The organism is Methyloligella solikamskensis, from assembly GCF_042676065.1.
GTDB lineage: Bacteria > Pseudomonadota > Alphaproteobacteria > Rhizobiales > Methyloligellaceae > Methyloligella > Methyloligella solikamskensis.
Window position 1 is genome coordinate 996,998 of record NZ_JBHTJO010000001.1, and the last position, 110,279, is coordinate 1,107,276.

Here is a 110,279-nt window from a genome sequence, read left to right on the forward strand (position 1 = left end):
CCTGCAGCTGACGGCGGAGCATCAGGTTGCCACGCCGGCCAACTGGAAGAATGGCGAAGAGGTCATCATCGTGCCGGCCGTGTCGAACGAGGACGCAAAGAAGAAATATCCGGAAGGGTGGCGTGAAGAAAAACCCTATCTGCGCTACGTCCCAGCCCCGAAACGTTAAAGCCCCATAGGCTCCGCGGCTTCCAAGTCCTTATCCGAGCAAAGGCTTTGCGGTTCGCGTTGCTTGAGAATTCGTTTGGCATGCCGCCTCCCAGCACGTAGAAAAGCGTGTGTACGGATTAATCCGTTATTGGGGGGCGGCCCGCCAAGAGGCCGCGTACGAGATCAAGGGGCGGCATGGCGAATTCCAAACAGCCCGAAACACCGGGGCGCAGCGAGGAGTCGCGGCAGGCCGCAGCCGAGGTCGCCGACGGCTTGGTCCCGATGATCGAAGCCACGAGGGGCGCCGGGCTCGATTTTCTCGCCTACCTTCTCGGCATGGCTTTGAAGGAAGCGAGGCATCTCGCCTCTCGCGAAGACCGCTAAGCTTATCAAAACATCGGATCGGCTCGCCCCTTTGGCGGGCTTTATTTTTGTCCGAAGCCGGCGCGGGCGAGGCTCCGCGCCATCTCGTATTGACGGGTCACGGCCGCTCTGAAATGGCTATTGTCATGGGAATGCCCGCCACACCCGCTCTCACCACAGATTGCGTGATCCTTGATGCACAGGGCCGCGTGCTGCTGATCCGCCGCGGAAATCCGCCGTATAAGGGAGAGTATGCGCTGCCCGGCGGCTTCGTCGATATCGGCGAGACGGTGGAAGACGGCTGCCGGCGGGAGGTGAAGGAAGAGGTCGGGCTCGATGTGGGGCCGCTGACGCTGATCGGTGTGTTCTCCGATCCCAATCGCGATCCGCGCGGGCATACGGTGAGCGCGGCGTTTCTCACCGAGCTGGCGGATGAGGCGACTCCGGTTGCGGGGGACGATGCGGCTGCGGCGGAGTGGATCGACGACTGGCAAAGCGTTGATCTTGCCTTCGATCACGCGCAGATTATTGGCCAAGCGATGCGGCTTGCGGCGCAGGCGGGCAAGAGCACGGGCAAGAGCTAGTCCGCTGATACAGAATGGTTTATTGAACGCCCAAGCGCGGCGTTCCAAAGGTTGTAAGTAAATGACTGAGAGGCCAGGTCCCTGCCAATTTGCAGCGGAGAATCCAGGTGTGACCCATCCCGGAGGACGTATTGGTGTGTTGCTGGTGAATCTCGGTACGCCCGATGACACCACCTATTGGCCGATGCGGCGCTATTTGAAGGAATTTCTGTCCGACCGCCGGGTGATCGAGACCCCCCGGGTGATCTGGTGGCCCATTCTGAACGGCATCATCCTGACCGTTCGGCCGAAGAAGAGCGGCGAGGCCTATGCCTCGATCTGGGACAACGAGCGGAAGGAGTCGCCGCTACGGACCATCACCCGCAACCAGGCGGAGAAGCTTGCGGCGCGTTTTGCGAGCATGCCCGAAATCGTGGTCGACTGGGCCATGCGCTACGGCACGCCGTCAATTGCATCGCGCATCGAGGCCCTGGCCTCGGCCGGCTGCGACCGGCTTGTGGTGTTTCCGCTCTATCCGCAATATGCAGCGCCGACCACGGCGACGGTGAACGACAAGGCGTTCGATGCGCTGAAGAAAATGCGCTTCCAGCCGGCGCTGCGCACGGTGCCGGCCTATCCGACGGACCCGGTCTATATCGAGGCGCTGGCCAACTCGGTGCGCAATCATCTGGCGACGCTGGATTACGATCCGGAAGTCATCCTCGCCTCGTTCCACGGCCTGCCGAAGAAATATATCGAGAAGGGCGACCCCTATCAGGGCCAGTGCAAGGAGACGGCGGACGCCTTACGCGAGGCGCTCGGCTTCGACGAGCATAAGTTCCGCCTGACCTTCCAGTCCCGCTTCGGCCCGGAGGAATGGCTGACGCCCTATACGGACGAGACAGTGGAAGCGCTTGCCAAGGAAGGCGTGAAGAGCTTGGCGATCATGACGCCTGGCTTCGTTGCCGATTGCGTGGAGACCCTGGAGGAGATCAACGGCGAAGCCCGGGAGATCTTCGAGGAGCATGGCGGCGAGAAGTTCAGCTTCATCCCCTGCCTGAACGACAGCGACGACGGCATGCGGGTCATCGAGACCGTCGTGGACCGCGAGCTTCAGGGGTGGGTCCGCTAAGGGATTCGTCCCCGGATTTCTATCGAGCCTGCGACAGTTTTGGCTTAAGGTTCGCCTCCGAATAGGCGGGCATACGGTACCGCTCGGCCGCTGGAGGACCTTCGATGTTCGGCTTCAATCTCTTCGTTCTCGTTCTTCTCGTTCTGTTCATCGTCGTCATTCTGGCGGGGGTGAAGGTGGTCCCGCAGGGCTACAACTACACGGTCGAGCGGTTCGGCAAATACACCCGCACCCTTCAGCCCGGCCTCACCATCATCATCCCGTTCATCGATCGCGTGGGCCGCAAGATCAACATGATGGAGCAGGTGGCCGAGGTGCCGAGCCAGGAGGTGATCACCCGGGACAACGCCATGGTGCGGGTCGACGGGGTGTGCTTCTTCCAGGTGCTGGACGCGGCTCAGGCGAGCTACGAGGTCACCGACCTGGAGCTGGCGGTCATGAACCTGACCATGACCAATATCCGTACCGTGATGGGCGGCATGGATCTGGACGAGCTCCTGTCCCAGCGCGACGAGATCAATCACCGGCTGCTGAGGGTGGTGGACGACGCCACCCATAGCTGGGGCGTGAAAATCACACGTATCGAGATCAAGGATATCGAGCCGCCGCGGGATCTGGTGGATGCCATGGCGCGGCAGATGAAGGCGGAGCGTGACAAACGCGCCGCCATCCTGGTCGCCGAGGGCGAGCGGCAGTCCGAAATTCTCGAGGCCGAAGGCCAGAAGCAGTCGCAGATCCTTGCGGCGGAGGGGCGGCGCGAGGCCGCCTATCGCGACGCCGAAGCCCGCGAGCGCGAGGCGGAAGCCGAAGCCAAGGCGACAGCCATGGTCTCCGAGGCGATCGCTGCGGGCAACATCCAGGCCATCAACTATTTCGTGGCCAACAAATATGTGGAAGCGCTCAAAGAGCTGGCGGCGGCCAAGAACCAGAAGGTTCTGATGCTGCCGCTGGAGGCAAGCTCCGTGATCGGCTCCATCGCCGGCGTGAGCGAGATCGCGCGGGAGGCCTTTGGCCAGGGCGGCAATTCCGGCAATCCGCCGTCGGGCAGCGGCGTGCCCACGAGCGGTGGGCACAAAAGCTAGCCTTCTTAGAGAGCTCACTATTTTAGCGAGCTAGCGAAGGCAGGGAAGACTGCCGCCGGAGAAAAGGGAGGACCCTATGGAAGAGAACTTCTTATTCGGTCCCTGGGGCTGGATGATCCTGGCGGCGGTGCTGTTCGTGCTGGAGATCACGGCGCCCGGCATCTTCTTCATGTGGTTCGGCCTGGCGGCCGCGGTCACCGGGCTGATCACCTTCGGCTACGATATCTCCTGGCAGTGGCAGCTTCTCTGGTTCGGCGTTCTTTCGCTGATCAGCGTGGGGCTGGCCGCGCGGTATCTGCGCAATCATCCGCTTACGAGCGATCGCCCCCTTCTGAACCTGCGGGCCACCCGGCATGTGGGGAAGACCTACATCCTGGTCGATCCCATCGTCGACGGGCGCGGTAGTGTGCGCATCGGCGACAGCGTCTGGCGGGTCTCCGGCCCGGAGCTGCCCGAGGGCGAGAAAGTCACCGTGACCGGCGCGGATGGAACACTCCTTTACGTTACCAAGGCGGGAGAGAGCGAAGCGGCCTAAGAAGTGTTACGCTGGTGCCGTAATTTTGCCTCTTGCAACCCGAGGATGGGTTTCAGGGTTTACGAAAGCGCGGGGTAGCGATCGAAACTCCGCGTATGGGAGGACGAATGGCCGATATCGTCATTATCAATCCACGCTTCGACGTCTCCTTCTGGGGGATGGAACACTGCATGGGGCTGCTCGGCAAGAAGGCCAATCTGCCTGTTGCCTGCCTCGGGCTACTTGCTGCCCTCGTTCCCGATCATCACGATGTCGAGGTCATCGACGAGAACGTCGAGGACATCGATTTCGACCGGCTCGGCCGAGCGGATCTGGTTTGCCTCACCGGCATGAGCATCCAGGGACGCCGGATCGGCGAGATCCTGGAGGAGGTGCGCAAGCGCGGTGTCATGACCGTGGTCGGCGGGCCCATGGCGACCGTGGAGCCGGAGCAGCTCGAAGGGCTGTGCGACGTGATCTTCGTCGGCGAGGCGGACACCACGTGGCCAGAATTTCTCCAGGACTGGGAGAACGGGACCCATAAAACCCGCTACGAGCAGACCGAAAAGACCGATATCGCGACGCTGCCGCTGCCCCGGGTCGAGCTTCTCAAAGCCGAGCGCTACATGTTCGGCAGCATGCAGATTTCCCGCGGCTGCCCGTTCACCTGCGAGTTCTGCGACATCATCGTGACCTTCGGGCGGAAACCGCGCTTGAAGACGTCGGATCAGGTGATCGCCGAGCTGGAATCCTTCGAGAAGGCCGGGCTGAAGATCGTCTTCATCGTCGACGACAACCTGATCGGCAACAAGAAGGCTATCAAGCCGATCCTGCGGGACATTATCGAATGGCAGCAGGCGCGGGCCTACCCGCTGACCCTGTTCACCGAGGCCTCCCTCGACCTGGCGGAGGACGAGGAGCTCATGGAGCTGATGGGGCTTGCCAATTTCCAGAGCGTCTTCATCGGCATCGAGACGCCGAACGAAGAGTCCCTCAAAGAGACCAAGAAGCTCCAGAACGTGCGGCCCAATGCGGGCTCGCTGCTGGACCGGGTGCACCGCATCCAGGACCACGGTCTCGATGTCTGGTGCGGCATGATCGTGGGCTTCGATCACGACGAGACGGATATCTTCCAGGTGATGCCGAAATTCCTGTCGGACGCACGCATCTCCGCCGCCCTGATCGGCATGCTGCACGCCATTCCGACCACGCCGCTCTACAAGCGGCTGAAGGAGGCGGGACGGCTCAACGACGACGAGGGCTCGGAGCGCTACGGCACCAATGTCATTCCGCTCGGCATGAGCCGTGAGGAGCTACGCGACGGGTTCGTGGAGGTGATGGGCACGTCCTATGGAGAGGAAGCCTATTTCGAGCGGCTCGATTCCCTGTTCGTCGACGAGCGCTTCCGTTTTGCGATTCACAATCTGCCCTATTGGTGGAAGCATCCCTTCGCCTTCGCCAAGCGCGCGACGCTCAATTATATCCGCTTTGCCGTGGTCGCCTCGCGGCTGCTTCGCATGGTGGAAGACGATGAGATGCGGGCGCGCTATCGCAAGCAGCTGATGCGCATCATGAAGAGCCGCAGCCTTGAGCCGCATATTCTGTTCGTCTACGTGATCAAGATGGCGCAGCACTATCACTTCAAGGCGCTGTCGGACGAGCTGGCCCAGGCTTATGGCGGCAAGGACGTGATGCCGAATGCCGGCCGGTCCTTCAGCCGTGCGCGTCCCGCCCCGCCCATTGCGGCTATGGCGTCTTAGGGCTGGTCTATCATCCTCATGGTGAGGGCGCTCGCTCGGCGAGCGCGTCTCGAACCATGAGGCCACCGTTCTCCCAGAGTCGGGGCCTACACCCTTCGAGACGCGGGCTACGCCCGCCCTCAGGGTGAGGTGAAATTCCGTTTGGAAGCTGACAGCTAAACCACGCCGGCGCGGAGCAAGTCGTGGATGTGGATGATGCCCACCGGCTTTCCGCTTTCCACCACGAACAGCGCCGTGAATGGGCGCTCGCTCATATTCATGATGGCGAGTGCCTCCGAGCTCATGGTGTCAGGCGTGATCGTCTTGGGGTCCGGCGTCATGATATCGCCGGCACAGGACTCCAGCAGGCCATCGCCCATATGCCGGCGCAGATCGCCGTCGGTGATGATTCCGATAAGCCGGTTTCCCTGATCCACCACGCCGAGGCAGCCGAAGGCCTTCTCCGTCATGACGACCAGGGCTTCCGCCATGGGCGTCTCGGCGGCGGCGATCGGCAGACGATCTTCTTTATGCATCAGGTCGGCGACGAATTTCAGCTTGGCGCCGAGTTTGCCGCCGGGGTGGTAGATCTTGAAGTCGCCGGCGGTGAAGCCGCGGCTCTCGAGCAGCGCGATGGCAAGGCTGTCGCCGAGCGCAAGCTGCATGGTGGTCGAAGTGGTCGGCGCAAGGCCCAGCGGGCAGGCTTCCTTGGACTGGGGCAGGGCGAGCACGATCTCCGCCGCCTCGGCCAGCGTGCTTTCCGCGTTCGACGTCACCGCGATGAGCGGCACGGCGAAGCGGCTGGAATAGGAAACGATGTTGCCGAGCTCGATGGTCTCGCCGGACCAGGAGAAGGCGAGGATCATGTCCTGGCCGGTGATCATGCCCATGTCGCCGTGGCTTGCCTCCGTCGGGTGGACGAAATAGGCGGGCGTGCCGGTGGAGGACAGGGTGGCGGCGACCTTCAGGCCGATATGGCCGCTCTTGCCGATGCCGGTAACGATCACGCGGCCCTGGCAGGCGCGGATGGCTTTGATGGCTTCGGCGAAGCTTTCGGCGAGATCGGTGCGCAAGGCCGCTTCGAGGGCGCGCAGGCCTTGAACCTCAAGCTCGACGGTGCGGGCGGCCGAGCCGATGGCATCGGTCTGGATATCCTGATTGGGGAAATCGCGCACCTGCTCCCCGTCGCCTTGATCGCTGAGGCTTTCAGGCATGCCTTTTTGGCCGAGGCTCGCCGACATGTTGGCTCTCTCCTGCTGCTTGCCCGATTGGTCTAGCACGATTTTGGCGGGCTTAAGGCTGCCCGTTTCGCCCCATTGCGAAACACGCCTAAACGCGTCGTTAACTTTATGGCCGCTAGGGTCCAAGGACAACGTTCGGAAAGGTGGGTTTCAACCGTTTTCCGGCAGCAATTCCCGAGGGTTTGTCCTTGCCGCGTCCTCATCACACAAGCGCAGCGGGCGCTCTCGCGACCGCATTGCTTCTCACATTGAGCTTCGCTGCGCCCTGCTTCGCCCAGAGCGATGAGGAACCCGTGCTGCGCGGGGCGATCACGCCTGAGGTGCAGGAGGAAGAGGCGGAGGCTGCGGAGGAGGCCTATAGCGGCACGAGCGTCCCCGACCGTTACGCCGCCGACAACGAAGACGATACCTCCCAGAACGATTACGACAGCGATTCGACCGACGACATCTCCGGCGATATGGGGCTGGTGGGCCCCGGCGATCCGTCCGCGAGCCTTGATACCGGGCTTGGCGATAGGGGCTACACGGAGGACACAGAAGCGCTCGGCGGGCTGGGCGACGGGCCGACACCGGGGCGGATCGGCCAGAGACCGACAGTCTCGGAAGCCGACCGGCTTGTCCGAGAGGCGGCGCGGGATGCGGCGGGACGCTTCACCGGAGCACCTTTGCCGCCCGGTGTTCCGGTCGCCCCTGGCACGGTCGATCCGGCAGCGGATCCCTACGCGCCGTTGGGCACGCGGATCGGCAGCTTCATCCTCTATTCGGAGGTGCTGGCCGACATCACCGCCACGGACAACGTGCTCGCCACGCCGACCGATCCCCAATCGGACTGGGCGCCGGAGCTGCAGCCGGATTTCCGACTCGATTCCGACTGGACCCGCCATGCCCTGTCGGTGAATTTGAACGGGGATTGGAGCTGGTACCGGGAATTTGAAAGCCAGAACACGCGCAACTATCAGGCGCTGATCGACGGCCGGCTCGATGTGACGCGGAAAACGAATCTCACCTTGGAGCTTGAGAAGAGCCAGGTCGCCGAAGGGCGCAGCCAGGAGACGCTGCCCGATGCCGGTGTGTTCAGCTCCGATCTGGACGAAAAGCACATCACGGCCGGCGCCAATCACCGTATCAACCGGGTGGGGCTGGCGCTGGAAGGCACCGTCACTGACTACGACTACTCGAACATCATCCTGATCGGCGAGAACCCGGACGACCCGACGAACACCCTGGATCGTGACTACGTGGAGAAGGATCTCGGGCTTCGCGGCTCCTACGAGTTCAATCCGGACATGACGGTCTTCGTCGATACGGAACTGGTGAAGCGGGATTACAAGGCGCAATTCTCGCCCGGCGGCAACGAACTCGGCTCTGAAGGCTATCGCGTGCAGGCAGGCCTCGCCTTCGGCCTGTTCGGCAGCATCACCGGCGAGATCGCCATGGGGTATGGCGTGCAAGATCCCATCGACGAGGACTTTACCCTGGTCGACGGCTTCCTGTTCAATGCCGACGTGCTTTGGCAGATCACGGCGCTGACGTCGCTCAGCCTACAGGCGAGCACCAATCTCGACGAGACGACGGCGATCGATGCGGCCGGCGCGTTCAGCCGGTTTTACGGGGCGACGCTCAGCCACGAGCTGCGCAGGAACGTCATCCTGGGCGGCTTCATCACCTACAATACGGCGGACTATATCGGCACGGACCTGACCGACGAGTCTTGGCGGGAAGGGCTGACGGCGGAATATCTCTTCAACCGCAATCTGGCGCTGATCGCCACCTATGCGCACACAGATTATTCGAGCACGGATGCGCTGGGGGATTACAAATCCAACGAGGTGACCGTCGGCCTGCGCCTGCGGAAGTGAGTGGGCCTGCGCGGCAGGCCGCAGCGTGCTCCCTCTCCCCCGTGGGGGTGAGGGGCTGACCTCTCGATTCTTACGCCCCCTCACCCGAGCGCTAGAGCGCTCGACCTCTCCCCGCAGGGGAGAGGTGAACCGCGCCATGACGCGGAGTTTGGCGCTAAGGCAGCAGGCGGCGGATTTCGGCCTCGAAGGCTTCCGACAGATCCTCGCGATCCAGGCCGTAAGCGACATTGGCGGCCAAGTAGCCGATCTTCGAGCCGCAATCGTAGGCCGTGCCTTCGCACTTGATGGCGTGGAAGCTCTGCTCCTGAAGCAGCTTCAGCATGGCGTCGGTGATCTGGATCTCGCCGCCGGTGCCGGTCTCCTGGTTGGACAGAATGTCGAAGATCTCCGGCTGCAGGATGTAGCGGCCGAGAATGCTCAGGTTCGACGGTGCATCCTCGCGGGCCGGCTTCTCCACCATTCCGTCCACGGGGAAGATGGTGCCGTCGCCTTCGCCGACGCTCAGGATGCCGTAGCTGGAGACGGCGTCCATGGGCACTTCTTCCACGGCGAGGACATTGCCGCCGTGCTGGTCGTAGACATCCATCATCTGGGAAAGGCAGCCCTTGCCTTTCGACTTCACCAGCACGTCGGGCAGGATCAGCGCGAACGGCTCGTTGCCCACCAGCTCCCGGGCGCACCAGACGGCGTGGCCGAGGCCGAGCGGGTCCTGCTGGCGGGTGAAGCTGGTCTGGCCGGCCAGCGGCAGCTCGTCGTTAAGCTGAGCGAGGGCCTCGTTCTTGCCGCGCTCCGCCAAGGTCCGGTCGAGCTCGAAATTCCGGTCGAAGTGATCCTCGATGATCCCCTTGCCGCGCCCGGTGACGAAGATCAGATGCTCGATGCCGGCGGCCGTCGCCTCGTCGACCACGTGCTGGATCAGGGGCCGGTCAACCACCGTCAGCATCTCCTTGGGCATGGCCTTGGTGGCGGGCAGAAAGCGGGTGCCGAGACCGGCAACGGGAAACACAGCCTTGCGAACCGGGGCGCTCATTCAGTCCTCATTAGTGTTAAGGATGGGAAGCAGGGGTGAGAGATCGCGCGTGGGTACCGTCCTTCAACCCATATCGGATATCAAGAGGCGAATTCTTCAATCGGAGATTTTCGGATGAGCGTGCTCGTGACCGGCGGCGCCGGCTATATCGGCAGCCATATGGTGCTGGCCCTGAACGATGCGGGCGAGGATGTCGTGGTGCTCGACAACCTCTCCACCGGCTTCCCCTGGGCGGTGGCCGAGCCGGCCAAGCTTGTGATCGGCGATATCGGCGATCAGGCCCTGGTGCGCGAGCTCATCGAGACGGAGAAGGTCGAAGCAATCATCCATTTCGCCGGCTCCATCGTGGTGCCGGATTCGATCGCCGATCCCCTGGGCTATTATCTCAACAACACCTGCAAGTCCCGGGCGCTGATCGAATGCGCCGTGGATGCAGGCGTGAAGCATTTCATCTTCTCCTCGACAGCCGCGGTGTACGGCATGCCGGAGGAGAACCCGGTTTCCGAGGAAGCCGCGCTCAATCCCATCTCGCCTTACGGTAGCTCCAAGCTGATGACGGAGATGATGCTGCGGGATACGGCGCTCGCCTTTCCGCTCAACTACGTTGCGCTGCGCTACTTCAACGTCGCCGGCGCGGACCCGGAGGGGCGGAGCGGACAGTCCACGCCTCGGGCGACCCATCTCATCAAGGTCGCGGTCCAGGCGGCGCTGGGCGAACGGCCGAAGCTCGACGTGTTCGGCACGGATTATCCGACGCCGGACGGCACCTGTATCCGGGACTACATCCATGTCTCCGACCTGGTGGCGGCGCATCTCGCGGCCCTGCGCTACCTGCGCGATGGCGGCCGTTCCGAGGTCATCAACTGCGGCTACGGCAACGGCTATTCCGTATTCCAGGTGATCGAGGCGGTGAAGCGGGTCTCGGGTGTCGATTTCCCAGTCGAGACCGTGCCGCGGCGCCCCGGGGATCCGGCGGCGCTGGTGGCCGGTGTGGAGCGGATCGGCAAGCTGCTCGGCTGGGTGCCTCAGCGTGACGATCTCGACCAGATCGTGGCCGATGCCTTGGGCTGGGAAAAGCATCTCAACGCGCACCGCGACGCCTCCTGACGGCGTTCGAAACGCGCGGTTTCGTCTTTCCATGCGTGAATCAGGGCGGCACACTGCCCGCCATGGGAGTTTCCTTGCGATTCGCTCTTCTGGCTTGCGCGGGTGCTGTGGTGCTGGCGCTCGGCGTGGCGCCGGCTCGCGCCGACGATACGGCCGCCTATAAGCGCGCCGTCGAGCAGCAGTTCGAAGCCTGGATTCAGGCGCGCTGGCCCGAGGCGGAAGCCGAAGGGGTGAGCCGTGAGACCTTCGAGCGCGAGGTGAAGGGGCTGACGCTGGATTGGTCCTTGCCGCACCTCGCGATGCCCGACCCGGCCTATCTCGGGGGGCCGCGCCTGCCCCAAAGCATGAAGCCGAAGGCGCCGGCCCGGCAGCCGGAGTTCGATTCCCCTTCCCGCTACTTCAGCGCGAGCAATCTCAATGCGCTCGCCGCGCAAGGAAAGACCCAGTACCACCAATACAAGACCGTGCTGTCGGAGATCGAGAAGCGCTATCAGGTGTCGGGCGCCATCATCGTCGCGATCTGGGGGCGTGAGACGAATTTCGGCACGGTGAGCATTCCCCATGATGCGCTCCGGTCCATCGCCACTCAGGCGTTTCTCGGGCGGCGGCCGGAGGTCTTCCGCCACGAATTCATCAAGGCTCTGAAGGTGCTGCAGGACGGCCATATCTCGCGGGACGAGATGCGCTCGTCCTGGGCCGGGGCCATGGGGCATCCGCAGTTCTTACCGAGCGATTTCCTGGAATACGCGGTCGATATCGATCAGGACGGCAAGCGGGATATCTGGGATTCGGTTCCGGATGCGCTGGCGTCCGCCGGCAACTCGCTGCACAGCCAGGGCTGGATCGGCGATCAGGAATGGGGCTACGAGATCGACCTGCCGGCCAATTTCGACTGCACCTTGCAGGGTCCGGATAAGACCCGCTCCTTCGGAGACTGGGTCGATATGGGCATCACCCGGGTGAAGGGGCAGAGCTTTCCGGACGAGAAGCTGGAAAACCAGGGCTTCCTGGTGCTGCCGGCGGGCATGAAAGGCCCGGCCTTCCTCGTCACCGAGAACTTCTCGGTCCTGAAGAAATACAATAACTCCGACGTCTACGCGCTCTTCGTGGGCAAGCTCGCCGACATGATCGAATACGGCGTGCCGCCAAGCTTCGTGGGCGCCTGGAAGCCGGTGGATCGCTTTACGCGCGACAAGATCCTGGATTTCCAGAAGGTCCTGGTGAAGCGCTACGGCTACGACGTCGGCAATGTGGACGGGCTGGTCGGCTTCAAGACTCGCCAGGCGATCGGGCTCTACGAGAAGAAGGTGGGCGCACCGCTCACCTGTTATCCCACGCGCAAAATCGTCGATGAGGTGGTCGGGCAGGGGTGATGTCTCACCCGTCGGCTTGCCTAGGTTTTGCCGGGTCCGCTTGGTACAATCAGTTTCATGCGAATCACTCATCGGGCGACCGCTAGATCCCTGGAAGTAAACGGTTTCGTTCGCGGGCTCCTGCTTGCGGCGATGCTGGCTTCAATCTTTGCCGCAAGTCTCCTTGCCACCACTGTTCAGGCGCCGGCCCAGAGCTTTGAGGCCTGGGTCGAGGGCTTCTGGCCGACGGCCAGGGCGGCAGGCATCAGCCGCGATACCTATGTGCGCGCCTTCCAAGGGGTTTCGCCCGATCCGGAAGTCATCGAATCCGCCACCTATCAGCCGGAATACAAGCGTCCCGTGGGCGAGTACGTGGACCGTGTGGTGTCCGACAAGCGGCTCCAGACGGGCGGGGAGATGCTGCTCCAGCACCAGCGGCTGCTCGATGCCATCGAGAACAAATACGGCGTGGACCGCCATATCGTGGTGGCGATCTGGGGCGTGGAGACCAGCTACGGCGATAACCTCGGCGAGCACTACGTGATCCAAGCGCTGGCGACCCTCGCCTATCGTGGGGTGAAGGCGAAATTCGCCCGGCAGCAGCTGATCGAGGCCCTGAAGGTTCTCCAGCGGGGCGATGTCTCGCGGCAATACATGGCCGGCTCCTGGGCCGGCGCCATGGGGCATACCCAGTTCATTCCGACAACCTATCAGGCCTATGCGGTCGATTTCGACGGGGACGGGCGGCGCAATATCTGGCAGAGCCTGCCCGATGCGCTGGGCTCCACGGCGGCCTATCTGAAGGTCTCCGGCTGGCGGCCCGGCCACACCTGGGGATACGAGGTCACCGTCCCCAGCAACATGAATCCGAACAATTACAGCGCGAAGAACCTCAAGTCCCTTGCCACCTGGGAGAAGATGGGCGTGCGCCGGGTAAGCGGGGCTCCGTTCCCGCGGCCGGGCGACAAGGCGGCCCTCTACGCGCCGGAAGGAAAGAACGGACCGATCTTCCTGACCCTGCACAATTTCCGGGTCATCCTCCGCTACAACAACGCGTCGTCCTATGCGCTGTCCGTGGGGCATCTCGCCGATCGTCTGATGGGCTACGGGACCTTCGCCAAGAGCTGGCCGACGGATGAGAACCATCTCTCGCTCGAGCAGCGCAAGGAGCTGCAGACGCGACTGCTCCATGCAGGCTATCTCGACGGCGAGGTGGACGGGGTTATCGGGCCGGCGACCCTGGGCGCCGTGAAGGCCTATCAGCGCCAGAAGGGGCTGAATGTCGACGGCTTCCCCTCGCTGACCCTCCTGAAGATGTTGCGGGCCGAGACCTGAGGTTCGGGGCTGCGCGAGAGGCTCTTGCATACCGGGCCCGATCTGCTCCAAAACTCATCTGGCGGGGTACGGCATGCAATGTGAATTGTGGCTTGGCGATGTGCTGTTTCACAGCTAGCCATGTTCCAATTCGGAACGATTAGGGGGGCCCAAACGGGGGTCCGGTCGACCATGTTTCGTCTCGCGTCTTATTTTCGCACGGTCTTCACGCTGCGCCCGGTCCCGGGGGCGGCGTTATTTCTCGCCATTTCGCTGATTTTCGGGCTCGCCGCGCCATCGCCTGCTGCGGCCCAGAGCACCGGCTTCCAGCGCAGTTATGTCGATCCCTTCCCAAAGGGCGACCGCTACCGGATCCTGGTGGTGGGGGATTCCCTCGCCGACGGGCTGTGGTCCGGGCTTTATCGCAGCTTCCAGGACGAATCCAATCTGGAGGTCATCCGGAAATCGAAGGTGTCCACCGGGCTCGTCCGCGAAGACCGCTACAACTGGAACGAGGCGCTGCCCGAGCTGCTCGAAGGCGAGCGGAAATATCAGATCGCCGTGGTGATGTTCGGAGCCAATGACGGCCAGGCCATTCGCAAGGACGGCGAGTGGTATCGCCCGGGCTCGGAAGGCTGGCGGAAGGTCTATTCGGAGCGGGTGGAGCAGTTTCTGCGAACGCTCCGGGAAAAGAACATCGCCACCTATTGGGTCGGCCTGCCGGTGATGCGGACCGCCCAGAAGAACCAGGACGCGGAGGTGATGAACGACATCTTCCGCGAGAAGGCGTTCATCTACGGCACGAAGTTCATCGAGACCTGGGCGGGCTTTACGGACGAATCCGGCCGCTACAGCGCTTACGGTCCGGACATGACCGGCCAGCAGCGGCGCCTGCGCGCCAATGACGGGGTGCATTTCACCATGCGCGGCTATCTGAAGCTCGCGCATTTCGTGGAGAAGGAAATCCGCCGCGATCTGAAGCTCGCCAAGGCGGAGCGGAATATCCCGCTCGCCGGCAGTGAGCAGGAGCAGGCGCGGGTCATGGGCCGCAAGATCTCGAAGGGCAGCAACGGCGAGTCGGGTGAGAATTACGGCGGCCACGCCATCTCCGGCGAGGCGATCCGGCCGGCCGACGGCATGGATGACCCGCTGAGCGGCGATCAGGCTCTGGACGATGGGGAGGCTCCCCGCATGGAGGAGAGCATGGTCGGTGGCGTGGCGCTGCTGCGCCCGGCGATCTCCGATACGCTGCTGGAGTCTCAGTCCTACTCGAGCCAGAGCGGTGGAGGACCGGCGGGCCAGACCGTGGCCGCCCAGCTCGACAATGGGCTGACGGCGCTGAGCTCCATCTCGGCGGTGAGCGATCTCTCCGTGGTGTCTTCCAAGCCGCGGCTGCCGCTGGCCGAGCGGCCTTACTATCGCGTGCTCGTCAAAGGCGAGCAGCTGAAGCCGAAGGAGGGCCGGGCCGACGATTTCCGCTGGCCCATGCAGTAGCGACCATCAGGCTCCGATGCCTCGGGAGGGCACCGCTCTATGGCCGGCCAGACCCAGCATGAGACCGGCCCGAAAGCGGGCCGTATCCGCCGCTTCGCCGCGGTGGCGCTGGGACTCGTGCTGCTGACCGCCGTGACCTTTCTGGCCGTGCAGCAGATCTTCGGGCCCGGGCCCGAGATCGCTACGACGGAGGAAGAAGGCGGCTTCTTCGATAATGGCGATGGGGGCGAGAAGGTCGACGTCACCGGGCTTCAGGTGGCCCGTGACGCCAAGGAGCACAGGCTTCTGCCGCCGATTTCCGGCGACGGATCTTTCTACGACGCGCTTCTCGGGATGGAGACGGGCAAGGGGCCGAAGACGGTCACCGTGCTTCATCTGGGCGACAGCCATATCGCGGCCGACCGGATCACCAAGGATATTCGGAAGAAGCTGCAGGCGCAGTTCGGCGATGCCGGGCGCGGGCTGATGATGCCAGGCTTTCCTTTCGAGTATTACCGGGCCGACGGCGTGAGCTTCGAAAAGACAGGCGTGTGGCTTGCGTCCAATTCCCTCAATCAGGACGGCGTCTACGGGATCACCGGGGTGAGCGTGAGCGCGGCTTCGCCCGATGCGCAGCTCACCATGACCGCGGACGAGCCCTTCGATTCCGCGGTGGTGAGCTTTCTCGCCGGGCCCGGGCAGGGGAAGGCCGTGATCGCGCAAGGCGGTCAGCGTCAGACGGTGGACACCCAAGCGGCGGAGCGCTCCGTGCTTCGGGCGGAGGTGGGCGCAGGGCAGAGCCTCTCCATTTCGCCGACGGGGGAGGGCAAGATCACGGTTCTTGGCATCGCGACACGCCAGGACGAGGCCGGCCTCCGCTACGTCAATCTCGGCATCCCCGGCGCATCGGTCCTGACCACCCGGCGCTGGGACGACCGGTTGGTGGCCCAGGATCTGGAGGCGCTGTCGCCCCAGCTCGTGGTGCTGGGCTACGGCACCAATGAGGGATTTCAGGATGGGCTCGATATTGAGGCCTATCGCGCCGCCTACGAAGGGCTGATCGCGAAGATCAAGCAGAGTGTCCCCAACGCAACCCTCCTGATTCTAGGGCCAACGGACGGGGCGAGGCTGCCGGCCTACGCCAAGTTCGGCGATGCGATCTCACTCCGCTGTGCGCCGCTGAGCTCGGGCGAGATCACCCGCTACGACGAGTTCCTCGACGGCAAGTCCGACGCGCTCGCCCGCTGGTTTCCGCCGCCGAAGCTCGGCGAGGTGCGCGAGGTTCTTAAAGAGACGGCGGAGAAAGAGGGCGCGCTTTATCTGGACCTGGAGGAGGTCATGGGCGGGCCATGCAGCATCCATCGCTGGGCGCAAGCCGACCCGCCGCTGGCGCTTCCCGATCACGTCCATCTGTCGGATCTCGGATCGGAGAAAATTGCAGAGGCCATCGTCGACGATCTGATGGACGGCTATCGGATCTATCGCAATACCCCTCCGCCCCGGACCGGGAGCGTGGGCGAGACGGACGGCGCCGCGCCGCCCCCAGAGCCAAGGCTATAGACGCGCCGCCATGCTGTTTCCCACGTTAGATTTCGGCATCTTCTTCCTGGCTGTGTTCGCCATCGCCTGGGAGCTGAAGGACCGTCCCGAGGGGCGGAAGACCTTCTTGGTCGCAGCAAGCTACTTTTTCTACGGCTATTGGGACTGGCGCTTCGCAGGCCTCCTGGCGGCGAGCTCGCTGATCAATTATGCGGCGGGGCGGCTGGTCACCGTCGCGTCCAGCGACCGCGACAAGAGGGTTCTGGTCGCAATCGCGGTGGCGATCAATCTCGGCATCCTCGGCTTCTTCAAATATTACGGCTTCTTCCTGGAGCAGCTCGCCGAGCTTCTGGCGCAAGGCGGCATGGTGCGAGATCTGCCGTTTCTGGAGATCATCCTGCCCATCGGCATCTCCTTCTTCACGTTCCAGGGCATCTCCTATGTGGTGGACGTCTACCGGAAGGAGATCCCGGCGGAGGAGAACCCGCTCAACGTCTTCCTCTATATCTCCTTCTTCCCGCAGCTCGTGGCCGGGCCCATCGTGCGGGCGGCGGATTTCCTGCCCCAGCTCAAATCCGAGCCCCAGCTCGATCGGCAGATGGTGGCCAAGGGCATCCTTCTGATCCTGCTCGGCCTGTTCAAGAAGATGGTGATCGCCAACTATCTGGCGACGCTGTTGGTGGATGACGTGTTCTTCGCGCCCGACGCTTATAGCGGGCCGGATCTGCTGCTCGCGGTCTATGGCTACGCGATCCAGATCTATTGCGACTTCTCCGGCTATAGCGACATCGCCATCGGGGTGGCGGCGCTGCTCGGCTATCACTTCAAGGCGAACTTCCTCCAGCCTTACCGGTCGGCGTCCTTGCGAGAGTTCTGGCGGCGCTGGCACATTTCGCTGTCGAGCTGGCTGCGGGACTATCTCTACAAGCCGCTCGGCGGCAGCCGCCACGGCACCGTGAAGACCTACCGCAACGTCATGATCACCATGCTGCTGGGCGGGCTGTGGCACGGGGCGAACTGGACCTTCCTGATCTGGGGCGCGATCCATGGGGTGGCGCTGGTGGTGGAGCGGATGGTGCTGGCCATCGTGCCCGCACCGGGAGCCTCCACCCTCGTGGCGGGGGACAGCTTCGGCGGGACGGTGAAGGCCGGCTGGGGCGGCGGGGCTGGGCGCGATGCGTTCGCCAGGGCGCTCGGTGTGCTCATCACCTTCAACGTGGTGTGCCTCGCCTGGATCTTCTTCCGGTCGGAGTCCCTCGATTACGCGCTGCTCTATCTGGAAGGTTTGGCCGACTGGTCGGGCCCGGTGGAGATGGCGACGCCCTTCCTGGTGGCGCTGGTGGCCGTGTCGCTCGCCTCTCATTTTTTGCCTGAGAACATGATGCCGGGGGCGATCTCGTGGCTGCAGGATCGCAGCGCCATCACCCTCGGCGCTGTGCTGGGTTTCGGGATCTTGCTGATTTGGGCGATTGCGCCGGAAGGCGTCGCGCCGTTTATATATTTCCAGTTCTGACGGGGTTTGTTCGGTGTCCTCTTTCGCGCTTTTCTTCCGACGGAAATACTTTTTGGAGCCCGCCCTGGCGGCTGAAGTCCGGAACCGGTCTCAGGCCACATCTCCTGTGCCGCGGCCCATCCCGCCCGTGGGCCATAGGATCGGCGAGGTGGCCGACAAGAGCCCTGCACGCCGGACGACACTTATGGCTCTGGTGATCGCCGCACTCGTTCTGGCGGTCTTCAATTCGGAAGGAATGGTGTCGACTGCCCGTGACCTGGCCGAGAGCCGGGTGGGCCGGCCGTTGCTGCCGGTGGCCGAGCGCTGGGACGGTGCAATGGAGCGGATCGGTGCGAAGCGCTTGGTGGCGTCCGTCCGCGATCTCATGCTGGATGCGCAATATGCGCGCTGGTCCGATGTGGCGGGGGTCTTCGGCTTCGAGGGCGATCCCATGACGGCGGAGATGCCGGAGCGGGACGACCTGTATACGGGCGCGTTGCCGGAGGAGCGGCGTTAGCGACTTTCTCAGCGTGTCATCACCGGGCTTGACCCGGTGATCCAGTAATCCCTGCGCTACGACCAGCAAGAGGCGGTGGTTACTGGACCCCTGCTTTCGCAGGGGTAACAGCAGAGTGTGAGGCGCCGCCTACCGCGGCAGGTCGGTGTGTCCCATGAGGAACTTGTCGACCGCGTGCGCCGCCTGGCGGCCTTCGCGAATAGCCCAGACGACTAGGGACTGGCCGCGGCGCATGTCGCCGGCTGCGAAGATCTTGTCCGTCGAGGTCTGGTAGTCGCGGGTGTCGGCCTTTACGTTGCCGCGGCCGTCTAGCTCCAGGCCGAGCGCTTCCAGCATTCCCTTCTTGACCGGGTGCACGAAGCCCATGGCGAGCAGAACCAGATCCGCCTTCAGCTCGAACTCGCTGCCTTCGATGGGCTTCATGTCCTCGTCGAGGCGCTGGCATTCCAGAGCGGTAACCTTGCCGTCCTCGCCGATGAAGCGCTTCGTGGACACGCTGAAGTCGCGCTCCGCGCCTTCCGCCTGGCTGGAGGAGGTGCGGAACTTCAGCGGCCAGTGGGGCCACGTCATCATGGTGTCTTCCTGCTTCGGCGGCATGGGCATGATCTCCAGCTGGGTCACGGAGACCGCGCCCTGGCGGAAGGAGGTGCCGATGCAGTCGGAGCCGGTATCGCCACCGCCGATCACCACCACATGCTTGCCGTCGGCCAGGATCGGCTCGACATCGCCCAGATCTTCGCCGGACACTCGGCGGTTCTGCTGGGTCAGGAAATCCATGGCGAAATGGACGCCGTCGAGCTCGCGGCCCTCGATGGGGAGGTCGCGGGGCGACTCCGAGCCGCCGGCGAGCACGACAGCGTCGTAATCGCTGATCAGCTTCTTCGCCTCGACGTCCTTGCCGATATGGGTGTTGAGATGGAACGTCACGCCTTCCGCCTCCATCTGCTGGTGGCGGCGCTCGATGATGTATTTCTCCATCTTGAAGTCCGGGATGCCGTAGCGCAGAAGTCCGCCGGGCTGGGCGTTCTTCTCGTAGACATGGACATCATGGCCGGCGCGGGCGAGCTGCTGGGCGCAGGCCATGCCGGATGGACCTGAGCCCACCACGGCGACGGTCTTGCCGGTCTTGTGATCCGGCGGCTGGGGCGAGATCCAGCCCTCCTCGAACGACTTGTCGGCGATGGCGCATTCGATGGATTTGATGGCCACGGGATCGTCGTGGATGTTGAGAGTGCAGGCGGCCTCGCAGGGCGCCGGGCAGACGCGGCCCGTCACTTCCGGGAAGTTGTTGGTGGAGTGCAGGTCGCGCGAGGCCTCCTGCCAGTCCGAGTGATAAACGAGATCGTTCCAGTCGGGGATCTGGTTGTTTACCGGGCAGCCCTGATGGCAGTAGGGGATGCCGCAATCCATGCAGCGTGCCGCCTGCTCGGCGACCTCGCCCTCGGGCATGGGCTTCACGAACTCATGATAATGGCGCACGCGATCGGCGGCCGGCTCCATGCGCCGGTCTTCACGCTCGATCTCGAGGAAGCCTGTGACTTTTCCCATTTTCTTCCCAACCGTTGCGGCGGCTGAAGGCACCGCCGTTCTCTAACCTATTCCGTCGTGGCGCGCGCCGGTCCTCCCCCTTTCAACTTACGATGAAATGTGGGGGCGGTGGCGTCTTAAGCTGCGCTATTTGGCGTCGGGCATGCCGACTTCGAGCTCGGCCATGCCGGTGTCCTCGGCGGCTTGCGCCTCGGCCATCTCTTCCAGGGCACGGCGATATTCGACCGGCATCACCTTGATGAATTTCGGCAGATACTCGCCCCAGTTCTCCAGGATGTGACGGGCGCGCTTGGAGCCCGTGTAGTGGAGATGGTTCTGGATGAGCTGGCGCAGCCGCTTCTCGTCGTCCCGGGTCATATCCGTGAGGTCGACGAGTCCGTGGCTTTCCATGTCGTGGATCTGGTGCTGATCTTCGGCGTTGTAGTCCTCTTCCGCCGGGATCGGCTCGAGATCGACCATGGCCATGTTGCAGCGCTGCTCGAAATCGCCCGCCTCGTCGAGGACATAGGCCACGCCGCCGGACATGCCGGCCGCGAAGTTGCGGCCCGTGCCGCCAAGCACGACGACAACGCCGCCGGTCATGTATTCGCAGCCGTGATCACCGGTGCCTTCGACAACGGCTAGAGCGCCGGAATTGCGGACGCCGAAGCGTTCGCCGGCGACGCCGTGGAAGTAGCACTCGCCGGTGATGGCGCCGTAAAGCACCGTGTTGCCGACGATGATGGACTCTTCGGGCACGATCCTCGCTTCTTCCGGCGGCCGGACGATGATGCGTCCGCCGGATAGGCCCTTGCCGACATAGTCGTTGCCTTCGCCGATCAGGTCGAGGGTGATGCCGTGGGCGAGCCACGCCCCGAAGCTCTGGCCGGCAGAGCCGCGCAGAGTGATCCAGATCGTGTCCTCGGGCAGGCCCTTATGGCCGTATCGTACGGCGACCTCGCCGGAGAGCATCGCGCCGGCGGTGCGGTCGATGTTCTTGATCGGCAGGTCGAGCTTGACCGGCTTACGGTCTTCCAGGGCGTCCTTGGACAGCTCGATGAGCTTGCGGTCCAGCACCTCTTCCAGCTCGTGGTCCTGACGCTCGGTGTTGGAGAGCGGGACCTCGGGGCCGACTTTCGGCTTGTGGAAGATGCGGCTGAAGTCGAGGCCGCGGGCCTTCCAATGGTCGATGGCCTCGCTCTTGTCGAGGATCTCGGAGCGGCCGATGAGGTCCTGAAGCTTCGTGAAGCCGAGGGACGCCATGTATTCGCGCACCTCTTCGGCGATGAAGAAGAAGTAGTTGATGACGTGCTCCGGCGTGCCGGAGAAGAGCTTGCGCAGCACCGGATCCTGGGTGGCGATGCCGACCGGGCAGGTGTTCAGATGACACTTGCGCATCATGATGCAGCCCACGGCGATCAGGGGCGCGGTGGCGAAGCCGAACTCGTCGGCGCCGAGCAGGGCGCCCACCAGCACGTCGCGGCCGGTGCGCAGTCCGCCATCCACCTGAACGCAGATGCGGCCGCGCAGATGGTTCAGCACCAGCGTCTGCTGGGTCTCGGCGAGGCCGATCTCCCAGGGGCTGCCCGCATGCTTGATGGAGGTGAGGGGCGAGGCACCCGTGCCGCCCTCGAAGCCCGCGATGGTGACGTGGTCGGCCTTGGCCTTGGCGACGCCGGCGGCGACCGTGCCCACTCCGATCTCCGACACCAGTTTCACCGAGATATCGGCTTTCGGGTTGGTGTTCTTCAGATCGTAGATGAGCTGCTTCAGATCCTCGATCGAATAGATGTCGTGGTGCGGCGGCGGCGAGATGAGGCCGACGCCCGGCGTCGAGTGACGCACCTTTGCGATGGTCGCATCGACCTTATGGCCGGGAAGCTGGCCGCCTTCGCCGGGCTTTGCGCCTTGGGCCACCTTGATCTGGATCATGTCGGAATTGACCAGATATTCCGTGGTCACGCCGAAGCGGCCCGATGCCACCTGCTTGATGGCCGAGCGCATGGAATCGCCGTTCTCCATGGGCGTGAAGCGGTCTGTCTCCTCGCCGCCTTCGCCGGTGTTGGATTTGCCGCCGATGCGGTTCATGGCGATGGCGAGCGTGGTGTGCGCCTCGCGGCTGATGGAGCCGTAGGACATGGCGCCGGTGGCGAAGCGTTTGACGATCTCCTCCGCCGGCTCGACCTCTTCCAGGGGAACCGGCTTGCGGCCCAGCTCTTCGGCAGAGCGGACGCGGAACAGGCCGCGCAGGGTCAGCAGATGTTCGTTCTGCTTGTTCACCTGCTCGGCGAAGCTGCGGTATTTCTCCGGCAGGTTGCCGCGCACGGCGTGCTGCAGGTCGGCCACGACCTCCGGACGCCACATATGCTGCTCGCCGCGGATGCGGAAGGCGTATTCGCCGCCGACGTCGAGGGCGTTCTTAAGGACGGGCGCATCGGAGAAGGCCAGGCGATGGCGTTCGACCGTCTCGCGGGCGATCTCCTTCAGGCCGACGCCTTCAACCTGGGTGTGAGTGCCGGTGAAGTACTTCTTCACGAAATCGGAGCGCAGGCCGACGGCATCGAAGATCTGGGCGCCGCAATAGGACTGATAGGTCGAGATGCCCATCTTGGACATCACCTTGAGGATGCCCTTGTTGATGCCCTTCACGTAGCGCTTGATGGCTTCCTTGGCCGTCAGCTCCTCCTCCAGATCGTCGAGGATGTCGATGATCGTGTCGAAGGCGAGGTACGGGTTGATCGCCTCGGCGCCGTAGCCAGCCAGGGTGCAGAACTGGTTCACCTCATAGGCTTCGCCGGTCTCCACCACGAGGCCCACGGAGGTGCGCAGGCCCTTGCGGATCAGGTGATGGTGGACAGCGCTGGTGGCCAGCAGTGAGGGGATCGGGATCCGGCTCGCGCTCGCGGCACGGTCGGAAACAATGATAATGTTCTTGCCTTCCCGCACTGCGTTCTCGGCCTTGTTGCACAAGGCGTCGATCGCCTCTTCCATCCCGTCCGCGCCCTTTTCGGCCGGATAGGTGATGTCGAGGGTCGTGGTGCGGAACTGATTGTCCTCCACCTCGCCGATGGAGCGGATACGCTCCAAATTCTCGTTGGTGAGAATCGGCTGGGCGACCTCGAGGCGCTTCTGCTTTGAAGTGCCTTCCAGGTCGAGAAGGTTCGGCCGCGGCCCGATGAAGCTCACGAGCGACATCACGAGCTCCTCGCGGATCGGGTCGATCGGCGGGTTCGTCACCTGGGCGAAGTTCTGCTTGAAATAGGTGTGCAGCAGCTTGGGCCGGTCCGACAGGGCGGAGAGCGGCGTGTCGGTTCCCATGGAGCCCAGCGCCTCTTGGCCGGCCTGAACCATGGGGGCCACGAGGAACTTGATGGCTTCCTGGGTGAAGCCGAACGCCTGCTGGCGGTCGAGCAGGCTCACATTGGTCTTCGGGTGATGGTGCTCGCCGTTCGGGCCCGGCAGATCTCCGACATGGATCTGGGTGCGGTCCAGCCACTCCTGATAAGGATGGCTGGAGGTCATCTCCTCCTTGATCTCCTTGTCGGAGATGATGCGGCCCTTCTCAAGATCGATGAGCAGCATCTTGCCCGGCTGGAGACGCCATTTCTGGACGATCTTTTCTTCCGGCACGGGCAGCACGCCGGTCTCGGACGCCATCACCACCATGCCGTCATCGGTGACGAGGTAGCGGGCGGGACGCAGGCCGTTGCGGTCCAGAGTAGCGCCGATCTGGCGGCCGTCGGTGAAAGCGACCGCAGCCGGGCCGTCCCACGGCTCCATCATGCAGGCGTGATATTCGTAAAAGGCGCGGGTCTTCTGATCCATCAGCGGATTGCCGGCCCAGGCTTCCGGGATCAGCATCATGGCCGCATGGGTCAGGCTGTAGCCGCCCTGGACCAGGAACTCCAACGCGTTGTCGAAGCAGGCGGTGTCGGACTGGCCCTCATAAGAGATGGGCCAGAGCTTCTGGATGTCCTCGCCGAACAGGGGAGAGGAGACGGAAGCCTGGCGCGCGGCCATCCAGTTCACGTTGCCGCGCAGCGTGTTGATCTCGCCGTTATGGGCGACCATCCGGTAGGGATGGGACAGCTTCCAGGATGGGAAGGTGTTGGTCGAGAAGCGCTGATGCACCAGGGCAAGCGCCGAGGCCATCTTCGGGTGGTGCAGATCGGCGTAATAGGCGCCCAGCTGATAGGCCAGGAACATGCCCTTGTAGACGACGGTCCGCGAGGACATGGAGACGGTGTAGAAGCCGAAGTCGCGACCGCCGGTCTCGCCGTTGATGGTGTTGGCGATGACCTTGCGGACGAGATAGATCTTCCGCTCGAACTCGTCGTCGTCGATCTCCAGATCGCCCTTGCCGATGAAGACCTGACGGTGGAAGGGCTCGGTCTCGATCACGATGGGGGGCAGGCACTCGTTGTCGGTCGGCACGTCGCGCCAGCCGAGCAGGGTCATCCCCTCGGAGAGAACGGCACGCTCCACCACAGATTCGCAATAGATGCGCTGTGCCTTGTTGGACGGCATGAAGAGCTGGCCGACGGCGTATTCGCCTTTCTCGGGCAGCTCGAAATCGCAGACTTCGACGAAGAACTCGTGCGGGATCTGCAGCAGCATGCCGGCGCCGTCGCCGAAGCGCGGGTCGGCGCCTGCCGCACCGCGATGGGTGAGGTTCACCAGGAGCTGGAGACCGGATTCGATCGTCTTATGGGTGGGCTTGCCGTTGAGGTCGGCAACGAAGCCCACACCGCAGGCGTCATGCTCACGCGACGGGTCGTAGAGACCTTGCGCTTTCGGCATGCCTAAGGGGGCGCCGACAGAGCCCAAGGCGCTTCCAGACATGAGCGCGCTCAGTGATTTTGACGCGCCGATCGAACGCATACGCGAATTCTCGAATTTCATAGCCACATCGAAGTTTGGCCCGCGCCTTCAGGTCCGCGTCTTTTTGCGGGTTCGGAATATGCCGGCGGGGCATTAAGGTTACGTGTGTCGCTCAGCCAATAAGTCAACGCTGAGGCTGTGCATAGTGCAACAGACCCAGCCCATCCTCAGGCGATCCCCTTGTCGACCCGGCCTCCTGGCGGAAGCACGCTGAATGATGTTCAGTCTGCGATCGCGGCTGCCGGAGGCCGTCCGCAATGTCCGGCGGTTCCACAAAGGTCAGCAAGCCTGTCCTATTCGGCTCCAAAATGACAGAATTCCCCTCGGCAGACAAGACGATTTCGGGCGGGAGCGGAGAGAAGCAACTTCCACACACGTAAAGCAGACCTGGGGTTGTGTCTCTGCGTGTGCTCGTATGCTGAAAACAAACGGAATGGCGAAAGAAAATCGTATCGCGAATTTTCGAGCGGGGACGATTTTCGCTTGCAGATCATATCCTTACAGCAGTCGCCTGACCGAAAAACTCGCCGAGAAAACTTGCGTCCATTAACTCCCGCGTAAAGTGTCTCGCGGTAAGTTGCTTCCACTGCCAGAGACAAAAGTCCAGCGTGTCTTGCGGTGGTACCTAGAGCAGGTTTTCTCCCATAGCACCTGCAACAAGGAAGGGCGCCCCCAAACCGGAGGCGCCCTTTTTGTTTCTTGGAGTCATCTTGAGACTCCTGGAAAGCCTGACCGGCGAAGCTTACGCGGCCTGGCTATCGATCACCTTGGGGCTTTCGTTCTTGGTGGTGATCTCGATGGTGCGGGGCTTCATGGCTTCGGGCAGCTCACGCTTCAGATCCACATGAAGCAGACCGTTCTCAAGCTTGGCGCCGGTCACCTCGACATGGTCGGCCAGCTGGAAGCGGCGCTCGAAGCTGCGGGCCGCGATGCCACGATGCAGGAAGGTGGTGTCTTCAGTCTCCTCCTGCTTCTCGCCGCGTACGCTGAGCGCATGCTCCTTGACCTCGATGGTGAGGTCCTGCTCGCTGAAGCCGGCGACCGCCATGGAGATGCGGTACTGGCTCTCAGCGACGCGCTCGATATTGTAGGGCGGATAACTCGGGGCATCGTTCTCGAAGCTCCCGAGATGGTCGAGCAGGGAGCCGAGCCGGTCGAAGCCGATGGTCGAGCGATAAAGGGGGGTCAAATCGAATTGTCTCATGTCACATCCTCCTTAAGAAGCGATATGCTGATGTCCGCTCGATCAGGCGATTCTCTCACGACCGCTCTGATGGGTGAGCCGGACGGTTTGGGGCGCAACCCGGTTAGGCGTTGCGCGGTATGGATATGGTAAGGCGTCTTCGCCCGGTCAAGATTTCTAATCGGCTGAAATCGCTCGAAAATCGAAATTTTTCCAGAGCGGCCGCCACGCGGCCGAAGTGCCAAGTCCGGACCCCATGATGGAGCTTGTCTCAACCCCTCAGAATCCCGCACCGCTCGGCGCCACGGTCGGCGCGCTGGAGATCCCGCGCCGCTTCCGGAAACCCGTCCAGGTGCGCTACGCCCACTGGCCCTCGGGGCTGAAGGAGCGGCACGGGACGGTCTGCATCTTTCCGGGGCGCTCCGAATATATCGAGAAGTATTTCGAGGTTGTCGGCGACCTTCGCCGCCGCGGGTTCTACGTGGTGGCGATCGACTGGCGGGGGCAGGGCGGCTCGACGCGCCTGACGCGCAACCCCCTCAAAGGCCACGTGCGGAGCTTCGACGATTATCAGACGGATCTCTCCCGGCTGATGAACGACGTGGTGCTGCCGGATTGCCCGCCGCCCTACTACGCCCTGGCTCATTCGATGGGCGGGACGATCGCGCTGAAGGCTGCGACCATGCGGGGCAGCTGGTTCGAGCGCATGGTTCTTTCGGCGCCGATGATTCGCATCAAGGGCCTGCCGGGCTCGGACGCCTTCACGGCGAAGGTGACAGGGGCGATCTCAGCTTTCGGTCTCGGGCGGGTGGCGGTGCCGGGCGGCATGAAGGTCTATCGCGACTCGCAGATCTTCGAGGGCAACATCCTCACCACGGATGCGGAGCGCTTCGCGCGCAATCTCTCGGTCTTGCGGGTCGCGCCCGAGCTTGCGGTGGGGGCGCCGACCTTCGGCTGGGTGCGGGCGGCACTCGTGGCCTTGCGCGAGATCAACGATCAGGAGTTCGCACGCCGATTGCGGGTGCCCGTGGTGATGCTCGCGGCGGGCCACGACCAGATCGTCTCGAGCAGCGCGATCGAGAGCTTCGCCGACCGTTGCCGTCTCGGCTCGCAGATCGTCCTGCGCGGCTCCGAGCACGAGATCCTGCAGGAGCGCGATCCGATCCGAGAGGAATTCTGGGCGGCGTTCGACGCCTTCGTGCCCGGCGCCAAGATCAAGCGGAGCGCGTGAGCCGGGTTACGTGAGCGAGCTTACGTGTTGAGGTGCTTCAGGGCCTGCTCGTGGAGCGCCCGATCGCCGGAGGCGATGATGCGCCCGCCCTTCGAGGCATCGCCGCCTTCCCAGGTGGTGACCACGCCGCCGGCCGCTTCGACCACGGGGATCAGGGGCAGGATGTCGTAGGTCTGCAAACCCGCCTCGACCACGAGATCGATCTCGCCCATGGCCAGCAGGCAGTAATTGTAGCAGTCGCCGCCATAGCGCCGGAGCCGGCACGCCTCGGCCAGGGAGTCGAAGCGGGCGAGGTTCGCCGCGTCGAACATGTCTGGTGTGGTGGAGCCGAGTAGGGCGTCTTCGAGCTTGGCGCAGGCGCGGGTCTGTATGGTCTGCTCCGTCTCACCCCGGCGATAGAAGGCCTTGCCGTCCGCCGCCCAGAAACGCTCGCCGGAAAACGGCTGCTCCATCATGCCGACGATCGGGACACCCTTTCGCGCCACACCGATCAGCACGCCCCAGAGCGGCTGACCCATGATGAAGGCGCGGGTGCCGTCGATGGGATCGAGCACCCAGCAATATTCGGCGTCCTCGTTCTCGTTGCCGAATTCCTCGCCGATAATTCCGTGCTCGGGAAACCGCTCCTTGAGCAGTTCGCGCATGACGCGTTCGGCTTCCTTATCGGCTTCAGTGACGGGATCGAAGTCGTTGCCGCCTTTGTGCGCAATATCCACCTTTGCGCGAAAACGCGGCAAAATGACCGAACTTGCCTGGTTCGCAAGGGCATGGGCTTGGTTTAAAAGGGCGTCGAAATCGGGTTTGGTCGAGGTGATGGTGGCGTCTCCTTGATGTGGTTTTCCCCAGGAAATCAACGGTCTTAGTGGCCGGCGGGGCTCCTGAAAGGGCCGAAATCCAACAAATCCGACCGTTCGCTATGGCTAATTTGCACCACTGTTCTGCAAAAGCCACCTGCGACGTCTACCACCTTGCACTTTGTGCGTCGCAATGACATATTGTTGCAACGCGGCATAACGCTTGTTGTGTCGCTGCCCTCCTTGGGCGTTTCCTCCCTAGACTTGGGCCGTTCGGATCTATTTCGAACGGCCCTTTTTTCTGTCTGCTGTTCTGGAGGATCTTCACGACTTCTCTGCGGGCTCTGTCGCTTGCTACTCGGCGGCGGCCTTCGGCACTTCCGGAGATCCTTGGCGCGGCGTCTCGCGATCGGCGGCGAATTCCATCACCGCCTCCACGACCCGTCTGAGGTCGGCGCGCAGCCGATCGAAGCCCGAACGTTTCTGGAACGTCATCTCATCCATATAGAGCGCGCGGTTGATCTCCAACTGCAGCACATGACGCCCCTTGGTGGGGTGGCCGTAATGCTCGGTGATGTAGCCGCCGGCATAGGGCTTGTTGAGGCTGACCACATAGCCCAGCGTGCGAAGCTGCTGGGCGGCGAGCTGGATCAGCGCCGGATGGCATGAGGTGCCGTAGCGGTCGCCGAGCACAAAATCGGGACGCATGCCGTTGCTGTCGGCCATGGGCGTTGACGGCATGGAGTGGCAATCGATGAGCACCGCGGAGCCGAAGCGCGTCTTGGCGTCGAGCAGCAGCCCGCTCAGGGTCTCGTGATAAGGCGTATAGATACGATTGATGCGCTCCAGGGCCGCGGCGATGGACAGAGGCTCCCGATAGATCTCCTCGGACTCCGACACGATCCGAGCGATGGTGCCGAGCCCGCCGACCACCCGCACCGACTGAGTATTGGCGTAATCAGGAAGCCGATCGCCGAACAGGACGGGGTCGAGCTCGTACGGCTCCCGGTTCACATCGAGATAGGCGCGCGGGAAATGGGCGACCAGCATGGGTGCGCCGAGCTCGGCGACGAAGTCGAACAGCTGGTCGACATAGCAGTCTTCGGAGCGGCGCAGGGTGAGGGGATCGAGCTTGGAGGCAGCCAGGAAGCTTTTCGGATAGCGGCGACCGCTGTGCGGCGAATTGAACACGAAGGGGCGTTCGATTTTGGCCGGCTGGATCACCTCGAATGCAGGTGACAGCTCCGACCTGATCGTCTCAGCCTCTTCGGGGCACATTCTAATTCCTCGACTGTCTGCCGTTCGCGCCGTCTCGATGGAAACGCGAACGGCAAGAGTGAGGCAAACTCTGCCAACCGGGACAAGTTCTGTCTAGGCGTCTTATGGCTTGTGCGACGTTGAAATTGAGGCAATGATTTAACCCTGTCGGGGGCGGCTTTATGCCACTCGATCCGGCCGCCGGTTTGGAAAATGATCGCAATTGCCTCGCGCATTCCAGACTGCGGGCTGCCATCGGCAAAGATGAGCGCGATTTCGCGCAGTAGGGAGCGAGATCCGCTCCGCCGAATTTTCGCAGGTGCTGTCTCGGCGTTGGCAAGGGCTCCTTTACCGGTTTGGTGTAGAGCCTTCGAATCTGCGGTCGGGGCAGTGATTCGGCGAGCGCTGAGCAGGTATCTTGTGTAACAAGTGTCTTGCTCGAGCAGCCGTGTTTCGCTTCGGCGATGTGTTTAGGGGGAAGTCGATGGTAGCGAACGATCCGAGAGCGCGCAGTCTTCAGCGCATTCTTCTGGCAGAAGATGACGAGGATATGCGGCGCTTTCTGGTGAATGCGCTGAACAAGGCCGGATTCGACGTTGTCGCTTTTGGCAACGGGCTTGAAGCCTTCGAGCGTATGAAAGAGGAGCCCTTCACGCTCCTCCTGACCGATATCGTGATGCCGGAGATGGACGGTATCGAGCTGGCCCGCCGGGCGAACGAGCTCGATCCCGACATCAAGATCATGTTCATCACCGGCTTTGCGGCCGTTGCGCTGAACCCCGACAATCAGGCGCCGAAAGACGCCAAGATCCTCTCCAAGCCTTTCCACCTCCGCGATCTCGTGGACGAGGTGGAGCGGATTCTCGAGACGGTCTAGGACAGCTCTTTAAGCGCGCCGGTGCGGATGGCCGCGATCAGCGGCCCCGCGCGTTGAGGGCGCGCTCGATGCCCTTCGCACAATCCTTGGCGAAATTCTGCACGGCTTGCTCGGCCTGCTCCGGCGTGGTGCCGGGGGTGGGCTCGAAGTCGCCCGTGTATTTGAAGGTCGAGCTCTGATCGTCGCCCTCGACGATTTTCACCGTGCCGACATAGCCGACATCGTAGGCGGATTTGAAATTCTTGTTGTCGGTGATGAGGTAGGAGAGGGTCTTCTCCGCCTCGTCGAAGGTCAGCATGCGTTCCCAGAGAATCGAGCCGTCGGTGTTGGTCAGCACGCGGACACGGCCGCCTTCCTCCAGGGTGCTGCCGACGCAGCCGCTGCTGAGAACGGGAAGCAGGTTGAACCCGCCCGCCATGCTCCAGACGTCATCGGCGGAAAACGGAATCGGTACGTTCACTTCGACATGCATGCGGGACCCCCAAGCGGTTCAATCAAGTTGCTTGATTGAGAGTCCGATCCTGTGAGTGCGCTGTCAAGGCTGGCCCGTGCGGCAAAGGCGACCGGCCGGGCTTTTAAATCAGCACTTCCCGCTCAGCATTCGGGGACGTTCACGGCGAGACCGCCGAGGCTCGTTTCCTTGAGGGTCGAGCTCATGGCTTCGCCGGTCTGGCGCATGGCCTTAATGCAATTGTCGAGTGGCATGAAATGGGAGCCGTTGCCGCGCAGTGCGATGGAGACGGCGGTCACCGCTTTCACGGCGCCGAGTCCGTTCCGCTCGATGCACGGCACCTGAACCAGCCCGCCGACGGGATCGCAAGTCATGCCGAGATGGTGCTCAAGCGCAATCTCGGCGGCGTTCTCCACCTGACCGGGCGTGCCGCCCAGCACCTCGCACAGACCGGCGGCGGCCATGGCCGATGCCGAGCCGACCTCGCCCTGGCAGCCGACCTCTGCGCCGGAGATCGAGGCATTGTGCTTGATGAGCCCGCCGATTGCCGCCGCGGTCAGCATGAAGTCCTCGACGCGTGCCGGATCGGCGCCCACGCAATGATCGACGTAGTAGCGAATAACGGCCGGCACCACGCCCGCCGCGCCGTTGGTCGGGGCGGTGACGACACGGCCGCCGGCGGCGTTCTCCTCGTTCACGGCCATGGCGTAGAGATAGAGCCGGTCGATGGAGGTGTAGGGCTGGCGGCTGTTGGAGGCCTCCTCCTCGCGCATCTGCTGGAGCATCTTGGGCGCACGGCGGGGAACGTTGAGCCCGCCCGGCAGGAGCCCCTCGGTGCCCAGCCCGCGATTGGTGCAGGAGGACATGGCGTCCCAGAGGCGCGCGATGCCGTTATGGACGTCTTCCGGCGAGCGGATGGATTCCTCGTTCTTGCGCTTCATCTCGCTGATGGAGAGATCGCTGGCCTTGGCCATGGCGAGCATCTCGGCGGCGCTTTCGAAGGGGTAGGGAAAAGCCGCTTCGTTTTCGTCCGAGGCGAGTGGCGCGTCCTGCTCCATCTCCTCGGCGCTGAGCACGAAACCGCCGCCGATGGAATAGTAGATCTCCTCCAGGAGCGGCTCGCCGTCGGTGGAGAACGCCTGGAACTTCATGCCGTTGGAGTGGCCGGGGAGCGGGTCGCCATAGTCGAAGACGAGATCGTTGGCCGGGTCGAAGGCGAAGGCGGGGAGGCCGTCGATGGCGATGGTCTTCTCGTCGCCGAGCTGCGCCATGCGCTCTTCCGCTTCGCTCACGTCCAGGGTCTCGGGGTGATAGCCGAGGAGGCCTAAGATCACCGCCCGGTCGCTGCCGTGGCCCTTGCCGGTGAAGGCAAGGGAGCCGTAGAGCCGCGCCTGGACGTGGCTGATCTCTTCGCGGCGGGGCAGCGCTTTCATATTCTCGACGAAGCGCGCCGCGGCAATCATCGGTCCCATGGTGTGGGAGGACGAAGGACCGATGCCGATCTTGAAGATGTCGAACAGGCTGAGGAACATCGAATCCAGTCTTCAGGCTTAGATATGCGATTGCAGCGCGGCATGACGACACGCGAAGGATCGCAGTGCCGCGCCTGCCTCACGTCGGAGGCGGAAAGGTCTTAGTTGGTTCGGCGCGCACTCAGCGACAAGGCCGGATCAGAACGTGGCCGGCGTATTGAACCAGATGATGCGCGCGGTTTCCTTGCCCGGATTCCGGTAGCCGTGGGGAATCTCGGAGCGAAAATAGAACGTGTCGCCGGCGTTCAGCACGAAGGTCTCGTCGCCGAGGGACAGCTCCAGGCTGCCTTCCAGCACATAACCGAAATCCTCGCCCTGATGGACGATCTTGCCGTCGCTTTCCGCCTGGGGCGGCACGGTGTGGATCGACGACTGAAACAGGAACGGGCTGGGCGACGGGGTGAGCAGCTCCAGCGCGATGGCCTTGTCCTCGTCGACACCGGTCTGGGCGATGGACGGGCGCTCGCCTGAGCGCGTGATGGCGCCGGTCGGCATCTGCACGAATAGGGCATTGATGTTGGTGCCCAGGATCGAGACCAGGCGGTGCAGCAATCCGATCGAGGGGGTGATCTTATCGTTCTCGATCTTGGATAGCATGCTCTCGGAGCAGTCCGCCTTCTGAGCCACCTCCTTCAGCGTCAACCGCTGCGCGAGCCGGTATTGCCGAAGCTTGGCGCCAATATGCACCCCTTCTGCCGGCGCCTTCGTATCCATCGTCAAATTGTCCCGTTTCCGCATCCCATCCGGCAACCGGCGATTGCGGATGCCGTGTCCGCGCACCGTGTGGCGGGCTTGGATTCGCCTATTGTTGCCGAGGAGCGCTGCATATCAAGAATCAAATCAGATCGCCATATCATTGGAGTTTATTGTGAGGAAAGCAACTTGACGGAACGTCGCTGAGCCCGTTACCCATAAGGGAAGCGATCAACAATAAGGGGCCACGCAATGTCCGTATCTGCCGCCGAACTCGTTGAAATGCGCCGCCCTTACGGCAAGGCGCAAGACCTGATCTTCGTGTCGGCGCAGACCGGCGACCCGTCAGACGGCGCCAAGGCCCAGCTCGCCGAGGTTATGGAAAAGATCGGCGCGGTGCTCAAAGATGCGCGCTGCACGCCCTCGGATGTGGTGAAGCTCGGCATCTTCTATCACCAGTCGCTGACGGCCGGAGAAGCGGATCTGCTTCTGGAGGCGCGGCGCTGGTTTCCCGACGATTACGCCCCCGTGGTGACCATGATTCCGCTCCACCACGTCCCCAACGGATGCCTTGTGCAGGGCGAGGCGATCGCGATCACGCCGGGCACGTCCCGGGCCACGCGCAAGACGGTCGAGGGGCCGACGATCAAGGGCAAGCCCGGCTTCAGCCAGAGCGTGCGCTGCGGCGACCTCGTCTTCGTCGGCGCGCAAATGTCGGTCGATGACGATGGCGAGACGCTCCATGAAGGCGACATCGTCGCTCAGGCGAAGACGACCATCGCGAATCTGGAAGCGGCCCTGAAGGCAGCGGGAACGGATCTCTCCGCAGGGGCCAAGCTCAACACCTATTATGTCGGCACCGGCACCACCGAAGACTGGCGACAGGCCGCCCAGGTCCGGTCGGATGGATTCCAGAAGCCGGGTCCGGGCGCCACGGGCCTGCCGATCCCCGGAAGCTTCCCGGACGATATTCTGGTCCGCCAGGAGATCATCGCCATCGCAGAGGAGGACGGCTCGCCCGCCCCGCGGGTGACGAGCTGGCCGGACGGGGTGTGGGACTGGCCGATCCCGGTCTCCTTCGAACAGGGGCTCTTGATCAACGGGCTAATCATCACCGGCGGGCAGATTGCGGCCGATACCAAGGGGATCGCCGTCTATCCGGACGATCTCGCCGCTCAGACCCGCGACGTGATGGAGACCATCGTGAAGATCATCGCGGGCTACGGGGTCGATACCTCTGCGCTGTCCAAGATGACGATCTTCTATGCGACCGATGGCGACCCCGCCGATCTGGACACGATCATGCAGGAGGTCGCGCCGTTCTTCCCGAAATCGTGGCCGGCGCTGACCATCGTGCCGCTCGGGCGTATCGGCCTTACGGGCATCGATATCGAGATCGAAGCCGTTGGCCAGGTCTAAGGCGCGGACATGCTGAAAAAGACTTCAGACGGGATGAGCCCCATCCCGGAGATTTTGGAGAACGCGCAACGCTTCGTCGAACTGCGGCGCGATCTCCATGCCCACCCCGAGACCGGCTTCGAAGAACGCCGCACGGCGGGCATCGTGGCCGATCTTCTGCAGTCCTGGGGGATCGAGACCCATACGGGCATCGGCGGGACCGGCGTCGTCGGCGTTCTGCGGGGTCGCTCGGAAGAGGGAACGCGGATCGGTCTGCGGGCCGATTTCGATGCGCTGCCTATCGAGGAGCAGGCCGATGTGCCGTGGCGCTCGACGGTGGCGGACACCTTTCACGGCTGCGGCCATGACGGGCATACGGCGAGCCTGCTGGCAGCCGCCCATTATCTTTCCCGCCGGCGGCCTGAGAGCGGAACGGTCACCTTCATTTTCCAGCCGGCCGAAGAAGGTCTCGGCGGGGCCCGCGCCATGCTGGCGGACGGGTTGTTCGAGCGCTTCCCGTGCGACGTCATCTTCGGCTGCCACAACTGGCCGGATCTGAATCTCGGTGAGGTGCAGGTGTGTCCCGGACCGGTGATGGCGGGGGCTGAGTTTTTCGACATCACGCTTAGCGGCACCGGTAGCCATGCGGCGATGCCTCATCACTCCCGCGATGTCATCGTGGCTGCGGCCGATCTCATCGGCACGCTGCAGACCATCGTGAGCCGCAACGTGGATCCGCTGGAGAGCGCCGTGGTCTCGCTGACCGAGATGCATGGCGGCAGCGCTTACAACGTCATTCCGCGCAAGGCCGAGCTGAAGGGCACGATCCGGCATTTCAAACCGGAGGTGCGCGATGCGGTGATCGACGCCATGAAGCGCATCATCGTCGGCGCGGAAGCGAGCCACGATGTCTCCATCGCGCTCGATTTGCGCAAAGCCTATCCGGTGACGGTCAACGACCCTTCCGCCGTCGATCCGGTGGTGGCGGCGGCCCGGACGACTGTGGGCGAGAGCAACGTCTTCACGTCCGGCCGCCCCACGATGAGCAGCGAGGATTTCGGCGACATGCTCGACGTCGTGCCCGGGGCCTATTTCATGGCCGGGCAGTCGAGCGACGTGCCGTTGCACCATCCCGAATATACCTATGACGACGATCTCATTCCCATCGTCGCCAGCATTTTTGCGCGCATCGTGCAGCTCCACGCCTCTTCGCGTGTCGAGGCTGCCGTCGCGGCTGACTGAACGCGCCGAAAGGGGCCCGCGGCGGGCCCGTTCTTGCAAGGTTCGGAACGAGGACTGCACGCCTCTGCCCCGGGCCTGAGCGGGCGCGTGCGCGGAGGTGTGGGAAGTCCAGCGCGGCAACGATTTTCGGGTGCTTGAATGCCCAAAAAAGCGGCGGCAGACGGCCAATAGTATGTGCAGTCAAGTGACTTGACTGGCAATCATTGGGGTTTATTGTTTTTGGTAGCTTGATGCAAACCCAGGGGAAAACGAATGTCCGTAACCGCCCTAGACAACGAAGATCGCCAATCGCACAAGTCTCCTTTTCTCCGTACCGGCGAGGAATATCGTCAGGGGCTGAGGGACAATCGCCGGGTCATCTATCAGGGTGAAGAGATCCGGGATGTGACCACTCATCCGCTCTTCAAACGCTCCGTCGACCGGTGGGCGGGCATCTTCGATGCTCAGTTCGATCCGGCCACCGTCGATGTCACGACCTATTTCGACGAGAAGCTCGGCGACCGGGCGAGCACCGCCTGGCTCGTTCCCGAGAGCAAGGCGCACCTGGCCCAGCGCCGGCATCTTCTGGAGTACAGCTCCGACCAGACCTTCGGCGTCTATGGCCGGATGCCCGATTACGGTCCGACGCTCGCCATGGGCTTCCTGTCGGGCATGCATCTGATCGAGGAGGCGGAGCCGGATGCGCCCGCCAAGATCAAGGAATTCATCGATTTCGGCCGTGAGAACAATCTTCTCAGCACCGACCTGATCGCCGATGCCCAGTCGGATCGTTCGCGGTCGCCGGGCGAGAACCCGGGCCGTCTGCGCTGCGTGAAGGAAACGGAGGAAGGCATCGTCGTCTACGGCACGAAGCCGGTGGCGTCGTCCGCCAGCATGGGCGACTGGGGCGGCATCGCGACCCTGCTCAGCCCGGACATGGATCCCGACACGGTGATGTGGGCCTATGTGAAGATGGGCTCGCCGGGAATTACGTTCGTGGCGCGTGAACAGGTGACCTCCGCGTCAGACACGGCGGAGGATCATCCGATCAATCACCTGGGTGAGGAGATCGACGCGCTGATCGTGTTCGACAATGTCCTCATCCCATGGGAGCACGTGTTCAGCTTCCGCAACAAGTCGACGCTCGCCTACTACCTGGAAGTCTGCGTGCTGCCGCACTGGGCGATCCTGGCGCGCATGGCCCGCCGAGCCCGCTATTTCGCCGCCGCGGCGAAGATGGTCACGGAGATCCTCGGTACCGACAAGATTCCGCCGGTCCGCGCTCAGGTGGCGGAGATCTACGCGTATTCCACGGCGCTGGAATCCTTCATCCTGGCTGCGGAAGACAAAGGCGAGCACACGCCCCACGGCATCTTCCTCCCCGACCGGACCAACATCACGGCGGGGCGCCTCTACGCGATCACCCAGCTTCCGGTGATCATGCAGCATCTGCGCGAGCTGTGCGGTCAGGGCCTGGTGAGCCGCTTCACCAAGGCGGACCTGGAGCGTGAGGATGTGGGCGCCTGGATCGACGAGTTCATGCCCGGCCACAACATCACGGGCCGGGGCAAGAATCGCCTCATGAACTTCATCTGGGATCTCACCTGCAGCGCCCATGCGGCCCGCGTGACCCTGTTCGAGAACGTGAACTCCACGCCGCCGCCGATCGTGCGCCAGCAGGTCTATCAATCCTACGACACGTCGGAGGCCGAGAAGCTCATCCGCGATGCGACCGAGCTGGATCAGTACAGGACGACGGTCGCCGAAGCCGCCGAGTAGTAAGAACGCGGGGCGGGCGCGCTACAGTGCCCGCCCCGCTTCGCCATCATCCAGAGGGCGGATAAGGCCGTCACTCTCATTCGATCCTTACTCGCTGGGAACAGAAGCCGCTCATGATCAAGAACCCCGTTCCGTGGCCCAATGGCGCCCGCTGCGCCTGCGCCATAACCTTCGACATCGACACGGACAGCATTCTGCATCTGGAGCACCGGGAGCGGGCGCCGGCGCTGGTTTCGACCATGTCCTGGCTGCAATACGACAAGGTCGCGATCCCGCGGATCCTGGAGATGTACCGGCGGTTCGATCTGAAGCAGACTTTCTTCTATCCGGCCTGGTGCATGGAGCACTATCCGGAGCTCGTCGACATGATCTTGAAGGACGGGCACGAGATCGCCGCCCACGGCTATCTGCACGAGAACCCGAACACGCTGTCGCCGGCGGAGGAGCTCTACTGGCTGCAGAAGCAGATCGAGGTGATCAAGAAATACACCGGCCAGCCGCCGCGCGGATGGCGGGCGCCGCTCTATAACTTCTCCCAGTACTCGGCGGACTACCTGGCGAGCGCCGGGATCAAATACGACACGAGCCTGATGGGCGACGACATCCCCTACGTGCTCAGCACCGAGAGCGGCAACGTGATCGAGCTGCCGACCCATTGGGGCATGGACGACTGGCCCCACTACACCCATGCGCCGGACATGCATTACATGATGCCGATCAAGTCGCCGGACGAGGCCATGAACGTGTTCATGTCGGAGTTCGAGGCCGCTTACGAGTTCGGCGGGCTTTGGGTCACGGTGTGGCATCCCTTCGTCTCGGGCCGTCTGGCGCGCTGCGCCCGGGTAGCCAAAATGATTGAGGAGATGCTCGAGCGGGGCGATGTCTGGTTCGCCAAGATGGAAGAGATCGCCGCCCATGTGCAATCGTGCATCGACGATGGCTCCTGGACCCCGCGGGTGGACGAACTACCCTATTATACCCAAATGATCCCGGAGCTTTCGACGAAGCCGCTGGCGCCGACGGGACCGGGCGAGTGAGAACCGAGGATTTGGTGATGGACGAGATGCGGGAGCTTTTCCTCAACGGCATGAGCCGGGTGGCCTGCACAGTCTCGCTCGTCACGACGGAAGGCGAGGGGGGCAAGGCGGGCGTCACGGTGAGCGCCATGTCGTCCGTCTCTGCCGATAGCGAGCATCCGTCCCTGCTGGTCTGCGTCCACGAGCTCAGCGCGGCGGCAGACGCGATCCGCCAGAACGGTGCGTTCTGCGTGAACGTTCTGGGCAAGGAGCAGGCATTCCTGTCCGACGTGTTCGCCGGGCGGGCGAAGGATCGCTATCCGGACAAGTTCTCGGCCGCGCGCTGGAGCGAAGGGGCGAGCGGCTCGCCGGTGCTGGAAGGCGCGCTGGTCAATTTCGACTGCCACGTGAAGGAGGCGTTCCACCACGGAACCCACTGGATCATCATCGGCGGCGTCATCGACATGCGCATGGCCGATCCGGGCAGCCCGCTGGTCTACGCCAATCACGCCTATTCGGAGCCCGCTCCCCTGCTGGAGCAGGAGGAGAAGGCGGCTTCGTAGGGGCCGTTTCGTCGCTTGGTCCGCTGGCCATTGATCTTCCGGCATGAATGAGGATATATGAGCCGCGACAACCGAGCGTATTCATAGCTTATCGGACGGGCGCGTAGCTCAGCGGGAGAGCACTACGTTGACATCGTAGGGGTCACTGGTTCGATCCCAGTCGCGCCCACCATTCCCTACCTTTTCCAATCCTTCATAGGGTCCATCCGTACGGAAGGGCCGGCTACCGCTTCACGCGCATGCGCGATTTCTCTCCGGTTTTTCGGCCCTGGGCCCTGCGCGAGAGCAGATTCAGGGCTTCAATGAAGCCGGAGAACAGCATCGCGGCGTAGACATAGCCCTTGGGCACCTTCGCGCCGAATCCTTCGGCGATCAGGGTCATGCCGATCATCAGCAGAAAGCCGAGCGCCAGCATGACGACGCTGGGGTTGGCGTTGATGAAGTTGGCGAGCGGACCTGCAGCGGCGAACATCACGGCCACGGTGATCAGGATGGCGATGACCATGATCGCGATATGGTCCGTCATGCCCACGGCGGTGATGATGCTGTCGATGGAGAAGACCATGTCGAGCAGGAGGATTTGCCCTATCGCTGCGGCGAAGCTCATGGTTGCCTTGCCGGAGAACATGTCGGGGCCGGGATCAGGATCCACGTTGTGATGGATCTCCTTGGTCGCCTTCCAGACGAGGAAGAGGCCGCCGGCGATGAGGATCATGTCGCGCCAGGAGAGGGCCGCATCGATGACGGGGATGGTCACCACCGGCTCGGTGAGCTGCACGATGATGAAGACGAGACTCAGAAAGGCCAGCCGCAGAACCAGGGCGGCGCCGATGCCGAGGGTCCGTGCTTTCGCCCGCTGATCCTCGGGAAGCTTGTTGGTCAAAATGGAGATGAAGATGAGGTTGTCGATGCCGAGCACGACCTCCATCACGATCAGGGTGGCGAGCGCTAGCCAGTTGGCAGGGTCCGAGAAAATCGCTGCGAGATCGAACATCGCTGTCTCTTCCTCTCACTAGGTCGTTCGGGGCTGAATTGCGGGATGCCGACCGTTGTATGCACGCAGGGAATAGAGCCGGATGCATCGGACGTCTAGCGGCGAAACCGACGGCCCTTGAACTGCGTTGAGGCCGTGCCGCTTTACATGAGGCTGGGGGCGGCACAGGTATTTTGCGCGATTCGTTGCGGGCTTGGGGGTTCCCTTTGCGCCGCCGATTCGGGAAGGCGAAGTAGGGAGGGGAATTCGAAGTGGCAAGCCGCAGCGAGCGGGTTGGAGCGGACGGTGCTGAGCCGGACGATGGGTCGGCCAAGGAGTTCGTGGTCGGTCTCGGGCGGGCCTTCGCAGGCGCCCTGATCTTCTCCGTGCCCATGCTGATGACCATGGAGATGTGGTGGCTCGGCTTCACCATCGAGCCGTTCCGGCTGGCGCTGCTTCTCTTTCTTATGGTGCCGATGCTGACCGGGCTTTCCCGGCTCGGCGGGTTCCGCAACAACGCCCACGTCATCGACGATGTGGCCGATAGCCTCGTGGCGATTGCTGTAGCGGCGGTCTCGGCCGTGATCGTCCTGGCCCTGTTCAATCTGATCACGCCGGAGATGCCGGTGCGCGAAGTGGTGGGCAAAGTCGCCATCCAGATGTTTCCGGCTGCCATCGGCGCGATCCTTGCCCAGAATCAGCTCGGCGGCGGCGTGCGGGACAAGATGGCGGCGGTTGAGTCCTCCTATTGGGGCGAGCTTCTCATCCTGGCGGTCGGAGCGCTGTTCCTCTCCCTCAACATTGCGCCGACGGAGGAAGTCGAACGGATCGCCTATCAGATGACGGTCTGGCATGTGGTGGCGATCATCGTGCTTTCGATCGTGTTGCTCCACGCCATCGTCTACATGGTGGACTTCACCGGTACCGAGATACGGGCCGCCTCTTTCCTGAGCGTCTTTGTTGGATACACGGTGGTGGGCTACGCGGTGGTCGCCCTGGTCAATCTCTACCTGCTCTGGACATTCGGCCGGACAGACGGGCTTTCCCTCCACGAGGTCATGAGTCTCGTGGCCGTTATCAGCTTTCCCGGCGCGATCGGCGCCGCATTCGCGCGGTTGATTCTCTGATGGCCAGCAAGAAACAAGCATTGCAACAGCCGACCGGCACCTCCGCCATCGAGTGGGTGGTCGCCGCGATCGGCACTGCGGTCATCGTCGCGGCGGTCGCCTACATGGTCTGGTACGGCGTCGCCCGGCCGGGTGGTCCGCCGGAGCTCAGCATCCGTCAGGTCTCCGAGGCCCGGCAGGTGGAGGGCAGCTATCTCGTCCAGGTCGAGGTGAACAACCAGGGCCATTCGACGGCGGCCAATGTCCAGATCTCAGGCGCCCTTCAGGAGGGCGGTGTCAGCGTCGAGGAAAGCAGCGCCTCGATCGACTACGTGCCCCAGCAGTCGAAGCGCCGCGCCTATTTCCAGTTCACGAAAGATCCGGCGGATTATGCGTTGGAGCTGAGAGTGGAAGGGATGGCCAAGCCATAGAACCAAGGTTCTGAGCTGGCCAGTGCGCAACCCTCGCTGGCTGCCCTCAGCGGCGCCAGGTGGCCTTGAAGGACGAGTAGACGAAGGTTGCCGACCAGGTGAGCGCCATGAAGCCCGCCAGGCCTTCGAAGACGCTGATGAGCCTCAGATCGCCTTTCGGCGTGGCGTCGGCGAAGCCCAAGGTCGTGTAGGCGGAGCTTGAGAAATAGAGCAGGTCGACGGCGTTCGCATCCACCTTGGCGAACTGGCCCCAGCCGCCGAGATCGATCAGCAGCCCCAGAAGAAGCGCGTAGCCCACGATATGAGAGAGATGAGCGCTGACCAGCAGCACGAGCATGGCCAGGGAGCGCTTGTGGTTATCGGCATCGTCGCTCGGGGTGATGGCGGACAGGCCCCAAAGCGTCCAATAATGGGCAGACAGGACGACCACCAGTGCTGCGATTGCGACGACGACTGAAATCCACATAGCGCCTCTCGTTGCTTTTGGTTCTTCTTTCGCTGGTTCTGGATGTGGTGGTACCCCTTGGGTGCCCGTTCCGGACCGAAAACGGCAGGCTCGTCCAGTTGTTCCAAGGGTTTTGAGCCGACAGTTTCGCATTTGGGCGGCTTGACCCGTTGACAGCGGGGGCAGGGCTTTTTATGTTCCGCCGCTCAAGCGCCGGGCGAGGAGCCTTCGGCGCTTTTCCTATTGTTTAAAACCGCGGACTGCTTTGGGTCATGAAGATCAAGAATTCCATCCGATCCTTGCGTAAGCGCCACCGGGCCAATCGTGTGGTGCGCCGCCGCGGCCGCCTGTACGTGATCAACAAGGTCAACCGGCGGTTCAAGGCGCGCCAGGGCTAGAGCGCGTCCACAGCTTTCTCCGACCAGACAATTCGCTGCTCGGCTAAGGCTTTGCGCGTGCCACCTCGCATGAGTGCTGGAGTGTCGTCAGAATTTGCTTTGACGCGCTCCTAAGCGCAGTTTTACGCTCTCGCTTATGGGCATTTGTAAGTGGGGGGCACCGCTCTCCTGGGTGGCTCTCCAGGGCGCTATTGCCGGTTCTGTTTTGCTGGGGTGTATGGTCGCCGCCGGACCGGTTCTCGCGGTCTCCGGCTTGTCCGTCAAGCCCCTCCCAGACAACGCTCATCCAAACAACACGCATCACGCTCTTCCGCTTCGGCAGGCGAACGTCACGCCTGGGCCGCTCGCCGTGTTAGGGCCGGGCGAGCCCGGTTGGGGCGTTCGGGAAGCGCCGGTCGCCGAGCGCAATCCCGAAGATCCCCTGGTGCCGCTTCCCGACCGGGCGCCGTTCCCGAGCCCGGAGGGCGTTCCCGGGCAGCCGCCCGCCGCAGGGCAGGGCGCTTTGCCGGGCGCCGGCGGCGTTCCCGACGGGATGGATGCGGAGGCGCTCTTCTCGGACGCCGAAGCGCGCAGCCAGATGCTGGACCAGCTCTACGATGCGCTTGCTAGCAGTCCCGACGCTCAAGCAGCAGGGCGGCTGCAGGATGCGATCGAGACGATCTGGCTGCGGACCGGCAGCCCCACCATCGACGTCTTGCTGGAGCGGGCGATCCTGATGGGGCAGGCTGGGGATTACGGGATCGCCCTGGAGATCCTCAATGCCGCCATCTCGCTTTCGCCGGACACGGCCGAGACGTGGCATCAGCGGGCCATGGTCCATTTCCTGCGTGACGAGCATTCCAAGGCTCTATCGGATCTTCGGCGGACGCTCGCGCTCGACCCCAAGCATTACGAGGCGATTGCCGGTCTGGCCCGGGTTCTGGAGCATTTGGGTCAGAAAGAATCGGCACTCGCCGTCTATCGCCGGGCGCTCCAGATCAATCCTTTTCTGGAGCCGGCGCGGCTCGCGGTTGAAGAACTGTCCCGCGAGATCGAGGGCCAGGACATCTAGCCGGGCACCCCTGCCGGCCGCGCTCGATCCCGAGCTAACTTCCCCTGAGGACTGCAAAATTTCTGCCTAGAATGCGGGCGCGGTTGCCTGCGTTTTGGACAGATTATGCCTAAGAGGAGTGCAACTTCTGGTTCCTATTGACATATTGAAGAATGTCAGGAAATAATATTTCCTCCTGGGAAATCTAAAAAACAAGAGCCCCGGGGACGTACCAAGGGAGGAAATAACCATGAGCCGCACCACTTCGGAGCGGATCGACAGCCTATTCAGGATCGACAAATTCTGCGCCATCGGCTTTGTCATCGTCCTGTGGGCCACGGTCCTATACGTGTTCGTGTCGATACTGCCATTTGTCGACGACATGAACGTCAAGATCGCCATCGGTGCCGCCGGCGCCGCTGTGCTGATCTTCAACACCGCCTCGATCTTCGCGATGCTTCGGCACTACGCCGATGACAAGGAAGATATCTACGGCATCGACATCCGCCACAAAGACGCTCTCGCCACGCTCAAGAAGAGCGGCCGGCTCGACCGTCAAATCGCGGAGTAATCCAAAATGGCAAAAGCATACCGTCCGCCGAAGCAGACCAGCTTCGGCCAATTCATCGACTCCATTTTCCTGATCGCTCTCGTCTACGGCAGCCTGATGCTGCCGCTGATGTTCAACTTCGGGGCGGGTGGAGAGGAGCCCGCACCGGCGAAAGAGCCGGCTGAGATCACCTGGCAATCCCTCGATCAGAACGAGGTCATGCAGGCTCAGTGGGAGAAGCTGGGATACGACCCGGCGGAAGCCGCGGAGCTCATCAATGCGCGCTTCGACTACTCAATCGAGCCGATCTCGCTGGCGATCACCGCCTTGGTGATCCTCGGCTATTTCCTGTTCGTCCTGAAATACTCCGAGAAAGAGTACCGGGACGTGATCGCCGAGCGCTTCGGCCGCTCGCAGAAATAGGGGGGAACAATGGATATCTGGACAATCGCCAGCTACGCGGCCTGGGCGGTCTCCGCTCTGCTGCTCGGCTGGATGCTCTTTGACCTCATCCGGGTCGGCGCCGTCTACGGCGAAGACTTCCTGATGAGTGCCCGTGAGGGTGAGGACGAGCTTCTGCACGAAGCGGAAGAAGAAGAGGAAGGGGGCCGCAAATGAGCACGGAAGCCGTGGCGGAATCCGGAAAGGATCGCCTCTTTCTCCTCAAGGTGCTCGGCCCCGTTCACGTTTGGGCGCTGGGCGTCGGCATCGTTCTGGTCGGCGAGTATATGGGCTGGAACTTCTCCGTCGGGAAGGGCGGGGCGCTCGGCTCGCTGATTGCCTGCTGGATCATCGGCCTGCTCTACACCTGCGTCGCCATGATCGACTCCGAGGTCACCTCCACGGTGGCGGCGGCGGGCGGCCAATACACGCAAGCCAAGCATATCATCGGGCCGCTGATGGCCTTCAATGTCGGGCTCTATCTCGTGATGGCCTACACCATGCTGGAGGCGGCGGATGCGCTCATCGTGGGCGATCTACTGACCCAGCTTGCCGAAGAGAGCGGGGTGACGAACTTCGATGCCCGGGCCTTCGTGGTGCTGACAATCGCGATATTGGCGTTCATGAACTATCGCGGCGTGCTGATGACCCTGTCGGTCAACTTCCTGATCACTGCGGTGGCCTTCATCGCCATCATCGTGATGTTCTTCGGCATTCAGCCGTGGAACGAAGGCGTGACGATCTTCCATGGGGATCTGCTCACAGGGCTACCCTACGGGTGGATCGGCGTGGTCGCGGCGCTACAGTTCGGCATGTGGTACTACCTCGGCATCGAGGGCACCTGCCAGGCGGCCGAAGAGGTGCGCAGCGCAGGACGTTCGATCCCGCTGGGCACCATGAGCGGCATGATCACGCTGCTGATCGCGGCGTCGCTCACCTGGTTCATGGCCTCAGGCCTGCTCCCCTGGGAGTATCTCGGCCAGGCCGTGGTGCCGCTCTACGATACTGCGCGCATGACCGGCAGCCCGATGCTTCAGACGCTGCTCTTCGTGGGCACGCTGTTCGCGGCGATCGCTTCGGCCAATGGCTGCATCAACGATGCCTCGCGGGCCTGGTTCTCCATGGGCCGTGACCGCTACATGCCGACCTGGTTCGGGGCGGTGCATCCGCGCTACCGCACGCCGTTCCGGGCGATCGTTTTCCTGATCCCAATCGCGGTGTCGTTCGCCTTCACCGGCTTGCTGGACCAGGTGATCACCTTCTCGATCCTGTCGGGTCTGCTGGGCTACACGTTCATGTCCATCAACGTGATCAAGTTCCGGCGGCAATGGCCCCTCGGGGTGATCGACCGCGGCTATGTGCATCCGTTCCATCCGATACCGGCGCTGATGTTGCTGACGCTCTGCACGGCAACATATTTCGCGACCTATCTCGGATACGGACCGCAGCTTCTGTCGATCATGGTGTTCTACATCATCGCGTCGATCTGGTTTGCCATGCACCGCTACAAATACGTGGCGCGGGGCGACCAGTTCACCATGACGTGGCCACGTCCGGCGGGGTACTAACGGCCTCCTCGCTGGATTTCCGGCGGCGGCCGCTTCTCTCCCACGCCCTTCCAGGGAGAGAGGCGGTTCGCCTGCCGGCCCTTTTTCACGATCGGCATCACGGGGTTCCACATGCTGCCTTATCTCATTGCGTTTCCCATGGCGGCCGTTCTCGTCTGGCTCTATTTGCGTGACAGGCGCGAAACCGAGCGGACACGCGGCGCCACGTTGAGCGCGTGCGCCAGCGTCCTTCATGGGGAGGTGCATATCCGGCATCAGGAGGACGGGTTTCCGATCCTCTCCGGCCGGTATGCTGGAAAGCGGGCGGTGCTGCGGGCGACCGTCGACACGCTGATCCCGCGCAAGCTTCCCTCGCTCTGGCTCGAGGTCTCGATCCTTACGCCGATTCCCTACACAGCCCGGCTGAGCTACCTGATCCGGCCGGTGAACACCGAATTCTTCTCGCCCTCATCGCGGCTGGCCCGACGGCTGGACATTCCGTCCGACTGGCCCCGGGAAGCGGCCATGCTGCGCACCGATGAGGAGGGCAGCGTGCCCCCGCTGGCGGCGCTTGCCGGACCCTTGAGGCAGCTCTGCGCTGACCGGCGGGTGAAGGAGGTGGTGGTGACGCCGCGGGGCGTCCGCATCATCTATCTGGCCGATGAAGGCGAGCGCGGCAGCTATCTGCTGCTCCGACAGGCCCGCTTCGATCCGGAGCCGATCGATCCCGCGCTGGCTCGGTCGCTGCTCGACAGTGCGCTCGGCCTGGCCGAGACCCTGCAGGGCACTGATCGTGCCGTGCCTGCGCAGCCCGAACACCGTTTGATCCGCGCAAGCGGACGGAAAGGACGTCATGAGCAAGAAAGCATCGCCCTCGAAGCCTGAGCAGGCTTCGATGCCGCTGCATCCTTATCTGGTGATGGCGGTCGCAATCGTGCTGCCGGGCGTGGGGCAGCTTCTGAACAATCAGCCCCAGCGCGCGCTCACCATGCTGTTCTTCATGATCCTGCTGGGCATGGTGACCATGCACACGGCGGCTCCGGATGCATCCTTTATCGGACGCTATGCCGGCGGGCTGGCCATCTATTCGCTCTCGGTGCTGGATGCCTATCGCTGGGCGCGGCTGCGCTGGGAGATCGCGCGCAAAGAGCGGGAAGACGGCGCGCCGAATGCACCGGCGCGCGCCTGAAGCTCACGCGCGTAGAGATCGTCTGCCGGCCGCTTAGGCCTGTTCGTGAGATCCGTCGCCGACGCTGGCGATGCGCAGCATGTTTGTGCCACCGGATTTGCCGAAGGGCAGACCCGCGGAGATGATGATCTGATCGTCGTACTGGGCGAAGTCCTCTTCCAGGGCGATGCGGCAGGCCTTGGCGACCATGTCGTCCACGCTTTCCGGATCGCCCGTCAGCACGCAGTGCAGACCCCACACAATAGCGAGCTTGCGGCCCGTGGCCGGCACCGGCGTCAGGGCCAGGATCGGCTGTGGCGGGCGCTCGCGGGCCGCGCGGATGCTGGTTTGGCCCGACGAGGTGTAGCAAACGATGGCCGCCAGGTTCAGGGTATTGGCGACGGTGCGGGCAGCCGCGGAGACCGCGTCTATGCCGGTCGCTTCGCGATAGATGTTCTGGGCGTGGATGATCGCCTCATAGAGGGGGTCGCGCTCCACCTCGATGGCGACCCGGTCCATGGTGGCGACGGCCTCGGTGGGGAACTTGCCGACCGCCGATTCGGCCGACAGCATCACAGCATCGGCCCCTTCGAACACGGCCGTGGCGACGTCGGAGACCTCCGCGCGGGTGGGCACCGGCGAAGAGATCATCGATTCCAGCATCTGGGTGGCGACCACCACGGGCTTGCCGGCGTTGCGGGCGGCGCGGGTGATCTGCTTCTGAAGGCCGGGCACCTTCTCCACGGGCATCTCGACGCCCAGATCGCCGCGGGCGACCATGATGCCGTCGGCGAGCTTCATGATCTCGGTGAGCTCGTTCACGGCGGAAGGCTTCTCGATCTTGGCCATCACCGCGGCGCGGCCATTCACCAGCTTCTGGGCCTCGGCGATATCGTCGGCGCGCTGCACGAAGGAGAGCGCAATCCAATCGACCCCCGTCGAGCAGGCGGCTTCGAGATCGGCGCGGTCCTTGTCGGTCATGGCGCCCAAAGGCAGCACGGTGTCGGGCAGGCTGACGCCCTTGCGGCTGCCCAGCGAGCCGCCGACGACCACCTCCGCATCGATGCGGACGTCGCTGGCATCGACCACGCGCAGGCGCAGCTTGCCGTCGTCGAGGAGCAGGGTGTGGCCCGGCTCGATCGCTTCGAAGATCTCCGGATGGGGCAGGTGAATGCGGCCCGAGCCGTCTGTCACCTCGCGGCGGACGAAGCTCACCACATCGCCTTCGGTCAGGAGCATGGCGCCGGATTCAAACTTGCCGACGCGGAGCTTCGGGCCCTGCAGATCGGCGAGAATGCCGATGGGGCGCTGGCACTCCTCCTCGACTTCCCGGATCATGGCCTGAGTCTCAGCCATGCTCTCATGGCTGGTGTGGCTCATATTGATGCGGAAAACATCCGCCCCCTTGTCGAAGAGGGCAGCCAGAGTCGCTTTGTTATTTGATGCGGGTCCGAGTGTGGCGACGATCTTGACCCTACGATTTCGCCTCATTGTGCGTCGTCTTCAGCGCCGGGATCGGTGAGGCGGATGGTCCAATCGCGCTCTTCACCGGTATCAACTTCAAAAAACCCGGTTCGCTTATAACCCCGCTTTACGCAATTTTTTGTGTCGCGAATGGTAAAGGCCTTGTCGTCCGTGCACATCGAGATGCTGCCGGCCCATTCGCCGCCGCGGTCGTAATCGACGGCGTGGAGATAATAGTACCGGGCGATGAGCACGCCCTTCAGCAGGGTCTCGCAGGTATGAGCGGCGACGTTCCACCAGCCCTCCGTGGCCCAGCCTTCCTTGTCCTTGTAGCCGATGGCCACGCCGACACGGCTCGTGGTCGTGTTGCAGAGCTTCAGATCGGCATGGGCGGCCGTACCGACACCGAGCAGCGGGACGGCGAGCATGAAACTGAAGAGAAGGCGAAACAGTTGTCTCCTCACGCGCCCGGCGCTCTTGGCCGGGGTCCGCATCGTTTTGGAAGCGACAGTCAAGTCTGAGCCTTTGGTCACGAATGGATTGATGATACCGAACGGGTGCGTTTCTATCATCGGCGCGCCGGATTATAAGAGTAATTCACCCCTGCAAAAACCCGCCGCGCGATGGCTGGGAGAATGGGTCGCAACGCACCCCGTCCCCACGTCTTTCTCATCGTCTTGTATAGGGGCTGGGGCTTTAGTGAAAGGGCTTCGAGCCGGAAGTCTGTAAAGAGCAATAAGAGGCATTCAGTGGAGCAACGGGTCTCGCAATCGCAGCCGACCGAATCGCAAGAAGAATCCTACCAGTTCATCGACGGCGATCTCTCTCGGGGGCTCATTATTCTCTGCGATCATGCGGAGAACACGATCCCCGAGCGCTTCAGCCAGCTTGGTCTCAAGGACGAGATCATGCGGCGGCATATCGCCTACGATCCCGGCGCGAAGGGGGTGGCGACTAGGCTTGCTGAGCTTCTGGGCGCACCGGCGCTGCTGACGCGGTTTTCCAGGCTGCTGATCGACCCCAATCGGGGCCCGCGCGATCCCACCCAGATCATGCAGATCTCCGACAGCGTGATCGTGCCCGGCAATGTCGGGATGACGGCGGAGCAGCGCCAGGAGCGAATCGATACCTTCTACAAGCCCTATCACGAGGCGATCGATGCGCTGATCGACCAGGGCGTCGAGGGCGGGCGCGTGCCGGCCCTACTGGCGATCCATAGCTTCACGCCGGCCTGGAAGGGCGTGCCGCGGCCCTGGCACGCCACGGTGCTGTGGGACAAGGACGGACGTCTGCCCCAACCGCTGCTGGCCGGCTTGAGTGCGGAAGACGATATCGTCTCGGGCGAGAACGTGCCTTACAGCGGCGAATTGGAAGGCGACACCCTGAACCGTCACGGCACGCGGCGGGGCATCGCCCACGCCCTGATCGAGTTGCGGCAGGATCTGCTTGGCACCGAGCAGCAGCAGGAAGAGTGGGCCCAGCGCCTGGCGCGGATCGTGACGTCGGTGATGGAGAACGAGGCGGTCGCCAACTCCCTCGACGAGATCAGGTATACGGGCGGTGCGGCCGAGCGGATCGAAGGCCGGCCGGCCCCCGGCAAGACCGGCGGCAGCGGCGGCCTCGAAATAGAAGAGGCGGATGCGGGGCTTTCCGGTAAGACCGGGTCGGGCATTGACGATGCCCTGCGCACGGAGCTCGAGGCGGCGACCTTCCGGCGGCTGCGGGACCACCTCCGGGAGCGCACGGACGTCCAGAATATCGACATGATGGAGCTCGCCGGGTTCTGCCGGAACTGCCTGTCGCGCTGGTATATGGAAGCGGCGGAAGCCAAGGGGCTGACGCTTTCCAAGGACGAGGCGCGGGAGATCGTCTACGGCATGGCCTATGACGAGTGGAAGGCCAAATATCAGAAGTAAGGTACTGATATAGCGGCGTTTTCGCCTCTATCCATTCCAGCCTCTGGATAGTTTGGATTACCGCTTCACGGTGCTTGCGGGGCGAAAGCGCCACCGCCTAAGCTCACCGTTCGATTCGCTTCCATCAGCCTTTAGTTTCAGTGAGGTCCAGACGTGTCGCTTCATTCGTCAGCCAAAGACCAGCTTCGCACAATCGTCGCTCGCATCGAGCGCCTGGAAGAGGAGAAGGCGGCGCTGGCCGCCGATCTGAAGGAGGTCTATGCCGAGGCCAAGGCCAATGGCTTCGACACCAAGGCGCTGAAATCCGTGATCCGGATCCGCAAGCAGGACGAGGAGAAGCGTAAGGAAGAAGAGGCCGTGCTGACGACCTATCTCCATGCGCTCGGCATGGATGACGACGAAGGCGAAGGCGAGGTGGTGGCCGCGTAGAGCGCGGCCCGTATTACCCTAGCGGGATGCGAGCTGAGTCTCGGTCCTGCCGGGGAGGGCGGCGTAGAGGCTCCGGACCGCGGTGCCCTCGAACCGGTCGGTCATGGCGAGGCTCATGACCCGGCTCGTATCCCGCAGCTCAAGGGCGTGCGGGATCGACATTTCCTCGAACACGAAAGCGATATCATCCTGGCGGGGATGGATCATCGGCGCGATTTCGGTGTCGTAGCCCACGAGCCGGTCGCTCATGAGCACCGCCACATTGTAGTGGGCGAAGGTGAGCGCCTCTTCGGGGTGCTCCTCATCCTGCGCGGGCAAGCTCATCACATCGGTCTTGCGATAGGCGCTGCTGGCGTCAGAGGCGGTATCGGCGCTGGCCACGGGCTGCGGCGCAGGCGTCGGCTTGGGCGCCGGTGCGGGCGCCAGATTGGACGAGAAGGAGGGCGCGCCGCCGAGGCTCGCCATGGCGAAGGGGCTGGCGGGTTTACGGTTCGGCATGGGGGCCGAGGCCATCGCGGAGCTCGCGGCCGGCGCATCAGGCGTCTCGTCGGCCTTGCCGAGGCTCATGGGCCGGTAATTCACGTTGGTCGCAGCGAGCAGCGGATTGTTCGGCTGAGTATCGCCGGCGCTCGCAAGCTTGGCGGAGAGCTGCCGGAAGGGTGAGGGCGTCGGCAGGGGCGGCGGCTCCGCAGAGGCCACGGCGGTTGGGGCCGGGGCACTCGGGCGGCCGCGCAGGATGTCGGCGGCGGTCTGATATTTACCGCTCGAGGCGGCGCGGCGGTAATCGGCTTGGGTGATACGGCGGCCGTCGCTCGGGATGTAGTCGGTCTTGCCGTCCGGGAAGAGGGCCGCCAGCTCCATATGAGGAATGCGGGGCCACATGCGCACCCGGCCCGTGTCCACATGGACGAAGGGGACGCCGGAGTTCGGGTAATAGCCGACGCCGCCGAATTCCTGGATGAGCGCCAGATTGCGCAGCTTCTTCACCGGCACGCCGGGAATATGGATATCGGCGGCCTTACCGAGGATGTGCTGGCTGTATTTGGCCTGTCCGCCGCCAGAGGCGCGCAGCTTGTTGTTTGTCTTCTGGGACCGGTAGCCCGAGATCAGATGGATCGGCTCGGTAGCGCCAAGCTGGGTGTAGATTCGCCAGATAAGGTCGATCAGCTCCGGATCCATCTTGGTGTGATCCTTGGCCCGCCAGTCGCCCATGAAGCGGTTGAGCTTGTCCATGGCGGCGGGCACGAAGCGATCGTTCACCTTGTAGGTGACGGTCACATATTCCTTCGTGTGGATATTATAGAAACGAAGGGTGCGGGCCGTGGAATTGGCGTTGGCGGCGGGCGCATAGAGGTCCGGCACCACCAAGAGCATGGCGAGAACGCCAATGAAAATGGCGCGCACAGCATTACGGTTCGGAAGAAATTCCCGTCGTCCCATTCCACCCCTACGCAGCTACTAAACCAAGGCCGAACGTCGCTTTGGTTGCGGCCTCCCTCATCCCCGTTACATCCGCCCGAGTGGGCATTGCAAGACGGCGAGTCTTCTTCGACCGCAGTTAACGAGAAGTATTGAGGGGAAATTTTGCGCAAAAGAGGGCGAAAAAGTTAACGCCGCCAGCACCTTATTGCTGACGGCGTTAACCATGGTTCTCTTACGGGTGTGGAAAACGCCTAGAGATTAAGGGCGCGTTCCATCCGCTGATCGTGGCCGTAAAGGTCTCCGTAGCGCTTGAGGCTGCCATCGGGATTGGCCCAGGCGGTGAAGTAGGTCACGTAGACCGGGATGTGCCGCTTCAGGGCGACGCCCGAGTCGTGCCCGGTGCGGATCATCTGGTCGACCCGGCCCTTGGTCCAGTTCTGGTCATGGCCCAGCAGGATCGCGGCCAGCTGATCCGGGTTCTGGATCCGCATGCAGCCATGGCTCTCGGCGCGCACCGTGTTGTTGAACAGGTAGCGCTGCGGCGTGTCGTGCATGTAGACATCATGCTTGTTCGGGAAGAGGAACTTCACGACACCCAGCACATTCTTCGGTCCCGGCGGCTGCCGGAAGGCGAGGGTGCGAACGTCCACCCGATCCCACGGAATGGTCTGCGGGTTGACCTCGCGTCCCTTGTAATTGACGCGCAGATTGTGGCGGTCGATGACCGACGTGTCCCAGCCCGTGCTAGCACTGAACCATCCTCCGCCGGTCCGGCGGATAAAGGGCCGGATCTCACCGGTCTTGATGGAATTCGGCACATGCCAGGACGGGTTGAAGACGATGGTCTCCATCTCGTCGAAGAACACCGGCGTTGCCGTGCTCGGCTTGCCGACCACCGCCTTGGCGGAATGGATAACCTTGCGGTCCTCGACGACCCGCAGCTTGAACTCCGGAATGTTCACGCGGACGTAGAAGTCGCCCAGATAGTTGGGCAGCCAGCGCCAGCGCTCCATGTTCACCAGCACCAGATTGATCTGGTCCTGATTGCCCATCTCGGCCGGGCCGCCATTGAGAACACGGCGGGTGCCGGGGCCGACGAGGCCGTCGGTTGCGATGCCGTGAGCCTGCTGGAAGGCCATAACCGCATCCTGAACGTCCTTGTCGAACAGCTCGGGATCGCCGGCGGGGCCGCCGTCACCGAACTCTTCGGGCGCGGCGCTTACCTCGAGGCGCTTGCGGAGCAGGCGGACCTGAGGATGCGTCACGCCAAGACGCAGGGTGGGGCCTGCCGGAATGACGACCTTCGGCTCTTCGTCCTTCGTCTCGTCCTCACCACGCAGCTTCGCAAGAGTGCGGCGCAGGGCCTCGAATTGCGGCTGGTCGGGCTGGAAGCTCCGGAGATAGCCGGCCGGGTCGGACCGGAAAGAGATCGACTCCATCACCTCCAGGGGCTTGGGCAGCCGCAGGTCGGGATCGAGATAGCCGCTGACCTGGCGCGGCGTAATACGGCCGCCGCGGGCGTCATTGGCGTAGCGGGTGACGGCGAAGCTGATCTGGATCTCCGCATCGGCCAAGCGCTTGGCCGCGGCCGCGGGATCCTTCTTGAAGCTCGCCGGATCGAAATCGGAAAGGTCGGGGACCGCGTAATCGGCAGAGCGCAGACCGTAGCTGTCGGCCTTCTTAAGCTCGGCGATCACCGTCTCGCCGCGATCCGTCAGTCCCTTTTCGCTCACCCAGAGCGGCGTGTTATCTGGCAGCGAGTAATACTCAACAAGAGCGCCATGCTCCTGCTTGCGCGTCTCGGTCGCGCTGGTAAAGCTCTCGGAAAGCTGGTCCTGAATGCTGATCTTGATCGCTTCGTCGCGACCGATCAGCGCCGACGGACCGTCGGGTTCCGCAGCAAATGCCGGAAGGCTCGTGGCCGCCGCAACTGGCACGAGCAATGAAAGTCCGACAGCAATCGTGTAAATAGGCCTCATAATCCCTGCTCCCTGGCCGGACAACGCGGTACGATTCGGCAAGGTCTGGAACGTAGCTTGCCCCCCTTGCGAAAACCAGAGGCCGGCCCGGTTTCAGCCGGAAATCACGTCCTTTTTTCCGCGACTGTTGCTTTCCTGCAAAGCGGTGCTTGCAAATTAGCCAATTCGCGCTTCCAGGCCGATCTCCCGCATCTTGCGGTAGAGGGTCGAACGGCCGATTCCCAATTTCTTGGCGATCTCGGTCATGCGGCCCCGGTAGCGGCCGAAAGCGAGGCGAATCATATCAGCTTCTATGGCATCGAGGGGCCGGATATCCCCAGAATCCGACAGGGCGGGAATGCCCACCGCGTCGCGCCCGTTGCCGGACGGAATGTGGATGGTGGTCGGGGTGCGGCCTGAATCGCCGAGCACCACGGGACCATCGATCTGCGGGGCTTTCTTCGGTGCCGGCGCTGGCGGCACGGTGACCGAATAGCCTTCCACATGGGCGGCGATCTGCGGGAACTCGTTGACGCCCACCTTGTCGCCGTCGGACAGGACCACGGCGCGGAACATGGCGTTCTCGAGCTGGCGTATATTGCCCGGCCAGCTATAGCGGGACAGCATGGAGATGGCCTCGGCCTCCAGCCCGTCGATCTGCTTGTTCTCTTCGCTGGCGAAACGCGCCGCGAAATGACGGGCGAGCTCGGGCACGTCTTCGAGGCGCTCGCGAAGCGGCGGCACCCAGATGGGGAAGACGTTCAGCCGGTAATAGAGATCCTCGCGGAAGCCGCCTTCCTGGACCAGCTTGATAAGATCCTGGTTGGTGGCGGAGATCAGCCGAATATCGACCTTCACGGGCTGCTTGGCGCCGACGGGGTCGATCTCCCCCTCCTGGAGGGCGCGGAGCAGCTTCACCTGGGCGTCCAGGGGCAGCTCGCCGATCTCGTCGAGGAAGAGGGTGCCGCCATCGGCTTCCTGGAACTTGCCGATGCGCCTTTCGGTGGCGCCGGTGAAGGCGCCCTTCTCGTGGCCGAAGAGAATGCTCTCGACCAGATTTTCCGGGATGGCGCCGCAGTTTACGGTCACGAAGGGCTTGCCGGCGCGGTCGCTCTCGCCCTGGATGGCGCGGGCGACAAGCTCCTTGCCGACCCCGCTTTCGCCTTCGATCAGGACAGGGATCTGGGAGTTTGCCGCGCGCTTACCGAGCTCCACCACGCGGGCCATGGTCTCGCTGCCCGCGATCAGGTCGTCGAACGACAGCTCACCGCCATGACTTGCCTTCATGCGGGTCAGCTCGCCCTGGAGGGCCTCGATGCGAAGCGCGTTCTTAATGGAAACCTCCAGCCGTTCGGGGCTCACCGGCTTCACGACAAAATCGGCGGCGCCGGCCCGCATGGCGGAAATCGCGGCGTCGATGGAACCGTGGGCGGTCTGCACAATGGCCGGCGGCTTCTTCGGCAGCGTCTTCATTGCGGCCAGCACCTCCATACCGTCGGTGCCTGGCATTACGAGGTCGAGAAGGAGGAGCTGAATGTCCTGGCCCTCGGCCTGAAGCATCTCAAGAGCTTGGTCGCCGTTCTCAGCTGTGACGACGCTATAACCGAACCGCTTGATCGTCTCCTCGAGGATACGACGCTGCGCAGGGTCGTCATCGACGACCAGAACCCGTTTAGCCATGACGCAAAACTCGCTACGATTACGCACAATACAAAAACACGCGGAGCGGCTGCCTGGCGGGTCCTACACTTCGACCCTTTGGAGCTGTTCCTGACGTCAAAATCTGCGCCGGGAAGGTAAATATCCTCTTTATCGGGGTTCGATTTTGGTGAAGCGGTGCTCCAGGGCCACGGTCCGGGGGTAGTAAACGCCTTCAAATCCACCATTTTCTAGGGTGCCTTTGGGCAGAGGCGGATGGACAAATCACGCCTTTAGGCCGTAAGTGGCGCCCAATCCGATTCCTGTTTCGTCAGTTTCTCGCGAGATCCCAACCATGCAGTCTGCCAAGTTTCTCACTCCCGGACGCCCCTGTTTCTCAGCCGCCGACGGTGCCACCGCGGCGGAGGTCACGAGCGCACTGGGGGACCTGCCGGAATGGAAGCTGGAGGATCTCTACCCCTCTCCGGACGCGCCGGAGCTGGAGGCCGATCTCGGCAAGGCCGAGAAGATGGCCGACGCGATGCACGAGAGCTACGCGGGTAAGCTCTCGGCGATCGCCACCCATAGCGGCGAGGATCTCGCCAAGGCCGTGGAGGAGTTCGAGACTCTGAGCGATCTGCTCGGCCGGGTGATCTCCTATGCCAGCCTGCGCTACGCCGCCGACACGTCGGATCCGGCGCGGCAGAAATTCTTCGGCGACGTTCAGGAGCGGGTGACGACGATCAGCTCGAAGCTGATCTTCTTCCCGCTGGAGATGAACCGGATCGACGACGGGGTGATGGCGCGCGCCATGGAGACGCCGGCGCTGGCTCATTACAGGCCATGGATCGAGGATCTCCGCAAAGAGAAGCCCTATCAGCTCGACGACAAGCTGGAGCAGCTCTTCCACGAGAAGGCCGTCTCGGGCCGCGGCGCCTGGAACCGGCTGTTCAACGAGACGCTGGCCCAGATGCGCTTCGAGGTGGATGGCGAGAGCTTGAGCCTGGAGCCTGCGATCAACCTGCTGCTCGATTCCGACGAGGAGAAGCGGCGGAAATCGGCGCAAGCGCTGGGCAAGGAGTTCAAGGAGAACCTCCACCTCTTCACCATCGTCACCAACACCCTGGCCAAGGACAAGGAGATCTCCGACCGCTGGCGTGGCTTCGAGGATGTCGCCGATTCCAAACATCTGGCGAACCGGGTGGAGCGCGAGGTGGTCGATGCGCTGGTGCAGGCGGTGCGGGACAAGTACCCGTCCATCTCCCACCGCTATTACAAGATGAAGGCCAAGTGGCTGGGCAAGGACAAGCTCATGTACTGGGACCGCAACGCGCCCGTCGTGAAGGAGCCCGCCCAGACCATCGGCTGGGACCAGGCGCGGAGCACCGTGCTTTCGGCCTACGGCAACTTCTCACCGCGCATGGCGGATATCGCCCAGGACTTCTTCGATAAGGGCTGGATCGATGCGCCGTCGCGCCAGGGCAAGCAGCCGGGCGCCTTCTCCCATCCCACGGTGCCGAGCGCGCACCCGTATGTGCTGCTGAACTATCTCGGCAAGCCGCGGGACGTGATGACGCTCGCCCATGAGCTGGGTCACGGCGTGCATCAGGTGCTGGCGAACGGGCAGGGGCCTCTCATGGCGCCGACGCCGCTGACGCTCGCCGAGACCGCCAGCGTGTTCGGCGAGATGCTGACCTTCCGGCAGCTTCTGGACAACGCGCCGTCGGCGGCGGAGCGCCGGGCCATGCTGGCGCTGAAGGTGGAGGACATGATCAACACGGTCGTCCGCCAGATTGCATTCTACTGGTTCGAGCGGATGATCCACACGGAGCGGCGCCAGGGCGAGCTGACGTCCGAGCAGCTCTGCGAGATGTGGATGGAGGTGCAGCGGGAGAGCCTTGGGCCGGCCATCGAACTTGGCGAAGGCTACGAGACCTTCTGGTGCTACATCCCCCATTTCATCCACTCGCCGTTCTACGTCTACGCCTATGCCTTCGGCGACTGCCTTGTGAACTCGCTCTACGCGGTCTACGAGAAGTCTGACGAAGGGTTTGCCGAGCGTTATCTGGACATGCTGGCGGCCGGCGGGTCGAAGCATCACAAGGAGCTTCTGAAGCCGTTCGGGCTCGATGCGTCGGAGCCGGGATTCTGGTCCATGGGTCTGAACGTGATCGAGGGCCTGATCGACGAGCTGGAAGCGATGGATGCGGAGGCCGACGCCGTTTGATCGGTCCGACGGAGACGCATGATTGGCATGCCTCTTGTGAGGAGGCGGGATGATCACCTTCATGCCGATGCTGATGTGGGTGGCGGCGCTGGTCGGAGCGGGCGCGTCGCTCTACGTGTCGGCGCACTCCGTCACGCCTTCCAATATCGGCCGCTCCCTGCTGCGCTGGCTCTTCATCTTCCCGCTCGGGGCTCAGGGCCTCTGGGATTTCGTCACCTACGGTTTCCTGCCTCAGACCATGGCCGACCAGTTCGGCTGGGCGCCGAGCCCGTTCCAGATGGAGGTGGCCTTCGCCAATCTGGGGCTTGCGGCGGCGAGCTTCTTTGCAGCCTTCTCCAAGCGTCCGGCGCGCATGGCCGTGGCGCTGGTCGCGGCCTGCTATCTGGTGGGCTCGGGGCTCAGCCTGGTGAACAACATCCTCGATGGGGACGATCTCGCCGCAGGCGTTGCCGGCGCCATCCTGCTGCAGAATTTCCTGACGCCGGTGGTCGTGCTGTTGCTGCTGTTCCTCGGGCCCCAGACGGAAGAGGCAGGGGCAACCGAGACGCGCTCTGATGCTGCTCAAGCTCCGCGCGGGCTCCAGCCGCAGCCGGCGCCGAATGCGCCTCCGCCCCAGCGTGCCCTTCCGGCGCCGTCCCGGCCGCAAGAGCCGAGCTACGGCCAGCCGTCACCGGCCTATGGGCAGGACGACCCGTTCGGGCCGCAAGAGCTTTACGGGCTGAAAGATCCTTACGGTCAGCAAGATCCGCTAGGACCGAAGGCGGCGTCGGGCTTGCATGAGCGGGCGCCTTGGGAGGCGCCATCCAATCCGGCGCCGTCTACGCCGCCGCGCGGCAATCCCGCACGGTCCAATTCTTCTCCGCCGAAGCCTGCGCCCGCCAGCCCGGCGTCTCAGCCTTCACAGCAACCACGGCGGTCACAGCAACCACGGCCGCCACAGCAGCCTCAGCGGCCCTCTGCGCCGCCACCGGCCTTGCCTCGGCCGCAGCCACCCGTCCAACCGCAGCCGCGCTATGACGATTTCGATCAGAGCCTGGAGGACGAGCTGGAGCGGGCGCGCCGCCAGCTCATGGACGATCTGCAGAAAGGGCGTAAGCCCGGGGACTACTCCGGCGACTACTAGCGCCGCGAATGTCGTGCGGCCGCGCCGGCCCCGCTAGCCGTGGCGGGCGAAGACTTCCGTGCTTCCGTCCCGCTTGATCAGCAGAACCTCGTAGCTTTCCGGATTGGGACCTTCCATGCCAGGGGAGCCTATGGGCATGCCCGGGACGACCAGGCCGATGGCGTCGGGCTTCTCCTTGAGGAGCCGCGCCACGTCGGAGGCCGGCACATGGCCTTCGATGACATAGCCGCCGATCTTACCCGTATGGCAGGAGGCGAGCTTGGAGGGGATGCCGGCCTGATGCTTGATCTTGGCGAGGGTTCCGGTGGCAACCGCATGGGGCGCGACGTCGAAGCCTTCGGCCTTCATGTGATCGGCCCATTTCTCGCAGCAATTGCAGCTGGGCGATTTCCAGAGCTCCAGGGTCTGTTGAGCCGTTTCTTCGTCCGCCTTGGCCGGCAGGGCGAGCGCAAATCCGAGGAGCGCGGTGAGAAGCAGGGCACGGAGCATGGGGACCTCCATTGGATCTTGAGGCTCGATCCTAGGGCCGGGGGGCGGCGAGCGCCAGCTCGGCGACGAGCCCGCGATGGTCCGACCCGATATCGCCGGAAAACGCAAGGTCGACCATGGCGAGCTGGCTGGAGATGAAGATGTTGTCGATGGGCAGCAAGGGGACGAAGGGCATGGTATCGCGTCGCATGGGCCAGGTCGGGTGATAGGTGTTGAGGCGTCCCAGCCCCGAGATATCCGTGAAGCGCTGCAGGGAGTTGGTCCAGGGCGTCTGGTTGAAGTCGCCGGCAACGACCAGGGGCCCATGGCGCGACTGCACGAAGCGGGTGAGGTTGTCCATGTCGTTCTGCTGAAGCTCCGGATAGAAGGGCCGGGCGGGATGCACGGCGACGATCTCGACAGGCACGCCGTCGATGGTGATCTGCGCCCAGCGGGCCAGGGTCTCGTTCCAGGAGCTGAAGCCGACACGGGTGATCTTCCCTTGGGAGCCGATCGGCTGCTTGGACAGGATCACGATGCTCTGATCGCCAACCCGGAAAGGATGGGTTTCGAGCAGCGCGTCGAAGGGCGGGCGCTTGAGACGCCACATCTCCTGCAGGACGATGACGTCCGGGTCGGTCTCCCGAAGCCATTGGACGGCCTTCTCGGGCTCATCGTTGCCTTGGCGGACGTTGAGGGTCGCAACTTTCAGCAGCGGCGCCCTGCTCGCTTCCGCCGTCTGGGCCGTGCTCTGAAGCGCGGGGTACAGCACCGCTGCGTTGAAGAGGAGCAGCACCAGGGCGGCCGGGGCCGCGCCCTTCGGTCCGGTATAGGCAGCGAGAAGAAACAGGACGAAACAGGCCACCACGAGCACGGGCAGACCATTGCTCACGATGTCGAGGGCCGGCACGACACGGGCCACGAGGATGGCGCCGGTGAGCGCAAGGCCTACGACCAGCCCGACGAGGGTGAGGGCTTTCAGGAGTTTCGACATGAAGGAACTTCGATGCTGGTTTGCGATTGGCTCGTTTGGTCTCGAAAGATCGAAAGGGCGGCATGTGACGCTCGCGCACCCTATATGAAGAGGCCGTCATGGAAAGCCAACGGTCGCGCGACCGAAAAGCGCGTTTCGCGAAGGGCTTAAGCGTCGAAAGGCCGGAAGTAAGAATGAGCGACCAAGACTCCGATCAGGAAAGAAACCGGTTCAGCGCCCGGGCCCTTCGCTACGCCAAGGTCGGCGCTAATGTGAGCGGGGTGGCGGCGAATGTTGCCATGCGGCGCGCTTTCGGCCGCGATCCGGAGCGGGACAAGGATGCGGCCGCGCTGGCACAGGCGCTGGGCGGCCTCAAGGGTCCGATGATGAAGGTGGCACAGCTTCTCGCCACCATCCCCGAAGCGCTGCCGGCGGAATATGCCGCCGAGCTCGGCCAGCTTCAGAGCCAAGCCCCGCCCATGGGTTGGCCCTTCGTGAAGCGGCGCATGGCGTCGGAGCTCGGGCCCGACTGGGAATCGAAATTCGCAAGCTTCGAGCGGACTGCCGCCAATTCCGCCTCTCTCGGTCAGGTGCATCGCGCCACCTCTCATGACGGGCGGTCTTTGGCGGTGAAGCTGCAATATCCGGACATGCAGTCGGCGGTGGAGGCGGACCTCAACCAGCTCGGCGTGCTGTTCTCGCTGCACCGGCGCATGCGGCCGGCCATCGACACGAGCGAGATCCGTGAGGAGCTTTCCGCACGGCTGCGCGAGGAGCTGGATTACACCCTGGAAGCCCGGCACATGGAGCTCTATGGGCGTATCTTCGCCGATGAGCCGATGATCCGCGTTCCGCAAGTGCTGCCCGAGATCTCGACAAGGCGGCTGCTCTCCATGACCTGGCTGGAGGGCAATCCGCTGCTGCAATACACGGACCGGCCGCTGGAAGAGCGCAACCGGATCGCTACCGCCATGTTCAAGGCGTGGTGGTTCCCGTTCAGCCATTACGGGATCATCCATGGCGATCCTCACCTCGGGAACTACACGGTCTTCGAGGACGAGGCTGGCCGCGCGTCAGGCATCAACCTGCTCGACTATGGCTGCATGCGGACCTTCCAGCCGAAGTTCATCCAAGGCGTGATCGATCTCTATCACGGGCTGTTGCGTGACGACCGGGACCTGATCGTCCATGCCTACGAGACCTGGGGCTTCGCCGGGCTGAAGGAGGACGTGATCGACGTCCTGAACATCTGGGCCAAGTTCATCTACGGCCCGATGCTGGAGGACCGGGTGCGCACCATCGCCGAAGGCACGACGCCCGGCATGTATGGGCGGCGCGAAGCCTTCCAGGTGCACAAGGCGCTGCAGGAGAAGGGGCCGGTGCGGGTGCCGCGGGAGTTCGTCTTCATGGACCGGGCGGCCATCGGGCTCGGCGGTGTGTTTCTGCATCTCGATGCGGCGCTCAACTACTATCAGCTCTTCAACGAGGCGATCGCCGGCGTCGATGTGGAGGCGGTGGAAAGCCGCCAGCGCGAGGCCTTCGAGGCGACCGGCGTTCCGCTGCCTTAGGACGGCGAGAACTGCTGGCTGCCGCGCTCGTCGCCCCTCGTTCTGCGTCATCCTGAAACTTGTTCGGCGTCATCCTGAGGTGCGCGCGGAACGCGCGCCTCGAAGGATGGGCTGTCTTGAACCACGACCCCGCCGTCCTTCGAGGCTCGCGCGTACCGCGTCGAGCGCCTAAGGATGACGGGGTCTTTCGCGCTCACCAGACGGGGTCTTTCGCTCTCGCGAGCGATAGCTGCCCACAAAAAAACCGATGCCGCTCCCGGGGACGCGGTCCCAGAAGCGGCATCGGCTACGCGCACCTCGAATCGAGTCTGCCTTTTTAGGCTTAGTAGCGCTCGATGGTCGTTTCCTCGTGATGGTGGACGACCGTATCGTCATCGCCATCGACGATGTCGACGTCACGGTCGGGCTGCACGCCCGGGGTGACGATGACCTCGGTGTCGCGGTTCTTCGGAAGAAGCGCGTCCTTCTCATGCACCGTGACGGAAGCACCGGTTTCGGGATCGATGGTGGTCGTGGTCTCGTCGGCCATGGCCGGCGTCGCCAGGGCCATACCGCCGATCAAACCGGCACTCAGCAGCACGTTCCGAATGGTCGTCTTCATGGCAGTTCTCCTGTGCAGTTCTGTTTTTGTCGCCAATAGTGGGGACAAGAACTGCCGGGAAACGCGAGCCGTTCCCGCCTCATTCGGGGTCATTTTGGGGCGATTTTGGGGGTGCTATGACACAGGATTCTAGTGCGCTGCTCGAGCAAGTCCGCACGGTCTTGCGTGAAGCGTGGGATCCCATCGGCATTCGCGACGTCTCTGACACTGAAGACGAGTACGAGGACTATGTCCCTGCTGTCGCCAAGTGCGTCGCGGACGGGGCCACTGCTGGAGAGATTGCCGAGGCGCTCCTGAAGATCGAGAGGGAGTCGCTGGGCCTTCCCGGCGATCCGGCCCGGGCGCGGCGGGTCGCGGAGCGGCTTCACGCGGTGCGCGACTGATGATGCATGGGATGCGCACGGGACGGATTGCCGCGCCATAAGGCTTTGTGCTATTTCCCTCCGCGCAAGAAAATGCCACCACTAAGAACGGCTAATACGTTCGGGGGAGAGAGACATGAAGATCGATCCGTCAGAATGCCATCCGGCAATGGATTACGAGCAGCATAAGGGCACCTATGCGCTCTTCATCAAGATCGCTATGTGGGGCACGGCCGCCACTGTGGCGCTGATGATCCTGCTCGCCATCTTCGTCGCGTAATCCCGACCCGCCTCCCTGAGGCGGCCTATCACCTTTGCAAAGATCGGCGATCGGTGTGCGGCCGCGTCAGCGCTGCAACCCAAGCGACGGATATCCGGTATGATCACCATCGGAGTGCCTGCAGAAGGCAAGGACGAGCCGCGCATCGGCGTGACGCCGGAAAGCGTGAAGCGTCTGACCAAGAACGGCGCGGAGGTGGTTATCCGCTCCGGCGCCGGATCGCGGTCTCACTTCTCTGACGAAGACTATAAGGAAGCGGGCGCGAAGATCGCCAAGTCGGACGCCGAGGCGGTGAAGGCCGCCGATATCGTTCTGACCGTGCGGCGGCCCGAGCTCTCTCTCGCCAAGAACATGAAGAAGGGCGCGCTGCTGATCGGCATGCTGGAGCCCTTCGGCGATCCTAAAGGCCTCGACGCCCTGGCAAAGACAGGCATCAACCTGTTCTCCATGGAGCTGATGCCGCGCATCACCCGGGCCCAGGTGATGGACGTTCTCTCCTCTCAATCGAACCTCGCCGGCTACAAGGCGGTGGTGGATGCCGCGGCCTCCTTCGGGCGCGCGCTTCCGATGATGATGACGGCGGCGGGCACGGTGCCTGCGGCGCGTGTCTTCATCATGGGTGCGGGCGTTGCCGGTCTTCAGGCCATCGCCACGGCGCGGCGTCTCGGCGCCATCGTGACTGCCACGGACGTGCGGCCCGCCGCGAAGGAGCAGGTGGAATCGCTCGGCGCCAAGTTCGTCGCGGTTGAGGACGACGAGTTCAAAGAGGCGGAGACCGCCGGCGGCTACGCCAAGGAGATGTCCGACGCCTACAAGAAGAAGCAGGCCGAGCTGATCTCCGATCACGTCAAGAACCAGGACATCATCGTCACCACTGCTCTGATCCCCGGGCGGCCCGCGCCGGTGCTGCTGACGAAGGCGCAGGTGGAGAGCATGAAGCCCGGCTCGATCATCGTCGACATGGCGGTGGAGCGGGGCGGCAATGTCGAGGTCGCCAAGCCCGGCGAGATCGCCGAGCACAAGGGTGTGACCATCATGGGCAAGTTCAACCTGCCCGGCGAGGTCCCGGTCAACGCCTCCAGCCTTTACGCGAAGAACCTGGTCTCCTTCCTCGAGGTGATGCTCGACAAGGAGACGGGCGATCTCGCGCTGGACTGGGAGGACGAGGTCATCAAGGGCACGGGCATCGCCAAGGACGGCGGAATCGTGAACGAGATGATCGCCAACAATCTCAAGTCCGGCGGCGGGGCATCTGCCGCCAAGACGCCGGCGGCACGCAAGACGTCGACCACTAAGAGCACAACCACAAAACCGAAGAGCGCCGGTACGGCTGCCAAATCTTCCACTGCGAAGAAGCCGGCAGCCAAAACGACGCCATCGCGCAATGCCAAGCCGCAGACGAGCCGGACCCAACCGACGCGTCCGACCAAGGGGGGCAATTCATGAGCAAGCTGCTTTCACTGCGCCAGCTCTGGCTGACGCTTGCCGTTCTTTGCTTCGGCCTGGCGGCGGAGAACTTCATCACGGGCACGGCCTTCGCTCAGGAAGCGGCGGGGGGCGGACATTCCGCCCATGATTTCGTGTTCCGCTTCTCGATCTTCGTGCTGGCGGTGTTCGTCGGCTACTACGTGGTCTGGTCGGTGACGCCGGCCCTGCACACGCCGCTCATGGCGGTGACCAACGCGATCTCCTCGGTGATCGTGGTGGGCGCGCTGCTCGCCGTCTCGGTGGAGATCGGGGGCGCGCTGTCCGAGACCAACGGATGGATCGCCAAGCTGCTCGGCCTTGCCGCGCTGATCCTGGCAAGCGTCAACATCTTCGGGGGCTTCCTGGTCACCCAGCGCATGCTTTCCATGTACAAGCGGAAGGAGCGCTAGAGATGACCAACGAGTTCGTCCCGCTGCTCTATCTGCTGGCGTCTGTCTTCTTCATTCTCGCGCTTCGCGGGCTGTCTTCGCCGGAGACGTCGCGCCGCGGCAACTTCGTCGGCATGATCGGCATGGCCATCGCCATCGTCACCACGCTGGCAGTGGCCGCGCCGGAAGATCCGGTCACCTGGGCTATGATCGCCGGCGGTATCGCGGTCGGCGGCATCGTCGGCGCGGTCATTGCGCGCCGGATCGCCATGACGGCCATGCCGGAGCTGGTCGCGGCCTTCCACTCTCTGGTCGGCCTCGCCGCGGTGCTGGTGGCGGGCTCCGCCTTCTACGCGCCGGAAGCCTTCGGCATCGGCGAGCCGGGCAATATCGCCATCCAAAGCCTGGTGGAGATGTCGCTCGGTGTGGCCATCGGCGCCATCACCTTCACCGGCTCCATCATCGCGTTTGCGAAGCTGTCGGGCCGCATGTCGGGCGCGCCGATCACCTTGCCTGGACGGCATCTGATCAACCTCGCCCTCGCCATCGGTCTGGTGGTGCTGGTGGTGCTGTTCTGCCAGCAGCAGACGGCGGTGCTGTTCTGGGCAATCGCCGGCCTTTCGCTGCTGCTCGGCATCCTGATCATCATCCCCATCGGCGGTGCGGACATGCCCGTCGTGGTCTCGATGCTCAACTCCTATTCGGGTTGGGCGGCGGCCGGTATCGGCTTCACCCTTGGCAACACGGCGCTGATCGTTACCGGCGCGCTGGTGGGGTCTTCGGGCGCGATCCTGTCCTACATCATGTGCAAGGGCATGAACCGCTCCTTCATCAGCGTGATCCTGGGCGGCTTCGGCGGCGAGACTGCGGGGCCTGTGGGCGGCGACGGCGAGCAGAAGCCGGTCAAGCTCGGCTCGGCCGAGGATGCCGCGTTCCTGATGAAGAATGCGGGCAAGGTCATCATCGTGCCGGGCTACGGCATGGCGGTGGCGCAGGCTCAGCATGCGCTGCGCGAGATGGCCGACACGCTCAAGGAAGAGGGCGTGGAGGTGAAATACGCCATCCATCCGGTGGCGGGCCGCATGCCGGGGCACATGAACGTGCTCTTGGCCGAAGCCCAGGTGCCGTACGACGAGGTGTTCGAGCTGGAGGACATCAACAGCGAGTTCCCCCAGGCCGACGTCGTCTACGTCATCGGCGCCAACGACGTGACCAATCCGGCCGCGGAGGACGATCCGTCCTCGCCGATCTACGGCATGCCGGTTCTCCAGGTCTGGAAGGCGGGCACGGTGCTCTTCAACAAGCGGTCGCTCGCGTCCGGCTATGCGGGCATCGACAATCCGCTCTTCTATCGCGACAACACCATGATGGTGCTGGGCGATGCGAAGAAGATGACCGAAGAGATCGTGAAGTCGCTTTAGCTCGGTGCTGGAGCAGCCGATCCTTCGAGGCTCGACGCGTTCCGCGCCGAGCACCTCAGGATGACGGCTGCTTGGGTGCCATCTTTCGGGGCGCCATTTGGCCGGCTGCTTGGGGCTGCGGATGGGGTGCTACGTCTACATCCTTCTATGTCGGGAGCGCGACCGGGGATGATCTCACGCCTCGGATCGACGAGCACCAGTCCGGCACGATCAGGGGTTACACGTCTTCGAGGCTACCCGTCGAGCTGGTCTGGTCGGAGCATTTCGATCGCGTGACAGATGCCATCGCAGTCGAACGGCAGCTAAAGGGCTGGAGCCGCGCCAAGAAGGCAGCTCTTATTCATGGAGACTGGGATCGCGTGAGTGCCCTTGCGAGAAGGCGGGCGGGGCGAGAGAAGCCGTCATCCTGAGGTGCGCGCGGAGCGCGCCTCGAAGGAGGCGGCTTCGGGCTTTCGGCCCCAAACTTGAGGCAATTGCCGGTTAGGCATGTGCGAAGGTGCGCCGAATTCGCGCTTTCAGATAAACTAAGGGCGGAGTATGTCTCGCTCCATGTGGCTCGGTATCTTTCTGCTTTTCGTGGCGGCCTACGCGATCATCTGCGTGGGCGCCTATCGCATTCACCGACATTTCGTCTACAAGCCCGACCCGACCTATACGGCGCCTGAAGAAACGGCGTTGGAGGCTGTCGAGGAGGTGCGGTTCAAGACGCCGGACGGCGTGACCCTGATCGGCTGGTGGGTGCCGGGACGCGAGGGCATGCCGACGCTACTCTACTTTACCGGCAATGGCGGATCGGTCGCCGGCCGCGCCCACAAGATCGACGAGATCAAGCGGGCCGGCTACGGGCTCTTCATGCTGAATTATCGCGGGTTCGGCGGCTCCGAAGGCAAGCCGACGGAAGCCGACAACATCGCCGATGCCGAGCTCGCTTACGATCTCCTCATGGAGCGCGGCCTGAAGCCGAAGGATATCGTGATCTACGGCGAGTCCTTAGGTACCTCGGTGGCAACCCAGCTTTCCCTGAAGCGCCCGGCCAAGGCCCTGGTGCTGGAAGCGCCGTTCACTTCTGCGGTCTCCGTCGGCCGGCTGACCTGGTGGTTCCTGCCGCTGCGGCTGGTGATGGTCGACAAATACAAGACCATCAACGTGATCGATCAGGTCGACATGCCGCTTCTGATCGTGCACGGCAAGCAGGACAGCGTGATCCCGCTCTATATGGCCGAGCAGCTCTACGCCAAGGCGCCGGATCCGAAGCAGATGGTGGTGTTCCCGGAGGCCGATCACAATGACCTCTACGAGCACGGGGCCTTCGTCACCGTCGACGAGTACCTGCAGGGGCTGGATAAGGAAAAGGCCGCTGGCGGCCAGTCCTCCAACACCAAAAAGCCCGCAAGCGCCGAGGCTGCGGGCTAGGGTGACGGTTCCGGGGCGAGGCGTCCCGGTCGTCTCAGTCTAAAAGAAAAAGCAGATGCGCCTTAGCGGCGACGGCCACGTCCGGCGACGAGACCTTCACGCTGGGCGCGCTTGCGGGCCAGCTTGCGAGCGCGACGGATGGCTTCCGCCTTCTCGCGGGCGCGCTTCTCGGAGGGCTTTTCGTAGTAGTTCCGCAGCTTCATCTCGCGGAACACGCCCTCGCGCTGCATCTTCTTTTTCAGGGCACGAAGCGCCTGATCAACATTGTTATCGCGTACAACGACTTGCACTTGAGTGCTATCTCCGAATAGTCGTGATCTTGAAGGATCGAAGCGGGTCAAAGCCCACGCCGGGGTAACGGCGGTAAGGGCCGACCTCGAATCTGGGGCAGTACCTAGCAAAAGGACCGCCGCTTGTCCAGCGAGCATAAGACGGTTGGGAACCTGGTAAGGTTCCAAAGGGGGGCGGTTTGAAGGTTCTGCTGTTCACGTTCGGTACGCGGGGCGATGTCCAGCCCTATGTGGCGCTTGGGGCGGCCCTGGTCCGCATGGGCCACGAGGTGGCGCTGTGCACCGGGCAGGGCTTCGACGATTTGATCAGCGAGCACGGCATCGAGCCGGCAACGGTCTCCATCGATTTCCGGGAGATCATCAACCTTCCCGTCGCCCATGAAGCCTTCCGCAGCATCGCTGGCCGTTTCAGGGCCATGCGTGAGTTCAAGGGGCTGGTCAGGATCCAGTTCGACGAGATGTGGGGGATGGCGCAGGAGTTCCGCCCCGACGTCATCGTCTATCACCCGAAAGGTTTCGCGGCCCAACACATCGCCGAGGCGCTTGGTGTGGTCGCCATTCCGTCCACCCTGCAGCCGGCCTTCGTGCCCACCGGCGCGTTTCCGAATCCCTTCACGCCGCTGCCCGATCTCGGCTGGATCGGCAACCGGCTGAGCCACGATCTGATCGACCGGGTGACGCGCTGGGCGCAGAAATCCCTGATCGGCAAGTGGCGGGAGAGCAAGCTCGGCCTCGATATGCGGGGGCCGACCAATTTCTTCGAAGGCTACGACCCGGCCGGACGGCTGCGGCAGCGGCTGCACGGCTATAGCCGCTATTTGGCGCCGGCCCCGGACGACTGGACGGAGCGGGAGCGGATCACCGGCTATTGGTTCCTGGACCAGACATCCCATTTCCAGCCGCCGCCGGCGTTGGAGCATTTCCTCGCCAGCGGGCCGCCGCCTGTCTATGTGGGCTTCGGCAGCATGCCAGCGGAAGACGTGAAGCGGCAGACCAAGACGGTGATCAAGGGCCTGAAGCTGGCGGGCATGCGCGGTGTGCTGGCCACGGGGTGGGGCGGTCTCGATCCCGAGCCGACGGACGGCATGTATACGCTCGAAGAGGTCCCGCACGACTGGCTGTTCCAGCGCTGCGCCGTGGTGGTGCATCACGGTGGGGCGGGCACGACCCATGAGGGGTTGAGATGGGGCCGGCCGACGGTGATCTGCCCCATGGGTGTCGACCAGCCCTATTGGGGCCGCCGTGTGAATGCCCTCGGGGCGGGGCCGAAGATGCCGCCCTTGCGCGCGTTGACGCCCAGCGGACTGGCGCGGGCTCTGCAGGATGCCCGGAGCTGGGATACGCTTTCGCGGGCCGCGGAAATCGGCTCGGCCATCGGCCAGGAGCGCGGCGCGGAGGATGCTGCGGGGATGATCGACGCGCTGACGTTTTAGGGGCGGGGGCCCCTAGCTCGATTTCGGCGAGATCTTCGTGAAGTGGCCCATCTTGCGGCCCGGGCGGGTCTCGGCCTTGCCGTAGAGATGAAGCGCGACGCGCTCATCGGCCGCCAGTTTCGGCCAGCGGTCGACATCGTGGCCGATCAGGTTGGTCATCACCGCATCGGAATGGCGGCCCGTGGGGCCCAACGGCCAGCCGGCGATGGCGCGGATGTGGTTCTCGAACTGGCTCGCCTGGCAGCCATCGATGGTCCAGTGCCCGGAATTGTGCACCCGCGGCGCAATCTCATTCACCACCAGCTCGTCGGCATCGCCTTCGCAGTGGAACATCTCCACGCAAAGCACGCCGACATGCTCCAGGGCGCTCGCGATCTTGCCGGCGATCTCGCGAGCCTTATAGGTGCAGTTGCCGGTGATGTTGGCGGGGATGCGGCTGCTGGACAGGATGCCGTCCTGGTGATGGTTCTCCGCCACGTCATAGAAGCCGAGCGTGCCATCCAGGGCGCGGGCGACCACGACGGAAACCTCCCGGTCGAATTTCACGAAGCCTTCCAGGATGGCCGGCTGGCCGCCGATCTCTTCCATGGCCGCTTCCGCGTCGTTCACCTTGCGGACCACCACCTGCCCCTTGCCGTCATAGCCGAAGCGGCGGGTCTTGAGCAGGGCAGGGGTGCCGAGCTTTTCCACCGCCTTGCGTAGATCATCGGCCGTATCGACGGCGACGAAGGGCGCAACGGGGATGCCGAGCTCCTCGACGAATTGCTTCTCCAGAAGCCGGTCCTGGGTGATGGCAAAGGCGCGGGCCGGCGGTGCGACGCGGGCACCCTTGGCAGCGGCGTCCAGCGCGCCGGCCGAGACGTTCTCGAACTCGCAGGTGATCACATCGACGCCTTTTGCGAACTCGGCGATCTTCGCTTCGTCGTCATAGGCGCCGATGACCGTTTCCGCCGCGAACTGACCGGCCGGCGAATCCGGCCCGTCGGCGTAGATATGCACTTTCAGGCCGAGACGGGAGGCGGCCACGGAGAGCATGCGGCCGAGCTGGCCGCCGCCGAGGATGCCGATCGTTCCGCCGGGTGGGAGCATCTCGCTCATGAGCGTCTCAATCCTAGTCTTCCGGGCCTAATCTTCCGGGGCGTGGGCGACGGAGTCGCTTTGGGCCTTGCGCCAGTCGTCAACGCGCTGGGCGAGCTCCGGATCGGAGATGGCGAGGATCTGCGCCGCGAGCAGCCCTGCATTGGTGGCGCCCGCATCGCCGATGGCCAGGCTGCCGACGGGCACCCCGGCGGGCATCTGGGCGATGGAAAGCAGGCTATCCAGGCCCTTCAGAGCGCGGCTCTCGATGGGTACGCCAAGCACAGGCAACGGCGTCATGGAGGCGGTCATGCCCGGCAGGTGGGCCGCACCGCCGGCGCCGGCGATGATCACCTTCAGGCCGCGGGGCTTCGCTTCCTTGGCGTAGCTGTAGAGCCGGTCGGGCGTGCGATGGGCGGAGACGATGCGCGTCTCGTAAGGCACGGCCAGCTTGTCCAGCACCTCGGCCGCCTTCTGCAGGGTCGGCCAGTCGGACCGGCTGCCCATGATGATCCCGACGCTCGGCGTGTCGGTGCTGGGGTTCTCTGCGCCTGCCGTGTCTGGCTTAGGCTCGCTCATCGATTGCTTTCCGGCGCACCTTGCGCCTCTCTCAGGAAAAGCGCGCGATTATAGGGTTGCGCAAGGGCTTGGCAAGGTGGCGCGGGTGGATTTTCCAAGGCGCCTCAAGCGCTCATCGAGACCGCTCAGGCGATGATATCGGGGAGCAGAATGTCCTCGATACGCGCGATCTCGTCCTTGAGGAGAAGCTTCTTCTTCTTCATCCGCCGCAGCTCGAGCTGATTGGCAAAGCCCGACTCCTCCAGCGCGTTGATGGCGCTGTCGAAGTCGCGATGCTCCTGCTTCAGGCGCTCCAAGGCCTGGCGGAGCTCTACAAGCTCCTCGCTTTCCATCGGAGTGTCCTTCCGCCCCTCTTGATGCCGCCGGGCCTCTTCCGGCGGGCTGGCCCCCTGCTTCAAAGGACGGGCGGAGTATCACTCGGCAAAGGTGGCAGGCGCAAGGCGATGGCGGCGGTTTTGCGCAATAGCAGCGGCGGCTTTGTGGCCCTGAAACAATTTGTGAGCAGTCCCTCCATATGAGCGTTAGACAAGGCCGATGCGTTCGGTCAAACTCGATGATCCACATATCTAAAGTGGAGGTCTCGATATGGCGCTTGACGCACATCTCACTGAACTCTCCGAGAAGCACAGGGCTTTGGAGCGGCAGATTGAGCAGGAGGAGGCCAGGCCAATGGCCGATCCCATCAAGATCACCGGTTGGAAGCGCAAGAAGCTGCGTCTCAAGGACGAGATGGAACGCCTCAAGCAGCAGTCGCCTCATTAAGAGGGGCACGGTCCCGGTCTGACGGGACTTGAGACGACGACGTTACGAAAATTGCGGGCTTGTGGCCCAGGCGATGGCTTTATGGGCCGGATGACGCGTGGCTGATCTGATCCCTAGATCTCGGCGTCGCCGGTGCCGCTCAGCCATTCGCGGGCCTCTTCCATCTGGTCGGGCTTGAACTGGCGGGCTTCGCATTTCGTGAAGGGTGCCACGAGCTCCGACCAGAGGTCGAAGATGGTCGCTTCGCACACGACGGCGCAGCGGTCGAAGTCGCGCAGGTGCCGCAAGGAAAAGCGGATGTCGTGCCAGAAGGCGCGCGCCTCCATGCCGTCGAAGCTCTCGAAGATCTCCATGAGCCGGACCTCGCCATGGCGCTCGATAAAGGCTTCGAGCTTCTCGGCCACCTCGTCGAATTCCTCCGTCGAGACCTTGCCGGCGATGCGGATTTCGGCCGTTTTAGCGTTGTCGAACTCCTTGTAGCTCAGCATCGATGTCTCAGATCCTCAAGCGCGTTCATGGGCGAGGTGACCGGCCCCACTGGCCGGCGCACGCCGCATGGTATCGGCGTGCGCTGCGCCTGCCTAGCACGGGGTTCGCTTGGCGCGACGAGGGTCGCTCATAGGGGAAGTGCATCTTGCGACCAAAGGGGGAACGTTTCCCAAGCGCGAGAAGTTAATGGGACAAGTGATATCGGAGACACCTAAGGACGGACGGAGCTCCCCATGCGAGTGAACAAGATCGTCGCTTCTCTTTGGATGGCCAGTGCCGCGATTTTCGGGCTGGGTGTCTTTCTGATGGCCCAATCGGCTATTGGCCCGCTGGATGTCGCCAAGGCGCTAGACACCGAGGCTGTCACGCCGCTGGAATACCAGGCAGCAATCCGCGAGACGACGGCGCAGAAACCGCAGGCCAAAGGGCCTGTGGCTGCGAAGGACGCGGCACCTGATATGAAGTCTGCAACGGCTTCGGATGTGCATGGGACGATGCCCCTGCCGGCCAAGAAAGAAGGCGGGCCCGACCAGTGGGTCAAGGTCGCCGGCACCGATGCCGTGATGCGGTCCGAGCCTGCCGCGGGCGCCCCGATGATCGTGGCCTTCCCTGTGGGCCGAAAGCTGTTCGTTCAGGACGAGAAGGACGGCTGGACAAAAGTGGAAGAGCCGAAGACGTCTACTGTCGGCTGGATCCAGGCGGATCAGCTCGCCAAGCCCGGCGAAATGCGCATGGCGCGGCTGGGCAACGAGAACCGGCCCGGCCGGACTGGCCCCGCACTGGATGAAAGCGAATCCGCTTATTCCGACGATTGGGCCATGGAAGTGGAAGAGACCAGCGTGCGCCATGAACGGCGCCGCGGTCCCCTGGGCGGCATTCTCCGCCGGGCCTTTGGCGGCCTCTAAGGGTTTCGCCCCTAGGCCGATTAGTCTCTAGCTAGCTTTACTAGACCGCCGCCGCGTCTTCGGGCGCGGCGGTAGGATTCCGGCCTCTTCCCCGCCGGACTGGCTCAAGGTTTCGCTGAAGGCGGCGATATCCTTCGCCAGGAAGTAGTTCAGCACCGTCCGAATGATGGCGATGGCGGCGAGTTTGCCGATATCGTTCCAGGTGGGGGCGATGGCCGTGCGGACGATGTCCGCGGCCAGAGCAAATTCCAGGGCGAGCAGGATCCAGGTCGCGAATTTTAGCCAGATGACCCGGCCCTGATATGCGGTCGGCTCTCGCTTGGCGATAGCGCTGGTCAGCAGGAAGATCGCCTCGACCGCACCGTAGGTGACGACGGCAACAGCGCCCGCCTCGATCGCGATAGCGATCAGTTCGGCAATTTCCTTGAAATTCTCTTCGAGCATCGGCCGGCCGGGCTTCCCGATTCGCGAGGCTCAATTCTCCTCTACGGGTGCGGGGCCGGCCAAGCCGTTTCGGCGATTCGTCTACAGCTCTCCGGTAAGGAACTGGGCGCGGCCATGGGAGAACGACCAGTCTTCGTCGCCGTTTTCCAGGATGCTGACCATGACATCGGTATCGTCAATTCCGCATTCGGCTTTCAGCTTCTCTGCGACGAGACGATAGAACGCCTCCTTCTGATCGCGCGGGCGGGGCCTCGTGGTCACATGCAGGAAGACGACCTTGTCGGTCCGCGAGAAGCCGAGGCCGGTGTCCTCGAAGCGCATATGGGTCTTCGGGTGCTCGCTCAGGATCTGATAGCGGTCGCCTTCGGGCACCTTGAAGGCCTCCAGGACCGTGGCGTGGATCGCATCCAGAAGCGTGTCGACTTCTTCTTTCGTGCGGCCTTCGATCACGTCGATTTTGATGAATGGCATGGATTTTTCCTTTTTCGGCCTTCCTTGCGGTCCTTTCGGGCGCTTTCCGGGTGTGACGTTTTGGTGATGCGGAGGAACCAGCGAGCGTGGCTAAGGGTTTGTATTCACGAAGCTATCATCTCGCGCTGGCCGTGGGGACCATTTGGTCGCCGCAGGCCATTTTCCTTTAGCGCGGTAATCAATTCCCAAGAGAGGAGGAGACCATGAGAAAGATCGCGATAGCAATGACGGCTGCGTTGGGCCTCGGCTTTGCGGCCGTACCGGCTGCCGCCGCACCTGGTGCCGCCACGGCGACGAGCATCCAGTCTTCCGTTCCGGCCGGCGTCACCCAGGTGGGTGTCCGCGGTTGCGGGCTTTTCGATCGCCGCTGCCGTCGCGGCGGTGCCGATTTCCGTCTGAGAGCGCCCGGCGTAGGCGTCTATATCGACGGCGATCGCGACCGTTATCGTCATCGGTATGACCGTCATCACCGCTACGACCGCGACCGCCGGTGGAAGCGTCGCTGGCGCTATTAGGACTAATAAGGCTCAGGCTTAAGAGCCTGCCGATGTCCATCAGAGAGGCTCGCCGGTTTCCGGCGGGCCTTTCTTTTTGCGCATGTCGGGGCGCTCGGCGGTTCAGACGGCGTCGGCCTGATCGCGCAGCTTGAATTTCTGGATCTTGCCGGTCGATGTCCGCGGCAGCTCCGTGAAGACCACGTAGCGCGGGCATTTGAAGTGGGCGAGCTTCTCGCGGCAATAGGCGATGATCTCTTCCGACGTCACCTCGGCGCCCGGCTTGGTCTCGACAAAGGCGCACGGGGTCTCGCCCCATTTCTCGTCCTGCTTCGCGACCACGGCTGCGGCGGCCACGCTCGGATGCTTGTAGAGGACGTCCTCCACCTCGATGGAGGAGATGTTCTCGCCGCCGGAGATGATCACGTCCTTGGAGCGGTCCTTCAGCTGGATATAGCCGTCCGGATGGAGCACGCCGAGGTCGCCGGAATGGAACCAGCCGCCGGCGAAGGCGGCTTCCGTCGCCTCGCGATTCTTCAGGTAGCCCTTCATCACGATATTGCCGCGGAACATGACCTCGCCGAGGGTTTCGCCGTCGGCCGGGACCGTCTCCATGGTCTCCGGGTCCTTCACGGTGAGATCTTCCAGGGCGTGATACCGCACGCCCTGACGGATGCGCATCTTGAGCCGCTCCTCGTGATCGAGCTTGTCCCACGCCTCTTTCCACTCGTTGAGGGTGGCCGGACCGTAGGTTTCGGTCAGCCCGTAGAGATGGGTGAGCTCGAAGCCCGCCTCGCCCATAGCGGCCAGCACGGCGGCGGGCGGCGGGGCCGCGGCGTGGTTGACGGAGACGCTGTGGTCGAACTCCCGCTTCTCCTCGTCGGTGGCGTTCAGCAGGACCGACATGACGATCGGTGCGCCGCTCAGATTGGTCACCTTGTGGTCGGCGATGGCGTCATACATGGGCTTGGCACGGACCGCGCGCAGGCAGACATGGGTGCCGGACACGAGTGAGATGGTCCAGGGGAAGCACCAGCCGTTACAGTGGAACATCGGCAGCGTCCAGAGATAGACCGGATGGGTCTGCATGCCCGTGGCGATGGTGTTGGAGTAGCACATGAGCGTGGCGCCGCGATGGGTGTAGACAACGCCCTTCGGGTTGCCGGTGGTGCCGCTGGTGTAGTTGAGCGAGATGGCATTCCACTCATCGCTCGGGTGCTGCCACGGATAGTCGGGATCGCCCTCCTGGAGGAAGGCCTCGTAATCCTCGTCGCCGATTGTCTCGCCTTCGATGCCGCTCTCAAGATCCTCGTAGTTCAGCACGATAGGCTTCACACTCGCTTGGGCGAGGGCTTCCTTCATAACGCCCGCGAACTCCGTATCGACGATAAGGAGCTTGGTCTCGGCGTGGTCGAGCTGGAAGGCGATGATCGCCGCGTCGAGCCGGGTGTTGATGCAGTGGATCACGGCCCCCGTCATGGGGACCGCGTAATGGGCCTCCAGCATGGACGGCGTGTTGGAGAGCATGACCGAGACCGTGTCGCCCACGCCGATGCCGCGGGCCGTCAGCGCCGAGGCGAGCTGGCGGGAGCGGGCGTAGAATGTCCGATACGGGATCCGCTGCGTGCCATGCACGATCGCGGTGTGGTCCGGATAGACCTGTGCCGCACGCTCCAGAAAGACCGTCGGCGTAAGCGGCTGATAATTGGCCGGGTTTGGCCCCAGATGGAAGTCGTAAGGACTCGTACTCATGCTATGCCCCCCTACGATGCCCTAACAGATCAAGCGACGCGGCTTGCATCAATCGGAATATGCGCCGGCGGCTCTGATTTCTTCGCCGGCGCTGTTTCGATGTCACGGAGGAGAGGCCGCAAGCGGCTTCCCGCGCCTAGCTCTTGTTCTCGTCGGTCTCCGAACCGTCCTGGCCGTCTTCGTCCGAGTCGCGGCTCTCGACGCTCTCGGTCGTCTTGAAGATGTCTTCGGCGGAGGGCTGGTCCGGCGCCTCGTTGTGGGGCGGCTCCTTGGGAGCGGCATCGTCCTCGGCTTGCTGAAGCGGGTCCTTGGAGAGGTCCTCCTTCAGGTGCTGGAGCTTGGAGAACACTGAATCCGGATCCGGCGCATCCTGATCGTCGGTGGTGTAGCCGTCGTCCACGAAGGCTTCCGCTTCATCCTCCAGCACGCGCTCGGCATCGTCGGCGGAGTAGGCCGGCGGCTGCGTCGACGCGGGCGCGGTTGTCTCTTCGCTCGGCATCAGGGTGCCGCCGGGCGGCGGCGCGGTCTCGCCGGCCGCTTTCCGCTCGCGCTCAACGCGGGCGGCGGCCTTCTTCACCTCGGCATCGAGATCGATCTGAGAGCACAGCCCCAGGGTCACCGGATCCTGGGCCTGGAGATTGGGCGAATTCCAATGGGTCCGGTCGCGGATCGCCTGAATGGTGGGCTTGGTGGTGCCCACCAGCCGCATGATCTGGGAATCCTTCAGCTCGGGATGGTTCTTGGTCAGCCAGAGGATCGCGTTCGGGCGATCCTGACGGCGGGAGACCGGTGTGTAGCGCGGGCCGCGCTTGGTCTTGACCTCGGGCACCTCAACCTTCGGCTCCAGCAGGGTGAGCCGGTGGGAGGAATCTTCCTCGGCAGCCTTGATCTCGTCGCGGCTCAACTGGCCGGCGGAGACCGGGTCCATGCCCTTGATCCCTTGCGCCACGTCGCCATCGGCGATGCCCTTCACCTCCAGGACGTGCAGGTGACAGAACTCGGCGATCTGCTCGAAGGTGAGCGCGGTGTTGTCGACCAGCCAGACGGCGGTCGCTTTGGGCATCAGCGGAATACGGGTCATGAGCGGAGCAACCTTATGGCGAAAGATACCTTATGGAATCCGGGCGGCCTCTCGCCCCCTTCCGGCGCGAGAGCCTTTTGTCATCAATGAAGGGGATAAGCCCTATATAGGGCTTGCGGGTTTTCGACGCAAACGCTTCCCGTCGGTTGCAGGCCGCTTTTTCCTTACAATTTGTAGGGCTTCGCCCTAGCCGTGCTCCACGCTCAGCACGATCTTGCCGATATGGTGGGGGTCGTCGATCCGCTTATGGGCCTCGGCCACATCTTCCAGGTCGAAGGTAGAATCCATGACCGGTCCGAGCTTGCCGTCCTCGACCAGGGGCCAGACGGCGGTTTCGATGGCGCGGGCCATCTCCGCCTTTGCCTGATCGGACTGGGCGCGCAGGGTGGAGCCGGTGAGGGTCAGGCGGCGCATCATCAGCCGCACGAGATCGACCTCGACCTTGGAGCCCTGCAGAAATGCGATCTGCACGATGCGGCCTTCGGTGGCCGCGGCGTGGATGTCCTTCTCGATATAATCGCCGCCCACCATGTCGAGGATCACGTCGGCGCCATGGCGGTCGGTGATCTCCTTCACGACCTTCACGAAATCCTCTTCCTTGTAGTTGATGGCCTTGACCGCGCCGAGCTCCTCGCAGGCGTGGCATTTCTCGTCGGTGCCGGCGGTGACGATGACCTTGGCGCCCTTCAGGGTGGCCATCTGGATGGCGGTGGTGCCGATGCCGCTGGAGCCGCCATGGACCAGCAGCCAGTCGCCTTCCTTCAGCTGCCCACGTTCGAAGACGTTGTGCCAGACCGTGAAGACGGTTTCAGGCAGGGCGGCGGCTTCCGTGAAGGAGAGATTCTCCGGCTTCTTCAGGGTGGTGGCTTCCGGCGCCACGGCGTATTGGGCGTAACCGCCGCCATTCACCAGCGCGCAGACCTCGTCGCCTTCCTTGAAGCGATTGGCGCCTTCGCCGCATTTCACGACCTTGCCGGCGACCTCCAGGCCAAGCAGATCCGAGGCGTCCTTCGGGGCGGGGTAGAGCCCCATCCGCTGCAGCACGTCGGGGCGGTTCACGCCCGCCGCATGGACCTCGATCAGAACCTCTCCCTTGCCCGGCTCGGGGAGGGGGCGCTCGGCGACTTTCAGGACCTCGGGGCCGCCTTTGTCTTCGGTTTCGATCACGGTCATGGTCGATGGCAGCATCAAGTGTCTCCGATTAGAATTGGGGCAGTCGCATTTCGCGCCGAGTGTAACGATCTGGCGGGCAGATGATAGGAGGTGGAGATGGATTGGAGCGAGCTGGAGCCGAAAAAGCCCGAGATTCATAGCCTGGGCGCCGATCTTTCCAAGCTCTCCGTCGACGAGCTGGAAGAGCTGGCGCAATCCCTGCGGGACGAGATCGAGCGGGTGGAAGCGACCATGGCGGCGAAGAAAGCCTCCAAGGATGCCGCGGAATCCGCCTTCAAGAGCTGAAGGCCGGAGCTTTTCCGGGCCTCAGGTCTTGGCCGCGTCAAGAATTTGTTTAGGTGAATCCAACGTTATCATTAACGAACTCTTAGGAACTTACCCTTAATGTTCCCCTTATCCAGTCCTCTGGATCGGAGTGGCCCCAACCACTCTGTTTGACGCCTCCCTGTTAACTTCCTGAGCCGCCCTCCGGGCGGCTCTTTTTTTGGCTTTATTCCAGGGGTTTCAGCCTTCCGGGCGGCGGAGCGCTACATCATACAGACCGTTGCGCTCATAGGCCCACCAGGCGAAGGGCCAGTCGTTCTCGACGGCGAACTCGCTCACCGCCCGATGGACGCCATAGCGGCCATGTTCCAGGTCGGTATGGGCGAAGTCGTTGAAGACGAGATAGCCGCCGGGCTTCACCTTGGCGCCCGCGGCCCGCGCATCGGCCAGGCAGCCGGCGTAGGAATGGTCGGCGTCGATATAGATCCAGTCGAAATGGCCGTCCGGGAAGCTTCCGATCACATCGGTGGAGCGGCCGACGTGCACCGTGACCTTCGGATTTTCGGCCACCTCTTTCATCAGATGCGAGGTGTCAAGATCGACGAGATGAAGCTCGGCTGGCGCGTTCCGTTTCAGGATGCGCTTGGCGAAGGTGCCCCTATCGGTGCCGATCTCGGCGATCCGTCCGCCTTGGGGCAGCTTGGTCAGGAGGTCGTTCCGGGAGGCGCAGACCCGGCAGTCCTCGAGCAGATGCGCAGGAAGCCGCGGGGAGGCTTCGCCGCGCGCGATGGCGTTCCGGCCGACGCGCACGATTTGACGAACGCTCCGGGGCATCCGCTTGCGGACGCGCAGCTGCAATGACTTCAGCATAGCGTGGATTTCAACATGGCAGGGTTTTCAACATGGTAGGCATTCCGCTCTTCCAGGAGCGGCAGAAGCTAGCATAGAAGGGGGCGGAGTCCTTAGAAGGAAGGCTGTGGAGAGGCCACATTAGAGCCGTTAACCTATTGTCGCATGAGGTGGTCGACTGGCCAGCGACTTGGCATAGTGTGCGCGCCGGCCAGGGACGTCAGGGGGAAGCCGATGGCGGAACGTTCGAGTAGCGGTGAAGGCGACGTAACAGTCTCCTTCGGCGCTAAATTCGCACAATCTGAGCAGTTCAAGGCGGTTTTCCGTGAGGGAATGGCGCTCGTCGAGGAGGCGGCCGCCTATCTCGACGGAGAAGGACGCCTGGAAGCTCGCGGGCTGAAGCCGCCGCTGTCGCTGGCCTATGCGACGGAGAGCATGCGGCTCACGACGCGGCTCATGCAGCTCGCCTCCTGGCTTCTGATTCGGCGCGCGGTGACGGAAGGCGAGCTTTCGGCCGAGCAGGCGCTGGAAGAGCAGCGCAAGATCAAGCTACCGGTGAAGAGCGGCGATCACCCCACGAAGGATTTCGAAGCCCTGCCGGAGCGGTTGAGGTTCCTGGTCTCAGAAAGCCTGAAGCTGCAGGACCGTGTGCTCCGGCTCGATCAGATGCTCAATCTCGACGGTGATCCGCCGGCTTCCGAAGCCGAGCATCCGCTGCACCGCCAGATGTCCCAGCTGCGTGCTGCTTTCGACACCAGCGAATAGACTGCCAACCAATAGAGTCCCTGCGCGAGCCGGCCGCTCTGGCGCCCTGCACAATCCTCGCGCGCGCGGACGCACCTCCTCCTGCGGACAGTGTACGCAGCGGCTTTTTTCAATCTAATTCAATAAGATACCTGAAGAGAGTTCAGTTTGCCGGGGGGCGAAGTTGGGGAATTTTGGGAATGGGGCTGCCGTAGGCGGTCTCTTTGCGCGTTTGCAGGCAGCGATGGACGGATGAGGGAGAGATGATTTGGGCCTGACCGTTGGCGCCTTCCTGTTGCTCGCTGCGGGGATCTTTTCCTTGCGATGGGCGTGGCTGCAGAAGCGGGGCGAGGGGAGGCTCTTCGTGCTCGCCGGCTGGCTCGCGATCGTCGCGAGTTTTTTCCTGTTCGCCCATGTCTTCGGAGGCGAGCGGGGAATCGCGTTCGCGCTGATCGTATTCTCCCTTGCTGGGCTGATTGCCGTCGGGGCGACGGTCCAGCTCCGCAAACGGCGGGGCGAGCCGCGCGACCGGGCTATGGAGCCGGAGGAGCGGCGGACCAATTGGCTGCGCGCCATCGGCAAGAGTCTGCTGGCGGTCGTGCTGGCGGGGGCCGCCGCGATCGGGGTGGGCGTCGCCTTCGCCGTCGCCATGCCCATGCCTCCATCCGACAGGATGGTGATCGGCGGACTGATGGTTCCCGTCCTGTGGGGCGCCGGCATGGCTTGGACATTGGCCGACGCCAAGCTCCTGCGCGCCACCGCGATCCTCCTGGTCATCTGCGCGGTCGGCTACGGCATCGCGTTTCTTCCAAGCTTCGTCTCATGAGCAAGACCCTGAAACAGACCGCGCCTCGGAAAAAGAACTGGCTCTCGCCGGAATTCGTCCGCGCCATGCTCGCCGGCCATTCGGCACTTGGGCTCGCCTTCGCCGCGCTGATCTACATCGTCTGCCTCTCGGGGACGATTGCCGTGTTCGTGATGGAGTTCCAGCGCTGGGAGCAGCCGGAGGCGCCCCTGGTGTGGGAGGCGCCAAGCGCCGGAGTGCTCCAAAGGGCGGCGACGTCCGCTTTCGATTCGGCCAAGCAAGAGGCGGAGCATCCCGATCTCTCCATTGCCTGGGACGGGAGCCGGACGCCGCATTTCACCGTCAGAGTCCGCGATCACGACTCCGGCTTAGAGCGTGAGTGGCTGGCCGATGGGAGCGGCGCTCTCGTGGAGGAGATCGATGCACCGTGGTCGGAATTCCTCGCCCATCTGCATATCAATCTGCATATCCCGCAAAGCTACGGCTTGTTTATCGTCGGGCTGACCGGCGTGGCGCTGCTGTCGTCGCTGATCTCCGGGGTTCTCTCCCATCCGCGGATCTTCCGGGATGCCTTCGCATTCCGTTTTGGCGGATCGCTCCGGCTGCAGGATGCGGATCTGCATAATCGGCTTGGCGTGTGGGGGCTGCCGTTTCACATCGCAGTTTCGCTTACCGGCGCGCTGTTGGGATTGTCGGTGTTGATCATCGGCGTGCTGGCAATGGCGGCTTACGAGGGAGACTCGGAGAAGGCGTTTGCCGAAATCCTCGGACCACGAGCCGGGGAGAATATGGAGGCTGCCCCGCTGCCCGATCTTACCGCTCTCATGCAGCGGGTCCGGGACGACCATCCGGAAGCCGCCTTCAGAAGTGTTCATGTCGAGCATGCCGGGACGGCCGGGCAGATGACCCATCTATCGATGGGGGTGCCTGGGCACCTCTCCGTGGCGACCCCGTATTACTTCGACGGATCGGGCACGCTGATCGGCGATGGCGGGCTGGAGACGGGCTCTATCGGCCAGCAGATCCTGGGCGCGTTGCAGTCAGTCCATTTCGGCTGGTTCGCCGGCATGCCGGTAAAGATCGCCTACGGGCTGCTCGGGCTGGCGCTCACCATCGTCACCCATACAGGCGTGACCATCTGGTTGCACCGGAAGCGGGAGAAGGGCAATCCGGCGCCGTTCTGGGAGCGGGTCTGGTCGGCGGTGGCCTGGAGCCAGCCCTTGGCGCTTGCCATTGCGGCCCTGGTGGCGCTTTCGGGTGCGACCGGCTTCATCCTGGCGAGTTATCTCGCCGCCACGGTTGCTTCGCTGGGTATCGGCATCCTGTCCGAGGACGGGCGGACCGGCGGAAGGCTATTGCGGCTCCTGGGCGGTCTTACGCTCCTCGCCGTGGCGGTGATGCATATGGCGAAGTTCGGCGTGGGAGGCGGCGCCGATCCCATGGGGGCGATTGTGGATGCATTCCTCTTAGGAAGCGGGCTAGTTTTGTCCCTCAGCGGCGTAAGGCCTCTGGCGCGGCGGCGGGTTCTAGCTGCCGGGAATAACGCTCCTGCCAGGCGGGCGATGGGAGACCGATGATGAGATTGCCGATTGCCGCGCTTCTGCTGCTTGCCTCGACGATTCCGGCGTCTGCCGAGACCTGCCGCGAGACCTTCGTTCGGCTATTGACCGACAAAACTGAGAAGGGACCGGTTAAGATCCACGTCACCCAGGAGATCAAGGGCGGGCCGACCACCAAGAACTACAACTATCAGGCCGAGCCGGGTCACTGGATGACCGAGATGATCGAGCCGGCGAGCATGATGTGGAGCCTGGTCTACGACAACGCCATGTACACCTCGACGGACAAGGGGAAGACCTGGACCAAGGTCCGCACCATGGAGAGCAGTGAGAACGAGGCTTCCACGGAGAACACTATGGCAGAGGCCGCAAAGACGGTCGCCAACGAGTCTTGCGGGGAGGCGGAGATCGACGGGGTGATGCACAAGACGGTCGAGGCGGATTACGACATCCCGGCCTATCAGACCAAGCATCACCAGAAATACTGGGTGAATCCGGAGACGGGTTGGATCTCCAAGGCGGTGACCGAGACGAGCCAGACGGGCTTCGAGAGCGTCGCGACCCAGATCATCGAGCCCGCGCCCGATCTGGAGCTGCCGACGCCGGAATAGGCGTAATCGACCGCACAAAAAGAAAATGCCCGGCGCGAAGGCCGGGCAAGATCAATCGAGACGCCCATGCGTCTCAGGCTACTAAGCCGTGCTGCCGGCCCGCGGCCGGCAAGAACTCTACTTGATGAAGCCTTCGTATTTCTGCTTGAAGCGCGAAACACGGCCGCCGCGGTCCATCAGGTGATGGCTGCCGCCGGTCCAGGCCGGATGCGTCTTCGGGTCGATGTCGAGCTTCATGGTCTCGCCTTCGGCGCCGAAGGTCGAATAGGTGGTGAACTCGGTGCCGTCGGTCATCACGACATTGATGGCGTGATACTCGGGATGAATGTCTTTCTTCATGGCCGGATGCCTTAACGTTCGGGCGCGGATCGCGCAGTAATCTCTTAAGTTGGCGTCGCTATACCGGAAGTGGCGGGCGCGCACAAGGCTCAGCGCCGCCGTTTCGGCCTTCAAGCGCATGAGCGCGGCATTGCGTCTTGTCTGAAGCCTTGCCTCGAAGCACAACCGTGACGCATTCTCCGCCCAAATTCAGGTCAGACCGTTAGGTGCAGGTCAGTACGCCAAGTGACTGAGACAGCCAAGGACCAGGATGCCGGCCAGGCGGCAGCGAATATCGCCGCGCTTTCGGGTGAGGCGGAGGCGGGGAAGCCTTCCCGGTCCTTGCGGCCGCTGCTTGCGCTGAAGCGCTACGTCCTCCGCTATAAGGGGATCCTGTTCGCTGCCGGATTGGCGCTGCTGCTTTCTGCGGTCGCCACGCTGGTGCTGCCGCTGGCCGTGCGCCGGATGATCGATATCGGCTTTTCCGGAGCCGATCCCATCCTGATCGACGAATATTTCATCACGCTGGTCGGCGTGGGCCTGGTGCTCGCCGTCTCCAGTGCTGCACGCTTCTATTATGTGAACTGGCTGGGCGAGCGGGTGGTCACCGATATCCGCGCCGACGTGTTCAGCCATCTGCTTCGGCTCAGCCCGCAATTCTACGAGCTCACCCATTCCGGCGAGGTGCTTTCCCGGCTGACCGGCGACACTACCCAGGTGAAGTCGGCCATGAGCACGTCTGTCAGCCTTGCCTTACGCAATATCGTCATGCTGCTGGGCGCCCTGGTGATGATGTTCGTGACCAGTTTGAAGCTCTCAATGCTGGTGCTGGTCGCAATTCCCATCATCGTGCTGCCGCTCGTGGCCTTCGGGCGCTCGGTGCGGGCGCTCTCCCGTGAGGCGCAAGACCGGTTGGGGCAGGCGTCGGCTTACGCCAATGAGAGCCTGGGCCAGGTGCGTGTGCTGCAGGCCTTCGTGCATGAAGACGCTGCGCGTGGCCGCTTCGATGCGGATGTGGAGAGCGCCTTCGATGCGGCGCTGGCGCGCAATCGGTCGCGGGCGGTGCTGACGGCGGTCGCCATCTTCCTGGTCTTCGCCAGCGTTGTGGCGATTCTCTGGTATGGCGCCCAGGATGTGATGTCCGGGCAGATGTCCGGCGGGCAGCTCGGCCAGTTCGTTCTCTATGCGGTGCTGGCGGCCGCCTCTCTCGGTCAGCTCAGCGAGGTTTGGGGCGAGGTGAGTCAGGCGTCGGGTGCTGCGGAGCGTTTGGGCGAGCTTCTGGAAGTGGAGCCGGTAATCGTGTCGCCGGCGGATCCCATTCCGCTGCCTACCCCGCCCAAGGGCGAAATCGCCTTCGACGATGTGAGCTTCGCCTATCCGTTACGGCGTGAAGCGCCGGCGCTGCACGACATCGCCTTCGCCATCAAGCCTGGCGAGCGGGTGGCGATCGTCGGCCCGTCGGGCGCCGGCAAGACGACGATCTTCTCGCTGCTGCTTCGCTTCTACGATGTGGATCGTGGCGCGGTCCGGGTGGATGGCGTGAACGTGGCCCAGGCCGATTTGACCGAGCTGCGCTCCCGCTTCGCCTTGGTGCCCCAGGAGCCGGCGCTGTTCAGCGACTCCGTGGCGGAAAACATCGCCTACGGGCTGAAGGACGTGCCGCAAGCTGAGATCGAGGCGGTGGCCAAGGCGGCTTTCGCCCACGATTTCATCGAAGCACTTCCGGAAGGCTACGCCACGACGTTGGGCGAGGGGGGCTTACGTCTGTCCGCCGGCCAGCGCCAGCGCATCGCCATCGCCCGGGCGCTTCTCCGCAAGGCGCCGATCCTGCTCCTGGACGAGGCGACGAGCGCGCTCGACTCCGAGAGCGAGATTTTGGTGCAGCGGGCCTTCGACAAGGTGATGGAAGGGCGGACCACGCTGGTCATCGCCCACCGGCTTTCCACGGTCGTCCAGGCGGACCGCATTCTCGTTATCGAGGACGGTCGGCTTGTGGAGCAGGGGACGCACCAGTCCCTGATCTCGGCGGGCGGTACCTATGCCCGGCTGGCCGAGCTGCAATTCGCGACGGATGCCGCGGAGTAGCGGCTACTTCTCGGTCAGCTTCAGCTCGATGCGGCGGTTCTTGCGGAAGGCGTCCGGCGTAGTGGCCGGATCGAGCGGTGCGTATTCACCAAAGCCCGCGGCGACCAGCCTGTTGGGCGGGACACCCTCGCGGATCAGATATTTCACCACCGAGATGGCGCGCTCAGACGAGAGCTCCCAGTTGGATTCGAAATCCGCAGTGGTGATCGGGTTGATATCCGTATGGCCGTCGACCCGCAGTACCCACGGAATATCGTCGGGGATCTCGGTCTCCAGCTGCTTCAGGGCGCCGGCAAGCTTGTCGAGCTGGGGCTCGGCGTTGGGCTTCAGCTCCGCGGAGCCGGAATCGAACAGCACCTCGGACTGGAAGACGAAGCGGTCGCCGACGACCCGGATATCTTCCCGGTCGCCGAGAATCTCGCGCAGGCGGCCGAAGAAGTCCGACCGGTAGCGGGCCAGCTCCTGGACTTTCCGGGCAAGCGCGATGTTCAGCCGCTTGCCGAGATCGGCGATCTTAACCTGGCTCTTGCGGTCCTTTTCTTCCGCCGCATCCAGTGCTTCCTGGAGGGCGGCGAGCTGGCGTCGCAGCGCGGCGAGCTGCTGGTTCAGCACCTCCACCTTGGCGAGCGCATCGTTGGTGATGCCTTTCTGCTCGGCCAGTTCCCGGCTGAGCCGCGAGGCGCGGGTCTCGGCCGTATCTGTCTCGGTGCCTTGCTCTTCCAGAAGCGCGGAGAGGCGGGCGTTCTCCGCCTGCTGATCGGAAAGTGTCGCCTGAAGCGCGGCGAGGCTGTCTTCCAGGGATTGCTTCTTGGAGCGCTCCAGCGCCAGCAGCTCGGTAAGTTGTGCGAGCTGGGTGTTGAGCTGGCTCAGCAGCGTGTCCTTGCCGCTCGACTGGGTGGTGACGAAGTAGTTCGTCAGCATGAAGAGGGACAGCAGGAAGATGACCACCAGCAACAGGGTGGACAGCATGTCCACGAAGCCGGGCCAGTAATCGCTGCCCATGGCGCGATGGCGGGCGCGAACGGAAGCCATGGCTATTTCTTCTCCGCAGGTGCGCGGGGCGGCTTAGGCTGGTTGCTGATCTCCTTCAGGGTCTCCGCCAGCTCATATTGCTGCTGGGCCTGCTCGTCGGCCCATTCGCGCACGATCTTCTGCTCGGCGCGCATCTGCTTGATCATCTTGTCGACCGCCTGGGTGAGATCCTTCACGGCCTCGGTCGAGTCGCTGTCCTTGCTCCCCAAGTCGACCTTCTCGCTGAGATCGGAGAGGGAGCGCTGCATGTCGAGCAGGGCGAAGCGAAGCTGGGGCGGCACGCCCGCGGCACTTTCGGAATCGGCGGTCTGGATTTCGGTGATGCCGGACAGCCAGTCTTCAAGCTCGTTGTAGAAGCGGCTCTGGGCATGGCCCGCCTGAAGATCGAGGAAGCCCAGGATGAGGGAGCCGGCGAGACCGAAGAGCGAGGAGGAGAAGGCCGTGCCCATGCCGCCGAGCGGCGCGACGAGGCCTTCTTTGAGCTGATCGAACAGCATGGTGTTCTCGCCGGCGCCGGTATCCAGGCTGCCGACGGTGGTGCCGATGGAGCTGATGGTCTGGAGCAGGCCCCAGAAGGTGCCGAGCAGACCGAGAAAGACCAGCAACCCTACTAGATAGCGTGTGGTCTCGCGGGCCTCGTCCAGGCGCGAGGCAACGGAATCGAGCAGGGACCGCATGGCGCCGGTGGCGAGCGAAAGCTGGCCGGTGCGGTCGCGCAGCATGGTCGCCATGGGCGCCAGCAGGGTCGGCTGGGTTTCCTGAGCGGCGATGCCGGGATCGGCGACGCGGAAGGAATTCACCCAGCGGATCTCGGGGTAGAGGCGCAGGACCTGGCGGAAAGCGTAGACGGTGCCGATCAGGAGCACGCCGACGATGAGACCGTTCAGCCCGGGATTGGCCATGAAGCTTTCCCGGACCTGGTTGGTCTGGCCGTCGATGATGACGATGATCAGGGCGGCGAGGATGAGAAACAAGGTCATCCGCCATAGGAAGACTTGCGGCCGCGTCAGCGTCGCGTGATAGGTCGTCTCTGCCGGTTCCTTGGCCATGTCTTCCCTTCGGTCCTTCTTCCCGTCAGCCCCTCTTCAACGCATTACACTGAAATCGTCACACCAACCCGGTCCCTTCTTGCGCTGCCGTGGCTTTGTCCCCGCGAGTCTCGCGCGGCCGGACGACACGCATGCAACGCAAATCGAACCGGGGCAGACATTAACGGAAAGCGCGGAGACGCAAAACCGCAGGATTAAAAGGGCCAACGCCTTGTTGAGGATATCGTTCGGCAGGGCACGCCGGGCGCCATGGCCGAGCCCGGGCCGGCGGCTCTTAAGAAGCGTCCGGGGCTGCGAGGACCGGCACCTTCTTCAGAAGGCGCTTCAGATCATTGTGGATGCTCTCGTTGCCGGCAAGGAAGCTGCGGCTCTCCAGTGTCACCGGCTTGCCCTCGGGATCGGTGATGAAACCGCCCGCCTCGCGCAGTACCACGATGCCGGCCGCCACATCCCAGATATGGAGGTTGCGCTCCCAGTAGCCGTCGAAGCGGCCCGCGGCAGTCCAGGCGAGGTCCAGGGCGGCGGAGCCTGAGCGGCGGACGCCGGATACGGCGCCCATGATGACGTCGAGCTCGGCCACGAACTGCTTCTGACCCGGGCGCCCCAGATGAGGGATGCCGGTGGCGATCAGGCTGTCGGCGAGATTGGAGCGCGCCGCGACCCGGATGCGCCGGTCGTTCAGGAACGCGCCCTTGCCCTTCTCGGCGGTGTAGGTCTCGTTCAGCACCGGCATGTAGATCAGCCCGGCGACGAATTCGCCCTCCCGCTCCAGCCCGATAGAGATTGAGAAGAGCGGGTTGCCGTGCAGGAAGTTGGTGGTGCCGTCCAGAGGATCGACGATCCAGGTGTGGCTCTTGTCGGCCCCTTCGACGCGGCCGCGCTCCTCCATGATAAAGCCGTAGCCGGGGCGGGCGCGGGACAGCTCGTTGAAGATGATCTCCTCCGCCTTGTGGTCCGCGGCGGTGACGAAATTGCCGGGGCCCTTCACGGAGATCTGCAGATGCTCCACCTCGCCGAAATCGCGCGCCAGGCTGCGACCGGCCTTGCGGGCGGCGCCGAGCATCACATTCATCAAAGCAGAGGCGGGCATGGGCGCTTTCGCAGGTTCGAAGGATTCAGGTCTTAAAGCGAGGCGGCGGCGCTAGTCGGCGCGCTTCACGTAGGTCAGCTCGTTGGTGTCCACGACGATCTTCTCGCCGACGCTGATAAAGGGCGGCACCATCACGCGGACGCCGTTCTCCATCACCGCAGGCTTGTAGGACGATGCGGCTGTCTGGCCCTTCACCACGGCATCGGCTTCGGCGACCTCCAAGGTCACCTGATCGGGGAGCGAGACGCCGAGCGGCTTGCCTTCGTAGCTCTCCACCATGACCTGCATGCCGTCCTGCAGGAAGGCGGCGCGGTCGCCGATGAAGTCGCGCGGGATCTCCAGCTGCTCGTAGGTCTCCATATCCATGAAGACCAGCATCTCGCCTTCGGAATAGAGGAACTGATAGTCGTTCTGCTCCAGGCGCACGCGCTCGACCGTCTCGGAAGCGCGGAAGCGCTCGTTCAGCTTTGTGCCCTCGGTGACGTGCTTCAGCTCGACCTGGGCGTAGGCCGGCCCCTTGCCGGGCTTCACGTGGCTGGTCTTCACGGCGACCCAAAGCCCGCCCTTATGCTCCAGCACGTTGCCGGGGCGAATCTCGTTGCCATTGATCTTCATGCTGAGGCCTTCAGTTGAGAGGGATTGGCCGCCTTTTAGCCGCGCGGAGGGCGGCCCTGTCAAGCAAAGCCCTCGTCCGACGTCCGATAGAGGTGAGGCTGCCGGGCTATTCGGCTTTGCCAGCCTGGGTCTGAGCGGGCCGGATCAGCTCGGGATCGTCCAGATCGCCCTGGGCGATGGGCGGTTGGGGCGACTCCAGCTTCTCGCCTTCGAAATTGCCGTCGATCCAGTCATAGGCGGCCTGCTGGGCTTCCGCCTTTTCCTTCTTGGTGAGCTTGGAAAGCAGCAGCTCGAGATCGAAATCGCTGACCCCGGCCTCGCGGGCGAGGATGTGCCATTTGCTGGCCTCGACGAGATCCTTCTCCACGATCACGCCATGGGCGTAGAGCTTGGCGAGGCGGTTCTGGGCGACCGGGTTGCCTTGCTCGGCGGAAAGCTCGATCAGCTTCGCGCCGCGCTCCTGGTCCTTCTCCACGCCGTTGCCGCGGAAGAGCATGATGCCGTACTCGACCTGGGCATCGGCATAGCCGGCTTTGGCGGCCTTGCCGATCCATTCGGCGGCCTTCTGCTTGTCGATCGGAACGCCGCGGCCGAACTGATAGAGCGCGCCGAGATCGTATTGGGCGGGCGCGCTGCCCTGCTTGGCGGCCTTCATCATCCAGGCCACTGCCTTGGGTTCGTCCTGGCGGCGCCCGTTGCCGGAAAGATAGAGCAGGGCGAGATTGTACTGTGCTTCGCGGTGGCCGGTGCGGGCGGCCTTTTCGAAAAGATCGGCGGCGAGGCGGTAGTTCTTCTTGGCGCCTTGGCCTTCGGCGACCAGATTGCCGAGGGCGAATTGGGCGTTCGGATCGCCCAGATCGGCGGCCTTGGCGTAGGCTTCGGCGGCCTTCTTATAGTCCTGGGGGACGCCGGCGCCACGGGCATAGATCTGCCCGATCAGGGTGTAGGCCTCCTTAGACTCTTTCTCCTCCGCCTCCTTCTGGGCCAGCTCAAGGGCGGTGACGTAGCGGCCCTTTGCGTAGGCGATATAGGCATCGCTCTCCTTGGCGATGGCCGGCACGGCGAGGCTGAAAGCCAGAACGAGGGCAGTCGAATAGAGAAAAAAAGTTCTCACGAAGCTTTCTCCAGGGCTGCGGCGATCTCGGCGAGAGTCGCGGCGCCGTCGTCGGTCTCGAAACACTTTTTCGTGATCCCCAGAAAATCCGCGCCGGATTTCAAGGCCTGCGCGGCATCTGCGGCACTTCCCACGTTCCAAGCCACTGATGGAATTTCGAAGGTCTCGGACCACCATTCGATGAGGTCGGGGACGGGATCATCCGACTGCGTCATACTTTGCATCTGGGTCGTAAATGCGACATAGTCAGTACCCAGTTCGGCTAACACCATGGCGTCATGACGGCTCGCACAGTGCGTTCCAATAATGGCATTTTTACCAAGAGCTTGCCGCGCTCGCTTATAGGCTTGCGGGTCGGCTCCGATATGGATGCCATCGGCTTCGATCTCAGCGGCCCGTTCGGGCGAGATCTCGGCGAGAAATGCGACGTCGTTGAGGTGACAAAGCCGGCGCACGGAATTCGCCCACTCGGCGTCAAAGGGGATATCCTCCCCACCGGTCAGAAGCACGGACGCGACGGGATAGCGCTCAAGCGCTCCGGCAAGCGCCGCTTCGGTACCGGCGGAGCCGGCCGGTGGGAGTTGAAGATAGATCCGGCGATGCATGACCGACGTATCGCTGGAGGCCATGTTTTTGGGAGCCCTTTTTCTGGGAGTCTCGTTTGGAAGCCTGGGTCGGTGCAGGTTGCGCGTTTACACCCGATAAGAGGGATTGAGGGTGTCAAACCACGCGCTTCCGGCAGATGTCAATCGGCCGCGGGTTTGAGCATGTCATAGTTGGCATCCACGTGGTGCCGAATTGGCTATGGTGGGAACTAAGACGGAGGGAAACGACTAGGTTTTTGACCACTGGTTCAGGGAGCGGAGGCGGAACCACGGTCGTCCTGTAGGGCGACGCCAAAGCGGGGAGTTCTTGTGGTGGCTAGTTTTGGATCGAATATCAGCGACGCGACGAAGCGGCTCGACGACGCCGTAGACGCTCTGGAGAACCTTCTTGGACCTCATCTCAGCGACATAGAGGCGGGCGAGTCCGTCAATACGCTGAAGGAACACATCAAAACGCTGACAGAGGAGCGGGATCAGCTCGCACAGGAGCTGGAAGAGGCCCGAGCCCGGGCTCGGCGACTTGAGTCGGCAAATGACGAGGTGTCGGGCCGGCTCGAATCTCTCATGACTTCTCTGAAGCAGGATTTGGCGGCCTCGCCGAGCTAACCCAGCTCTGCGACCGTTGGAACTGGAAGTCATGGGACAGGTAAGCGTCACACTAAACGGCCGCACCTACCGGCTGGAGTGCAATAACGGCGAGGAGGCTCATCTTATCGAGCTTTCCGAGCACCTCGCCTCGCATGTGGAAAGCCTGAAGCGGAAGTTCGGTCAGATCGGCGACGACCGGCTGATTCTGATGGCGGCCCTCATGGTGACGGACGAATTCTGGGATATGCGGCGCGTGGCCAACGAGCTGAAGGCCGAGCTCGCCGATATGCTTCAGGGGGCTGATCCCGATGAGGTCGCCTCGCGGGAGGCGGAGAAGGAGCTCGCCAGCGCCATCGGCTCGGCGGCGGATCGGCTGGAAGCGCTTCGCCGGCGCATCGGCAGCCGCCAGAACGGCGGCTAGGAGCCGAGCTGCCCATCCAAAATTGTTCCCAAAAAATGCCTGCAGATGATCGCTATTCCGGCCTAGTAGAGGCCTGAACAAGCGACTATATTCCGCAATGGCAGGCTGCGCGGTTCGTTAGGAGCCAATTTCCTCGGGCCCTATAAGATTCTCAAGGGAGCTGACCCTGCCGGAGATCGTGGTCTCTGGCACTCGGCGCCCACCTACTTTTGTAGGGACGCCGGGAATCGACGCTCCGACGGCCGACGCGGCCTCGCTCTTATTTCTTTTCCGGCGCCGGATCATCCGGCGCTATTTGATTCTCAGAACCGATTCCCCTTAAAGCAGAAGGGCGCTTCGCCGGACCTTGCCCGAATCCCGGGTGCAGGCGAGCGCTCACCTTGCCCCCGCGTCTCGAAGGCTCATCCATGCGGATTCTGTTCTTAGGCGATCTCGTTGGCCGGACCGGGCGTATGGCTGCCATCGAGGCCCTGCCGGGATTGCGCAAGCGCTACCAGGCCGACTTCGTCATCGTGAACGGGGAAAACGCGGCCGGTGGGTTCGGCATCACCGAGCAGATTCTGGAAGAGCTACTGGATGCGGGTGCCGACGTGGTGACCACGGGCAATCACGTCTGGGATCAGCGGGAGGCGCTCGTCTTCATCGAGCGCTACGACCAGCTCCTGCGGCCGCTCAACTTCCCGCCCGGCACGCCGGGGAAGGGGAGCGGGCTCTTCAAGGCGAAGGGTGGCCAGGAGGTGCTGGTCATCAACGCCATGGGCCGGGTCTTCATGAACGATATCGATTGCCCGTTCCGTGCCGTCGATGCGGAGCTCGAGGCTTGCGGCCTCGCGCGCGGGGCCGATGCGATCTTTCTCGACTTTCATGCCGAGGCGACGTCGGAGAAGGAGGCCATGGGCCATTTCATCGACGGGCGGGCGAGCTGCATGGTGGGCACCCACACCCATGTGCCGACGGCGGACCATCAGATCCTCGACGGCGGCACGGCCTATATCAGCGATGCCGGGATGTGCGGCGATTACAATTCCGTGCTGGGCATGGAGAAGGCAGAGCCGATTTCCCGCTTCATCAGCCGGATCCCGTCGAACCGGTTCGGCCCGGCGAAGGGCGATTCGACCATCTGCGGCGTGGCGCTTGAGACGGACGACGCGACGGGGCTTGCCCGCCGCTTCGCGCCGGTGCGGCTCGGCGGGCGGCTTGCCCAGGCCGAGCCTGACTTCTGGCTGTCGGACTAAAGAGCGGCTTTTAAGCGCTCTTCTTCAGCGACGCCTCATTGTCCTTCAGAACGGATTTGCTCGCGGCGACCACGCTCTTCAGCAGGGTGATGGCATCGTCGAGCTGGTTCATGGCCGCTTCCGTGTCGACCTTCTCGTCGAACAGGGCGAGACGGGCGCGGGCGACGTGATCGGCCGCATCGTTGCAAAGGCCGGAAAGGGCGAGGATGGGCCGCTTGGGCTTCGCCTGGGACTGGACTGCACTGGTTTCGGCTTGGCGAGGCATGGCCGCTCCTTATATCGACGCGTAGGAAACCTATGGGACACCTTGCGGCGCCCTGAAAATCGGATTCTCGAAGCGTTAGGGTTAAGGCGGGTTTAACGCGCAGAGGGCGATCTGCGCCGCGGCGCTGGATTTTGCGCGTTCGCGCGCCTATAAAGCCGACGATTCCAATATTCTAGAAGATATAAGGTGAGCACGAGTGGCGGGCCATTCGAAGTTCAAGAACATTCAGTATCGCAAAGGCGCGCAGGATAAGAAGCGCTCCAAGCTGTTCTCCAAGCTGTCGCGCGAGATCACCGCGGCCGCCAAGATGGGGCTGCCGGATCCGGAGGCCAATGCGCGGCTGCGCAGCGCCGTTCAGGCGGCGCGTGCCCAGAACATGCCCAAGGACAATATCGAGCGCGCCATCAAGAAGAGCCAGGAGGCGGGCGGCGAGTCCTACGAAGAGGTCCGCTATGAGGGCTTCGGGGTGGCCGGCGTCGGCGTGATCGTCGAGGCGCTGACCGACAACCGCAACCGTACGGCGGCGGATGTGCGCTCCACCTTCACCAAGCATGGTGGAAATCTCGGGGAGACGGGTTCCGTCGCGTTCATGTTCGACCGCATGGGTGCCATCGAATATCCGCCGGAGGCCGCAACCTCCGAGGAGTTGCTGGAAGCGGCCATCATGGCCGGGGCCGACGATGTGGAATCCAACGAGGATGGCCACACGGTCTATTGCGCGGGCGATGCCTTGCACGATGTGGCCAAGGCGCTTGAGGAAAATCTCGGGGAGGCGCGCAGCGCGGCTCTCGTCTGGCGCCCTCAGAACACCATCGAGCTGGACGACAGCGTCGGCGAGACGCTTCTCAAGATGCTCGATGCGTTGGAAGACTCCGACGACGTCCAGCAGGTCTACGCCAATTTCGAGGTCTCCGACGATCTCTGGGAGCGGCTGAGCGCGTAGGTGTCCGCCATCGCCTTGTTAGGGGTTTTGGCTCGCGATTCGCGTTACTCTGATGCGCGATTCGCGAGGGAGACCTGAATGGCGGCGATCCGCATCATCGGTATCGATCCGGGCTTGAGATGCACCGGCTGGGGCTTGATCGAAAGCGACGGGCCGCGGCTGGCCTATGTCGCATCAGGTTCGGTCGTCTCCGACGCCAGCGAGGCGCTCTCCGTGCGCTTAAGGCAGATCTTCGAGAGCTTGAGCGAAGTGCTGAACCGGTTGTCTCCCGATGAGGCCGCTGTGGAAGAGACCTTCGTCAACCGGGACGCGCGCGCGACCCTGAAGCTCGGCCAGGCGCGGGGCGTCGTCATGCTCGTCCCCTCTCTCCTGGGGCTTGAGGTGGCGGAATACGCGCCGAACGCTGTCAAGAAGAGCGTGGTCGGCACGGGCCATGCGGGCAAGGACCAGATTCACGCCATGGTCGGTCATCTCCTGCCGCGCTCCGCGCCCGATACGGAGCACGCGGCTGACGCGCTCGCCATTGCTATCACCCATGCTCATTGCCGGACCTCCGTGACGGCGCGCGTGCTGCGCGGCGAGCTTGCGAGGGCCGCGCGATGATCGGGAAGCTCACGGGCAAGCTCGATGCGATCGGGCCGGACACGCTGATCCTGGATGTCGGCGGGGTCGGCTATGAGGTCACCTGCTCGTCGCGGACCCTGTCGCAGCTGCCGGGGATCGGGGAGGTGGTGAGCCTCGCCATCGACACCCATGTGCGCGAGGACGCGATCCGGCTCTACGGCTTCAGCACGGAGCACGAACGGTCCTGGTTCCGGGCGCTCCAATCGGTGCAAGGGGTCGGCGCGCGGGTCGCCATCGCGGTGCTGGGCACGCTTTCGCCGTCGGATCTTTCCAATGCGGTGGCGCTCCAAGACAAGGCGACCGTAGCGCGGTCGCCGGGGGTTGGGCCGAAGGTCGCCCAGCGCATCGTCTCGGAGCTGAAAGACAAGATGCCGGCTCTGTCGCCTGCCTTCGGGCCGGCAGGCAGTGGCGGCGGGGGCGAGCAACCCATCAAAATTCCGGAAGGCATGGCGGCGCAGGAGGCGGTTTCGGCGCTCACCAATCTCGGCTATGCCCACGGCCAGGCGGCGGCAGCGGTTGCGTCGGCGGCCAAAGCGATTGACGGTACGCCGAAAACCGAAGAGCTGATCCGGCTCGGATTGAAGGAGCTTGCGCAATGAGCGACCGGATGCTGGCAGGCGCCAAGCGGCCGGAAGACGAGGTGGAGCCGTCGCTTCGCCCGCAATCGCTTGGCGAGTTCATCGGTCAGTCCAAGGCCTGCGCGAACCTCAAGGTGTTCATCGAGGCGGCGCAGACCCGCGGCGAGGCGCTGGACCACGTGCTGTTCGCAGGCCCGCCCGGCCTGGGCAAGACGACGCTCGCTCAGATCGTCGCCAAGGAGTTGGGCGTCAATTTCCGCGCGACCTCCGGTCCGGTCATCGCCAAGGCAGGCGATCTCGCAGCTCTCCTGACCAATCTGGAAGACGGCGACGTCCTCTTTATCGATGAGATCCATCGGCTGAGCCCGGCGGTCGAGGAGGTGCTCTATCCGGCGATGGAGGATTTCCAGCTCGATCTGATCATCGGGGAGGGGCCTGCGGCGCGCTCGGTGCGCATCGACCTGGCCAAGTTCACCCTGGTCGCGGCGACAACCCGGACGGGGCTTCTCACGACACCGTTGCGGGACCGGTTCGGCATTCCGGTGCGGCTGGAATTCTACACCGCCCAGGAGCTGGAAGAGATCGTGCGCCGCGGCGCGCGGCTGCTCGGACTGCCGCTGACGGAAGAGGGCGCCCAAGAGATCGCCAAGCGGGCGCGGGGCACGCCGCGCGTCGCGGGGCGTCTGCTCCGCCGGGTGCGCGACTTCGCCAATGTGGCGGGGGCCGAGCAGGTGGACGCCACGCTCGCCGACAAGGCGTTGCTCCAATTGGAGGTGGATTCTCGTGGGCTCGATGCGCTCGACCACCGCTATCTCAACTGCATGGCGCTGAACTATCAGGGCGGGCCGGTGGGCATCGAGACGTTGTCCGCGGCCCTGTCTGAACCGCGCGATGCGCTGGAAGAGATCGTCGAGCCGTATCTACTGCAGCAGGGCTTCATCAGCCGCACGCCGCGGGGCCGGCTTTTGACCGCGCAAGCCTTTGCTCATCTGGGCCTCGCCGTGCCGGAGCGCTCTGCAGGTCAGTTTGCGTTGTTCGATCAGGGTGGCAATCAGTGAGCTCGAATTGGCCGGATCTTGCCGGGCGGATCGAGGGCGATCGCCACGTGCTGCCCGTCCGGGTCTATTTCGAGGACACGGATTTCGCCGGCATCGTCTATCACGCGAACTACCTGAAATTCATCGAGCGGGGACGGTCGGACTTCATCCGGCTGCTCGGCATCCATCACCAAGCGCTCAAGAACCCGGAGGACGGCGAAGAAGCCGTGTTCGTGGTGCGGCGGATCGAGATGGATTATCTGCGGCCCGCCAAGCTCGACGATGTGCTGGAGGTGGAGACGGTCTGTTCGGAGATCGGCGGGGCCAGCCTGACCCTCACCCAGGAGGTGAAGCGTGGCGACACGGTCATTGTCCGGGCCAAGGTCGTGGTGGTGCTGATCTCGGCGGCCGGAAAGCCTCAGCGGATCGGCAAGATGATTCGCGAGGCGCTGGCGGATTACACGCAAGGGGATCGGGGCGCCTGAACCGAGCCGAACGGCGTTTAGAGCAGTTTGGGCAAGTTCCGTAAGAGAAAAGCGGTGCAAGCCCTTCGAAACCCACGAGACCACTTCCAACGCTGCTTAAGTTGCGTCACATTCGGGGCTCATGTTCGCGCATGGGTCCGTTTGGGCTTAGTCTTTGAGTCTTCCTTCCAGTTCGGTGTTGCTTAACCCGCGTCAACGCGTCGCGGACCCAAAAGGCCGGCTCGTGTGTCAGCAGAGCAGGTACGGGGCACGCATTTCATGAGGCCAAGATGAATCCGCCGGAAGTCGCCGTCGATCTGTCGGTCTTCTCACTGTTCGCCAACGCGCACATCATCGTGCAGTTGGTGATGATCGGGCTGTTGCTCTCTTCGGTCTGGAGCTGGGCGATCATCATCGAGAAGTTCTTCCTCTATGCACGGTTCCGAAAGGAGACGGACCGGTTCGAGCAGGTGTTCTGGTCGGGCCAGTCTCTGGAGGAGCTGTATCAGGCGCTCTCCCAGCGCCGGAACGTCTCCATGGCGGCGATGTTCGTGGCCGCCATGCGGGAATGGAAGCGCAGCCTGGAGCAGACCTCCAAGCCCACCCACGGGGTGCAGCTTCGCATCGAGAAGGTGATGGATGTCACCATCAACCGGGAGGCCGACCGGCTGGAGCGGCGGCTGAATTTCCTGGCAACGGTGGGCTCGACTGCGCCATTCGTGGGGCTTTTCGGCACGGTCTGGGGCATCATGACGAGCTTCCAAGCCATCGCGAACAGCAAGAACACTAACCTCGCCGTGGTGGCGCCGGGCATCGCGGAGGCGTTGTTCGCGACCGCGCTGGGCCTCTTGGCGGCCATCCCGGCGGTGATCTTCTTCAACAAGTTCAACAACGACGTGGCACGGCTGACGGCGCGCATGGAAGGTTTTGCCGACGAGTTCGCCGCAATCCTGTCGCGCCAGATCGACAAGAGCTGACCCATGGGCGCAAGCGTTCAGACAGGCGGCAACGGGGGCGGGCGCAGCCGGCGCCGCCGTACCGCGCGGCCCATGGCGGAGATCAACGTCACCCCCATGGTCGACGTGATGCTGGTGCTGCTGATCATCTTCATGGTAGCGGCGCCCATGCTCACCGTGGGCGTGCCGATCGATCTGCCGAAGACCGGCGCCAGCCAGATGGAGAGCGCCACGGAGCCTCCGCTGGAGATCAGCATTGCCGGAGACGGCAAGATCTACCTGCAGGAGACGGAGCTCCAGCTCGACGAAATTGTGCCAAAACTCAAAGCTATCAGTGAGAACAACTCAGAAGCGCGCATCTATGTGCGTGGCGATAGCGCGACCAACTACGGGCTCATCTCGAAAGTTCTCGGCGCGATCAATGGAGCCGGTTTCACGCGGGTCGGGCTGGTCCAGCTGCCGGAAGAATCTTAGAGGCCGGACGACGGGACACATAAGGATAGACGGGGCAATTTAGACCTTGGGCAGGAGCGCATTCATCTCCGCCGCTCTGCACGTCGCAATCGTGCTGTGGCTCGTGGTCGTGATCGACGGATCGCCGCTGGATGGCGAGCCGATCCGCGAGATCCCCGTGGAAATTCTCACGCCGTCGGAGCTTACCCAGATCAAGGCGGGCACCCAGGATGCCCAGAGCGATGCGCCGCTTGCGCCGAAGCCTGAGGAGAACAAGCCGGAAGCGGTGAACGAGAAGAAGGCGGCCGAGGAATCGACCCCGCCTCCGCCGCCACCCCCGGAAGAGGCGCCGCCCGAGGAAGAAGCGCCCCAGGAAGAGGCTGAGGAGATCCCGCCGGCGCCGCCCGAGCCTCAGGAATCGGCCGAGACGCCGCCCCCGCCCGATGAAGCCCCGGAACCTGCGGAAGTTGCCGATAACCGCCCGCCGCCCAGCGCGCCGTTGCGCAAGCCCCCGCCGCCGCCTCAGCCTCAGCAGGCAGAGACGCCGACCCAGAGCAACCGGCCTGCGCCGGATACGGAGAGCGATTCCAGCACGGACCGGCTGGCGGCGCTTCTGAACAAGATGCCGGATGGAGGCGAGGAGCCCACATTGGATGAGCCGCCGCCGGAGCAGGCGGAGGAAGACGTGCGCGGCCAGACCAACGGCACCGAGATGACCATGTCGGTGAATGAGATCGACGCCTTGCGGTCGCGCATCGCACAATGCTGGAACCCGCCGCCGGGCGGTCTGGGGGCAGAGCGCATCATCGTGAAGCTCCGCATGCAGCTCAACGAGGACGGCACGCTGGTGGGCTATCCCACGGTGGAGAACCGGGGCAACTCGCCGTTCTTCCGGGCGGCGGCGGACAGCGCCGTGCGCGCGGTCTATCAGTGCCAGCCATACCCCCTCCCGGTTGAGAAATACTCGCTGTGGCGGGATATGATTCTCAATTTCGACCCAAGCGATATGTATCGGGCGGGTTAGACCGAGAGCGAAACGATTCTCTTTCTCTATAGAAGCGCGCGAATGGCCATGCTGAAGCATCTTGCAGACGGTTCCCTGTCGGGCGGTCCGACGGGCTTGAAGGCCGGCGATCACGGGAACCGCCGTCTTGCGGCAGGGCTCATGGCGCTTGCCGCCCTAATCGCGCTGTTCGGGATGGTGCAGCCGGCGCAGGCCCAGCTCGAGCTCGACATCACCCAGGGCAATATCCAGGCTGTGCCTATCGCCATCGCTCCGTTCCAGACGGACGGGTCGGTAGATCCGCGCGCGGCGGAGGAAATCACCCAGGTGATCTCCAACGATCTGGCATCGTCCGGCCTGCTCAAGCCCATCGACCAGGGGGCCTTCATCCAGACCAATGTCAGCACAAATCAACCGCCGCGGTTTCAGGACTGGCAGGTGATCAATGCCCAGGCCCTCGTCGTGGGGCGGATCGGAGCCAGCGACGGGCGGCTGATGGCGGAGTTCCGGCTGTGGGACGTCTATTCGGGGCGTCAGCTCGCGGGCGAGCAGTTCTTCACCCGGCCGAAGGACGCAAGGCGAATCGGGCACATCATCGCCGATACAATCTATGAGCGAATCACCGGCGAGAAGGGCTATTTCGACACGCGAATCGTCTTCATCGACGAATCCGGACCCAAGGATAAGCGAATCAAGCGCCTGGCGATCATGGATCAGGACGGCCACAACGTGCGGCTTCTGAGTTCCGGCGCGAACCTGGTCGTCACCCCGCGCTTCAGTCCCTCCACCCAGGAAATCACCTACATGTCCTACGAGGGGGGCGAGCCGAAGGTCTACCTGCTCAACATCGAGACGGGGCAGAAGGAGATCGTCGGCGCCTTCCCCGGCATGAGCTTCGCGCCGCGCTTCGCACCGGACGGGCAGCGCATCGTCATGAGCCGCCAGGAGGAGGGCGCGTCGAACATCTTCGAGATGGATTTGCGCAGCCGGCAGATGCGCCGGCTGACGAGCACGCCGGCCATCGACACCTCGCCCTCCTATTCGCCGGACGGGCGGCAGATCGTGTTCACGACGGATCGGGACGGCCGCCAGCAGCTCTATGTGATGAATTCCGACGGCTCGAACCAGCACCGGATCAGCGCAGGAAATGGCAGTTATTCAACGCCTGTATGGTCGCCGCGGGGGGATCTGATCGCCTTCACCAAGCAGACCGGCGGCAAGTTTCTGATCGGCGTGATGAAGCCCGACGGGACCGGCGAGCGCATCCTCACGGAAGGTTTCCACAATGAGGGACCGACCTGGGCGCCCAACGGACGGGTGCTCATGTTCTTCCGGGAGTCGCCCGGTGCACAAGGCGGGCCCAAGCTCTATACGGTCGATCTCACCGGCTATAACGAGCGCCAGGTGCCCACCCCGTCCTTCGCCTCCGATCCCGCCTGGTCGCCCCTGATCAACTGATCGGGTGCGCCTCTCAAGGCCGTTCTCGAAGCGTGGCTTTTGGGTATCGTTCCCAAACCTAGACGTGCGCTTACCACCTATTAACCATCTTGGCGGATAGTCCGGAATTGGCTAGCATAGGGGTCATGCGGGGGCCGGAAGTACAGCGTGGCATTTTCGCACCAATACCCGACAAAGTGTTGGGTACGTCTAGTCCGTTCTTGATCTGAAGGTGGCACGCCGGTATTCCAAAACTTGGCTACTGCCGATTAACCAAAGGAGAGAAGACCATGCAGGGTATGAAGGGCGTTATCGTCGCCGCCACGCTCGTGGCCGCCGCCGTTGCGCTGGGCGGCTGCTTCCATCATCATGAGAAGGCTGTTGTGACCGAGCCGCTGAAGCTTGGTTCCGCCGTGGTGCTGGAGCAGGTTGCTCGCGTCTAACGCGAATAACCCAAAGAATTTTCTATCGAGCAGAAACACCGTTTCTGCATGATGGATCTGGATGCCGGGACGCTGTGGCTCATTTGTTACAGCGTCCCGCAACCGGGTCTTTTTTTTCGTCTTTTTTTCGAGACGTTTTTTGAGTCTTTTTCTGCGTCTTGGGTCTTGGTTTTGACACGCGACGCGGCTTAGCTGCGTCCCGCGCGTTTATGGCTAGGAAAACGTTAAGCATTTAAGCCTAACGCTTTGAAAAGTCTATTTAGCGGGAGTTTCTGTCGATGCGCTTCAACGAAGTCGCGAGACGGACGGGGCACATCGCTTGCGTCCTCACCATAGCCGTCATCTTGGCCGCTTGCGCCCGTCAGAGCCCCAAGGATTATGGGGCGAACGGACTGGGAAGCGCTGGCCCGGCCACGCCTGGTTCAAGCCAGGATTTCGCACAGAATGTGGGCGACACGGTTCACTTCCTGACGGATCAGACCACTCTGACACCGCAGGCGGAGGGCATCCTTCGTAAGCAGGCCCAATGGCTGAACCAGTATCCACAATACTCGATCACGCTTGAGGGCCATGCCGACGAGCGCGGCACGCGCGAATACAATATCGCCCTGGGCTCGCGCCGTGCGACGACGGTTCGCAACTATCTGGCGCAGCAGGGTGTGAACCCGGCGCGCATGCGGACCATCTCCTACGGCAAGGAGCGCCCCGTGGCGGTTTGCGACAACATCTCGTGCTGGTCCCAGAACCGGCGCGTGACCACCAATCTCAACACGCGGGCCATGGCCCAGCGCTAGGCGCTGCTGCTTACGATGAGCGTTCTACGGGTCGGAAGAGCTTGATTCTTCTGCCCTCCGGTGCCTTTTCTACACTCTGATCTGGGCGTCCGCGGCTTGAGCCCCGGGCGCCCGATTGGCTTTAGGCACCGAAAACCCGGTCGCGACCGGCGAGAGAGCTCGCCGGCTGGATGCGGCCATCCAGAGCTGCCATGGGATTGGTCAGACGATGACCGACGCTCAGACCCCAATCTCCGTCGAGGCTTGCGAACCGATCTTCGCGCGCCTGTCCGATTATCCGCGTTTGGCGATAGCGGTTTCGGGCGGGCCGGACAGTCTGGCGCTGCTTTCTCTCCTCCATCGCTGGAAGGACGCGCAGGCGCATGGGCCGGAGATTACGGCTCTGACCGTGGATCATGGCTTGCGTGCCGAATCGGCCGATGAAGCTGCTCTCGTCGCGCGGATCGCCGGCAAGATGGGCATTCCGCACACGACACTTCGCTGGGACGCAGGCGCTGCCGGGACGTCCGGCATACAGGCCCGGGCCCGGCAGGCGCGCTATGACCTCATGGCGGCCTACTGCCATGAGAACGACATCCCGGCGCTTCTGACGGCCCATCACCTGGACGATCAGGCCGAGACGTTCCTCATGCGGCTAGCCCGAGGCAGTGGCCTGGACGGGCTTGCAGCCATCCCTGAGCGGGGCGACTGGGCGGGGATCGCCCTATATCGGCCTCTGCTGGATGTGCCCAAGGCGCAGCTGATCGCGACGGTGGAGTCCGCCGGAATTCCTTACGCGAAAGATCCGAGCAATACCGATTCCCGCTTCGAGCGCGCCCGGCTTCGCAAAGAGCAGGCGGCATGGCAAGCCCTGGGGCTGACGCCGGAGGCGCTGGCGCTTGCTGCGAAGCGCTTGTCCCGGGCCCGCGCGGCACTGGATGCGGCAACCGAAGATTTCCTGGCCGAGGCGGCCCAGGTGAGCCGCGCCGGCAGTGCCGCGGTCGATACGGTGGCGCTCATGGCAGCGCCCGACGAGATCGCGATTCGGGCTCTGCAGCGTCTCATTGCCATGACGGGCGGGCGCGACGAGCCGGTTCGCCTCGCCAAGCTTGAGGTGCTTCTAGAGGAGCTCCGCGCAGATCCGGGCGTGCCGTGGACCCTCGGCGGCTGCCGGTTGATCCCCGAAAATGGACGGCTGCAGATCGTCCGTGAGCTCCGCCGGGACGGCATCGCCGACCTCACCCTTCAGCCTGGGGAGCGCGCCTTGTGGGACAACCGATTCCTGGTCTCTCTGACGGAGACCGCCGCGACGCCGGTCACCGTGCGGGCGCTGGGCGATGTTCAGGCGCGGACGCTTGCCGAAACCACGCCGTGGCTTGCGGAAATCTCGCCTCTGGCGCGGGCCTCCCTGCCATCATGCTGGCGCAATCAGGCGTTGCTATCGGTGTCCTGTCAGGGGCTGGAGCCTGAGGTTTCGTGCCGCGAAGCACAGTTCAGCGCACGCTTTGTGCACGCGTCTGCTTGATTTGACGAGCAGACTTCGTGGACGGCTCCCCGCACGTTGAGAAAGAATGCACGGTTTTGCGCTAAATTATGCGCGTGTTACGAGCCGGTGCGACCCCTCGTCCTCGTTCATTCGCGGGGCTTTCAGGCGGTTGGCAAACGGTTCGCCGGTGCCTATCTTTAACCTTCGACGTAGGCTCTTCGGCGATTTGCTCGCAACCCAAGTAAATTGCGCGGAGAGAATGCGTCCTCACCTCATAAACCAGGGCAATCGATGAATTCGAACTTCCGTAATTTCGCGATCTGGGTGTTTATCGGTCTTTTGCTGATTGCCCTGTTCAACCTGTTTCAGAGCCCCAGCAGTCATGTCCGCGGGTCGGAGATCAGCTTCTCGCAGCTCTTGAGCGACGTCGATAACGGCAGCGTTCAGGACGTGACCATCTCCGGCAGCCAGATTACCGGTCATTATCAGGACGGACGCACCTTCCAGACCTATGCGCCGAACGATCCGGGGCTGGTGGAGCGGCTCTACAACAAGGACGTGAAGATCACCGCGAAACCGTCGGAAGACGACGTGCCGTCGCTGATGGGCGTGCTGGTCTCCTGGTTCCCCATGCTGCTCCTGATCGCGGTGTGGATCTTCTTCATGCGCCAGATGCAGTCCGGCGGCGGCCGGGCTATGGGCTTTGGCAAGTCGAAGGCCAAGCTGCTGACCGAGCGTCAGGGCCGGGTCACCTTCGAAGATGTCGCCGGCGTCAATGAGGCGAAGGAGGATCTGCAGGAGATCGTCGAGTTCCTGAAGGACCCGCAGAAATTCCAGCGGCTGGGCGGACGTATTCCGCGCGGCGCGCTGCTGGTGGGCCCTCCCGGCACGGGTAAGACCCTGATCGCGCGTGCGGTCGCGGGCGAGGCCAATGTGCCGTTCTTCACCATCTCCGGCTCCGACTTCGTGGAGATGTTCGTCGGTGTCGGTGCGTCCCGCGTGCGCGACATGTTCGAGCAGGCGAAGAAGAACGCGCCCTGCATCATCTTCATCGACGAGATCGACGCGGTCGGCCGTCATCGCGGCGCCGGTCTCGGCGGCGGCAATGACGAGCGCGAGCAGACCCTGAACCAGCTGCTGGTCGAGATGGACGGTTTCGAGGCGAATGAAGGCATCATCCTGATCGCCGCTACCAACCGTCCCGACGTGCTGGACCCGGCGCTGCTGCGTCCCGGCCGTTTCGACCGTCAGGTGGTCGTGCCGCGCCCCGACATCATCGGCCGCGAGCGCATCCTCAACGTTCATGTCCGCAAGGTGCCGCTGGCGCCGAATGTGGACCTCCGCACCATCGCGCGCGGCACGCCGGGCTTCTCCGGCGCCGACCTCGCCAATCTGGTGAACGAGGCGGCCCTGCTGGCAGCTCGCCGGTCCAAGCGTCTGGTGACGCAAGCCGAGCTTGAGGACGCCAAGGACAAAGTCATGATGGGCGCCGAGCGGCGGTCCATGGTGATGACCGACGAGGAGAAGATGCTGACCGCCTATCACGAGGGCGGCCACGCCCTGGTGGCACTGCATCAGGAATATTCCGACCCTGTCCACAAGGCGACCATCATTCCGCGCGGCCGAGCGCTGGGCATGGTGATGCGTTTGCCCGAGCGGGACGTGCTGTCCCACACCCGTGGTAAGCTGATGGCCGACCTCACGGTGGCCATGGGCGGACGCGTGGCCGAGGAGGTGATCTTCGGCTACGAGAAGGTCACCTCGGGTGCGTCTTCGGACATCAAGATGGCGACCAACCTGGCGCGCGCCATGGTCACCCAATTCGGCATGTCCGATAAGCTGGGGCCGCTGGCCTATGGCGAGAACGAGGAAGAGGTGTTTCTCGGCCATTCCGTGGCGCGGCAGCAGAACCTCTCCGACGACACGCAAGCCATGGTCGACGAGGAGATCCACCGTTTCGTGGACGAGGCCTACGACCGGGCGCGGAAGATCATCGACGAGAATCTCGAGGAACTGCACACCATCGCGAAGGGGCTTATCGAATACGAGACCCTGACCGGCGAGGAGATCAAGGATCTGCTCAAGGGCAAGCCGCCGAAGCGGGATGCCGCCGACGATACGCCGAGCAAGCCCAGCGCATCTTCCGCGGTCCCGGCGACCGGCGGCGGGAAGAAAAAGAAGAAATCGGACCCCGAGCCGGGCACGGGCGGTATGGAGCCGCAGCCGCAGACTTAAAGGGTCGAGACACCAAAAGATTCGAAGGCCATCGCCCCTGACGGACGGTGGCCTTCGTCGTTTCAGGGGCAACGAATGTTTTCCGATTCTACCGGCACGCCATGTCACGTCTTTATCTAAGGCCGCTCGGCTTTCTGTACGGCCCGGCCGCCAAGACGGGGCTCGCCGAAGGTTTCGCCCTTCCGGTGGCCGGCGGTCCGGTGGCCTTCACGCTCGCGGAGGTCATCGAGGGAGAGCCCGGCTCTTCCAAGCGCCGCATGATGACGGCGAGCGATCTTTCCCAGACCAAGGACAGCGACCTCTACGCCGCGATCGGGCAGGTAACCGCGCCACGGGCAGGCTTTGCGGGCATCTCGGCGGAGCGCCTCTCCTCGGGACGTCCGCTGCTCATGGGCATCGTCAACGTGACGCCGGACAGCTTCTCCGATGGCGGGCTGTTCGATCAGAAGGAGCCGGCGGTGAACCACGCCGCGGAGCTGATCCAGGCGGGCGCGGAGATCGTCGATATCGGTGGCGAATCCACCCGGCCGGGCTCGGAAGCCGTTCCAGGCGAGGACGAGCTCTCTCGGGTTATTCCGGTTCTGGAGGACTTGCACGGCGTGAAGGCCGTGATCTCCGTGGACACGCGGAAAGCGGAGGTGGCGCGTGCAGCCGCCGAGCAGGGCGCTACCATCTTCAACGATGTCTCGGCGCTGACCTTCGATGAGAAGAGCCTAGAGACGGCGGTGGAGACCGGCATGGCGGTGGTGCTTATGCATGCCCAGGGCGAGCCCAAGACCATGCAGAAGAACCCGACCTATGAGGACGTGGTTCTGGAGGTCTACGACTATCTGGCGGAGCGGATCGCGGCGGTCTCAGAGGCCGGTGTACCGAAGGACCGGATCGTCGCCGATCCCGGCGTCGGCTTCGGCAAGGATATCGACCACAATCTCGATCTTCTGGCGCATCTCTCCATTTTCCACGGTCTCGGCGTGCCGGTTCTGGTCGGCGCCTCGCGCAAGCGCTTCATCGAAGGGGTGATCGGGGAGAAGAACCCGCGCAACCGCGAGCCAGGCTCTCAGGCGATCGCCATCTCGTCGGCCTCGCAAGGGGTGCAGATCATGCGCGTCCACGATGTGGCGGCTACCCGCCAGGCGCTCGAGGTCTGGCATGGCAGCGTGACGGGGCGTCCCGAAAAAGCCTGAAAAACAGGGTAAATCGATCCTTAAGACGACGGTCCAGCCTCGCGTTCCGGCTGTAACCGTTGCTTACATGATTTGAACGCAGGATGGGCCGCTAAGAGGCATTATGCCTCTCTCGCATGAGGGGCGATCACAGATTCGGAGAGGACGAAGGCGAGGGCACTGATCCTCGCCCGGTTTGGGGGTTTCGCTATGTCACGCAGCTATTTCGGCACAGATGGGATTCGCGGCAGCGCTAATTCGCATCCGATGACCGCGGAAATCGCGATGCGCGTGGGCATGGCTGCAGGCAAGCTCTTCACCAATGGCCAGCACCGGCACCGCGTGGTGATCGGCAAGGACACAAGGCTCTCCTGCTACATGATCGAGTCGGCGCTCGTCTCCGGCTTCACCTCCGTGGGCATGGACGTCTTCCAGCTCGGCCCGATGCCGACCCCGGCCGTGGCCATGCTGACCCGATCGCTGCGGGCGGATCTCGGCGTGATGATCTCCGCCTCCCACAACCCCTATATCGACAACGGCATAAAGCTGTTCGGCCCCGACGGCTACAAGCTCTCCGACGAAAGGGAGCTTGAGATCGAGGCGCTGATGGACAGTGATGTGAGCGAGCTTTTGGCGCCGCCGGACAGGATCGGCCGGGCCAAGCGGATCGACAGCGCGTCCGAACGCTATATCGAGTTCGCCAAACGGACCTTGCCGCGCAACCTGCGTTTCGACGGGCTTCGCGTGGTGATCGATTGCGCCAATGGCGCCGGCTACAAGGTGGCGCCCGCAGCACTCTGGGAGCTCGGCGCGGAGGTGATCGAGATCGGCGTTGAGCCGAATGGTCTGAACATCAACAAGGAATGCGGCTCGACCGCGCCCGAGGCGCTTGCCAACAAGGTGCGCGAAGTGCGCGCCGATATCGGCATCGCGCTGGACGGCGACGCGGATCGTGTGGTTGTGACCGACGAGACTGGCAAAGTGATCGACGGCGATCAGCTTATGGCGGTGATCGCCGAATCCTGGCTGAAGCGCGGGCGGCTCGCCGGCGGCGGCATCGTGGCCACGGTGATGTCCAATCTCGGCCTGCAGAAATATCTCGAAGGCCTCGGTCTGACCGTGGAGCGCACGCCCGTGGGCGACCGCTATGTCGTGGAGCATATGCGGCAGCACGGCTACAACGTGGGCGGCGAGCAGTCGGGCCACGTTATCCTGTCGGACTTCTCCACCACCGGCGACGGTCTGGTGACGGCGCTACAGCTCATGGCCGTGGTGGCTCAGAGCGGCAAGCCGGTCAGCGAGGTCTGCAACCGGTTCGAGCGCATGCCCCAGATCCTGGAGAACGTGGAGTACAAATCCGGGATTTCGCCGCTGGACAACGTCAATGTCGAGCGGGCCATCAAGGACGCCAATGCGCGGCTCGGCGAGAGCGGGCGGCTTCTGGTGCGGGCCTCGGGCACGGAGCCGGTGATCCGGGTGATGGGCGAGGGGGCGGACGCCATCCTCGTGCAGACCGTGGTGAACGAGCTCGTCGAAGTGCTGCGGACGGCGGCGTAAACGCCCCGAGCAGGCGGCAAGACGTTAACGAATCCTTTCCGAAGTATTAACGATATCTTACTTTCGTGGTCTTGGCCGTGTGAGAGATTAAGGCCTTTTGCGTCCAGTCGTCCTATTGCGAAACCTCCATTAGAACTCAATTAACCATTCCTGTTCATAGTCCCGTTTTGAGACAGCCCGAAATGCTCCCGCTCGGTGCGGGTCCGGCTGCTGAAAAAGGGGACAGATATGGGAAAGACACGAATTGCATTGAGCGCGTTCGCCCTGGTGCTCTGCCAGGTGGCCGGCGCACACGCGGCAGATCTCGGGCTTCCGCCTCCGCCGCCGATCATGGAAGCGCCGCCCCCGGTGGTCGCTGACGATTGCTGCACGGATCAGGGCTGGTACTTCAAGGGCTTCCTGGGCTCGACCAGCTACGACGTTTCGAGCATCGACAACGCCGCCTTCGATACGGCCGACTTCACCTTCCACAATCTCGGCTTCGAGGCCTCCGGCTTCGGCGGTCTGGGTATCGGCTACAAGCTGAACCGGCATATCCGCATGGACGCCACGGCGGAATATCGCAATCGGGCGACCTTCCACGGCCTCGACAGCTATGAAGGGCCTGGCTTCTCCGGGACCAACGACTACGAGGCGACCCTGAAGTCCTGGGCCATGCTGGCCAACTTCTATTGGGACATCATCTGCTGGAACGGCCTGACGCCGTATGTCGGCGCCGGTGTCGGCTTCTCGCGGAACTACATCGGCAACTTCACCGATATCAACGTTCCGAACCTGGGTGTGGCCTACGCCAACACCAACGCTACGACGGAGTTCGCCTGGGCGATCCACGCCGGCTTCGCCTTCGAGG

The 110,279-nt window shown here is 63.5% G+C and carries 111 protein-coding genes, 1 tRNA gene, 1 other RNA gene and 1 pseudogene (2 of these 114 running past the window's edge); 75 read left to right on the forward strand and 39 right to left on the reverse strand.

What is annotated here, in order from left to right:
* From ACFQ2F_RS04780 to ACFQ2F_RS04810, 7 genes are all read left to right on the forward strand, one after another.
* On the forward strand, positions 1 to 169 hold the end of the coding sequence (locus tag ACFQ2F_RS04780; protein ID WP_379086484.1) for a peroxiredoxin. The gene continues 467 nt to the left of window position 1, outside the view; the window shows 169 of its 636 coding nt (coding positions 468-636); its start codon lies beyond the left edge, outside the window; the stop codon is at positions 167 to 169.
* Positions 170 to 345: 176 nt separating this feature from the next.
* Positions 346 to 534: a hypothetical protein gene (locus tag ACFQ2F_RS04785; protein ID WP_379086487.1), complete on the forward strand. Its 189-nt coding sequence runs from the start codon at positions 346 to 348 to the stop codon at positions 532 to 534.
* A 131-nt stretch (positions 535 to 665) separates the two neighbouring features.
* Entirely contained in the window at positions 666 to 1,097 is a 432-nt protein-coding gene (locus ACFQ2F_RS04790) for an NUDIX domain-containing protein (RefSeq protein WP_379086490.1), read from the forward strand.
* Positions 1,098 to 1,158: 61 nt separating this feature from the next.
* Positions 1,159 to 2,208, forward strand: a complete 1,050-nt coding sequence (gene hemH / locus ACFQ2F_RS04795; protein ID WP_379086493.1) for a ferrochelatase — start codon at positions 1,159 to 1,161, stop codon at positions 2,206 to 2,208.
* Between the two features lie 104 nt (positions 2,209 to 2,312).
* On the forward strand, positions 2,313 to 3,290 hold the full coding sequence (locus ACFQ2F_RS04800) for an SPFH domain-containing protein (RefSeq protein WP_379086496.1): 978 nt from the start codon (positions 2,313 to 2,315) through the stop codon (positions 3,288 to 3,290).
* A gap of 76 nt (positions 3,291 to 3,366) precedes the next feature.
* Positions 3,367 to 3,825: an NfeD family protein gene (locus ACFQ2F_RS04805; protein ID WP_379086499.1), complete on the forward strand. Its 459-nt coding sequence runs from the start codon at positions 3,367 to 3,369 to the stop codon at positions 3,823 to 3,825.
* Positions 3,826 to 3,932: 107 nt separating this feature from the next.
* On the forward strand, positions 3,933 to 5,564 hold the full coding sequence (locus ACFQ2F_RS04810) for a radical SAM protein (protein ID WP_379086502.1): 1,632 nt from the start codon (positions 3,933 to 3,935) through the stop codon (positions 5,562 to 5,564).
* 155 nt (positions 5,565 to 5,719) lie between these two features.
* On the opposite strand, the gene ACFQ2F_RS04815 is transcribed toward ACFQ2F_RS04810, so the two are convergent.
* A complete protein-coding gene (locus tag ACFQ2F_RS04815; protein ID WP_379086506.1) occupies positions 5,720 to 6,784 on the reverse strand; it encodes a KpsF/GutQ family sugar-phosphate isomerase in 1,065 nt (354 codons plus the stop codon).
* Between the two features lie 236 nt (positions 6,785 to 7,020).
* Here ACFQ2F_RS04815 and ACFQ2F_RS04820 point away from each other — a divergent pair, with 236 nt between their 5' ends.
* Complete coding sequence (locus tag ACFQ2F_RS04820) at positions 7,021 to 8,643, forward strand: outer membrane beta-barrel protein (RefSeq protein ID WP_379086509.1); 1,623 nt, start codon at positions 7,021 to 7,023, stop codon at positions 8,641 to 8,643.
* A 154-nt stretch (positions 8,644 to 8,797) separates the two neighbouring features.
* Here ACFQ2F_RS04820 and galU read toward each other — a convergent pair whose 3' ends face one another.
* The gene (gene galU, locus ACFQ2F_RS04825) at positions 8,798 to 9,673 is read right to left on the reverse strand and encodes a UTP--glucose-1-phosphate uridylyltransferase GalU (RefSeq protein ID WP_379086512.1); all 876 of its coding nucleotides are present in this window, start codon (positions 9,671 to 9,673) and stop codon (positions 8,798 to 8,800) included.
* 114 nt (positions 9,674 to 9,787) lie between these two features.
* Here galU and galE point away from each other — a divergent pair, with 114 nt between their 5' ends.
* The 7 genes from galE (at position 9,788) to ACFQ2F_RS04860 (ending at position 18,467) form a co-directional block, all read left to right on the forward strand.
* A complete protein-coding gene (galE, locus tag ACFQ2F_RS04830) occupies positions 9,788 to 10,780 on the forward strand; it encodes a UDP-glucose 4-epimerase GalE (protein WP_379086515.1) in 993 nt (330 codons plus the stop codon).
* A gap of 74 nt (positions 10,781 to 10,854) precedes the next feature.
* The gene (locus tag ACFQ2F_RS04835) at positions 10,855 to 12,153 is read left to right on the forward strand and encodes a lytic murein transglycosylase (RefSeq protein ID WP_379086518.1); all 1,299 of its coding nucleotides are present in this window, start codon (positions 10,855 to 10,857) and stop codon (positions 12,151 to 12,153) included.
* 132 nt (positions 12,154 to 12,285) lie between these two features.
* Positions 12,286 to 13,467 (forward strand): lytic murein transglycosylase, encoded by a 1,182-nt coding sequence (locus ACFQ2F_RS04840; protein WP_379086521.1) that lies wholly within the window; start codon positions 12,286 to 12,288, stop codon positions 13,465 to 13,467.
* A gap of 171 nt (positions 13,468 to 13,638) precedes the next feature.
* Positions 13,639 to 14,940, forward strand: a complete 1,302-nt coding sequence (locus tag ACFQ2F_RS04845; RefSeq protein WP_379086524.1) for an SGNH/GDSL hydrolase family protein — start codon at positions 13,639 to 13,641, stop codon at positions 14,938 to 14,940.
* Positions 14,941 to 14,979: 39 nt separating this feature from the next.
* Positions 14,980 to 16,479: a GDSL-type esterase/lipase family protein gene (locus ACFQ2F_RS04850; RefSeq protein WP_379086527.1), complete on the forward strand. Its 1,500-nt coding sequence runs from the start codon at positions 14,980 to 14,982 to the stop codon at positions 16,477 to 16,479.
* Between the two features lie 10 nt (positions 16,480 to 16,489).
* Positions 16,490 to 17,971: an MBOAT family O-acyltransferase gene (locus ACFQ2F_RS04855; protein ID WP_379086530.1), complete on the forward strand. Its 1,482-nt coding sequence runs from the start codon at positions 16,490 to 16,492 to the stop codon at positions 17,969 to 17,971.
* 148 nt (positions 17,972 to 18,119) lie between these two features.
* Positions 18,120 to 18,467 (forward strand): hypothetical protein, encoded by a 348-nt coding sequence (locus tag ACFQ2F_RS04860; protein WP_379086533.1) that lies wholly within the window; start codon positions 18,120 to 18,122, stop codon positions 18,465 to 18,467.
* Between the two features lie 129 nt (positions 18,468 to 18,596).
* Here ACFQ2F_RS04860 and ACFQ2F_RS04865 read toward each other — a convergent pair whose 3' ends face one another.
* The 3 genes from ACFQ2F_RS04865 to ACFQ2F_RS04875 all read right to left on the reverse strand — a co-directional run bounded on the left by ACFQ2F_RS04865 (position 18,597) and on the right by ACFQ2F_RS04875 (position 26,079).
* A complete protein-coding gene (locus ACFQ2F_RS04865) occupies positions 18,597 to 20,015 on the reverse strand; it encodes a glutamate synthase subunit beta (protein WP_379086536.1) in 1,419 nt (472 codons plus the stop codon).
* Between the two features lie 126 nt (positions 20,016 to 20,141).
* Positions 20,142 to 24,836 carry a glutamate synthase large subunit gene (gene gltB / locus ACFQ2F_RS04870; protein ID WP_379086539.1) on the reverse strand — a complete coding sequence of 1,565 codons (4,695 nt, stop codon included), beginning with the start codon at positions 24,834 to 24,836 and terminating at the stop codon, positions 20,142 to 20,144.
* A gap of 781 nt (positions 24,837 to 25,617) precedes the next feature.
* A complete protein-coding gene (locus ACFQ2F_RS04875; RefSeq protein WP_379086542.1) occupies positions 25,618 to 26,079 on the reverse strand; it encodes an Hsp20 family protein in 462 nt (153 codons plus the stop codon).
* 235 nt (positions 26,080 to 26,314) lie between these two features.
* Here ACFQ2F_RS04875 and ACFQ2F_RS04880 point away from each other — a divergent pair, with 235 nt between their 5' ends.
* Positions 26,315 to 27,289, forward strand: coding sequence for an alpha/beta fold hydrolase (locus tag ACFQ2F_RS04880; protein ID WP_379086545.1), 975 nt, complete (start codon positions 26,315 to 26,317; stop codon positions 27,287 to 27,289).
* A 20-nt stretch (positions 27,290 to 27,309) separates the two neighbouring features.
* On the opposite strand, the gene hisN is transcribed toward ACFQ2F_RS04880, so the two are convergent.
* Both hisN and ACFQ2F_RS04890 read right to left on the reverse strand, forming a co-directional pair.
* A complete protein-coding gene (hisN, locus tag ACFQ2F_RS04885) occupies positions 27,310 to 28,104 on the reverse strand; it encodes a histidinol-phosphatase (RefSeq protein ID WP_379090596.1) in 795 nt (264 codons plus the stop codon).
* A gap of 333 nt (positions 28,105 to 28,437) precedes the next feature.
* Complete coding sequence (locus tag ACFQ2F_RS04890; RefSeq protein WP_379086547.1) at positions 28,438 to 29,361, reverse strand: N-formylglutamate amidohydrolase; 924 nt, start codon at positions 29,359 to 29,361, stop codon at positions 28,438 to 28,440.
* A 463-nt stretch (positions 29,362 to 29,824) separates the two neighbouring features.
* Here ACFQ2F_RS04890 and cpdR point away from each other — a divergent pair, with 463 nt between their 5' ends.
* Positions 29,825 to 30,217 (forward strand): cell cycle two-component system response regulator CpdR, encoded by a 393-nt coding sequence (gene cpdR, locus ACFQ2F_RS04895; protein ID WP_379086550.1) that lies wholly within the window; start codon positions 29,825 to 29,827, stop codon positions 30,215 to 30,217.
* 37 nt (positions 30,218 to 30,254) lie between these two features.
* Here cpdR and ACFQ2F_RS04900 read toward each other — a convergent pair whose 3' ends face one another.
* The 3 genes from ACFQ2F_RS04900 to ACFQ2F_RS04910 all read right to left on the reverse strand — a co-directional run bounded on the left by ACFQ2F_RS04900 (position 30,255) and on the right by ACFQ2F_RS04910 (position 32,914).
* Entirely contained in the window at positions 30,255 to 30,689 is a 435-nt protein-coding gene (locus ACFQ2F_RS04900) for an SRPBCC family protein (RefSeq protein WP_379086553.1), read from the reverse strand.
* A 122-nt stretch (positions 30,690 to 30,811) separates the two neighbouring features.
* Positions 30,812 to 32,200 (reverse strand): L-serine ammonia-lyase, encoded by a 1,389-nt coding sequence (locus tag ACFQ2F_RS04905; protein WP_379086556.1) that lies wholly within the window; start codon positions 32,198 to 32,200, stop codon positions 30,812 to 30,814.
* A gap of 138 nt (positions 32,201 to 32,338) precedes the next feature.
* A complete protein-coding gene (locus ACFQ2F_RS04910) occupies positions 32,339 to 32,914 on the reverse strand; it encodes a cupin domain-containing protein (RefSeq protein ID WP_379086558.1) in 576 nt (191 codons plus the stop codon).
* Between the two features lie 231 nt (positions 32,915 to 33,145).
* On the opposite strand from ACFQ2F_RS04910, the gene ACFQ2F_RS04915 reads away from it, so the two are divergent.
* The 6 genes from ACFQ2F_RS04915 (at position 33,146) to ACFQ2F_RS04940 (ending at position 39,042) form a co-directional block, all read left to right on the forward strand.
* A complete protein-coding gene (locus ACFQ2F_RS04915; RefSeq protein ID WP_379086561.1) occupies positions 33,146 to 34,312 on the forward strand; it encodes a RidA family protein in 1,167 nt (388 codons plus the stop codon).
* 33 nt (positions 34,313 to 34,345) lie between these two features.
* The gene (locus tag ACFQ2F_RS04920) at positions 34,346 to 35,533 is read left to right on the forward strand and encodes an amidohydrolase (protein ID WP_379090598.1); all 1,188 of its coding nucleotides are present in this window, start codon (positions 34,346 to 34,348) and stop codon (positions 35,531 to 35,533) included.
* Positions 35,534 to 35,785: 252 nt separating this feature from the next.
* On the forward strand, positions 35,786 to 37,291 hold the full coding sequence (locus tag ACFQ2F_RS04925; protein WP_379086564.1) for a 4-hydroxyphenylacetate 3-hydroxylase N-terminal domain-containing protein: 1,506 nt from the start codon (positions 35,786 to 35,788) through the stop codon (positions 37,289 to 37,291).
* A 113-nt stretch (positions 37,292 to 37,404) separates the two neighbouring features.
* Entirely contained in the window at positions 37,405 to 38,328 is a 924-nt protein-coding gene (locus ACFQ2F_RS04930; RefSeq protein ID WP_379086567.1) for a polysaccharide deacetylase family protein, read from the forward strand.
* Positions 38,325 to 38,870, forward strand: a complete 546-nt coding sequence (locus ACFQ2F_RS04935) for a flavin reductase family protein (RefSeq protein ID WP_379086569.1) — start codon at positions 38,325 to 38,327, stop codon at positions 38,868 to 38,870. The genes ACFQ2F_RS04930 and ACFQ2F_RS04935 overlap by 4 nt, the downstream gene beginning before the upstream one ends.
* 97 nt (positions 38,871 to 38,967) lie before the next feature.
* Positions 38,968 to 39,042: transfer RNA gene (locus tag ACFQ2F_RS04940), tRNA-Val, on the forward strand.
* 51 nt (positions 39,043 to 39,093) lie between these two features.
* On the opposite strand, the gene ACFQ2F_RS04945 is transcribed toward ACFQ2F_RS04940, so the two are convergent.
* Positions 39,094 to 39,864 carry a TerC family protein gene (locus tag ACFQ2F_RS04945; RefSeq protein ID WP_379086572.1) on the reverse strand — a complete coding sequence of 257 codons (771 nt, stop codon included), beginning with the start codon at positions 39,862 to 39,864 and terminating at the stop codon, positions 39,094 to 39,096.
* 251 nt (positions 39,865 to 40,115) lie between these two features.
* Between ACFQ2F_RS04945 and ACFQ2F_RS04950 the strand changes: the two genes are divergently transcribed.
* Together ACFQ2F_RS04950 and ACFQ2F_RS04955 are read left to right on the forward strand one after the other, a co-directional pair.
* The gene (locus ACFQ2F_RS04950) at positions 40,116 to 40,970 is read left to right on the forward strand and encodes a TIGR02587 family membrane protein (RefSeq protein WP_379086575.1); all 855 of its coding nucleotides are present in this window, start codon (positions 40,116 to 40,118) and stop codon (positions 40,968 to 40,970) included.
* A gap of 20 nt (positions 40,971 to 40,990) precedes the next feature.
* Positions 40,991 to 41,380, forward strand: a complete 390-nt coding sequence (locus ACFQ2F_RS04955; RefSeq protein ID WP_379086578.1) for a TIGR02588 family protein — start codon at positions 40,991 to 40,993, stop codon at positions 41,378 to 41,380.
* A gap of 46 nt (positions 41,381 to 41,426) precedes the next feature.
* Here the strand turns inward: ACFQ2F_RS04955 and ACFQ2F_RS04960 are convergent, their stop codons facing one another.
* Positions 41,427 to 41,846 carry an ion channel gene (locus ACFQ2F_RS04960; protein ID WP_379086581.1) on the reverse strand — a complete coding sequence of 140 codons (420 nt, stop codon included), beginning with the start codon at positions 41,844 to 41,846 and terminating at the stop codon, positions 41,427 to 41,429.
* 251 nt (positions 41,847 to 42,097) lie between these two features.
* Between ACFQ2F_RS04960 and ykgO the strand changes: the two genes are divergently transcribed.
* The 8 genes from ykgO to ACFQ2F_RS05000 all read left to right on the forward strand — a co-directional run bounded on the left by ykgO (position 42,098) and on the right by ACFQ2F_RS05000 (position 46,980).
* Complete coding sequence (ykgO, locus tag ACFQ2F_RS04965) at positions 42,098 to 42,223, forward strand: type B 50S ribosomal protein L36 (protein ID WP_379086584.1); 126 nt, start codon at positions 42,098 to 42,100, stop codon at positions 42,221 to 42,223.
* A gap of 253 nt (positions 42,224 to 42,476) precedes the next feature.
* Positions 42,477 to 43,274 (forward strand): tetratricopeptide repeat protein, encoded by a 798-nt coding sequence (locus ACFQ2F_RS04970; RefSeq protein WP_379086587.1) that lies wholly within the window; start codon positions 42,477 to 42,479, stop codon positions 43,272 to 43,274.
* A gap of 229 nt (positions 43,275 to 43,503) precedes the next feature.
* Complete coding sequence (locus ACFQ2F_RS04975) at positions 43,504 to 43,824, forward strand: hypothetical protein (RefSeq protein WP_379086590.1); 321 nt, start codon at positions 43,504 to 43,506, stop codon at positions 43,822 to 43,824.
* A gap of 6 nt (positions 43,825 to 43,830) precedes the next feature.
* Positions 43,831 to 44,226 (forward strand): hypothetical protein, encoded by a 396-nt coding sequence (locus ACFQ2F_RS04980; protein ID WP_379086592.1) that lies wholly within the window; start codon positions 43,831 to 43,833, stop codon positions 44,224 to 44,226.
* A gap of 9 nt (positions 44,227 to 44,235) precedes the next feature.
* Positions 44,236 to 44,421, forward strand: coding sequence for a hypothetical protein (locus tag ACFQ2F_RS04985; RefSeq protein WP_379086595.1), 186 nt, complete (start codon positions 44,236 to 44,238; stop codon positions 44,419 to 44,421).
* Complete coding sequence (locus ACFQ2F_RS04990) at positions 44,418 to 45,812, forward strand: APC family permease (protein WP_379086598.1); 1,395 nt, start codon at positions 44,418 to 44,420, stop codon at positions 45,810 to 45,812. The genes ACFQ2F_RS04985 and ACFQ2F_RS04990 overlap by 4 nt, the downstream gene beginning before the upstream one ends.
* Positions 45,813 to 45,923: 111 nt before the next feature.
* Positions 45,924 to 46,676, forward strand: a complete 753-nt coding sequence (locus ACFQ2F_RS04995) for a hypothetical protein (RefSeq protein ID WP_379086601.1) — start codon at positions 45,924 to 45,926, stop codon at positions 46,674 to 46,676.
* Positions 46,645 to 46,980 carry a hypothetical protein gene (locus ACFQ2F_RS05000; protein ID WP_379086604.1) on the forward strand — a complete coding sequence of 112 codons (336 nt, stop codon included), beginning with the start codon at positions 46,645 to 46,647 and terminating at the stop codon, positions 46,978 to 46,980. Before ACFQ2F_RS04995 ends, ACFQ2F_RS05000 begins: the two co-directional genes overlap by 32 nt.
* Before the next feature lie 33 nt (positions 46,981 to 47,013).
* Here ACFQ2F_RS05000 and pyk read toward each other — a convergent pair whose 3' ends face one another.
* Positions 47,014 to 48,450: a pyruvate kinase gene (pyk, locus tag ACFQ2F_RS05005; protein WP_379086607.1), complete on the reverse strand. Its 1,437-nt coding sequence runs from the start codon at positions 48,448 to 48,450 to the stop codon at positions 47,014 to 47,016.
* Positions 48,447 to 48,887 carry a DUF1036 domain-containing protein gene (locus ACFQ2F_RS05010; RefSeq protein WP_379086610.1) on the reverse strand — a complete coding sequence of 147 codons (441 nt, stop codon included), beginning with the start codon at positions 48,885 to 48,887 and terminating at the stop codon, positions 48,447 to 48,449. Before ACFQ2F_RS05010 ends, pyk begins: the two co-directional genes overlap by 4 nt.
* A gap of 285 nt (positions 48,888 to 49,172) precedes the next feature.
* On the opposite strand from ACFQ2F_RS05010, the gene ACFQ2F_RS05015 reads away from it, so the two are divergent.
* Both ACFQ2F_RS05015 and ACFQ2F_RS05020 read left to right on the forward strand, forming a co-directional pair.
* Positions 49,173 to 50,339 carry a DUF1244 domain-containing protein gene (locus ACFQ2F_RS05015; RefSeq protein WP_379086613.1) on the forward strand — a complete coding sequence of 389 codons (1,167 nt, stop codon included), beginning with the start codon at positions 49,173 to 49,175 and terminating at the stop codon, positions 50,337 to 50,339.
* A gap of 153 nt (positions 50,340 to 50,492) precedes the next feature.
* On the forward strand, positions 50,493 to 50,768 hold the full coding sequence (locus ACFQ2F_RS05020; protein ID WP_379086616.1) for a DUF2312 domain-containing protein: 276 nt from the start codon (positions 50,493 to 50,495) through the stop codon (positions 50,766 to 50,768).
* An 18-nt stretch (positions 50,769 to 50,786) separates the two neighbouring features.
* Here the strand turns inward: ACFQ2F_RS05020 and ACFQ2F_RS05025 are convergent, their stop codons facing one another.
* The 3 genes from ACFQ2F_RS05025 to ACFQ2F_RS05035 form a co-directional block, all read right to left on the reverse strand.
* Positions 50,787 to 52,208: a DUF882 domain-containing protein gene (locus ACFQ2F_RS05025; protein ID WP_379086619.1), complete on the reverse strand. Its 1,422-nt coding sequence runs from the start codon at positions 52,206 to 52,208 to the stop codon at positions 50,787 to 50,789.
* A 233-nt stretch (positions 52,209 to 52,441) separates the two neighbouring features.
* Entirely contained in the window at positions 52,442 to 54,169 is a 1,728-nt protein-coding gene (locus ACFQ2F_RS05030; protein ID WP_379086622.1) for a L,D-transpeptidase family protein, read from the reverse strand.
* 156 nt (positions 54,170 to 54,325) lie between these two features.
* Positions 54,326 to 55,828 (reverse strand): sigma-54-dependent transcriptional regulator, encoded by a 1,503-nt coding sequence (locus ACFQ2F_RS05035; protein WP_379086625.1) that lies wholly within the window; start codon positions 55,826 to 55,828, stop codon positions 54,326 to 54,328.
* 313 nt (positions 55,829 to 56,141) lie between these two features.
* Between ACFQ2F_RS05035 and ACFQ2F_RS05040 the strand changes: the two genes are divergently transcribed.
* Together ACFQ2F_RS05040 and ACFQ2F_RS05045 are read left to right on the forward strand one after the other, a co-directional pair.
* Positions 56,142 to 58,013 carry a M3 family oligoendopeptidase gene (locus tag ACFQ2F_RS05040; protein ID WP_379086628.1) on the forward strand — a complete coding sequence of 624 codons (1,872 nt, stop codon included), beginning with the start codon at positions 56,142 to 56,144 and terminating at the stop codon, positions 58,011 to 58,013.
* Between the two features lie 49 nt (positions 58,014 to 58,062).
* Positions 58,063 to 59,136: a DUF6790 family protein gene (locus ACFQ2F_RS05045; protein WP_379086631.1), complete on the forward strand. Its 1,074-nt coding sequence runs from the start codon at positions 58,063 to 58,065 to the stop codon at positions 59,134 to 59,136.
* 33 nt (positions 59,137 to 59,169) lie between these two features.
* Here the strand turns inward: ACFQ2F_RS05045 and ACFQ2F_RS05050 are convergent, their stop codons facing one another.
* Together ACFQ2F_RS05050 and ACFQ2F_RS05055 are read right to left on the reverse strand one after the other, a co-directional pair.
* On the reverse strand, positions 59,170 to 59,625 hold the full coding sequence (locus ACFQ2F_RS05050) for a DUF411 domain-containing protein (RefSeq protein ID WP_379086634.1): 456 nt from the start codon (positions 59,623 to 59,625) through the stop codon (positions 59,170 to 59,172).
* 31 nt (positions 59,626 to 59,656) lie between these two features.
* The gene (locus ACFQ2F_RS05055; RefSeq protein WP_379086637.1) at positions 59,657 to 60,598 is read right to left on the reverse strand and encodes an endonuclease/exonuclease/phosphatase family protein; all 942 of its coding nucleotides are present in this window, start codon (positions 60,596 to 60,598) and stop codon (positions 59,657 to 59,659) included.
* Between the two features lie 173 nt (positions 60,599 to 60,771).
* Here ACFQ2F_RS05055 and ACFQ2F_RS05060 point away from each other — a divergent pair, with 173 nt between their 5' ends.
* Positions 60,772 to 62,145, forward strand: a complete 1,374-nt coding sequence (locus tag ACFQ2F_RS05060; protein ID WP_379086640.1) for an ABC1 kinase family protein — start codon at positions 60,772 to 60,774, stop codon at positions 62,143 to 62,145.
* A gap of 322 nt (positions 62,146 to 62,467) precedes the next feature.
* Here the strand turns inward: ACFQ2F_RS05060 and ACFQ2F_RS05065 are convergent, their stop codons facing one another.
* Positions 62,468 to 62,746 (reverse strand): hypothetical protein, encoded by a 279-nt coding sequence (locus tag ACFQ2F_RS05065; protein ID WP_379086642.1) that lies wholly within the window; start codon positions 62,744 to 62,746, stop codon positions 62,468 to 62,470.
* A 116-nt stretch (positions 62,747 to 62,862) separates the two neighbouring features.
* Between ACFQ2F_RS05065 and ACFQ2F_RS05070 the strand changes: the two genes are divergently transcribed.
* The 7 genes from ACFQ2F_RS05070 to ACFQ2F_RS05100 all read left to right on the forward strand — a co-directional run bounded on the left by ACFQ2F_RS05070 (position 62,863) and on the right by ACFQ2F_RS05100 (position 68,078).
* Positions 62,863 to 63,129 carry a hypothetical protein gene (locus ACFQ2F_RS05070; RefSeq protein ID WP_379086645.1) on the forward strand — a complete coding sequence of 89 codons (267 nt, stop codon included), beginning with the start codon at positions 62,863 to 62,865 and terminating at the stop codon, positions 63,127 to 63,129.
* Positions 63,130 to 63,244: 115 nt separating this feature from the next.
* The gene (locus ACFQ2F_RS05075; RefSeq protein WP_379086648.1) at positions 63,245 to 63,388 is read left to right on the forward strand and encodes an aa3-type cytochrome c oxidase subunit IV; all 144 of its coding nucleotides are present in this window, start codon (positions 63,245 to 63,247) and stop codon (positions 63,386 to 63,388) included.
* 99 nt (positions 63,389 to 63,487) lie between these two features.
* Positions 63,488 to 64,834: a Re/Si-specific NAD(P)(+) transhydrogenase subunit alpha gene (locus ACFQ2F_RS05080; RefSeq protein ID WP_379086651.1), complete on the forward strand. Its 1,347-nt coding sequence runs from the start codon at positions 63,488 to 63,490 to the stop codon at positions 64,832 to 64,834.
* On the forward strand, positions 64,831 to 65,265 hold the full coding sequence (locus ACFQ2F_RS05085; RefSeq protein WP_379086654.1) for a proton-translocating transhydrogenase family protein: 435 nt from the start codon (positions 64,831 to 64,833) through the stop codon (positions 65,263 to 65,265). Before ACFQ2F_RS05080 ends, ACFQ2F_RS05085 begins: the two co-directional genes overlap by 4 nt.
* A 2-nt stretch (positions 65,266 to 65,267) precedes the next feature.
* Positions 65,268 to 66,665: an NAD(P)(+) transhydrogenase (Re/Si-specific) subunit beta gene (locus ACFQ2F_RS05090; RefSeq protein WP_379086657.1), complete on the forward strand. Its 1,398-nt coding sequence runs from the start codon at positions 65,268 to 65,270 to the stop codon at positions 66,663 to 66,665.
* 71 nt (positions 66,666 to 66,736) lie between these two features.
* Positions 66,737 to 67,075 (forward strand): GIY-YIG nuclease family protein, encoded by a 339-nt coding sequence (locus ACFQ2F_RS05095; protein WP_379086660.1) that lies wholly within the window; start codon positions 66,737 to 66,739, stop codon positions 67,073 to 67,075.
* A 127-nt stretch (positions 67,076 to 67,202) separates the two neighbouring features.
* Positions 67,203 to 68,078 (forward strand): alpha/beta hydrolase, encoded by an 876-nt coding sequence (locus ACFQ2F_RS05100; protein WP_379086663.1) that lies wholly within the window; start codon positions 67,203 to 67,205, stop codon positions 68,076 to 68,078.
* A 62-nt stretch (positions 68,079 to 68,140) separates the two neighbouring features.
* Here the strand turns inward: ACFQ2F_RS05100 and rpsU are convergent, their stop codons facing one another.
* Entirely contained in the window at positions 68,141 to 68,419 is a 279-nt protein-coding gene (rpsU, locus tag ACFQ2F_RS05105; protein ID WP_379086666.1) for a 30S ribosomal protein S21, read from the reverse strand.
* 128 nt (positions 68,420 to 68,547) lie between these two features.
* Here rpsU and ACFQ2F_RS05110 point away from each other — a divergent pair, with 128 nt between their 5' ends.
* Positions 68,548 to 69,801: a glycosyltransferase gene (locus ACFQ2F_RS05110; protein ID WP_379086669.1), complete on the forward strand. Its 1,254-nt coding sequence runs from the start codon at positions 68,548 to 68,550 to the stop codon at positions 69,799 to 69,801.
* A 12-nt stretch (positions 69,802 to 69,813) separates the two neighbouring features.
* Here the strand turns inward: ACFQ2F_RS05110 and ACFQ2F_RS05115 are convergent, their stop codons facing one another.
* The 3 genes from ACFQ2F_RS05115 to ACFQ2F_RS05125 all read right to left on the reverse strand — a co-directional run bounded on the left by ACFQ2F_RS05115 (position 69,814) and on the right by ACFQ2F_RS05125 (position 71,789).
* On the reverse strand, positions 69,814 to 70,899 hold the full coding sequence (locus ACFQ2F_RS05115; RefSeq protein WP_379086672.1) for a 5-(carboxyamino)imidazole ribonucleotide synthase: 1,086 nt from the start codon (positions 70,897 to 70,899) through the stop codon (positions 69,814 to 69,816).
* A gap of 27 nt (positions 70,900 to 70,926) precedes the next feature.
* Positions 70,927 to 71,457, reverse strand: a complete 531-nt coding sequence (gene purE, locus ACFQ2F_RS05120; protein WP_379086675.1) for a 5-(carboxyamino)imidazole ribonucleotide mutase — start codon at positions 71,455 to 71,457, stop codon at positions 70,927 to 70,929.
* 125 nt (positions 71,458 to 71,582) lie between these two features.
* Entirely contained in the window at positions 71,583 to 71,789 is a 207-nt protein-coding gene (locus ACFQ2F_RS05125) for a YdcH family protein (protein ID WP_379086677.1), read from the reverse strand.
* 253 nt (positions 71,790 to 72,042) lie between these two features.
* Between ACFQ2F_RS05125 and ACFQ2F_RS05130 the strand changes: the two genes are divergently transcribed.
* Positions 72,043 to 72,219 (forward strand): YdcH family protein, encoded by a 177-nt coding sequence (locus ACFQ2F_RS05130; RefSeq protein WP_379086680.1) that lies wholly within the window; start codon positions 72,043 to 72,045, stop codon positions 72,217 to 72,219.
* 113 nt (positions 72,220 to 72,332) lie between these two features.
* Here the strand turns inward: ACFQ2F_RS05130 and ACFQ2F_RS05135 are convergent, their stop codons facing one another.
* The gene (locus ACFQ2F_RS05135) at positions 72,333 to 72,707 is read right to left on the reverse strand and encodes a SpoIIAA family protein (protein WP_379086683.1); all 375 of its coding nucleotides are present in this window, start codon (positions 72,705 to 72,707) and stop codon (positions 72,333 to 72,335) included.
* A 234-nt stretch (positions 72,708 to 72,941) separates the two neighbouring features.
* Between ACFQ2F_RS05135 and ACFQ2F_RS05140 the strand changes: the two genes are divergently transcribed.
* Positions 72,942 to 73,613: an SH3 domain-containing protein gene (locus tag ACFQ2F_RS05140; protein WP_379086686.1), complete on the forward strand. Its 672-nt coding sequence runs from the start codon at positions 72,942 to 72,944 to the stop codon at positions 73,611 to 73,613.
* 27 nt (positions 73,614 to 73,640) lie between these two features.
* On the opposite strand, the gene ACFQ2F_RS05145 is transcribed toward ACFQ2F_RS05140, so the two are convergent.
* Together ACFQ2F_RS05145 and ACFQ2F_RS05150 are read right to left on the reverse strand one after the other, a co-directional pair.
* The gene (locus ACFQ2F_RS05145) at positions 73,641 to 74,057 is read right to left on the reverse strand and encodes a DUF1622 domain-containing protein (protein ID WP_379086689.1); all 417 of its coding nucleotides are present in this window, start codon (positions 74,055 to 74,057) and stop codon (positions 73,641 to 73,643) included.
* Between the two features lie 81 nt (positions 74,058 to 74,138).
* Positions 74,139 to 74,528: a tautomerase family protein gene (locus tag ACFQ2F_RS05150; RefSeq protein ID WP_379086692.1), complete on the reverse strand. Its 390-nt coding sequence runs from the start codon at positions 74,526 to 74,528 to the stop codon at positions 74,139 to 74,141.
* Between the two features lie 224 nt (positions 74,529 to 74,752).
* Between ACFQ2F_RS05150 and ACFQ2F_RS05155 the strand changes: the two genes are divergently transcribed.
* A complete protein-coding gene (locus ACFQ2F_RS05155) occupies positions 74,753 to 75,043 on the forward strand; it encodes a hypothetical protein (RefSeq protein WP_379086695.1) in 291 nt (96 codons plus the stop codon).
* 102 nt (positions 75,044 to 75,145) lie between these two features.
* Here ACFQ2F_RS05155 and ACFQ2F_RS05160 read toward each other — a convergent pair whose 3' ends face one another.
* From ACFQ2F_RS05160 to ACFQ2F_RS05170, 3 genes and pseudogenes are all read right to left on the reverse strand, one after another.
* Positions 75,146 to 76,774, reverse strand: a complete 1,629-nt coding sequence (locus ACFQ2F_RS05160) for an acyl-CoA synthetase (RefSeq protein WP_379086698.1) — start codon at positions 76,772 to 76,774, stop codon at positions 75,146 to 75,148.
* A 468-nt stretch (positions 76,775 to 77,242) separates the two neighbouring features.
* Positions 77,243 to 77,855 (reverse strand): annotated as a pseudogene (locus tag ACFQ2F_RS05165) (DUF1013 domain-containing protein); the annotation flags it as partial.
* Between the two features lie 186 nt (positions 77,856 to 78,041).
* Entirely contained in the window at positions 78,042 to 79,043 is a 1,002-nt protein-coding gene (locus ACFQ2F_RS05170; RefSeq protein WP_379086701.1) for an NAD(P)H-quinone oxidoreductase, read from the reverse strand.
* 81 nt (positions 79,044 to 79,124) lie between these two features.
* On the opposite strand from ACFQ2F_RS05170, the gene ACFQ2F_RS05175 reads away from it, so the two are divergent.
* Positions 79,125 to 79,313, forward strand: coding sequence for a DUF1192 domain-containing protein (locus ACFQ2F_RS05175; RefSeq protein ID WP_379086704.1), 189 nt, complete (start codon positions 79,125 to 79,127; stop codon positions 79,311 to 79,313).
* A gap of 219 nt (positions 79,314 to 79,532) precedes the next feature.
* Here the strand turns inward: ACFQ2F_RS05175 and ACFQ2F_RS05180 are convergent, their stop codons facing one another.
* Positions 79,533 to 80,162 carry a class I SAM-dependent methyltransferase gene (locus tag ACFQ2F_RS05180; RefSeq protein WP_379086707.1) on the reverse strand — a complete coding sequence of 210 codons (630 nt, stop codon included), beginning with the start codon at positions 80,160 to 80,162 and terminating at the stop codon, positions 79,533 to 79,535.
* A 213-nt stretch (positions 80,163 to 80,375) separates the two neighbouring features.
* On the opposite strand from ACFQ2F_RS05180, the gene rcdA reads away from it, so the two are divergent.
* The 4 genes from rcdA to ACFQ2F_RS05200 all read left to right on the forward strand — a co-directional run bounded on the left by rcdA (position 80,376) and on the right by ACFQ2F_RS05200 (position 83,860).
* Entirely contained in the window at positions 80,376 to 80,906 is a 531-nt protein-coding gene (rcdA, locus tag ACFQ2F_RS05185) for a protease adaptor protein RcdA (RefSeq protein ID WP_379086710.1), read from the forward strand.
* A gap of 247 nt (positions 80,907 to 81,153) precedes the next feature.
* Positions 81,154 to 81,711: a hypothetical protein gene (locus ACFQ2F_RS05190; protein WP_379086713.1), complete on the forward strand. Its 558-nt coding sequence runs from the start codon at positions 81,154 to 81,156 to the stop codon at positions 81,709 to 81,711.
* Positions 81,708 to 83,267, forward strand: coding sequence for a PepSY-associated TM helix domain-containing protein (locus ACFQ2F_RS05195; protein ID WP_379086716.1), 1,560 nt, complete (start codon positions 81,708 to 81,710; stop codon positions 83,265 to 83,267). Before ACFQ2F_RS05190 ends, ACFQ2F_RS05195 begins: the two co-directional genes overlap by 4 nt.
* Positions 83,267 to 83,860: a hypothetical protein gene (locus ACFQ2F_RS05200; RefSeq protein WP_379086719.1), complete on the forward strand. Its 594-nt coding sequence runs from the start codon at positions 83,267 to 83,269 to the stop codon at positions 83,858 to 83,860. The genes ACFQ2F_RS05195 and ACFQ2F_RS05200 overlap by 1 nt, the downstream gene beginning before the upstream one ends.
* Before the next feature lie 117 nt (positions 83,861 to 83,977).
* On the opposite strand, the gene rpmE is transcribed toward ACFQ2F_RS05200, so the two are convergent.
* Positions 83,978 to 84,199, reverse strand: a complete 222-nt coding sequence (gene rpmE / locus ACFQ2F_RS05205; RefSeq protein WP_379086722.1) for a 50S ribosomal protein L31 — start codon at positions 84,197 to 84,199, stop codon at positions 83,978 to 83,980.
* 225 nt (positions 84,200 to 84,424) lie between these two features.
* On the opposite strand from rpmE, the gene ACFQ2F_RS05210 reads away from it, so the two are divergent.
* Complete coding sequence (locus ACFQ2F_RS05210) at positions 84,425 to 86,263, forward strand: ABC transporter transmembrane domain-containing protein (protein WP_379086725.1); 1,839 nt, start codon at positions 84,425 to 84,427, stop codon at positions 86,261 to 86,263.
* 3 nt (positions 86,264 to 86,266) lie between these two features.
* On the opposite strand, the gene ACFQ2F_RS05215 is transcribed toward ACFQ2F_RS05210, so the two are convergent.
* From ACFQ2F_RS05215 to ACFQ2F_RS05240, 6 genes are all read right to left on the reverse strand, one after another.
* Positions 86,267 to 87,295: a peptidoglycan -binding protein gene (locus ACFQ2F_RS05215; RefSeq protein ID WP_379086727.1), complete on the reverse strand. Its 1,029-nt coding sequence runs from the start codon at positions 87,293 to 87,295 to the stop codon at positions 86,267 to 86,269.
* A gap of 2 nt (positions 87,296 to 87,297) precedes the next feature.
* A complete protein-coding gene (locus ACFQ2F_RS05220) occupies positions 87,298 to 88,344 on the reverse strand; it encodes a MotA/TolQ/ExbB proton channel family protein (protein WP_379086730.1) in 1,047 nt (348 codons plus the stop codon).
* Between the two features lie 274 nt (positions 88,345 to 88,618).
* Positions 88,619 to 89,434 (reverse strand): inositol monophosphatase family protein, encoded by an 816-nt coding sequence (locus ACFQ2F_RS05225; protein ID WP_379086733.1) that lies wholly within the window; start codon positions 89,432 to 89,434, stop codon positions 88,619 to 88,621.
* Positions 89,435 to 89,485: 51 nt separating this feature from the next.
* Entirely contained in the window at positions 89,486 to 90,049 is a 564-nt protein-coding gene (efp, locus tag ACFQ2F_RS05230; RefSeq protein ID WP_379086736.1) for an elongation factor P, read from the reverse strand.
* 106 nt (positions 90,050 to 90,155) lie between these two features.
* Positions 90,156 to 91,163 carry a tetratricopeptide repeat protein gene (locus tag ACFQ2F_RS05235; protein ID WP_379086739.1) on the reverse strand — a complete coding sequence of 336 codons (1,008 nt, stop codon included), beginning with the start codon at positions 91,161 to 91,163 and terminating at the stop codon, positions 90,156 to 90,158.
* Positions 91,160 to 91,792 carry a thiamine phosphate synthase gene (locus ACFQ2F_RS05240; protein WP_379086742.1) on the reverse strand — a complete coding sequence of 211 codons (633 nt, stop codon included), beginning with the start codon at positions 91,790 to 91,792 and terminating at the stop codon, positions 91,160 to 91,162. The genes ACFQ2F_RS05235 and ACFQ2F_RS05240 overlap by 4 nt, the downstream gene beginning before the upstream one ends.
* Positions 91,793 to 92,080: 288 nt before the next feature.
* Between ACFQ2F_RS05240 and ACFQ2F_RS05245 the strand changes: the two genes are divergently transcribed.
* From ACFQ2F_RS05245 to ACFQ2F_RS05260, 4 genes are all read left to right on the forward strand, one after another.
* Positions 92,081 to 92,374: a DUF4164 family protein gene (locus ACFQ2F_RS05245; protein ID WP_379086744.1), complete on the forward strand. Its 294-nt coding sequence runs from the start codon at positions 92,081 to 92,083 to the stop codon at positions 92,372 to 92,374.
* Between the two features lie 31 nt (positions 92,375 to 92,405).
* Positions 92,406 to 92,777 carry a cell division protein ZapA gene (locus ACFQ2F_RS05250; RefSeq protein ID WP_379086747.1) on the forward strand — a complete coding sequence of 124 codons (372 nt, stop codon included), beginning with the start codon at positions 92,406 to 92,408 and terminating at the stop codon, positions 92,775 to 92,777.
* A 99-nt stretch (positions 92,778 to 92,876) separates the two neighbouring features.
* Positions 92,877 to 93,035, forward strand: a non-coding RNA gene (gene ssrS / locus ACFQ2F_RS05255) — 6S RNA.
* 149 nt (positions 93,036 to 93,184) lie between these two features.
* On the forward strand, positions 93,185 to 94,012 hold the full coding sequence (locus tag ACFQ2F_RS05260) for a TIGR00282 family metallophosphoesterase (RefSeq protein WP_379086750.1): 828 nt from the start codon (positions 93,185 to 93,187) through the stop codon (positions 94,010 to 94,012).
* A 10-nt stretch (positions 94,013 to 94,022) separates the two neighbouring features.
* On the opposite strand, the gene ACFQ2F_RS05265 is transcribed toward ACFQ2F_RS05260, so the two are convergent.
* Positions 94,023 to 94,277, reverse strand: coding sequence for a hypothetical protein (locus ACFQ2F_RS05265; RefSeq protein ID WP_379086753.1), 255 nt, complete (start codon positions 94,275 to 94,277; stop codon positions 94,023 to 94,025).
* Between the two features lie 196 nt (positions 94,278 to 94,473).
* On the opposite strand from ACFQ2F_RS05265, the gene ACFQ2F_RS05270 reads away from it, so the two are divergent.
* The 16 genes from ACFQ2F_RS05270 to ACFQ2F_RS05345 all read left to right on the forward strand — a co-directional run.
* Positions 94,474 to 95,220: a YebC/PmpR family DNA-binding transcriptional regulator gene (locus ACFQ2F_RS05270; RefSeq protein WP_379086756.1), complete on the forward strand. Its 747-nt coding sequence runs from the start codon at positions 94,474 to 94,476 to the stop codon at positions 95,218 to 95,220.
* A gap of 78 nt (positions 95,221 to 95,298) precedes the next feature.
* Entirely contained in the window at positions 95,299 to 95,823 is a 525-nt protein-coding gene (gene ruvC / locus ACFQ2F_RS05275; RefSeq protein ID WP_379086759.1) for a crossover junction endodeoxyribonuclease RuvC, read from the forward strand.
* Positions 95,820 to 96,443, forward strand: coding sequence for a Holliday junction branch migration protein RuvA (gene ruvA / locus ACFQ2F_RS05280; protein ID WP_379086761.1), 624 nt, complete (start codon positions 95,820 to 95,822; stop codon positions 96,441 to 96,443). The genes ruvC and ruvA overlap by 4 nt, the downstream gene beginning before the upstream one ends.
* Positions 96,440 to 97,480 (forward strand): Holliday junction branch migration DNA helicase RuvB, encoded by a 1,041-nt coding sequence (gene ruvB, locus ACFQ2F_RS05285; RefSeq protein ID WP_379086764.1) that lies wholly within the window; start codon positions 96,440 to 96,442, stop codon positions 97,478 to 97,480. The genes ruvA and ruvB overlap by 4 nt, the downstream gene beginning before the upstream one ends.
* Positions 97,477 to 97,944: a tol-pal system-associated acyl-CoA thioesterase gene (ybgC, locus tag ACFQ2F_RS05290; protein ID WP_379086767.1), complete on the forward strand. Its 468-nt coding sequence runs from the start codon at positions 97,477 to 97,479 to the stop codon at positions 97,942 to 97,944. The genes ruvB and ybgC overlap by 4 nt, the downstream gene beginning before the upstream one ends.
* Positions 97,945 to 98,213: 269 nt before the next feature.
* Positions 98,214 to 98,900: a protein TolQ gene (tolQ, locus tag ACFQ2F_RS05295; protein ID WP_379086769.1), complete on the forward strand. Its 687-nt coding sequence runs from the start codon at positions 98,214 to 98,216 to the stop codon at positions 98,898 to 98,900.
* A gap of 3 nt (positions 98,901 to 98,903) precedes the next feature.
* Positions 98,904 to 99,353, forward strand: a complete 450-nt coding sequence (gene tolR / locus ACFQ2F_RS05300) for a protein TolR (protein WP_379086772.1) — start codon at positions 98,904 to 98,906, stop codon at positions 99,351 to 99,353.
* A 46-nt stretch (positions 99,354 to 99,399) separates the two neighbouring features.
* On the forward strand, positions 99,400 to 100,356 hold the full coding sequence (locus ACFQ2F_RS05305) for a hypothetical protein (RefSeq protein ID WP_379086775.1): 957 nt from the start codon (positions 99,400 to 99,402) through the stop codon (positions 100,354 to 100,356).
* Between the two features lie 141 nt (positions 100,357 to 100,497).
* The gene (tolB, locus tag ACFQ2F_RS05310; RefSeq protein ID WP_379090600.1) at positions 100,498 to 101,793 is read left to right on the forward strand and encodes a Tol-Pal system beta propeller repeat protein TolB; all 1,296 of its coding nucleotides are present in this window, start codon (positions 100,498 to 100,500) and stop codon (positions 101,791 to 101,793) included.
* 269 nt (positions 101,794 to 102,062) lie between these two features.
* The gene (locus tag ACFQ2F_RS05315; RefSeq protein WP_379086778.1) at positions 102,063 to 102,215 is read left to right on the forward strand and encodes a hypothetical protein; all 153 of its coding nucleotides are present in this window, start codon (positions 102,063 to 102,065) and stop codon (positions 102,213 to 102,215) included.
* 278 nt (positions 102,216 to 102,493) lie between these two features.
* Positions 102,494 to 103,009 carry a peptidoglycan-associated lipoprotein Pal gene (gene pal, locus ACFQ2F_RS05320; RefSeq protein WP_379086781.1) on the forward strand — a complete coding sequence of 172 codons (516 nt, stop codon included), beginning with the start codon at positions 102,494 to 102,496 and terminating at the stop codon, positions 103,007 to 103,009.
* Positions 103,010 to 103,217: 208 nt separating this feature from the next.
* A complete protein-coding gene (gene tilS / locus ACFQ2F_RS05325; protein WP_379086784.1) occupies positions 103,218 to 104,513 on the forward strand; it encodes a tRNA lysidine(34) synthetase TilS in 1,296 nt (431 codons plus the stop codon).
* Between the two features lie 252 nt (positions 104,514 to 104,765).
* Positions 104,766 to 106,709: an ATP-dependent zinc metalloprotease FtsH gene (ftsH, locus tag ACFQ2F_RS05330; protein ID WP_379086787.1), complete on the forward strand. Its 1,944-nt coding sequence runs from the start codon at positions 104,766 to 104,768 to the stop codon at positions 106,707 to 106,709.
* 101 nt (positions 106,710 to 106,810) lie between these two features.
* Positions 106,811 to 107,893 carry a dihydropteroate synthase gene (gene folP, locus ACFQ2F_RS05335; protein WP_379086790.1) on the forward strand — a complete coding sequence of 361 codons (1,083 nt, stop codon included), beginning with the start codon at positions 106,811 to 106,813 and terminating at the stop codon, positions 107,891 to 107,893.
* 189 nt (positions 107,894 to 108,082) lie between these two features.
* A complete protein-coding gene (gene glmM, locus ACFQ2F_RS05340) occupies positions 108,083 to 109,429 on the forward strand; it encodes a phosphoglucosamine mutase (protein WP_379086793.1) in 1,347 nt (448 codons plus the stop codon).
* Between the two features lie 228 nt (positions 109,430 to 109,657).
* A protein-coding gene (locus ACFQ2F_RS05345) for an outer membrane protein (protein WP_379086796.1) crosses the window boundary here: on the forward strand, positions 109,658 to 110,279 show its 5' portion. The gene runs 209 nt beyond the window's last position; the window shows 622 of its 831 coding nt (coding positions 1-622); its start codon is at positions 109,658 to 109,660; the stop codon falls past the right edge of the window.

Excerpts from the sequence above, each read along its gene's own strand:
- ACFQ2F_RS04785 (WP_379086487.1), top strand. The coding sequence starts at position 346 with ATGGCGAATTCCAAACAGCCCGAAACACCGGGGCGCAGCGAGGAGTCG.
- ACFQ2F_RS04790 (WP_379086490.1), top strand. The coding sequence starts at position 666 with ATGCCCGCCACACCCGCTCTCACCACAGATTGCGTGATCCTTGATGCA.
- hemH (WP_379086493.1), top strand. The coding sequence starts at position 1,159 with ATGACTGAGAGGCCAGGTCCCTGCCAATTTGCAGCGGAGAATCCAGGT.
- ACFQ2F_RS04800 (WP_379086496.1), top strand. The coding sequence starts at position 2,313 with ATGTTCGGCTTCAATCTCTTCGTTCTCGTTCTTCTCGTTCTGTTCATC.
- ACFQ2F_RS04805 (WP_379086499.1), top strand. The coding sequence starts at position 3,367 with ATGGAAGAGAACTTCTTATTCGGTCCCTGGGGCTGGATGATCCTGGCG.
- ACFQ2F_RS04810 (WP_379086502.1), top strand. The coding sequence starts at position 3,933 with ATGGCCGATATCGTCATTATCAATCCACGCTTCGACGTCTCCTTCTGG.
- ACFQ2F_RS04815 (WP_379086506.1), bottom strand. The coding sequence starts at position 6,784 with ATGTCGGCGAGCCTCGGCCAAAAAGGCATGCCTGAAAGCCTCAGCGAT.
- galU (WP_379086512.1), bottom strand. The coding sequence starts at position 9,673 with ATGAGCGCCCCGGTTCGCAAGGCTGTGTTTCCCGTTGCCGGTCTCGGC.
- galE (WP_379086515.1), top strand. The coding sequence starts at position 9,788 with ATGAGCGTGCTCGTGACCGGCGGCGCCGGCTATATCGGCAGCCATATG.
- ACFQ2F_RS04840 (WP_379086521.1), top strand. The coding sequence starts at position 12,286 with ATGCTGGCTTCAATCTTTGCCGCAAGTCTCCTTGCCACCACTGTTCAG.
- ACFQ2F_RS04845 (WP_379086524.1), top strand. The coding sequence starts at position 13,639 with ATGTTTCGTCTCGCGTCTTATTTTCGCACGGTCTTCACGCTGCGCCCG.
- ACFQ2F_RS04850 (WP_379086527.1), top strand. The coding sequence starts at position 14,980 with ATGGCCGGCCAGACCCAGCATGAGACCGGCCCGAAAGCGGGCCGTATC.
- ACFQ2F_RS04855 (WP_379086530.1), top strand. The coding sequence starts at position 16,490 with ATGCTGTTTCCCACGTTAGATTTCGGCATCTTCTTCCTGGCTGTGTTC.
- ACFQ2F_RS04865 (WP_379086536.1), bottom strand. The coding sequence starts at position 20,015 with ATGGGAAAAGTCACAGGCTTCCTCGAGATCGAGCGTGAAGACCGGCGC.
- gltB (WP_379086539.1), bottom strand. The coding sequence starts at position 24,836 with ATGTCTGGAAGCGCCTTGGGCTCTGTCGGCGCCCCCTTAGGCATGCCG.
- ACFQ2F_RS04875 (WP_379086542.1), bottom strand. The coding sequence starts at position 26,079 with ATGAGACAATTCGATTTGACCCCCCTTTATCGCTCGACCATCGGCTTC.
- ACFQ2F_RS04880 (WP_379086545.1), top strand. The coding sequence starts at position 26,315 with ATGATGGAGCTTGTCTCAACCCCTCAGAATCCCGCACCGCTCGGCGCC.
- ACFQ2F_RS04890 (WP_379086547.1), bottom strand. The coding sequence starts at position 29,361 with ATGTGCCCCGAAGAGGCTGAGACGATCAGGTCGGAGCTGTCACCTGCA.
- cpdR (WP_379086550.1), top strand. The coding sequence starts at position 29,825 with ATGGTAGCGAACGATCCGAGAGCGCGCAGTCTTCAGCGCATTCTTCTG.
- ACFQ2F_RS04900 (WP_379086553.1), bottom strand. The coding sequence starts at position 30,689 with ATGCATGTCGAAGTGAACGTACCGATTCCGTTTTCCGCCGATGACGTC.
- ACFQ2F_RS04905 (WP_379086556.1), bottom strand. The coding sequence starts at position 32,200 with ATGTTCCTCAGCCTGTTCGACATCTTCAAGATCGGCATCGGTCCTTCG.
- ACFQ2F_RS04910 (WP_379086558.1), bottom strand. The coding sequence starts at position 32,914 with ATGGATACGAAGGCGCCGGCAGAAGGGGTGCATATTGGCGCCAAGCTT.
- ACFQ2F_RS04915 (WP_379086561.1), top strand. The coding sequence starts at position 33,146 with ATGTCCGTATCTGCCGCCGAACTCGTTGAAATGCGCCGCCCTTACGGC.
- ACFQ2F_RS04920 (WP_379090598.1), top strand. The coding sequence starts at position 34,346 with ATGAGCCCCATCCCGGAGATTTTGGAGAACGCGCAACGCTTCGTCGAA.
- ACFQ2F_RS04925 (WP_379086564.1), top strand. The coding sequence starts at position 35,786 with ATGTCCGTAACCGCCCTAGACAACGAAGATCGCCAATCGCACAAGTCT.
- ACFQ2F_RS04930 (WP_379086567.1), top strand. The coding sequence starts at position 37,405 with ATGATCAAGAACCCCGTTCCGTGGCCCAATGGCGCCCGCTGCGCCTGC.
- ACFQ2F_RS04945 (WP_379086572.1), bottom strand. The coding sequence starts at position 39,864 with ATGTTCGATCTCGCAGCGATTTTCTCGGACCCTGCCAACTGGCTAGCG.
- ACFQ2F_RS04960 (WP_379086581.1), bottom strand. The coding sequence starts at position 41,846 with ATGTGGATTTCAGTCGTCGTCGCAATCGCAGCACTGGTGGTCGTCCTG.
- ykgO (WP_379086584.1), top strand. The coding sequence starts at position 42,098 with ATGAAGATCAAGAATTCCATCCGATCCTTGCGTAAGCGCCACCGGGCC.
- ACFQ2F_RS04975 (WP_379086590.1), top strand. The coding sequence starts at position 43,504 with ATGAGCCGCACCACTTCGGAGCGGATCGACAGCCTATTCAGGATCGAC.
- ACFQ2F_RS04980 (WP_379086592.1), top strand. The coding sequence starts at position 43,831 with ATGGCAAAAGCATACCGTCCGCCGAAGCAGACCAGCTTCGGCCAATTC.
- ACFQ2F_RS04985 (WP_379086595.1), top strand. The coding sequence starts at position 44,236 with ATGGATATCTGGACAATCGCCAGCTACGCGGCCTGGGCGGTCTCCGCT.
- ACFQ2F_RS04990 (WP_379086598.1), top strand. The coding sequence starts at position 44,418 with ATGAGCACGGAAGCCGTGGCGGAATCCGGAAAGGATCGCCTCTTTCTC.
- ACFQ2F_RS04995 (WP_379086601.1), top strand. The coding sequence starts at position 45,924 with ATGCTGCCTTATCTCATTGCGTTTCCCATGGCGGCCGTTCTCGTCTGG.
- ACFQ2F_RS05000 (WP_379086604.1), top strand. The coding sequence starts at position 46,645 with ATGAGCAAGAAAGCATCGCCCTCGAAGCCTGAGCAGGCTTCGATGCCG.
- pyk (WP_379086607.1), bottom strand. The coding sequence starts at position 48,450 with ATGAGGCGAAATCGTAGGGTCAAGATCGTCGCCACACTCGGACCCGCA.
- ACFQ2F_RS05025 (WP_379086619.1), bottom strand. The coding sequence starts at position 52,208 with ATGGGACGACGGGAATTTCTTCCGAACCGTAATGCTGTGCGCGCCATT.
- ACFQ2F_RS05030 (WP_379086622.1), bottom strand. The coding sequence starts at position 54,169 with ATGAGGCCTATTTACACGATTGCTGTCGGACTTTCATTGCTCGTGCCA.
- ACFQ2F_RS05035 (WP_379086625.1), bottom strand. The coding sequence starts at position 55,828 with ATGGCTAAACGGGTTCTGGTCGTCGATGACGACCCTGCGCAGCGTCGT.
- ACFQ2F_RS05040 (WP_379086628.1), top strand. The coding sequence starts at position 56,142 with ATGCAGTCTGCCAAGTTTCTCACTCCCGGACGCCCCTGTTTCTCAGCC.
- ACFQ2F_RS05045 (WP_379086631.1), top strand. The coding sequence starts at position 58,063 with ATGATCACCTTCATGCCGATGCTGATGTGGGTGGCGGCGCTGGTCGGA.
- ACFQ2F_RS05050 (WP_379086634.1), bottom strand. The coding sequence starts at position 59,625 with ATGCTCCGTGCCCTGCTTCTCACCGCGCTCCTCGGATTTGCGCTCGCC.
- ACFQ2F_RS05055 (WP_379086637.1), bottom strand. The coding sequence starts at position 60,598 with ATGTCGAAACTCCTGAAAGCCCTCACCCTCGTCGGGCTGGTCGTAGGC.
- ACFQ2F_RS05060 (WP_379086640.1), top strand. The coding sequence starts at position 60,772 with ATGAGCGACCAAGACTCCGATCAGGAAAGAAACCGGTTCAGCGCCCGG.
- ACFQ2F_RS05065 (WP_379086642.1), bottom strand. The coding sequence starts at position 62,746 with ATGAAGACGACCATTCGGAACGTGCTGCTGAGTGCCGGTTTGATCGGC.
- ACFQ2F_RS05070 (WP_379086645.1), top strand. The coding sequence starts at position 62,863 with ATGACACAGGATTCTAGTGCGCTGCTCGAGCAAGTCCGCACGGTCTTG.
- ACFQ2F_RS05075 (WP_379086648.1), top strand. The coding sequence starts at position 63,245 with ATGAAGATCGATCCGTCAGAATGCCATCCGGCAATGGATTACGAGCAG.
- ACFQ2F_RS05080 (WP_379086651.1), top strand. The coding sequence starts at position 63,488 with ATGATCACCATCGGAGTGCCTGCAGAAGGCAAGGACGAGCCGCGCATC.
- ACFQ2F_RS05085 (WP_379086654.1), top strand. The coding sequence starts at position 64,831 with ATGAGCAAGCTGCTTTCACTGCGCCAGCTCTGGCTGACGCTTGCCGTT.
- ACFQ2F_RS05090 (WP_379086657.1), top strand. The coding sequence starts at position 65,268 with ATGACCAACGAGTTCGTCCCGCTGCTCTATCTGCTGGCGTCTGTCTTC.
- ACFQ2F_RS05100 (WP_379086663.1), top strand. The coding sequence starts at position 67,203 with ATGTCTCGCTCCATGTGGCTCGGTATCTTTCTGCTTTTCGTGGCGGCC.
- ACFQ2F_RS05115 (WP_379086672.1), bottom strand. The coding sequence starts at position 70,899 with ATGAGCGAGATGCTCCCACCCGGCGGAACGATCGGCATCCTCGGCGGC.
- purE (WP_379086675.1), bottom strand. The coding sequence starts at position 71,457 with ATGAGCGAGCCTAAGCCAGACACGGCAGGCGCAGAGAACCCCAGCACC.
- ACFQ2F_RS05125 (WP_379086677.1), bottom strand. The coding sequence starts at position 71,789 with ATGGAAAGCGAGGAGCTTGTAGAGCTCCGCCAGGCCTTGGAGCGCCTG.
- ACFQ2F_RS05130 (WP_379086680.1), top strand. The coding sequence starts at position 72,043 with ATGGCGCTTGACGCACATCTCACTGAACTCTCCGAGAAGCACAGGGCT.
- ACFQ2F_RS05135 (WP_379086683.1), bottom strand. The coding sequence starts at position 72,707 with ATGCTGAGCTACAAGGAGTTCGACAACGCTAAAACGGCCGAAATCCGC.
- ACFQ2F_RS05140 (WP_379086686.1), top strand. The coding sequence starts at position 72,942 with ATGCGAGTGAACAAGATCGTCGCTTCTCTTTGGATGGCCAGTGCCGCG.
- ACFQ2F_RS05145 (WP_379086689.1), bottom strand. The coding sequence starts at position 74,057 with ATGCTCGAAGAGAATTTCAAGGAAATTGCCGAACTGATCGCTATCGCG.
- ACFQ2F_RS05150 (WP_379086692.1), bottom strand. The coding sequence starts at position 74,528 with ATGCCATTCATCAAAATCGACGTGATCGAAGGCCGCACGAAAGAAGAA.
- ACFQ2F_RS05155 (WP_379086695.1), top strand. The coding sequence starts at position 74,753 with ATGACGGCTGCGTTGGGCCTCGGCTTTGCGGCCGTACCGGCTGCCGCC.
- ACFQ2F_RS05160 (WP_379086698.1), bottom strand. The coding sequence starts at position 76,774 with ATGAGTACGAGTCCTTACGACTTCCATCTGGGGCCAAACCCGGCCAAT.
- ACFQ2F_RS05170 (WP_379086701.1), bottom strand. The coding sequence starts at position 79,043 with ATGCTGCCATCGACCATGACCGTGATCGAAACCGAAGACAAAGGCGGC.
- ACFQ2F_RS05175 (WP_379086704.1), top strand. The coding sequence starts at position 79,125 with ATGGATTGGAGCGAGCTGGAGCCGAAAAAGCCCGAGATTCATAGCCTG.
- ACFQ2F_RS05180 (WP_379086707.1), bottom strand. The coding sequence starts at position 80,162 with ATGCTGAAGTCATTGCAGCTGCGCGTCCGCAAGCGGATGCCCCGGAGC.
- rcdA (WP_379086710.1), top strand. The coding sequence starts at position 80,376 with ATGGCGGAACGTTCGAGTAGCGGTGAAGGCGACGTAACAGTCTCCTTC.
- ACFQ2F_RS05195 (WP_379086716.1), top strand. The coding sequence starts at position 81,708 with ATGAGCAAGACCCTGAAACAGACCGCGCCTCGGAAAAAGAACTGGCTC.
- ACFQ2F_RS05200 (WP_379086719.1), top strand. The coding sequence starts at position 83,267 with ATGAGATTGCCGATTGCCGCGCTTCTGCTGCTTGCCTCGACGATTCCG.
- rpmE (WP_379086722.1), bottom strand. The coding sequence starts at position 84,199 with ATGAAGAAAGACATTCATCCCGAGTATCACGCCATCAATGTCGTGATG.
- ACFQ2F_RS05215 (WP_379086727.1), bottom strand. The coding sequence starts at position 87,295 with ATGGCTTCCGTTCGCGCCCGCCATCGCGCCATGGGCAGCGATTACTGG.
- ACFQ2F_RS05220 (WP_379086730.1), bottom strand. The coding sequence starts at position 88,344 with ATGGCCAAGGAACCGGCAGAGACGACCTATCACGCGACGCTGACGCGG.
- ACFQ2F_RS05225 (WP_379086733.1), bottom strand. The coding sequence starts at position 89,434 with ATGCCCGCCTCTGCTTTGATGAATGTGATGCTCGGCGCCGCCCGCAAG.
- efp (WP_379086736.1), bottom strand. The coding sequence starts at position 90,049 with ATGAAGATCAATGGCAACGAGATTCGCCCCGGCAACGTGCTGGAGCAT.
- ACFQ2F_RS05240 (WP_379086742.1), bottom strand. The coding sequence starts at position 91,792 with ATGGCCTCCAGCGATACGTCGGTCATGCATCGCCGGATCTATCTTCAA.
- ACFQ2F_RS05250 (WP_379086747.1), top strand. The coding sequence starts at position 92,406 with ATGGGACAGGTAAGCGTCACACTAAACGGCCGCACCTACCGGCTGGAG.
- ACFQ2F_RS05260 (WP_379086750.1), top strand. The coding sequence starts at position 93,185 with ATGCGGATTCTGTTCTTAGGCGATCTCGTTGGCCGGACCGGGCGTATG.
- ACFQ2F_RS05265 (WP_379086753.1), bottom strand. The coding sequence starts at position 94,277 with ATGCCTCGCCAAGCCGAAACCAGTGCAGTCCAGTCCCAGGCGAAGCCC.
- ruvC (WP_379086759.1), top strand. The coding sequence starts at position 95,299 with ATGGCGGCGATCCGCATCATCGGTATCGATCCGGGCTTGAGATGCACC.
- ruvA (WP_379086761.1), top strand. The coding sequence starts at position 95,820 with ATGATCGGGAAGCTCACGGGCAAGCTCGATGCGATCGGGCCGGACACG.
- ruvB (WP_379086764.1), top strand. The coding sequence starts at position 96,440 with ATGAGCGACCGGATGCTGGCAGGCGCCAAGCGGCCGGAAGACGAGGTG.
- tolQ (WP_379086769.1), top strand. The coding sequence starts at position 98,214 with ATGAATCCGCCGGAAGTCGCCGTCGATCTGTCGGTCTTCTCACTGTTC.
- tolR (WP_379086772.1), top strand. The coding sequence starts at position 98,904 with ATGGGCGCAAGCGTTCAGACAGGCGGCAACGGGGGCGGGCGCAGCCGG.
- tolB (WP_379090600.1), top strand. The coding sequence starts at position 100,498 with ATGGCGCTTGCCGCCCTAATCGCGCTGTTCGGGATGGTGCAGCCGGCG.
- ACFQ2F_RS05315 (WP_379086778.1), top strand. The coding sequence starts at position 102,063 with ATGCAGGGTATGAAGGGCGTTATCGTCGCCGCCACGCTCGTGGCCGCC.
- pal (WP_379086781.1), top strand. The coding sequence starts at position 102,494 with ATGCGCTTCAACGAAGTCGCGAGACGGACGGGGCACATCGCTTGCGTC.
- tilS (WP_379086784.1), top strand. The coding sequence starts at position 103,218 with ATGACCGACGCTCAGACCCCAATCTCCGTCGAGGCTTGCGAACCGATC.
- ftsH (WP_379086787.1), top strand. The coding sequence starts at position 104,766 with ATGAATTCGAACTTCCGTAATTTCGCGATCTGGGTGTTTATCGGTCTT.
- folP (WP_379086790.1), top strand. The coding sequence starts at position 106,811 with ATGTCACGTCTTTATCTAAGGCCGCTCGGCTTTCTGTACGGCCCGGCC.
- glmM (WP_379086793.1), top strand. The coding sequence starts at position 108,083 with ATGTCACGCAGCTATTTCGGCACAGATGGGATTCGCGGCAGCGCTAAT.